Origin of the sequence: Streptomyces sp. NPDC006339 (genome assembly GCF_040612775.1) — a bacterium.
In the GTDB taxonomy this organism is placed as follows: Bacteria; Actinomycetota; Actinomycetes; order Streptomycetales; family Streptomycetaceae; genus Streptomyces.
Genome location: NZ_JBEXQW010000021.1, coordinates 52,942 through 138,600 on the forward strand (window position 1 = coordinate 52,942; position 85,659 = coordinate 138,600).

Consider the following 85,659-nt stretch of genomic DNA (forward strand, 5'->3'; position numbering starts at 1 on the left):
CGCACCCGTGCGTTGTGCTGATTTCCCAGCGCACACCACACCTTTGGTGGCAGTCTGCCAAGCAGTAGATACTCACAGCTACGCAGCCGACAGCCGGAGGTGCAGTTTCCGTGGCGTCCAGTGTCAACCCCACCGTCAGGCGACGCCGATTGGGCCAGGAGCTGCGTCGGCTCCGGGAGGCGAAGGGCATGACGGCCGAGCAGGTCGCCGACCGTCTGCTCGTCTCCCAGTCCAAGATCAGTCGCCTGGAGAACGGCCGTCGTTCGATCAGCCAGCGCGACGTCCGCGACCTGTGCGGGGTGTACGAGGTCGAGGACGACCGCGTGGTCGACTCGCTCATGCAGATGGCCAAGGACTCGCGCCAGCAGGGCTGGTGGCACGCCTTCGGCGACATCCCGTACAGCGTCTACATCGGTCTGGAGACCGACGCCGAGAGCCTGCGCGTGTACGAGCCACAGATCATCCCCGGTCTGCTGCAGACGCACGCGTACGCGGAGGCGGTGATCACCGGCGCGCTGCCCGAGTCGACGCCCGCCGACATCGACAAGCGGGTCACCGTGCGCACCCGCCGCCAGGACCGCATCAAGGACGAGGAGCGTCCGCTGCGGCTGTGGGCGGTCATCGACGAGGGCGCGCTGCGCCGGGTGGTCGGCGGCCGGCAGTTGATGGCGGAGCAGTTGGAGCACCTGGTCGAGCAGTCGCACCTGCCGCACGTGACGGTGCAGGTGCTGCCGTTCCACATGGGCGCCCATCCCGGCATCAGCGGGCATTACGCGATTCTGGAATTCCCGGACACGTCCGACTCCTCGGTGGTCTACATCGAGGGGGTGACGAGCGACCTGTATCTGGAGAAGGCGCAGGATGTCGCGAAGTACAGCGTGATGTACGAGCACTTGCGGGCGCAGGCGCTGAATGTGGAGGACACCCGGGACTTCCTCACGAGGATCGCGAAGGAGTACGCCGACGGAAAATAGGGGCGCGCCGGGCTGAATGCCGTCATTCGGCGGGAGCGCGGGGGAAGAGGCAGGTACGGTACACCCCCGCCTCGCTCCGGCGGAAGCGCACATGGAATATGCCATCCGGTCGGGTGAACGACGGTCCCGCGCGAGGGGGCCGGGCTTGTAGCGTCGATCACGCCAAGGCAAGACGTTGGCGCGACATCTACCGGCAGCACTGGCAGAACCGGAGTGAGAAACATGGCCATTATTCAGGGCGGTACGGACACCTGGACGAAGTCGTCGTATTCCGGCGGCAACGGAGCCTGCGTCGAAGTGAAGTCCCCCGTCGTGAACGCGATCGCGGTGCGCGACTCGAAGGCGCCCGAGGGTCCCGCCCTCTCTTTCGGACCGGGTTCGTGGAACGCGTTCGTGGGCGAGGTGAGCGCCGGGGCCCTGTGACCCCGCGCCCCCGCCCCCGCGCATCCCTCCCCGCGCGTCAAGGAATGAGCCCTCTCGACCGGTCCGCCGTCCTGGCCGAGGGGGCTCGGCCTTGCCCGGGGGCCGGCCTTGCCGGGGGACGCCGTGCCGAGGCCCTTCCGCGGGCCTCCACCGCACCCCACCCCATCCCCACCCATTCACAGATATGAACGAGGGTCAGTAAGTAGAACGATTTTACCTCCCCTTGACCCTTCTTCGCCTTGTCCCTGCCCGACAACTCCCCACACCATGAACCGCGTTCACAAGGCGGACCGGATCTCATGGAGGGGGCGCAATGAACAGTCTCGACTGGGCCGTGCTCATCGGCTACTTCGGCGTCATGGTCGCGATCGGCGTCTGGTCCCACAAGCGCGTGGACGACGTCTCCGACTTCTTCACCGCCGGCGGCCGCATGCCCTGGTGGCTCTCCGGCATCTCCCACCACATGTCCGGCTACAGCGCCGTGATGTTCACCGGATACGCCGGCATCGCCTACACCTACGGCGTCACCTCCTACGTCACCTGGTCCTTCCCCATCGCGATCGGCATCGCCGTCGGTGCCCACCTCTTCGCGCCCCGCCTCAACCGGCTCCGCTCCCGGCTGCACGTCGCCTCGCCCCTGGAGTACCTGAAGAACCGTTACAACCTGCCCACCCAGCAGGCCCTCGCGTGGTCCGGAGTGCTGCTGAAGATCGTGGACGTGGGCGCCAAGTGGGCCGCGATCGCCACCCTCCTGTCCGTCTTCACCGGGATCTCCCTCAACCAGGGCATCCTCATCACCGGGGTCATCACCGGCATCTACTGCACGGTCGGCGGCCTGTGGGCCGACGCGCTCACCGAACTCGGGCAGTTCGTCATCCAGTTCTTCGCCGGCATCGCCATGCTCGTCGCCGTGCTCGCCGAGCTCGGCGGGATCAGCGCGCTGTGGACCGTGTGGGACCGGCCCGAGCTCCAGGGGCACACGGCGCCGACCGCCGGCCCGTACACGCTGACCTTCCTCCTCGCGTACCTCTTCATCAAGACCTTCGAGTACAGCGGCGGCATGTGGAACCAGGCCCAGCGCTACATGGCCACCCCGACCGCCCGCGAGGCCACCCGCTCCGGCCGGCTCTCCGCCGTCCTGTGGTTCGTCTGGCCGCTGGTCCTCTTCTTCCCCATGTGGGTCGCGCCGCTGCTGGTCGACCCGAAGAAGCCGGACGCCTCCGACTCGTACGCCCTGATGACCGAACAGCTCCTGCCGCACGGACTGCTGGGCCTCGTCATCGTCGGCTTCTTCTCGCACACCATGGCCATGTGCTCCTCGGACGCCAACGCCATCGCGGCCGTCTTCACCCGGGACATCGCGCCCGTCCTCAGCAAGTCCGCCCGCACCTGGTCGCAGGCGGCCGGGCTGCTCGCCGCCCGCTGGTCGACGATCGCCTTCCTCGCCCTGTCCATGGCGGTCGCGACCCAGGTCAACTCGCCCACCTTCAAGGACATCATCACCGTCGTCATCAAGTGGGTCGCCGGACTCATGGGGCCGATCGCCATCCCGTTCATGCTGGGCCTGCTCCGCGCCTTCCGTAAGTCGGGCCCCACGGCGGCGCTCGTGTCCTGGGCGGCCGGACTCTTCGCCTTCTGGCTCACCAACTACGGCCTCGACGGCGTCGAGCTCCAGATCCAGATCGTCTCGCCGCTCGCCACCTCCCTGATCCTGTACGTCCTCATCGGCTACGTGAAGCCCGAGGCCACGCCGGAGCGGGACGCGATCCTCGACCGACTGCACAGCGACGACGGGAGCCCGGCCGCCGCGATCCCCGGCCAGTCGACGGACGAGCGGACCGGTCAGACCCTCGGATAGCGGGCCAGCCAGCCCGACGCCGAGTCCGCGACGCCGGGACCGTGCAGGGCGGCTCCCTGGGTCATCTCCATCGCGAAGTCGTCCGCGAGCTCCAGGACCGTGCCACGGCCCTCCAGATCGGCCACCCAGGCCGGCGGGAGGGCCGTCTCGCCGTGCATGACCCCGAGCAGCGCCCCGGTGAGGGCGCCGGTCGCCGCCGAGGGGCCGTCGTGGTTGACCGCGAGGCGCAGCCCGTGCCGGATGTCCTCGCCGACCAGGGCGCAGTACAAGGCCGCCGCCACCTGCCCGTCGGCCCGGTCCTCCCCCGCCCCGAGCGCCGTCACCCGCTCCGCGTCCGGCGTCCCCTGCCGTACGGCGGTCAGCGCGGCCTCCAGGGCCCCGGTCACCGGCGCGTGGCCGGGGCGCGGGGCCAGCAGCTCCACGGCCGTGCGGACCGCGCCGTCGACGCTGTCGCCGCGGGCCACGCCGTGCACGACCACGGCGAAGGCGCCGGCCGACAGATACGCGGCCGGGTCGCCGTGGGTCTGCGCCGCGCACTCCACGGCGAGCTGGCACACCAACTGCGGCTCCCAGCCGACGAGCAGTCCGAAGGGCGCCGAGCGCACCAGGGCGCCACTGTCCGCGGCCTGCGGATTCTTGGGGCGGTCCACGGTGCCGAGGACCGCGTCGCCGAGCCCGGTCAGACAGGCCCTGGCCGGGTCCCGGCGGGCGTACAGCCACTCCTCGCGGCCCAGCCAGCCCAGATCCGGCCGCCGCTCGTCCGGGCCCCAGTCGCGCTGGGTCGCCGCCCAGCGCAGGTGCGCCCGGTGGACGTCGGTGGGCGGGTGCCAGGCGCCGGTGTCGCGGCGGACGTGGGCGCGGATGAGGCCGTCGACGGTGAACAGCGACATCTGGGTCGCGGCGGTGACGGCGCCCCTGCGGCCGTGGGCGGGGACCGGTTCGGTCAGCCCCTCGGGCCCGTGGGCCGCCCGGAGCTCCTCCAGCGAGCGCCCGGCCGCCCCGGCGCCGAAGGCGTCGCCGACCGCCCCGCCGAGCAGGCAGCCCCGGACCCGGGCCCGGAAGTCCTGCTGCTCGGTGCGGCCCCACACGACCGCGGCTGTGGTGGTCACGACGTGCCCTCCCCCGGTCAGCAGCTTCTGGTCCAGCACTGTAATAGACCGGATGCGCTCGTTCGGGGGCCGGAACGTTATGCGTTCCGACGCCCTTCGGTCCGCTTTTGACCGCTCTGTGCCCGGGACTGATGAGTCCTGCCTCAGTCCTCCTGGAGGACCGGCAGCAGCTCCGGCAGGTGCCCGTCGGAGGCGCGGGCCGCGCGCTGCCGCTCCTCCGGCACCTCGCCGTACAGGGTCGTCCGCGGCCGCGCGGGCCGGCCGGCCGCCCCGGCGATGGCCTCCAGGTCACGGATGGAGCGGTACGAGCCGTAACTCGACCCGGCCATACGGGAGATGGTCTCCTCCATCAGCGTGCCGCCCAGGTCGTTGGCGCCCGAGCGGAGCATCTCGGCGGCGCCCTCCGCGCCCAGCTTGACCCAGCTCGTCTGGATGTTCGGGATGTACGGGTGGAGCAGCAGCCGGGCCATGGCGGTGACGGCCCGGTTGTCGCGCACGGTCGGGCCCGGCCGGGCGATGCCCGCGAGGTAGACGGGCGCGTTGGTGTGGATGAACGGCAGCGTCACGAACTCGGTGAAGCCACCCGTCTCCCGCTGGATGCGGGCCAGGGTCCGGAAGTGGCCGAGCCAGTGGCGGGGCTGGTCCACGTGCCCGTACATCATCGTGGAGCTGGAGCGGATGCCCAGCTCGTGCGCGGTGGTGATCACCTCGATCCAGGTGGCCGTGGGCAGCTTGCCCTTGGTGAGGACCCAGCGGACCTCGTCGTCGAGGATCTCGGCGGCCGTGCCGGGGATCGAGTCGAGCCCGGCCTCCTTGGCGGCGGTCAGCCACTCGCGGATCGAAAGGCCGGTGCGGGAGGCGCCGTTGACGACCTCCATCGGGGAGAAGGCGTGCACGTGCATGCCGGGCACGCGCTCCTTCACCGCCCGTGCGATGTCGAAGTAGGCGGTGCCGGGCAGGTCCGGGTGGATGCCGCCCTGCATGCAGACCTCGACGGCGCCGACGTCCCACGCCTGCCGGGCGCGGTCGGCGACCTGGTCGAGGGAGAGGGTGTAGGCGTCGGCGTCGGTGCGCCGCTGGGCGAAGGCGCAGAAGCGGCAGCCGGTGTAGCAGACGTTGGTGAAGTTGATGTTCCGCGTGACGATGTACGTCACCTCGTCGCCGTTCACCGACTTCCGCACGTCGTCGGCGATCCGGGTCAGCGCGTCCAGGGCCGGTCCGTCGGCGTGCAGCAGGGCGAGGGCCTGCGGATCGGTGAGCCGGGTCGGGTCGTCGGCGGCGACGGCCAGCGCCTCCCGCACGTCGGCGTCGATCCGCTCGGGCACCATGCCGGGCGCCGCGGCCTCGCGCAGCGCCTCCCAGTCGCCGTAGACGTGGTCGAAGTCCTCGCGGCGGTCGCCGGTGCGGCCGGTGGTGTCGATGGTGCGGTGCAGGTCGGTGCGGCCGGTGCCGCCCGCGGCGGCGAAGGTCTCGTCCGGCTCCTGCCAGGGCAGTCCGCGCACCGGCGCGTCCGGGTTCGCGAGGCCGGTCTCCGGGTCGGCGAGCGCGCGCACGTGCGGCAGCAGCCGCGGGTCGAGCCAGGGCTCGCCGCGGGTGACGAACTCCGGGTAGACGCAGAGCCGTTCGCGCAAGGTGAAGCCGGCGGCGGCGGACTTCTCGGCGAGCTCCTCGATCCGCGGCCAGGGCCGCTCCGGGTTGACGTGGTCGATGGTGAGCGGGGACACCCCGCCCCAGTCGTCGATGCCGGCGGCGATCAGCCGCCCGTACTCGGCGTCGACCAGGTTCGGCGGGGCCTGGAGGCAGGCGGCGGGCCCCATGATGAGCCGGGCCACCGCCACCGTCGCGACCAGGTCGTCCAGTTCGGCGTCCGGCATGCCGCGCATCGCCGTGTCGGGCTTGGCGCGGAAGTTCTGGATGATCAGCTCCTGGATGCCGTGGTAGGCGCGTGCGATCCGGCGCAGCGCGAACAGCGACTCGGCCCGCTCCTCGTAGGTCTCCCCGATGCCGAGGAGCAGCCCGGACGTGAAGGGCACGGAGGAGCGTCCCGCGTCCTCCAGGACCCGCAGCCGCACGGCCGGTTCCTTGTCGGGCGAGCCGTAGTGGGGCTGCCCGGGCTCCTCCCACAGCCGCCGCGAGGTCGTCTCCAGCATCATGCCCATGGAGGGGGCGACCGGCTTGAGCCGCTGGAAGTCCGTCCACGACATCACGCCGGGGTTGAGGTGCGGCAGCAGCCCGGTCTCCTCCAGGATGCGGATGGCCATGGCCCGTACGTACGCGAGGGTGTCGTCGTAGCCGTGCGCGTCCAGCCACTCGCGGGCCTCGGGCCAGCGGTCCTCGGGCTTGTCGCCGAGGGTGATCAGGGCTTCCTTGCAGCCGAGTTCGGCGCCCTTGCGGGCGATGTCGAGGACCTCGTCCGGCGACATGAACATCCCGTGGCCTTCGCGCCGCAGCTTCCCCGGCACGGTCGCGAAGGTGCAGTAGTGGCACTTGTCCCGGCACAGCCGGGTGAGCGGTATGAACACGCTCTTCGAGTACGTGATGATCCCGGGCCGTCCGGCCGCCGCGAGCCCCGCGTCGCGCACCCGGCCGGCCGTGGCCACCAGGTCGTCCAGGTCGGCCCCCCGGGCCTGCAGCAGCACGGCCGCCTCGGCGAGGTCGAGCGCGACCCCGTCCCTGGCCCGCTTGAGCGCGCGGCGCATGGCGTTCTCGGTGGGTGCGGGGGTCCGGGGTGCCTGCTGATCGGTCATGGACCGAGCATACGAGCGGGTCACAGGTACCGGGCGTGGTCGTCCAGCACGGTGAGGACCTCCCGTTCGTCGCCCGGCGGGAGCTGGAGCACGACCTCCTCGCAGCCCAGTTCCTCGTAGTGGGCGAGCTTTCCGGGGCTCGGCAGGACCGCGTACGGGACGACCTGGAGGGTCTTCGGATCGCGGCCGGCGCGCTCCCAGGTCTCGCGCAGAACGGGGATCGTCTCTGTCAGACCGCGGCCGCCGACGGGCATCCAGCCGTCGGCGTAGTCGGCGACGTGGGCGAAGAGCTTCGGCCCCGCGGCGCCGCCGACGAGGGTGCGGGGGGCGCCGCCGGCGACGGGCTTCGGCCAGGCGTGGGAGGCGCGGACGGCGAGACCCGAGCTCTCGCCCTCGTACGCGGTGGGTTCGGCGGCCCACAGGGCGCGCATCAGGTGCACGGCCTCGCGGGTGCGGGCCCGGCGGGTGCCCCAGTCGACGCCGTGGTCGGCGGCCTCCTCCTTGTTCCAGCCGAAGCCGACGCCGAACGTGAAGCGTCCGCCGGAGAGGTGGTCGAGGGTCGCGATCCGCTTGGCGAGGGCGATCGGGTCGTGCTGGGCGACGAGCGTGACGCCGGTGCCCAGACCGAGCCGCTCGGTGACGGCCGCGGCCTGGCCGAGGGCCACGAAGGGGTCGAGCGTGCGTCCGTACTCGCGCGGCAGCGCGCCGCCCGCCGGATAGCCGGTGTCGCGGGAGACGGGGATGTGGGTGTGCTCGGGCAGATAGAGCCCGGCGAACCCCCGCTCCTCGAGCGCGCGGGCGAGCCGCACGGGGGTGATGGTCTCGTCGGTCAGGAAGATCGTGGTCGAGATCCGCATGGGGGCACGGTAGGGGCTGCGGCGTGGTTTTCCGAGAGCCGTGCGCCGCGCGCGGTTCCGGCGGTCCGCCGGAAATCCACCTGCGGCCGCCCTGCGCCGCCTCTACCGTGGCCGGGTGCTGAAGCGACTCGAGAGCTATTACGACGCCGTCCCCCGTTCCGCCGCCCGTGCCGAGGACTTCGGTGCGCTGACCCTCTTCGTGCGGGAGGGGGAGGGCTGGCCCTATTACGCGCGGCCGGCTCTCGGGCACACGGGGGCCGTCGGCGTCGAGGCGGTGGAGAAGGTGCGGGCGCGGCAGCGGGAGCTGGGGGTGCCGGAGGCGTTCGAGTGGGTCGCGGAGACCACGCCGGGGCTGCGGGCGGCGGTCGAGGCGAGCGGGCTCGTGGTGCGCGAGCATCCGCTGATGGTGCTGACCGAGGCCGCCGAGGAGCTGCCCGCGCCGCCGGAGGACGTCACGGTGCGGATGGTCGGCGCCGAGGACCCGGCCCTGGAGAGCGCGGTCGCCGCGCCGTACGCGGCCTTCGGGGCGGCCCCGGCGCCCGGCGCCGCCGCCCAGGTCGCCGCCCGCGTCGAGGCGGGCCTGACCCGCCTCGCGGCGGCCCTCGACCCCTCCGGCACGGCCCTCGCCGCCGGCCAGCACCAGCCGGTCGGCCCGGTCACCGAGATCGTCGGCGTCGGCACCCGCCCGGAGTCCCGCCGCCGGGGCCTCGGCCTCGCGGTCACGGCCGCCCTCGTCGCGGACGCCCGCGCCCGGGGCGCCGAGACGGTCTTCCTGACCGCCACGGACGAGACGGTGGCCCGCCTCTACGCCCGCCTGGGCTTCCGCACGATCGCGACGGCCCTGATCGCGGAGGCGGCGGAGCCGGCCGTCACGGAGAACTGACCGCCGCCGGGGCGGGCGGGCGCACCATGACCACGTCCACCGGGTCCTCGGACTCCACCCGGAACCCCTCCCGCTCGTAGAGGCGGCGGGCCGCGCTGCCCTGGAGGACGGTGAGGCGGACGGGGAGGCCCTCGGCGTCGGCGCGGGCGAGGAGGGTGCGCAGGACCGCCGTGCCGAGGCCGTGGCCCTGGGTGGCGGGGGTCAGGTAGAAGTGCTCCAGGTGGAGGCCCTCGCCCGTCCCGTCCGGGCGGAGGGTCACGCAGCCGGCGAAGCCGTCGTCGGTCTCGACGACCGAGGTGTACGCGGGGGAGAAGCCGTCCCGCAGGCGCCGGCGGACCCGGTGCGCGTCGTAGCGGCCGAGGCGTTCGAGGTCGGCGCGCAGGACCTCGGCCCGCAGCTCGGCGAGGGGCTCGACGTCCTCGGCCCGGCCGGGGCGCAGCGACCAGTTCGTCTCGGTGGGTGCGTACGGCATGGGGGCATCGTAGGGAGGGCGACGTAACCCCTCGCGGCCGGTCGGCGTTGGGTGCGGCATGAAGAAGATCCTCACCACCGCCGCCCTGACCTCTCTCGCCCTGGCGGGCGGGATCATCGCCACGGCGGGCACCGCCGCCGCCGAGAGCGCCGGCAACAGCCTGCCCCCGTCGCTGCCGCTGAGCGACCTGCTGGACCCCGCGGAGAAGCCGGCGCCGCCGGCGGAGATGCCGGCCGCCAACAGGCTGGTGGGGGGTCTGCTGCCGGGGCAGCACTGACGTCACGCATGGAGACGGCGAGGTGGCGGGACCCCCCACGGGCCCGCCACCTCGCCTTTTGCCGTCACCGGTTCGCCGGGGAGTCCATCAGTCCTCGACGACCAGCGACGGGGTCTCCTTGGTGAGCACCTCGCCGCGGAAGAAGGCGGGGCTGCGGCGCTGCATCACCAGCATGATGACCACGCCGAGGAGCAGCAGTCCGACTCCGATGACGAAGACGGAGCCGACGCCGAGGACGGCGGAGCCGGAGCCGTAGGCCGGGTCCCACATGTCGTAGAGCGTCTTGCCGAAGACGGCGGTCAGCATCAGGCCGCCGAGGAGCGGCATGAGGCCCTTGTAGGCGAAGTCGCGGCCGGAGCGGAAGAGCTCGGCGCGGAAGTACCAGACGCAGGCGAAGGCCGTCAGGGCGTAGTAGAAGCAGATCATCAGGCCGAGCGCGTAGATCGTGTCGACCAGGACGTTCTCGCTGACCAGGGTCATCACCGTGTAGAAGGCGCCGGTCGCGACACCGGCGACGACGGTGGCCTTGCCGGGGGTCTTGAAGACCGGGTGGACCTTGGTGAAGGACTTCGGCAGGGCCTCGTAGGTGGACATCGCGAGGACCGTGCGGGCGACCGGGATGAAGGTCGTCTGGAGGCTGGCGGCGGCGGAGGCGAGGACCGCGACGAAGAGCAGGATGCCGAGGGCGGGGCCCATGACGGGGCCGGCCAGGGCGGCGAAGACGTTGTCGGAGGTCTCCGGGTTGGCGAGGCCGAGGCCCTGGTCGCCGGAGCCGACGGCCATCTGGGCGGCGATGCCGGTGGCCAGGTAGGAGGCGACCAGGACGACCATGGCGATCAGCGCGGCGCGGCCGGGCGTCTTCTGGCTGCCGGTGGTCTCCTCGTTGGTCGCCATGCAGGCGTCCCAGCCCCAGTACATGAAGATCGACAGGGAGAGTCCGGCGGTGAACGCGGCGAAGGACTGCACCGCGAAGGGGTTCATCCAGGACCAGGAGAAGTCGACCGAGGTCTCGAAGGAGCCGGCCTTCGACAGCGCCATGGCCACGAAGAGGCCGAGGACGACGAGCTGGAGGCCGACGAGGGCGTACTGCACGCCCTTGGTGGCGGTCATGCCGCGGTAGCTGATGGCGGTGGCGACGGCGATCAGGGTGAGGCAGGTGAGGATGTGGACGGCCTTGTTCTCGTCCAGGGCGGCGACGGATTCGCTGCCGCTGATCTCACCGGCGAGCAGCCAGAAGTAGGAGGTCGCGACGCCCGCCAGGTTGGAGAGGACGATGATCGTCGCGATGACGAGGCCCCAGCCGCACATCCAGCCGATCTTGGGGCCGAATGCCTTCACCGTCCAGGTGAAGGAGGTGCCGCAGTCCGGCATCACCTTGTTGAGCTCGCGGTACGCGAACGCGACGAGGAGCATCGGCAGGAACCCGGCGAGGAACACCGCGGGCATCTGCAGGCCCACCTCGCCGGCCGTGGAGCCGAGCGTCGAGGTGAGGCAGTAAACGGGGGCGACAGTGGAGATGCCGATGACGGCACTGCCGAGGAGGCCCACGGAATTTCCGCCGAGGCCCTTGGTGCGTACTCCGTGACTGTCGCCCGGAGTGACGCCCCTTACCGTGTCTCCGGCCTGGGGCCGTGCATCCACCTGAGTCATGAACAGGACGTTAAGTGCTGCGGTTTCCACATCCGGAAGATCGAACTCCGCCGGGCCGGACGATCATTGCCTTTCATTGAGAGGTCAAACGCGGACGCTCACCAATGATTGAAAGATCGACGACCGCACGGGACCGACCAACCGGTAGGCGTCTCACCGACCGTCCGCTATGCGGGAACCGCAGCCATGCCCCAAATGTCCGTTTCCAAATTTTCCCGAGGAATTTTCGCGGACGCCTCCGGACCGCCTTTTCACCCCGGCCAGACCACAGCCTGTAGCTCGCTGTACGCGTGCAGTGCGTACGAGCCCACATCCCGGCCCACACCGCTCTTCTTGAAGCCGCCGAACGGTGCCTCCATGTTCCGGCCGACGGTGTTCACCCCGACTCCGCCGGCCCGCAGCCGCCCCGCGATACGAAATGCGCGGGCCACGTCCTCCGACCACACGTAGTCGATCAGGCCGTAGTCGCTGTCGTTGGCCAGCGCGACGCCCTCCTCCTCGTCGTCGAAGGGCACCACCACGACCACCGGCCCGAAGATCTCCTCCCGCACCACCCGCATCCCGGGCGCGCAGTCCGCGAGCAGCGTCGGCGCCACGTAGAAACCGCGCCCGTCGCCGACCACCGGCCGCTCGCCCCCCACGACCACCCGCGCGCCCTCCTTGCGGCCGAGCTCCACATAGGACTCCACCCGGTCGCGGTGGGCCGCCGAGATCACCGGCCCGACCACCGTGCCGGGCGCCGCCGGATCCCCCACCGGCAGCCGCCCGGCGTACGCGGCGAGCCCGGCGACCAGCCGGTCGTGGATCCCGCGCTGGGCCAGCACCCGGGTCGGCGCCGTACAGATCTGCCCGCTGTAGAAGGAGAACGTCGTCCCGATCCCCGTCACCGCCGAGTCCAGGTCCGCGTCGTCGAGGACGAGGGCCGCGCCCTTGCCGCCCAGCTCCATCAACTGCCGCTTCACCTGCCGGCCGCACACCTCGCCGATCGCCTGCCCGACGGCCGTGGAGCCGGTGAAGGACACCATGTCGACCGCCGGCGAGTCCACGGCCGCCTCGCCCACGGCGGGCGCGGAGCCGGTGACCACGTTCACCACCCCGGCCGGCACCCCGGCCTCCGCGAGGGCCCGGGTCAGCGCGTACACGGACAGCGGGTCCTGCGGGGCGGGCTTCACCACGACCGTGTTGCCCATCGCGAGCGCCGGCGCGATCTTGCCGGCCGGATTCGCCCAGGGGTTGTTGTACGAGGTGATGCAGGCGACCACGCCCACCGGGCGCCGTACCGCCACCGCGCCGAAGACCCCGGCCCGCCCCATGGGACCGGCCTCGTTGATCTGCGGCGGCAGGGCCTGCTCGACCGGCTCCAGGGCGCCCCGGGCGTAGCGCCGGAAGCGGGAGACGCCGACGGCGACCTGCATCCCGCGGGCGGTCCCCGTGGTCGCGCCGGTCTCGGCCCGGGCCAGCAGGGTGTTGGCCCCGGCGTCGCGGGCCATGAGGCCGGCGGCCCGGTCCAGGAGCGCGGCCCGCTCCTCCGGTTTCGTACGGGACCAGGTCGCGAAGGCCGCGCGGGCCGCCTCGGCCGCCTCGTACACCTGGGCGCGGGACGCCTCGGGGGCGAGGCCGACGACCTCCTCGGTGGCGGGGTTCACCACCTCGTAGTGCCCGCCGTCGGGCTCGACCCACTCCCCTCCTATGTAGAGCCGCTCGGTCCTCGGCTCGTGCGTCATCGGGTGCTCACCGTCCTCGTGTCGCGGCCCGAGCGCAGCACCCGGCCCGGGATCGCCCCGGTCACCTCGTCGTCCCGGACCGTCTCCACCCCGTTGACCCGCACCGACACGATCCCGGTGGCGCGCGAGTCCAGGCGCGGGCCGGCGCCGGGCAGGTCGTGCACCAGGGTCGCCGGGCCCGCGTCGATCCGCCCGGGGTCGAAGAGGACCAGGTCGGCGTGGTGGCCCTCGGCGATCCGGCCGCGCCCGCGCAGCCCGAAGAGCCGCGCCGGGTCGTCGCTCAGCATCTTCACGGCCTGCTCCAGCGGCACCAGCTTCCGGCCGCGCAGACAGTCGCCGAGGAAGCGGGTGGTGTACGGCGCCCCGCACATCCGGTCCAGGTGGGCGCCCGCGTCGGAGCCGCCGAGCAGGACGTCCTCGTGCTGCCAGGTCTCGGCGCGCAGCGCCCAGCTCGCCGGGTCGTTGTCGGTGGGCATCGGCCACAGGACGGTGCGCAGGTCGTCGTTGGCGCAGATCTCGACGAGGCACTGGAAGGGGTCCTGGCCGCGTTCGGCGGCGATGTCCTTCACGACCCGGCCGGTCAGGCCCGCGTTCTCGCGGCTGTAGGTGTCGCCGACGACGTAGCGGCCGAAGTCCGCGAGGCGCCGGAAGACGCCGGCCTCCTTGGAGTCGGCGCGGCGCAGCATCCCGGCCCGTACGGCGGGGTCGCGGAGCCGCGCGATCCGCTCGGGCACGGGGAGGGAGAGGACCTCGCCCCAGCCGGGGATGAGGTTGAGGGCGCAGAAGGTGCCGAGCGACATGTTCATGGGGGTGAGGATCGGCATGGTGAGGGCGACGATCCGGCCGCCGGACCCGCGGGCCCGCTCGGAGGCGAGGAGCTGGCGCGGGACGCGTTCGGGGACGGCGGCGTCGATGGTCAGCACGTTCCAGTTGAGGGGCCGCCCGGCGGCGGCCGTCATCTCGACGAAGAGGTCGATCTCGGCGTCGGAGAACCGGTCGAGGCAGCCGGCCAGGATCGCCTCGATCTGGGTGCCCTCGTGCTCGCCGACGGCCCGGGAGAGCGCGATCAGCTCGGCGGGGGCCGCGTGCCGGGAGGCGACGGGGGCGCCGTCGCCGTCGGAGTGGGTGGACGACTGGGTGGTGGACAGGCCCCAGGCGCCGGCGTCCATGGCCTCCTTCAGCAGGCCGACCATCGTGTCCAACTGCTCCGGGGTGGGCTGCCCGCCGACGGCGTCCGGGCCCATCACGTACCGCCGCAGGGCGCAGTGGCCGACCATGAAACCGGCGTTGACCGCGATCCGCCCGTCCAGGGCGTCGAGATACTCCCCGAACGACGACCAGCTCCAGTCGACGCCCTCCTCCAGGGCCTTCAGGGACATGCCCTCGACCTTGGACATCATGCGGCGGGTGTAGTCGGCGTCCTCGGGCCGGCCGGGGTGCAGCGGGGCGAGGGTGAAGCCGCAGTTGCCGCCGGCGACGGTGGTGACGCCGTGGTTCATGGAGGGTGTGGCGTACGGGTCCCAGAACAACTGGGCGTCGTAGTGGGTGTGCGGGTCGACGAAGCCGGGCGCGAGGACGAGACCGCCGGCGTCCTCGCGGGTGCGGGCCTCCTCGCCGGCGGTGGCGAGGACGATCCGCCCGTCGCGTATCCCGACGTCGGCGGTGAAGGCGGGGGCGCCGGTGCCGTCCACGACGGTGGCGCCCGTGATGAGGTGGTCGAGCATGGCGATCCCTTTCGCAGGTTCCGGGGTGGGGGCACGGGTGCGCCCCGGCCGGGGGCGCCGCGGAACGGCCGCCGGCCGGGGCGGTACGGGGCGGCGGTCCGGGAAGACACCGCTCCGCGCTGGGTGGGCCCGTCAGGAGCCGGCGGACTGCCGGAAGCGGGTCGTGCGGTGGACCGGGTCGGTGTCGATCTCCGGGATCACGTGCTCGCCGATCAGCCTGATCGTGTTCATCGTGTCCTCGTACGAGATCCCGATCGGCAGCCCGAAGGACAACTGGTCGGCACCGGCCCGCTCCCAGCGCTTGCACTGGGCCAGGACCTCCGACGGGTCGCCGCAGATCATCAGTTCCTCCTGGATGAGGAGCTCGATGATCTCGGCCGAGTACGCGGGCAGCAGCTCGGGCCACTCCGGGATGCCCTCGGGCCGGGGGAAGGTGTCGTGGTAGCGGAAGAGCAGCGACTGGAGGTAGTTGAGGCCGCCGCCGACGGCGATCTCGACGGCCTTCTCGTGGGTCTCGGCGCAGATCGCGGTCGAGGTGACCATCACGTTGTCGTTGACGAAGTCGCCGACCGCCCGGGCCTCCTTGATCGCGGTCTTGTACGACTCGACGACCCACTCCATGTCGGAGACCTTCTGCACGCTGAAGCCGAGGACCCCGAGCCCCATGCGGCCCGCCATGGCGTACGAGCTCGGGGAGCCGGCGGCGTACCACATGGCCGGGTGGGACTTCCCGTACGGCTTGGGCAGGACCTTGCGGGGCGGGAGGGACCAGTGCTTGCCCTGGAAGCCGGCGTACTCGTCCTGGAGCCACATCTTGGGGAACTCGGCGATCGTCTCCTCCCAGATCTCCTTGGTGTGGTTCATGTCGGTGATGCCCGGCATGAACCCGAGGATCTCGTGGGAGCCCGCGCCGCGCCCCGACCCGAACTCGAAGCGGCCGCCGGAGAGGTGGTCGAGCATGGCGACCTTCTCGGCGACCTTGACCGGGTGGTTGACGGGGGCGAGCGGGTTGAAGATGCCGGAGCCGAGGTGGATGCGCTCGGTGGCGTGGGCGAGGTACCCGAGGAAGACGTCGTTGGCGGAGAGGTGGGAGTACTCCTCCAGGAAGTGGTGCTCGGAGGCCCAGGCGTACTTGAACCCGGACCGGTCGGCCTGGATGACGTACTCGGTCTCCTCCATGAGCGCCTTGTGCTCGGCTTCGGGATCGGTCTCGGCGCGCTTGCCGACGTATCCCTGTACGAAGATCCCGAATTCCAAGGAAGTTCACCGCCCTCGTGGTTTCTGACGCATCGTCAGATTCTCGATGTGCCCGACTGTCGCACCGCCGCCGGAACGCGTCAAGAGATGACGATGCGTCAGAAGAGGCTGACGCCGGCCAGCCATCCGCCGTCGATCACGAACGGCTGCCCGGTGATGTAGGCGGAGTCGTCGCCGGTCAGGAAGAGCGCGAGCGCCGCGACCTCCTCCGGCCGCCCGATCCGCCCCAGCGGCACGCGCGTGCGGTACAGCTCGGCCGTCGCCTCCGGGTCCACGCCCTCCGGGTTGCTCATCGGGGTGTCGACGGCGCCCGGGCAGACCGCGTTGACCCGGATCCCCTTCCCGGCCAGCTCCAGGGCCGCGACCCGGGTCAGCCCGAGGACCGCGTGCTTGGTGGCGGCGTAGGCGCCCACGCCGGCCATGCCCGTCAGGCCCGTGTACGAGGCGGTGTTGACGATCGTCCCGCCGCCGGCCGCCTCGATCTCCGGCGCGACGGTCCTGATGCCCAGGAAGCAGCCGACCTGGTTGACCTGGACGATCGCCTGGAACTCGTCCAGCGGTGTCGACACCAGCTCGTTGAAGCGCAGGATGCCGGCGTTGTTGACCAGGCCGTCGATCCGCCCGAACCGCTCCTTGGCGGCGGCCACGGCGGCCGCCCAGTCCCGCTCGCTGGTCACGTCGAGGTGGACGTACGCGGCCCGCTCCTCGCCCAGCTCCTTCGCCAGCGCCTCGCCGGGACCGTCCAGCACGTCCCCGAGGACGACCCGCGCCCCCTCCGCGGCGAAGAGCCGCGCCTCCTGCTCGCCCTGCCCGCGCGCCGCGCCCGTGATGACGACGACCCGCCCGTCCAGCTTGCCCATGTCCGTACTCCTCGCCGCTAGAGGTGGGGTGCGACCTCGGCCGCGAAGGCGGCCATCTGGTCGGTGAGTTCGGTACGGCTCCGGGAGCGGAACCGCACCTGGATCTGGTGCACGCCCATCTCCCCGTAGGCGCGCAGGGAGCTCGCGAGGGCCTCGGGCCCACCGGCGAGCGTGCGCCGCCCGACGTCCCACTTCGGCGCGCCGACGTACAGCGCCTCGGTGATCGCGCCGACGGTGACCGGCTCCTTGATCCCGGCCTCCTCGCGCAGCCGGCGCAGCCGCGCGATCCGTTCCGGGAGCCGGTCGCGCGGGTCGCCCTGCGGCAGCCAGCCGTCGCCCTTGAGCGCGGCCCGGCGCAGGGCGGCCGGTGACGAGCCGCCCACCCAGACCGGGACGCGGTCCTGGGCGGGCCGGGGCCGCTGGCCGAGGTCCCGGAAGGAGAAGCGCTCGCCGCTGTGCTCGGGGTACTCCTCGGGCCCGAGCGCCGCCCGCAGCGCGTCGATCGTCTCGTCGAGCACCCGGCCCCGCCCGGCGAAGTCGGCCCCCACCGCCTCGAACTCCTCCCGCACATGCCCGGCCCCGACCCCGAGGACCAGCCGGCCGCCGGAGAGATGATCGAGCGTCGCGTACGCCTTGGCCGTGACCAGCGGATGGCGCAGGCCCACGACGGCGACGTGCGAGAGCAGCCGGACCCGCTCGGTCGCGGCGGCCAGGAAGGAGAGCGTGGCCACCGGGTCGTACCAGACGGTGCTCATCGCCCCGGCCAGCCGCCGCGGGATGGCGACGTGGTCGCAGCAGGCGACGTAGTCGAAGCCGTGCGCGTCGGCCGCCCGCGCGACGGCGACCAGATCGGCGACCCCGGCCCCGGCCTCCCAGGACTCGGCGTAGAGGGTGCTCTGGGACTGGACGGGGAGCTGGATGCCGTAGACCACCATGGGGACCCCTCATGTCTGACGATCCGTCAGTTACGCGCTGCGGGGCCATGCTCGCCGCCGAGGGGCCCTCGGGCAAGGGGTACGACGGGGAGCGGGGCGGCCGGCACCGGCCTCCCCCTCAGGATCACAGCGCTCGCCGACCCGATGTTGGTGGCATATAATTCTTTGTACATTGCCAACATCGCGGAGGTGCGGCATGGCCGTGACCCAGATCGACATAGACGATGACGCACTGCAGCGCGCCATGACCCTGTCCAAGGCGCGGACCAAGAAGGAGGCCGTCAACCTGGCCCTCCGGTTCTACGCCGACCGGCAGGAGCGCGCGGCGCGCATCCACCGCCACTTCGAGCGCGCGGGCCACTGGGAGGCGGTCAAGGACGCCGAGCGCCGGCATCAGGCCGAGAAGGACAGTCGGTGATCTATCTCCTCGACACCTCCGGACTCGTCCGCATACTCGGCGACCGCCGTCTTCAGGCGGCCTGGTACGACGCCATCGACGCCGAGGCGATCGCCTCCTGCTACCCGCAGCGCACCGAGTTCCTGTACAGCGCCCGCGACGGTCGCGAGTACGACGAGATCGCGGAGATGTTCGCCGACCTGTACCCCGACGTGGCGGTACCCAAGAACGCGGGACGCTGGATCGGCTCCGTACAGCATCGGATGGCGAAGGCCGGGGAACACAGGAGCGCCTCGGCCGTCGACCTGATCATCGCCGCCACCGCGGCCCATCACGGGCTGACCGTGCTGCACGACGACGCCGACTACCGCACCCTCGCTCGCCACGCCCCGGACCTGAGCGAGCACAGCGTCCACGACGTCCTGCCGTAGGCGAGGCGGTCCACGACGTCCTGCCGTAGGCGAGGCGCGACCGCACCCCGGGAGGCCACAGGCCCGCGTCACCCGTCACGGCCGCCAGAGGCCGTCCTCGGTCAGACCGAGCAGCTCGATCGCGTTGCCGCGCACGATCCGCTCGACGACGTCCGGTGCGAGGTGGGCCATCTGGGCCTCGCCGACCTCGCGGGACGTGGGCCAGGTGGAGTCCGAGTGCGGGTAGTCCGTCTCGTAGAGCACGTTGCCCACCCCGATCGCGTCGAGGTTGCGCAGCCCGAAGGCGTCGTCGAAGAAGCAGCCGTAGACGTGCTCGGCGAAGAGCTCGGAGGGCGGGCGCAGTACCTTTTCGGCCACGCCGCCCCAGCCGCGGTTCTCCTCCCACACGACGTCGGCGCGCTCCAGGATGTACGGGATCCAGCCGATCTGCCCCTCGGCGTACATGATCCGCAGGTTCGGGAAGCGCTCGAAGGAGCCGCTCATCAGCCAGTCGACCATCGAGAAGCAGCAGTTGGCGAAGGTGATGGTGGAGCCGACGGCGGGCGGGGCGTCGGCGGAGGTGGAGGGCATCCGGCTGGAGGAGCCGATGTGCATGGCGATCACGGTGCCGGTCTCGTCGCAGGCGCGCAGGAACGGGTCCCAGTGGTCGGTGTGGACGGACGGGAGCCCGAGGTGCGGCGGGATCTCGGAGAAGGCGACGGCCCGCACGCCCCGGGCCGCGTTGCGGCGCACCTCGGCGGCGGCGAGCTCGGGATCCCACAGCGGGATGAGGGTCAGGGGGATGAGCCGGCCCCGCGCCTCGGGGCCGCACCACTCCTCGACCATCCAGTCGTTGTAGGCCCGCACGCCGAGGAGACCGAGTTCACGATCGGCGGCTTCGGTGAAGGTCTGTCCACAGAACCGGGGGAAGGTGGGGAAGCAGAGGGCCGACTGGACGTGGTTGACGTCCATGTCGGCGAGCCGCTCGGGCACCGAGTAGGAGCCGGGCCGCATCTGCTCGTAGGTGATGACCTCCAGGCGGATCTCGTCGCGGTCGTAGCCGACGGCGGTGTCGAGCCGGGTGAGGGGCCGGTGCAGGTCCTCGTAGACCCACCAGTCGCCGATGGGGCCTTCATCCCCCTTGGCACCCATCACGGGGGCGAACTTTCCGCCCAGAAAGGTCATTTCCTTCAGCGGCGCGCGGACGATCCGGGGTCCGGTGTCGCGATAGCGGGACGGGAGCCGGTCCTGCCAGACGTGCGGGGGCTCCACGGTGTGGTCGTCCACCGAGATGATCTTCGGGAAGCTCTCCATGCCGTTCACGGTAGCGCTGATCTGACGATCCGTCAGTAAACGGGGGTCGTCGGCCCTCGTGGAACCCTCCGCCGGCCCGTCTGTCACAGCCTGGGAACGGCCGACCCGATGCTGACGCACGCCCTCCGGACAAGGCAGACTGTCTTGGGCGAAACCAGCGGTACGGGCAGGGGGAGCTAATGGACCGTGAGAACGGGCCGCGAGTTCCGGAGCAGCGGACTCCGGCGACGGGTCCCGACGGAACCGGCACCGGGCCGGCCGACGACCCGCGCTCCGGCACGACCGGCGGCGGGCGGGGCCCCGCGGGGAACGGGTCCGCGAGGAAGGGCTTCGAGGGGAACGGGTCCGCGGGACACCGGGCCGCGGGGAACAGGTCCGCGGGGAACGGGGCCACGAGGACCTCGCGGGGCGGGAGCGCCGGGGCCGCCGGCACCGACACCGGCACCAGTGGCCGCACCGGCACCAGTGGCCGCACCGGCACCGGCACCGGCGACCCCACCGACCCCACCGACCCCACCGGCACCGGCACCGGCGACCCCACCGACCCCACCGACCCCACCGGCAACGGCTCCCACCTCCGCTTCCGGGTGCTCGGCCCCGTACGCGCCGCCCGCGGCGACCAGGCACTGCCCACCGGGTCGCCCCAGCAGCGCGCCCTGCTCGCCGCGCTGCTCCTGCGCGACGGGCGGACCGCCACCGCCGCCGAGCTCATCGACGCCATCTGGGGCGAGGAACCGCCCTCCCAGGCCCTGGCCGCCGTCCGTACGTACGCCTCCCGGCTGCGCAAGGCCCTCGACCCCGGCGTCCTGGTCAGCGACTCCGGCGGCTACGCCATCCGCACCGGCCGCGCCGGTCTCGCCCTCGACCTCACCACCGCCCAGGAGCTCGCCGCCGAGGCCGAGAAGCTGCGCGCCGCCGGACGGCGCGGCGACGCCCGCGACCGCCTGAACGACGCCCTCGCCCTGTGGGACGGCGAGGCCCTGGCCTCCGTCCCCGGGCCGTACGCCGAGAACCAGCGCACCCGCCTGGAGGAGTGGCGGCTCCAGCTCCTGGAGACCCGGCTCGACCTCGACCTGGAGGTCGGGGCCCATGCCGAGGCCGTCTCCGAGCTGACCGCGCTGACGGCGGCGCACCCGCTGCGCGAGCGGCTCCGCGAGCTGCTGATGCTGGCCTTGTACCGGTCCGGCCGGCAGGCGGAGGCGCTCGCCGTCTACGCCGACACGCGCCGCCTGCTCGCCGACGAGCTCGGCGTCGACCCCACGCCCGAGCTGTCCCGGCTCCAGCAGCGCATCCTCCAGGCCGACGCCGAGCTCGCCCGCCCCGTCGAGGAGCAGGCCCCGGCCGCCGCGCCGGTGGCCCGGCCCGCCCAACTGCCGGCGACCGTGCCGGACTTCACGGGCCGGAGCGCGTTCGTACGGGAGCTGGGCGACCGGCTCGCGACCGCGGAGGGTTCCGTGATGGCGGTCTCGGCCCTCGCCGGCATCGGCGGCGTCGGCAAGACCACCCTGGCCGTGCACGTCGCCCACGAGGCGCGGCCGCACTTCCCCGACGGCCAGCTCTACGTGGACCTCCAGGGCGCGGGGTCCCGGGCGGCGGCGCCCGAGACCGTCCTGGGCGCCTTCCTGCGCGCCCTCGGCACGCCCGACTCGGCGATCCCGGACTCGCTCGACGAGCGGGCCGCGCTCTACCGCTCCACGCTCGACGGCCGCCGGGTCCTGGTGCTCCTGGACAACGCGCGGGACGCCGCCCAGATCCGCCCGCTGCTGCCCGGCACGGCCGGGTGCGCGGCCCTGGTGACCAGCCGTATCCGCATGGTCGACCTGGCCGGGGCGCACCTCGTGGACCTGGACGTCATGTCGCCCGAGGAGGCGCTCCAGTTGTTCACCCGGATCGTCGGCGAGGAGCGGGTGCGGGCGGAGCGGGAGGCGGCGCTCGACGTGGTCGCCGCGTGCGGGTTCCTGCCGCTCGCCATCCGGATCGCGGCGTCCCGGCTGGCGGCGCGCCGCACGTGGACGGTCTCCGTCCTCGCGGCCAAGCTGGCCGACGAGCGGCGCCGCCTGGACGAGCTGCAGGCCGGTGACCTGGCCGTCAAGGCGACCTTCGAACTCGGCTACGGCCAGTTGGAGCCGGCCCAGGCCCGCGCCTTCCGCCTGCTGGGCCTCGCGGACGGCCCGGACATCTCCCTGGCGGCGGCCGCGGCGGTCCTGGACCTCCCGGAGTGGGAGACCGAGGACCTCCTGGAGGCCCTGGTCGACACCTCGCTGCTCGAATCCGCCGCCCCGGGCCGCTACCGCTACCACGACCTGGTCCGGCTCTACGCGCGTGCGTGCGCGGAACGGGACGAACAGCCGCCGGTGGAACGGGAGCTGGCGCTGTCCCGGCTGCTCGACTTCTACCTGTCGACGGCGAGCCGCGTCTACGCCATCGAGCGCCCCGGCGACCGCCTGGTCGACCACCTGGAGCCCACCCACTACGAGGGCCTCACCTTCACCGACCGCCACGCGGCCCAGGACTGGCTCTACGCCGAGGCCAACTGCCTCCTCGCCTGCGTCCGCCAGTCCGCCACGAACCCGTCCACCCTGCGCCGCGCGGTGGACCTGCTGTGGGCGGCGCTGGACCTCGCGGAGTCCGGTGCCAACTCCAAGGAGTACGAGGCGGTGGCGGCGGGCCTCCGGGAGGCGGCGCGGGGCGCGGGGGACATGCGGGCGGAGGGCCGGGCGTCGATCACGCTGGCGTACGTGCACCACGTCTCGGGCCGGTTCGACCAGGCCGACGGGGAGGCCCGGGAGGCCATGCGCCTCGCCAACGGCGTCGGCGACCGGCTCCCCCATTGCTGGGCCGCCAACACCCTCGGGGTGATGGCGGTCTACCGCAATCGGTACGAGGAGGGCGAGGACTTCCTCAACGAGGCGATCGAGGCGTTCCGGGACTGCCAGGACGGTCCCGGTGAGGCCAGCGCGCTGTGCAACCTCTCGCGCATCCACCTCCTGACCGGCCGGACCGCCAGCGCGGTCTCCCTGGCCCGCCGGGGCGCGGACATGTACGACCGCATGGGACACGCCCTGAAGGGCGCCAACGGCCGGTACGCCATGGGAGTCGCCCTCACGCAGAGCGGTCAGCTCGCGGAGGCGTCCACGAGCCTGAGCGAAGCGCTCGAGGTCTTCCGGGACAGCCGCCAGCGGCTCTGGGAGGGGATGACGCTGTTCCGTATCGCCGAGGTGGACGTCGCCGCACGCCGGTACGCCCAGGCGGCCTCCAGTGCCGAGATGGCACTCACGGTGCTGCGGGACATCGGCGGCGAGTGGCGCCGGGGCAACGTCCTGACGGTGCTGGGTCACGCCCTGACCGGCATAGGGCAGGTGGGCCGCGCCCAGGTCTGCTGGCGGGAGGCCCTGGAGATCTACGACGGGCTGGGCTCCCCCGAAGCCGGAGAGGTGCGCGCCCTGCTGCGCCCGGTCGCCGCCGCCTGACGGTCCGACCGCCCCGGCTTGGGCGTTCATCATTCGTTTATCGCCGCCCGCCATGCTCATCTCATCGATCCGTCGCGTCGGGGGGCAGACGGGTCGCCGGTGAGGCCGTCGCTCCGACGCACTAGGGTGAACGGCCCTGCACAGGGGGCCCGTCCGGCCGCCCACGGGGGAGCAGCCGGGCGGGCCTCGACGACCTATCTGACAGCGTCACAACGGGAGATTGCGATGAGCGACGAGTCGACCATCAAGCCGACGAACATCCACGTCACGGGCGAGCCGGCGCTGGCCGACGTCGAGGCGAAGAACATCCACGTCACCGACGAGCCGGTCACCGACGCGATCGCCGAGAAGATCGGCATCAAGAACATTCACGTCACCGGCGAACCGACGGCCGACGGCAGCGGGGCGGCCGCCCCGCTGGGCAACATCCACGTCACCACGGAGCCGGCCAAGTAGACCGCACCACACGGGGACGGTTCCGGCGACGCCATCGGGGGAGTCGCCGGGGCCGGGCGGGGCCGTACGGTACGCGGGGCTCGGGGGACGCCCGAGGGATCCGGGGGGAGCCCCTGGGGCAGGGCCCACGCGTACCGCACAGGCCCACACAGGAGGGGCCGGGCCGAGCCGCCCGGCCCCTCCGGCCTGTCCCCCGCACGCCCCTACGGTCCTGCCGACCGGCGGAACCTCCGTACCGAGCCAGGAGCGAGCGATACCTTGCATGACGTGGACATACCGGAGTGGTTCGCGTGGGTCGCCCTCGGCCTGATCGTCCTGCAGGCCCTCGCCGTCGTACCCCTCGCCCGCCGGATGCGCGGGCCCGACCCCGCCGTGCGGTCCAAGGCGCGACTCGACCTGCTGGACGCCGTCGGCTCGACGCTGATGTTCGTCGGCCTGCTGCTGAGCCTGCTCGTGGCGGAATCCCTGTACTGGATCGCTCTCGCCGGCTTCGTGCTCACGGCTGGTGTCCTCGCCGTGAAGGGCCTCCGCCTGCTCCGCGCCCGTCGCCGCCCCACCGCCGGCTCCTAGACCTCGGCGTTCTCCACGTCCTGCGGGTACCAGCGCAGTTCGACCGTGTTGCCGTCCGGGTCCTTGACGTAGACGGACTGGGCCGAGCCGCGGGCGCCCCAGCGGGGGACGGGGCCCTCCAGGACGTCGAAGGTGCCGGAGTCGATGACCTCCTGCCAGTCGAGGGGGTCCACGACCAGGCAGATGTGGTCCACGTTGGACTCGCCGCGGGGGCGGGAGAAGAGGTCGATGACCGTGCTCTCATCGATGCGGACGGAGGGGAACGGCACCTTGCCGGCGCGCCACTCCTCCACCCGCTCGGGGGCGAGACCCAGGGGGCCGGTGTAGAAGTCCAGGGCGCGGTCGACGTCGGTCACGTTGAGGACCAGGTGGTCGAAGGCTTTGACGCGCATGTGGGGCGGCACCTTTCCGGGGCTGGGGGACGGCTCGGTCGACGTCCCGTTCAGGTGATCACGTACGCCCGGGAATGATCAAGATCCCCGACGCGTTCGGATCGCGCCAGGGCGACCTGACGGATTCGGCCAACCGGTCTCGCAACGGCGTTCGACGTGGGTGATGATCGATCACGTCCGGCACGGCAGGCGGTGGGGACCGCGGGTCGTGCGGGGCGAGGCACGCCACGCGCGCGCAGGGGGGAGGGCCCGGGCCGACGATGTCGGTCCGGGCCCTTTGCGTGCCGGGCGCCCTCGTACGAGCGGGGCGTGCGCCCCTGCCACACCATCGGGGGACGTCCCCCCGCTTCCCCGCCGCCGGCCGCGCGCCGCTTCTAGCGTCGGCGGCATGGACCAGGGGACCAGGGGGGTCGTCGACCAGGCCGCGCTGTGGTCGGCCTCGCTCGCCGCGGTGATCACGCTGTCGCTGGGCGAAGGGCGGTACGACTGGCTGAGCTTCGCGCTCGGAGTGACGCTGGCGCTCCAGATCGCCGTCTTCTACCGGCCGACCCGCCACGCGCCGGACGACCGCGCCCAACGGGCCGTCGCGGCGGCCGGGTTCGGCGCGGTGGGCGGCCTGGTGGCCACCATGGTGCTGGCGTGGCCCGTGCAGACGGCCGTCGGGACGCCGCGCCTGTGCCACCGGTTGCACGCGGCCGGCGAGATGGACCTCGCTGACTGCGCCGGCGAGGCCGCCTACCCCTGGCTGGGCGTGGTGTGGCTGGCGTCCGCGCTCACGCTCGCCTGCTGGCACGGGGTGAGGATGGTCGACCGGCCGGCGTCGCCGGAGCCCACCGGCGGCTCCTGACCCCCACGGCCGACGCCCCGCGCCCCGCCGCCCACCGGCGGCTCCTGACTCCCACGGCCGGCGCCCCGCGCCCCGCCGCCCGCACGCCCCGCCGCCCGTACGCCCCCTCCCCCGCTAGCGGCCCCGCAGCGCCCCCTTCACCACCTTCCCGCTCGCGTTCCTCGGCAGCTCCGTCACGAACTCGACCTCCCTCGGGACCTTGTAGTTGGCCATCTCGCGGCGCGACCAGGCGATCAGGTCGTCGGCCGTGAGGCCCGAGCCGGGGCGGCGGACCGCGAATGCCTTGCCGACCTCGCCGAGCCGGGGGTCCGGGACGCCGATGACGGCGACGTCGGCGATGTCGGGGTGGAGGCCGAGGAGCTGTTCGATCTCCGCGGGGTAGGCGTTGAAGCCGCCGACGATGAACATGTCCTTGATCCGGTCGGTGATCCGCAGGTTGCCCGCCTCGTCCAGGACGCCCACGTCGCCGGTGTGCAGCCAGCCGTCTCCGTCGATCGCCTCCGCCGTCGCCGCCTCGTCCTCGAAGTAGCCGCGCATCACGTGGAAGCCCCGCACCAGGATCTCGCCCGAGGCGGAGAGGCGGACCTCGGTGCCGGGGATCGCGCGGCCGGACGTCGTCGCGATCACCTCGGCCGGGTCGCCCCGGCGGCACATGGTGACGATGCCGCTCGCCTCGGAGAGGCCGTACGCCGTGAGGACCGTGCCCACGCCGAGTTCCGACCGCAGCCGCTCGACCAGACGGAGCGGCACGACCGCCGCCCCGGTGACGACGAGCCGGAGGCTGGACAGGTCGTACGCGGCGCGGGACGGGTGGTCGAGGAGCGCCTGGTGCAGGGTGGGCGGGCCGGGCAGGACGGAGATGCGTTCGGAGGTGATGTGGGCGAGCACGGTGTCCACGTTGAAGACGGGCTGCGGGACCATCACCGCGCCGCGTTGCAGGCAGGCGATGACGCCGGCCTTGTAGCCGAAGGTGTGGAAGAAGGGGTTCACGATCAGATAGCGGTCGTCCTCGCGCAGGCCGGCGAGCTCGCTCCACACCGCGTAGCAGCGCAGGGTCTGTTCATGGGTGATGACCGCGCCCTTGGGGCGGCCCGTGGTGCCCGAGGTGTAGATGATGTCCGAGGGGTCCGACGGTGCCACGGTGGCGGCCCGGGCCCGCACCTCCTCCGCCTCGATGCCGTTCCCCTCCGAGAGGAACGATTTCCAGGTCGTGTAGGCCGGGTCGTCCGGCACCGTGTCGCTGAACACCACCACCCGGCGCAGGTCCGGCAGTTCCACGCCCGCGCGGCGCAGCGACGCCACGTACGAGGTGCCCAGGAAGGTGCCGGTGACGAAGAGCAGCCGGGCCCGGGAGCGGGCCAGGACGTCCGCCGCCTCCGTGCCCTTGAAGCGGGTGTTCAGCGGGACGAGGACCGCGCCCGCCGTGACCGCGCCGAGCGCGGAGACGATCCAGTCGAGGGTGTTGGGCGCCCAGATCGCCACCCGGTCCCCCGCGCGTACGCCGTCGGCGAGGCACGCGGCCGCCGCCCGTTCGACGCGGGCGCCCAGCTCCGCGTACGAGACGCGGGCGCGGCCCTCCACGACCGCCTCGCGCTCCCCGTACCGCGCCGCCGCCCAGCGCACCAACTCCGGTATCGAGCCCCACTCCACAGCGCCCACCCCTCCCGCAGTCCGCGCACACCAGTTAGCTGACTATCCGTCAGATTAGCGGTAGCCTGACGCGCTGTCAGCAGCCGGCCGAAGTCAGCGATCGGGGAGGTCGCCGTGCTCAAGGACGCCACGGCCATCGTCGGGATAGGCCAGACACCCTTCGCCAAGCACCTCCCGGAGAGCGAGAAGACCCTCGCCTGCCGGGCGATCCTCGCCGCCCTCGACGACGCCGGCATCGCGCCCTCCGAGGTCGACGCCTTCGCCTCGTACACGATGGAGGAGACCGACGAGGTCGAGGTCGCCAAGGCCATCGGCGCCGGCGACGTCACCTTCTTCTCCAAGGTCGGCTACGGCGGCGGCGGTTCCTGCGCCACCGTCGGACACCTCGCCGCCGCCGTCGCCACCGGACAGGCAGGCGTCGGCGTCGCCTGGCGCTCCCGCAAGCGCGGCTCGGGCCCCCGCCCCTGGAAGAACACGGCCGTCCAGCTCCCCACCCCCGGCCAGTGGACCCGCCCCTTCGGGCTGCTCCGGCCCGCCGACGAGATCGGCATGCTCGCCCGCCGCTACATGCACGAGTACGGCGCCACCCGCGACCACCTCTTCAACGTCGCCCTCGCCTGCCGCAACCGGGCCAACCAGAACCCGGCCGCGATCATGTACGACCGCCCGCTGACCCGCGAGATGTACATGACCTCCCGCTGGATCAGCGAACCCCTCTGCCTCTTCGACAACTGCCTGGAGACCGACGGGGCACTGGCCTGCGTGATCGTCTCCGCCGAACGGGCCCGCGACTGCCGCCACCGCCCCGTCTACGTCCACGCCGCCGCCCAGGGCCTGCCCGCCCAGCACCACGGCATGGTCAACTACTGGAACGACGACCCGCTGTCCGGACCCGCCTGGACCGCCGCCCGCCACCTGTGGAAGCAGGCCGACTTCGGCCCCGCCGACGTCGACGTCGCCCAGATCTACGACGCCTTCACCCCCCTCGTCCCGCTCTCCCTGGAGGGCTACGGCTTCTGCGGCCGGGGCGAGGGCGGCGCGTTCACCGAGGGCGGCGCCCTGGAGATCGGCGGGCGGCTGCCCCTCAACACCGGCGGCGGCGGGCTGAGCGAGGCGTACGTCCACGGCTTCAACCTCATCACCGAAGGCGTCAAACAGCTCCGCGGCACCTCCACCGCCCAGGTGCCCGGCGCCGCCACCTGCCTCGTCACCGCCGGCGAGAGCGTCCCCACGTCGGCCGTCCTGCTGAGGAGTTGATCCGCCATGCTGACCCCCGTCGTCGACGAGGACGGCTCGCCCTTCTGGGAGTACGCCGCCCGGGGCGAGCTGCGCGTCCAGGCGTGCGCGGCCTGCGGGGAGCCGCGCTTCCCGCCCCGCCCCTGCTGCCCCCACTGCCGGTCCTTCGACAGCGAGTGGCGCCCGATGTCCGGCCGCGGCCGCATCTGGTCCTTCGTCGTCCCGCACCCCCCGCTGCTGCCCGACTACGCCGCCCAGGCCCCCTACAACGCGGTCCTCGTCGAACTCGCCGACGCCCCCCGCATCCGCCTCGCCGGCAACGTCGTCAGCGCCCCCGGCGCCCCCCTGAACTCCGTCGACCCGGCCCGGCTGCGCATCGGCGCCGCCGTGCGGGTCGCCTTCGCCGAGATCGACGGCGTCACCGTGCCCCGCTGGCTCCTGGAGCGCGGATGACGGTCGCGGTCGAGCGGGACGAGGAGACCGGGGTCGCCGTCGTCACCCTCGACCGGGCCGAGCGGCACAACGCGATCACCCTGGAGATGGCCCGGGCGCTGGGCGAGGTGTGGCGGGGGTTCCGCCACGAGGACGAGGTCCGGGCGATCGTCGTCACCGGGGCCGGCGGGCGCGCCTTCTGCACCGGGATCGACCGGGAGGACGCCGGACGGGTGCCGCAGCCCTCCTCCCCGTACACGATCGACGACCCGCTCCTCACCATCGGTCCCAAGGCCAACGACCTGTGGAAACCGGTGATCGCGGCCGTCGAGGGCATGGCCTGCGGCGGCGCCTTCTACCTCCTCGGGGAGGCCGAGTTCCTGATCGCGGGTGAGGGCGCCGCGTTCTTCGACCCGCACACCGCCTACGGCATGGTCAGCGCCTTCGAGACCGTCCACATGGCCCAGCGGATGCCGTTCGGCGAGGTCGCCCGGATGGCGCTGATGGGGACCGCCGAGCGGATCTCGGCCCGGCGCGCGTACGAGACGGGGCTGGTCAGCGAGCTGACCCCGCGCGGCGGGGCGCTGGCCGCGGCCCGCGGGGCGGCGGCCGAGATCGCCGCCTGCCCGACGGAGGCCGTGCAGGGCACCGTACGGGCCCTGTGGTCGGTCAAGGAGGCCGCCCGCGCCCAGGCGCTCGCCCACGCCCCGCACCTGGTGGCGCTCGGGAACCTGCCGCCGGAGCGGCAGGCGGAGCTCTTCGCCGGGAGAGGAAGGAGGAAGGGGTTCAGGACGCGCTAGCGGTGGCACCCGGGGCGGAGGGGGTCGACGGGGCGGGGGTGGTCGGCTCGAGCTCGCGGACGTCGTAGACGTAGCAGTCCTTCACCTGGCCGACGGCCTTCGGCTTCCGCATCCGGACGTCGAAGGACTTCGACGCGTTGCCGTCGACCGAGACCACGGTCTCGGCCCGGTCCACCGCCGAGCCGCCCGTCCCCTTGAACTCCAGGACCACCTTGTACGTCTTCGGGTACGCGCTCCGCGAGGTGATCTTCAGCGTGGCGGTGGTGTCCGCCTTGCGGGCCGGCTTGCCCTTGCGCTTCTTCTGCGCGGGCTCGACGCAGTCGACGACGAGGACCTCGACGTCCGAGGTGGGGGACGACGTCGGCGAGGGCGTGTACGAGGAGCCGTTGCCCGAGTCGCCGGAGGTGCCCCCCTCGTAGTCGTAGTCGTCGTTCTTCTTCTCGGAGCTGGAGCAGCCGCCGCCATCGCCGCTGCTCCTGCTCTTGCCCGACTTGCCGCTGCCGCCCTTGCCGTTCACGCTCGTCTGGAAGCCGGTCAGGGCGAGGACCACCACCGTGAGCGTCGCCGCCAGCTTGAGCCTGGTGCGGACCATGAGAACCCCGCCCCTTCCTCTCGTTTCGCCGTGTGCGCGTCACCCTAGCGCCGGGCCGCCGCCGCGTGGCGGGGGCCCCTGACCCGGCGTAGCGTCGAGACGAGAGCCGGAGCCAAGGAGGCCGAACGATGATCCGCAACGTCGTCGGTGCGGTCCTGGCGCTCGCCGGAGCGACGGCCGCCGTCTGGAGCCCCTTCCGTGCCTGGTACGACGGCCGTCACGGGCGCGACTACGCGATCGACGAACTCTTCACCGGTGTCACCGACGCCAAGGCGGAGATCATCGGTTCGATCCTCCTGCCGTTCGCCTTCGCCGCGCTGCTCACCCTGGTCGGGATCGTGCTGCGCTCCCGCGTCCTCGTCGCCGTCGCGGGCGTCGTCGTGCTCGGCTTCACCATCCTGTGGATGGTCCGGGTCGGGCAGGTCGAGGACGGTCTCTCCGTCGGGTCCGACGGGCGGGGCCTCGGCGACGGCGTCGCGACCGCCCTGGGCGGCGGGGTACTGCTGCTCGTCGCCGCGCTCCTGATGTCCGGCCGCGGCCGCCGCCACGAGACCCGCGTGGACGGTCCCACCGACCGGGAGTACGGCGGGCACGAGGGACGGGCCGGGTACGACGGACGGGCCGGGAACGACGAGGGGCGGACGGCCGGATACGACGAGGGGCGGGCGACCGGGTACGACGAGGGGCGGGCCGGGCACGAGGGGCGGGCCGGATACGAGGGGCGGGCCGGATACGAGGGGCGCGAGGGCGCGCCGCCCCCGACCGCGCCGCCGCCGTCCTCGGACGTCCCCTGGGACCCGGGCCGCGACGAGAAGCCGCCGCCCCCGGAGCACCGGGCCTGAGGGGGACCTGGACGAGGCTGGGGCTGACCGGGACCGGGCCTCGGGCCTGAGCCGGGCGGCCGCAGGGGCGCCTGCTACGCGCCCCGGTTCGTCGCCGTGCCCTTCACCGCGTCCAGCGCGTACACGCAGCGGTCCTTGCTGCACGCGTACACGACACCGTTCCTCGCCACCGGCGAACCGGTGATCTCGCCGCCCGTCGCGAGCTTCCAGCGGAGCTGGCCGCCGCTCGCGTCGAGGGTGTAGAGGACGTGGTCGGCCGAGCCGAAGTGCACGCGGCCGTCGGCGACGACCGGGGAGCCGATCAGTTCGCCGCCCGCCGCGAACCGCCACTTCGGGGTGCCGGTGACCGCGTCCAGGGTGTAGAGCGCGCTGCCGCTGCCGACGTGGATGTTGCCCGCGGCGACGAGCACCGGCTCCACCGACTGGCGGGGCTCGGTCGCGATCCGCCAGCGGTCCTTGCCGGTGGTCGCGTCGATCGCGTACACCGTGCCCAGGTGGTCGGCGAGGTAGACCCCGCCGCCGGTCACCGCCGGCCCCGGCGCGAAGGCGGGCGGCGAGAGGAAGACGGCCGGCGCCTCGAAGTGCCAGCGGACGTGTCCGCTCGCGATGTCGACGGACAGCACGCGGGTGCCGGCCGCCACGTACACACAGCCGTCCTCGGCCGCGGCGACCCGCACCGGCACATGGGCGCAGGAGCCGGCGTCGCCGATGGGGTACGACCAGCGCTCCACGCCCGTGCGGGCGTCCAGCGCCTGGAGCCGGGCGTCCCGCCACACGTACACGGTGTCGCCGTGCACGGCGGGGCCGCCCTCGGGCGTCTCGAAGTCGCACTGGGCGCCGGTGATCTCCCACAGCTTGGCCCCGTTGGACGCCTCCCACGCCTGCACGCCGCCGCCGCGGGTGCCGGTGACGACGGTGCCGCGTTCCACCTGAAGGGAGTACACCCAGGCGTCCGTGTGCAGCCGCCAGCGCTCGCTGCCGTCGAGGGCGTCGAGCGCGTAGAGGGTGGGCCCGTCGGAGGCGTGGATACGGCCGCCGGCCACCGCCATCGACCAGGCCACGTCCCGGGTCTTGAACTGGCGCCGGCCGCTCGCCGTGTCCAGGGCGTGTACCTCGAAAGAGGTGACGTAGAGCAGGTCGCCGTCGACGACCGGGGTGCCCCACACGTCGTTGGACATCCGGAAGCGCCAGGGCCGCCAGTGGCCGGGCGCGGGCGCGTCCGGCGGGGACGGCGGCTGCTGTGCCTCGGGGGCGCGGGCCGGGCCGGGCAGCGGGCGGGAGCCGGGCGGCGGGCCCGGCTCGGCGCCGTGCGGGCCGCCGCCGGGCGGGCGGATCCAGCCGGTGGCGGTGCCGGCCGCGGCGCCCGGGGCCAGGGCGACGGCGGCGCGGGTGTCGGCGACCCGGGGGCCGGGGCCGATCGGCACGGCGGCGCCGGCCAGCCGTACGGGACCGGCGGCGTCCGGCACGGACTCGGCGACGGAGGACGGCGAGGCGGAGGAGGGAGAGGAGACGGGGGAAGCGGGGGCAGCCGGGGCCGCCGGGGAAGGACCGGCGGCGGGACCGGCGTGCCGGCCGCCGCCGCGCGGGTCACCGCCCCAGTCCGCGGGCTCGCGCGGCGGGCGCGGCGGCATCGGCGGGGCGGCCGGGGCCGGCGGAGTGGGCCGCCCGCCGCGCCGGGCCTCGATCATGGCCGTGGCGCGCTGCGGCAGCCAGGCCGCGGCCGTACCGCTGTCGTCCTCGCCGGAGCCGAAGAGGTGCGGGGCGAGCTGCGCCTGGAGGTCGGCCGGGGTGGGGCGCTTGGCGACGTCCATCTGCATGCAGGACTCGATGAGCGGCCGCAGTTCGTCGGGCAGCCCTTCGAGGTCGGGACGCTCCCGGAGCAGCATGAAGACGGTCTCGACGGGGTTGGCACCGTGGTACGGGGCGTGCCCGGTGGCGGCGAAGACCAGCATCGAGCCGAGCGAGAACACGTCGCTGGCGCCCGTGACGCTGCGCGAGTCGCGGGCCTGCTCGGGGGACATGTAGGCCGGGGTGCCGACGGCGACATTGGTCATGGTCAGGCGCGTGTTGGACACGCCGGACGCGATGCCGAAGTCGATCACCCGGGGGCCGTCCTCGACGACGAGGACGTTGGAGGGCTTGAGGTCGCGGTGGACGAGGCCGGCGCCGTGGATGGACTGCAGGGCCTCGGCGACGCCGGCCGCGAGCCAGCGCACCGCCTGGGCCGGGAGCGGCCCGCACTCGTTCACTATCTCTTCGAGGGAGGGCGCGGGGACGTAGGCGGTGGCGAGCCACGGCACGGCGGCGCGCGGGTCGGCGTCGACGACGGCCGCGGTGTAGAAGCCCGAGACCGCCCGGGCGGCCTCCACCTCACGGGTGAAGCGGACGCGGAACAACTGGTCCTCGGCGAGCTCCGTCCGCACGGTCTTGATCGCCACGCGCCGCCCGGACGCCGAGCGCGCGAGATAGACGAGCCCCATTCCGCCCGCACCGAGCCGGCCCAGCACCTCGAAGGGCCCGATCCTTCTCGGGTCGTGCTGCGTCAGCTGCTCCACTTGCCTGCCACCTCCCCGTAGGGCCATGAGGGTACGGCCCCGTGGCCCCTGATTGTTCCTGTCCGGGGCGGTGGTTGCGAACCCGGGGGCGGATCGGGGTGTCACAGGTCATATCGGAAGGGCCGGAAGGATCGATTCAGCGCTCGCGGGTGGACTCCCCCGGCTCGGCGGCCGCCTCGGGGGACCGCTCGGAGGACCGCTCGGGGGTCCGCTCGTCCGCCGGCTCGGCCAGGACCGCGAAGCGGGCGCCCTGGTTGTCGTGGAGGACGGCGATGCGGCCGTGGGGGGTGTCGAAGGGGTCGATGGCGACGCGGCCGCCGAGGCGTACGGCGGTGGCGCAGGTCTCGTCGCAGTCGCGGACGGCGAAGTAGACGAGGACGTGGCCCGGCATCTCGGCGGGGAAGTCGTCGGAGATGACGGCCCGGCCGCCGAAGGCGGTGTCGTCGCCGGGGCGGGAGCCGGGCGGGGACCAGACGCGGTAGTCGAAGCCGCTGTCGCGGCCCTCCTCGGCGGGGTCGGCCTGGCGGCCGAGCCAGCCGAAGACGGAGGCGTAGAAGGTGTCGACCGCCTCGGGCTCCCGGGTGTAGACCTCCATCCAGCAGAAGGCGCCGGGCTCGTTCGTGAGCTCGAAGCCGTCGTCGTCGCCGGACTGGCGCAGGCCGAAGACGGCGCCGCCGGGGTCGGAGGCGAGGGCCAGGACGCCGAAGGGGCCGACGGGATAGGGGTCCATCACCATCCGGCCGCCGGCCGCCCTGACGCGGGCGGCGGTGGTCCCGGCGTCGTCGGTGGCGAGGTAGACGGTCCAGGTGGTCGGCATCCGGCCGTCGCGCTTGGGCAGCAGCCCGGCGACGCGGCGGCCCCGGAGCAGCGCCTCGTCGCGGTCGGGGTCGAAGCGCCAGCCGAGGAGCTCGCCGTAGAAGCGCTTGCCCGCCTCGAGGTCGGGAAGCTGCGCGTCCACCCAGCACGGGGTGCCCTGTGTGCGTACGGCCATGGCTCCAGAATGGGGTCCGGCGCACCGTTCCGCACCCCCCGAATTCGAACATATACGCCTTTAGGGGGGCGGGAGCCCTTGTCCCGCCTGGGTTGTCCACCGAAGTTGTCCACAGGCTGTTAATAAGCCCATCGGGGCTCGCAGGGGCTCACCGAGAGCCGGCCAAGGGCTCGGCAGGGGCGCTGTCAGGGGCGCTGTCAGGGGGGTGCACCCCATTTGCAGTCGGCCGAATCGCGCGCCGATCACCCCTCGGTAAGCTGACGGCATGACAGGACAAGTACGCACCGTCGACGGCCGCGTGGCCGGACGACGCGGCCAGGCGACGCGGCAGAAGCTGCTCGACTGCCTCGGCGAGATGCTCAGCTCCTCGCCTTACCGGGACGTCAAGGTCATCGACGTGGCCCGGAAGGCGGGTACTTCACCCGCGACGTTCTACCAGTACTTCCCTGACGTCGAGGGCGCCGTCCTCGAGATCGCGGAGGAAATGGCCAAGGAGGGCGCGGGATTGACCGATCTGGTCTCCGGACGCGCCTGGGTCGGCAAGGCCGGCTGGCAGACCTCCGAGGAACTGGTCGAGGGATTCCTGGACTTCTGGCGCAAGCACGACGCGATCCTGAGGGTGGTGGACCTCGGGGCCGCGGAGGGCGACAAGCGCTTCTACAAGATCCGTATGAAGATCCTGAACTCGGTCACCAACTCCCTCACGGACGCGGTGAAGGAGCTCCAGTCGAAGGGCAAGGTCGACAAGGACGTCAGCCCGGCGGCCATGGCGGGCTCGCTGGTGGCGATGCTGGCCGCGGTCGCCGGCCACCAGAAGGGCTTCCAGACCTGGGGCGTGAAGCAGGCCGAACTCAAGCCCAACCTGGCCCTGTTGGTGCATCTGGGAATCACGGGGAAGAAGCCGACGAAGTAGTCCCCGCGAGCCCCTGGCTCCTTCACCCGTCCTGTCGCGCCGGCGGCGGTCCCGTATCCCGTACGGGAGACCGCCGCCGGCGTTTTCGTGTTCCGCCCGCCCCCGCTACGGCAGCCTGCTCAGCCGGAAGAGCCGGATCTCCCGCTCGACCCGGGCCTGGTACGTGGCGTACGGCGGCCAGAACGCCAGCGCCGTCCGCCACGCCTCGGCCCGCTCCTCCCCGGCGAGCGGCCGGGCCCGTACGGGGAAGCTCTCGCCGCGCCAGCTCACCTCGGCCTCCGGGTGGGCGAGCAGGTTGGCGGTCCAGGCCGGGTGCCCCGGACGGCCGAAATTGGAGCCGACGAGCAGCCAGGTCCCGCCGGGCTCCGGCACGCAGGCGAGCGGCGTGACGCGCGGCTGCCCGGTCCTGGCGCCCCGGGCGGTCAGGACCAGACCCGGCAGCATGCGGGCGCTCGGCAGCACCCTGCCCCGGGTGAGCCGGTGGACGGCCCGGTCCAGGGCGGGGACGACGTGCGGGGCGACCCTGGCGAAGGCGCGGGTGGCGGAGACCTTCCGCACCAGGCGCAGCGCGATCGGCGCCTTGGGCGCCTCGCGGGCCTTTCCCGCTGTCTCCGGCTCCCTCGGCTCCCTCGGCGCCCTCGGCTCCCTCGGCGTTCGCGGCATCTAGGCCACCTCCCCGGGGACCGGGCCGTCGAAGAGTCCGGCCCGCGCGGCCGCGTGGGCGCGCAGGCGCGGGGCGGGGCCGAAGAGGAGCTCGTCGGCGGCGGCCCGCTTGAAGTAGAGGTGGGCGTCGTGTTCCCAGGTGATGCCGAGGCCGCCGTGGAGCTGGACGGTCTCGGCGGCGGCGGCGCGCTGGGCCTCCAGTGCCTGGGCGAGGGCGAGGGAGGCGGAGACGCCGTCCTGATCACCGGCGGCGCAGAGGGTGAGGGAGCGGGCGGACTCGATCTGGACGAGCAGGTCGGCGAGGCGGTGTTTGACCGCCTGGAAGGACCCGATGGGCCGGCCGAACTGCTCGCGGGTGAGGACGTGTTCGACGGTGCGGTCGAGGGCGCCGCGGGCGGCTCCGACCGCCTCGGCGGCGAGCATCACGGCCGCGTCCCGCCCGGTGGCGGCGAGAGCGGCGAGGGCGTCGCGGGGGACGACGGGGGCGCCGGCCTCGGTGCCGTCGACGGCGTTTGCGGCCGCTGCGGCATCGGCGGCATCGGCGGCATCGGCGGCATCGACGGAATCGACCGGGTCCTCGCCGAGCAGTTCCCCTTCCGTGTCCCGGAGTTGGACGGTGGCCTGGGAGCGGGTGCTGTCGAGGGTGGTCGCGCGGTGCCGTACGAGGCCGCGGGCGTCCGCCCGTACCAGGAAGAGCAGGGTGCGGCTGCGCGGGAAGCCGCCGGTGTGCGCGGCGACCAGGAGGAGTCCGGCGCTGTGGCCGTCGAGGACGTGGTCGGCCTGCCCGTAGAGCGACCAGTGCGCGCCGCCGGGCGGCCGGGTGGCCTGGACGCCGCCGGAGCGGCCGCCTCCGGCCCAGGGTTCGGCGGCGTTGTCGCCGGTGAGGCCGAGGGCGAGCGGGAGGGAGCCGCCGGGGAGGGCGAGGGCGCAGGTCAGGGTGCCGTCGGCGATCCGGGGCAGGAGTCCGGCGCGCTGCCGGGCGGTGCCGAGGGCGGCGATCAGGGGGGCGGCGAGGACGCCGGTGGCGAGCAGCGGGGAGGGCAGCAGGACGCGGCCGGCCTCCTCGCAGGCGAGGGCGAGTTCGGCGGGGCCGCAGCCGACTCCCCCGTACTCCTCGGGCAGGGCGAGCCCGGGCAGCCCGAGGGTGCCGGCCAGGGCGGCCCAGAGCGCTGTGTCGTAGCCCTCGGGGGTGGTGACGGCGGCGCGGATCGCGGCCGGTCCGGCGCGCCGGGCGAGGAGTTCGCGCAGGGTGCGGCGGATCTCCTGCTGTTCTTCGGTGACGGCGGCGGTACGCATGGGTCTCCCCTCCGTATCTGACGGGGCGTCATGCTAGGCCCGCGCGGGGCGGATGCACAGCCCGACGGAGCCTTCCGATCCCGCTGATCTGATGTACCGTCAGATTCATGTCCACCACCCCACGGGACCGCCGATCGCCCTCACCCCCACCCCCACCCTCGCCCTCGCCCTCGCCCTCGCGCCGGCGTCGCGTCGCGGTCGTCGGTGTCTCCCTCTCCGACTGCGGCCGGGTCGACGAGGCCACCCCCTACACCCTGCACGCCCAGGCCGCCCGGCGCGCCCTCGCGGACAGCGGACTCGACCGCTCCGTCGTCGACGGCCTCGCCTCGGCGAGCCTCGGCACCCTCGCCCCGGTCGAGGTCGCCGAGTATCTGGGGCTGCGCCCCCGCTGGGTGGACTCCACCGCCGTCGGCGGCGCCACCTGGGAGGTCATGGCCGCGCACGCCGCCGACGCGATCGCCGCCGGCCGTGCGAACGCCGTCCTGCTCGTCTACGGCTCCACCGCGCGCGCCGACATCCGGGCCGGGCGGCGCACCGGCAACCTCTCCTTCGGCGCGCGCGGCCCGCTGCAGTTCGAGGTGCCGTACGGGCACAGCCTGATCGCCAAGTACGCGATGGCGGCCCGCCGCCATATGCACGCGTACGGCACGACCCTGGAGCAGCTCGCCGAGGTGGCGGTCCAGGCGCGGGCCCACGCGGCGCTGAATCCGGAGGCGATGTTCCGGGACCCGATCACGGTCGACGACGTGCTCGGCGGCCCGATGATCGCGGACCCGTTCACCAAGCTGCACTGCTGCGTCCGCAGCGACGGGGGGTGCGCGGTGCTGCTCGCGGCCGAGGAGTACGTGCCCGACACCGCCAAGGCGCCGGTATGGGTGCTGGGCACGGGCGAGTACGTCTCGCACACCTCGATGTCGGAGTGGGAGGACTTCACGGTCTCCCCGGCGGCGGTCAGCGGCCGGCTCGCCTTCGAGCGGGCGGGGGTGCGCCCCGAGGACGTCGAACTCGCCGAGGTCTACGACGCGTTCACGTACATGACGCTGGTGACCCTGGAGGATCTGGGCTTCTGCGCCAAGGGCGAGGGCGGCGCGTTCTTCGCGGAGAAGGACCGCCTGCCGGTGAACACGGACGGCGGCGGCCTCTCGGCCTGCCACCCCGGGATGCGCGGTCTGTTCCTGCTGGTCGAGGCGGTGCGGCAACTGCGCGGCGAGGCCCCGGGCCTTCAGGTCCGGCGCCCGGACGGCGCGCTGCCGGAGCTGGCGGTGGCGTCGGGGACGGGGGGCTGGTTCTGCTCCTCGGGGACGGTGGTGCTGGGCCGGGGCTGAGGCGGGGACGGGCGGGGTGCCCGCAAAACAGCTATACAAGCGTCATAGACAGTCGTCTAGGACGTCCGTATAGTCGCCTGTGCGGGGCCGGAGAGCCGCCGCGCCCACCCACGACGAGGAGTCCCGCCATGACGCGCCCGCCGCACACGCCCGTGAACCGGACGGTCCTCATCTCCGGCGCCTCCGTCGCCGGCCCCGCCCTGGCCCTCCAGCTCCGCCGCCACGGCTTCACCCCCACCGTCGTCGAGCGCGCCCCCGCCCTGCGCACCGGCGGCTACAAGGTCGACCTCCGCGGCACCGCGATCGAGGTCTGCCGCCGGATGGGGATCCTCGACGCGGTCCGCGCCCACTCCACGGACATGCGCGGCGGTTCGTACGTCGACGCCGACGGCCGCACCATCGGCGAACTGCCCGCCGACATCTTCGGCGGCCGGGTCGACGGGGACGACGAGATCATGCGCGGCGAACTCGCCCGCATCCTGTACGAGCGGACGCGCGACGACGTCGAGTACCTCTTCGACGACTCCGTCGCCGCCCTGCACGACGACGGCGACGGCGTCGACGTCACCTTCGAGAGCGGCACCCGGCGCCGCTTCGACCTGGTGGTCGGCGCGGACGGGATGCACTCCCGCACCCGGCGCCTCGTCTTCGGCGAGGAGCGGCGGTTCACGCGCCACCTGGGCGCGTACATCTCGATCTTCACCGCCCCCGACCTCCTGGGCCTGGAGCGCTGGGAGACGTACCACGCCCTGCCCGGCAAGCTGGTGTGCGTCTACAGCTCGGCCGGCGAGACCGACGCGAAGAACCTCTTCGTCTTCCGCTCACCTGGGGAACTCCCCTACCACCACCGGGACTTCGCGGCCCAGAAGCGTCTGCTCGCCGACGCGTTCGCGGGCGACGGCTGGGAGATCCCCCGGCTGCTCGGCCACGCCGCCGACGCCGGCGACTTCTACCTCGACTCCATCGGCCTGATCGAGATGGACCGCTGGTCGCGCGGCCGCGTCGTCCTCCTCGGCGACGCCGCCCACTGCACCTCCCCCGCCTCCGGCCAGGGCACCGGCCTCGCCCTCACCGGCGCGTACGTCCTGGCCGGCGAACTCGCGGCGGCCGAGGGCGACCACCGCGTGGCGTTCGAGGAGTACGAGGGCGTGATGCGGCCGGGAGTCGAGCAGAACCAGCGGATGGCCGAGGGCTTCGTGAAGGAGATGACCCTCGACACGAGGTGGAAGATCGCCCTGCGCATGTTCATGGTGCGGACGCTGCCGAAGACCCCCTGGAAGAACCTGATCGCGAAGAAGATCCGCGACGACATCCAGAAGGCGGCCAACGCGGTGCGGTTGAAGGAGTACGAGGCGTCCGGAACGCGCCGGACGAGCGCCGCTTGAACGAGTTCGAAACCGCCTGTCCCTGCGGAGGGGCCGCTGTTACGATCAGGCCCTCAGACAGGCGGTGCGGTACGGGAAGCGCCGAGGGGGACGCGCGGGGCACGCGCGAACGACGGCCACCCGACCTCCGCCTGATCGGTCTTTCGGAGGGGAATTCCTTGTACGGACCCGCACGCGTCCGCGCGCACACGCGCGGAGCGATCGCGGTCGCGACCGCCGTCGGCATCACGGCCGGCCTCGCCACCGCACTCACCACCACCCCGGCCGTCGCCGCCGACGCACCGACGGCCTCCGACGAGGTCGTGATCCCGAACCTGGGTCGCGAGATGCCGCGGTACGACACCATGAAGCACGCCGGCTCGACCGGTTACGCCCACGAGCTCGAAGGCTCCGGGACGGTCTGGACGGACTACGCGACCGGCGCGCACACCCCGATCACCGCCGCCCAGGCCGACGGCCACTCGGGCCTCTACGCCACCATCGGCACCGAGCCCCTCGACCAGCCGCGCACGGTCACCGTCCACCGGCTGGGCTCGGACGCGAAGACGTCCGTCACGATCCCCGGCGGCCAGGTGTGGTCCCGGACCTACAACGCCGACACCGCCCTCGCCTACACCCAGGACGCGACCGGGCTGACCTCGCTCACCCTCTACGGCGCGGCCGAGGACGGTACGACCACCGCCCGGCCGATCACCGACGTCCCCAAGGGCGGTCAGGTCGCCGTCCTGAAGCAGGACCTGCGCGGCGCCATCCTCCGGATCCGGCCGCTGGCCGACGGCACGGGCGGCGGCACCTTCCTGCTCGACTACGCGACCGGCACCCTGAAGCAACTGCCGGCCGGCATGGGCCTCACCGGCTGGTTCGTCCTCGGGGACCGGCACGTCGTGTCCTACCCCGGCAACGGTGGCCCGCTGAGCTCCGTACCCCGCGACAACCCGACGGCCCAGCCGGTGCAGACCGTCCTCCCGGCACGCGTGGGCAATGAGGGCCCGGGCGTCTCCTTCGCGGTCACCGGCGACACCGTCGTCTACCAGCGGAGCCTGCTCTACCCGGAGAACGGCCGCCTGGCCGGCCACGCGCTCCGGGCCATCGCCCTCGGCGGCGGCACGCCCACCGAGCTCCTGAAGCACGCCAAGCAGGGCAGCTTCGCCATCGCGCCCGACGGCGGCGTCCTCGTCCCCGGCGGCACCAGCGCCACCGACTGGGCCGTGCACCGGATCACGGCCGGCGCCGACGGCACTCCCGCCGTCGCCCGTCTGCACGAGATTCCCGTCGTTCCGCGCGCGATCGAGTACCTCGCCCTGGGCGGTGGACGGTTGAGCCAGATCACCCGGCGGGGCGAGTGGCAGGACCTCCACGACGTCGACACCGACCTGACCTCCGGCACTCCCACGGCAACCGCGCCGAAGCGGCGGTTCTCCTTCGTGGTCAACCCGGTCACCGGCCTCGCCTCGCTCGGCGACGGGGACTCGGTGGCCCTCTGGGGCACCACTCTCGGCGCGCCCATCGAGACGAACTCGTACAAGGGCTTCGGACTGCCCGGCGCCGAGACCGTCGTGGACGCGGCGGGACGCTACGTCGTGGCCAAGGCCGGCAGCACCACCTACGTCGGCGACCTCGAGAACTACAGCGCCGACAACCCCGACGTCCTGCTCACCCTGCAGAACACCCCCGCCGCCGTGTGGGGCACCAAGGCATGGAAGCCCGCCGGGACCGCCTCGGCCTCCGACCTGGTGCACGCGTACGACCTGAAGACCAAGGCGACCTCGCCCTCCGTGGACCTCGGCTCCGGGTGCCGCCCCACCGACCTGCGTGCCGTGGGCCGCTGGCTGTACTGGGCCTGCGGGGCGACCAAGGCCGGCGTCTACGACCAGACGCTGAAGAAGAGCGTCCCGGTCCCGACCGGTGAGGCGCTGCTCGGCGACGGCTTCGTCGTCCGCCACGAGGGGGACAAGCTGAAGTTCACCGACGCGCTCACCGGGACGACCAGGGACCTCGCGGACCTGCCGGCCTCGGCGTCCGGCTCGGGCCGCGGGACGACCTGGACCGTGGACAAGTTCGGCGCGAACGTCGCGTACGTCGACGCCGACCGGAACATCCACGTCAAGCGCGTCCCGGTCGCCGCGCAGCCGTTCACCCGGACCGACGACGGCGACCGGTACGGCGGCCCCCTGGCGGTCCGCGCGCGGATGTCGCGCGCCGTCGGCGCCTGGACCGCGGAGATCAAGAACACGGCCGGCCGCACCGTGCGCATCTACCGGGGCGCCACCGGCACGGCCGCGGGCGTCGGCTTCGCGTGGGACGGACGGGACGAGCTGGGCCGCGGAGTCGAGGGCGGCAGGTACACGTACGTCCTGAACGCTCAGCCCAAGGACGGCGCCGGTACGGGGCAGCGCCTCACCGGCACGCTCGACGCCTGGGACAACCGGCTCACGACGCTGCCGGGCACGTTCCGCCCCCTGACGCCCACGCGGCTGATGGACACCCGCACCGGCCTCGGCGTGCCGAAGGCCAGGGTCGGCGCCGGCAAGACGGTCACCCTGAAGGTCACCGGCTCCGGAGGCGTCCCCGCGACCGGTGTCACGGCGGTGGTCCTCAACGTCACCGCGGTCAACCCGACCACGGCGGGCTTCATCTCGGTGTATCCCTCCGGCACGAACCGGACCTCGGCGTCGAATCTCAACTTCACCGCCGGGCGGACCGTCCCCAACTCGGTCGTCGTCCCGGTCGTCGACGGGAAGATCCACTTCTACAACAGCGGCGGTTCCACCGACCTGCTCGCCGACGTCGCCGGCTACTACCAGGAGGGCACCGGCGGCTCCGCGTACAAGCCGGTCACGCCCAGCCGCCTGCTGGACACCCGCTCCGGTCTGGGCGCGCCGAAGGCGAAGGTGGGCGAGCGCGGCACGGTCACCCTCACCGTGCCGGACGCCTCGGCCAAGGCCGTCGTCCTCAACGTGACCGCGACCAACGCCACCAAGGCGAGCTACGTGTCGGTCCAGCCGTACGGCGCGCCGCGCGCCGCGGTGTCGAACCTGAACGTCACGGCCGGACGGACGGTGGCCAACCATGTCGTCGTGCCGGTCGTGGACGGCAAGGTGACGTTCTACAACAACGCGGGCACGGTCGACCTGATCGCGGACGTGGCCGGCTACTTCACCGAGGGAGCGGCCGGGACGTTCACCGCCATGCAGCCGTTCCGGGCGCTCGACACCCGCTTCTACCTCCCCACACCGCCCGAGAAGATCGGTGCCGGGCAGACCCGGACCCTGTGGGTCGGCGGCCAGAGCATCGTCCCGGGCAACGCCACGGCCGTCGTCGTGAACGTGACGGTCACCAACCCCACGGCGTCCGGTTACGTCTCCGTCTACCCGTACGGGGCTCCGCGCCCGGCCGTGTCGAGCGTCAACTTCACCGCCGGCCAGACGGTCGCCAACCTGATCGTCGTGCCCGTGAAGGACGGTCAAGTGACCCTCTACAACCACTCCGGCACGGTCGACGTGATCGCCGACGTCTTCGGCTACTACACCGGCTGACCGCCCGACCCGGCGCCGATACCGCGCCACCCCGCCGCAGGGCCTCATGATGGACGCCATGGACGACGAACGGCGTTTTCAGGAGGCCCTGCGGTCCGTGCGGGTCTGGGACACCGAGCTGCCCGGTTTCGATCCGGCGGACGTGCCGGAGGAGCCGGTCGCGCTCTTCCACGCGTGGTTCGCCGAGGCGGTGGCGGCCGGCGTGGTGGAGCCGAGCACGATGGCGGTGGCGACGGCGGACGCGGACGGGCGGCCGGACGTGCGGACGGTGATCCTGCACGACGTGGACGCCCGCGGCTGGCACTTCGCCTCGCACGCGGGCAGCGCCAAGGGCCGCCAGCTCGCCGCCCGGCCCGAGGCGGCGCTCCACTTCTACTGGGCGGCGCAGGGCCGCCAGGTCCGGGTGCGGGGGCGGGTGGTCACCGCGACGCCGGAGGAGGCGTACGCGGATCTGCACGCCCGGACGACCGGCGCCCTCGCCTCGGCGCTGGTCAGCCGGCAGAGCGAGCTGCTCGGCTCGCTCGACGAGCTGGACCGGGCGAGCGCGGCGGCGTGGGAACGGGCCCGGAAGGACCCGGAGGCGCACGCGCCGAGCTGGACGCTGTACGTGGTGGAGCCCGCGGAGGTGGAGTTCTTCCAGGGCGATCAGGACCGCCGCCACGTACGGCTCCGCTACCGGCGGTCGCCGCAGGGCACCGACTGGGTCCGCGAGCTGCTCTGGCCGTAGGCGTGTCGTACGAGAGCCAGGGGGCCTGCCGATGCGCAGGCCCCCTGGCCGTTCCGGGCCCCGGGCCCGAGGCCCGAGGCCCGAGGCCCGAGGCCCGAGGCGTACCCAAGCCCAGGCCCCAGGCGCCGACCCCAGGCCCGCAGCCCCCGCCCGGGGCCCAGGCCCCAGGCCCCATGCCCCCAGCCCCGGGCCCGAGGCCAGACCCCAGGCCCCAGGCCCCATGCCCCCCCACGGGGCCCCGGCCCCCTACGCCGCCGCCAGTGCCAGCGTCGGTGACTGGCGGGACGCCCGGACCGCCGGGTAGAGGCCCGCCACCGTGCCGATCACCAGCGTCGCGGCGAAGCCGCCGGCCGCCGACCAGGGCGGGACGACCCAGGGCAGGCCGCCCGTGGTCGCGTACACCGCCGTCGCCGCCGCGCCCAGGGCCACGCCCGCCAGGCCGCCGAGGCCGGAGAGCATCAGGGACTCGGTGACGAACTGGAGGCGGATCTGGCCCCGGGTCGCGCCGAGCGAGCGGCGCAGGCCGATCTCGTGGCGGCGCTCCAGGACCGAGATGATCATGGTGTTGGCGACGCCGACGCCGCCGACCAGGAGCGCGATCCCGCCGAGCCCGAGGAGCAGCGTGGAGAACGCGCCCTCCGTCGCCGCCTTCGCCTTCAGCGCCGAGGACGGGTCGCCGACGGCCACGTTCTGCGGGTTCTGCGGGTCGATCGTCGGGGCGAGCAACCGCTGGACCTGTCGTACGGACGCGTCCGTGGACCGCTCGTACACCGCCGTCGGATGGCCGTCGAAGCCCAGCAGCCGCTGGGCGCCGTCCCAGCCGACCAGCGCGGAGCGCTCGATCTCCGGGGCGAGCGGCAGCGGGTCGAGGATGCCGACGACGGTGAAATAGCGGTCGTCGATCCAGACCTGGCGGCCGGGCCGGTCGATGCCGAGCCGTTCGGCGGCGACATGTCCGAGCACCACGGACGGATAGCGGCTGTTGGCGGCGTTGAACCAGGTGCCGGACGCCATCGTGCCGCGCAGCACCCCGAGCAGTCCCTCGGTGGCCGCCTTCACCGCGAGGCCGCCCGTCTCGCCCTCCGGGATCTTCTCGGAGCGGCGTACCGAACGGTCGAGGTCGCCGGTCCCGCCGGCCTTCTCGACGCCCTCGATACGGCCGACCATGCCGACCGCGTCCTTGGGCAGTTTGACCTCCTGCCCGCTGAACATCCCCTCGCCCGGCTTCGCGACCAGCATGTTCGTGCCGAGCGCGTCGAGCTGCCGCAGCAACTGCGCCTGGCTGGAGGCGGAGATGCCGACCACCGCGATCATCGTCGCGATGCCGATGGCGATGCCGAGCGCGGACAGCACCACGCGTACGGGTCTGCTGCGCAGCCCGGCCGAGCCGACGTGCAGGACGTCCCGCGGCCCGAGCCGGGCGGCCTTCAAGGTGCGCGTACGGGCGCGCGAACCGGCCATCAGACGGCGACCTTTCCGCGGGCCGTGTCCGCGACGACCCGGCCGTCCCGGATCCTGACCTGGCGCGGCAGCCGCCCCGCGATCTCGGTGTCGTGGGTGATGACGGCGATCGTCGCCCCCTCCTCGTTCAGGGTGTGCAGCAGGTCCATGACCGCCTCGCCGGACGCCGAGTCCAGCGCGCCCGTCGGTTCGTCGGCCAGCAGCAGATCGGGCTGTCCCACCACCGCGCGGGCGATCGCGACGCGCTGCTTCTGACCGCCGGACAGCTCGTGCGGCCGGTGGTGCACGCGGTCGGAGAGCCCGACCCGGGCCAGCGCCTCGGCGGCCATGCGGCGGCGCCTGGCCCGGGGCAGCCCGGAGTAGAGCAGCCCCTCGGCGACGTTCTCCAGCGCGCCGACCCCGGGCACGAGGTGGAACGCCTGGAAGACGAAGCCGATGTGGCGGGCGCGCAGGGCGGACAGCCGCCGGTCGGTGAGGGAGGCGATGTCGTGGCCGGCGATCGCGCCCGTGCCGGAGGTCGGCCGGTCGAGGGTGCCGACGATGTGCAGCAGGGTCGACTTGCCCGAGCCGGAAGGGCCGACGATGCCGAGCAACTCCCCTTCGGTGACGGCGAGGTCGACGCCGTCGAGGGCGCGGACCCCGCCCGCGTACTCCTTCACGACACCCCGGAGCTCCACGACGTTCCTGGGCGCCACGACGTTCCTGACGACAGCGCCCGCCGCCGTACGGTCGGCGGTCATACGGACGGCACCCCGACCTTCATGCCCTCGCGCAGCCCCTCGCCGCGGACCTCGACCCGGCCCTGGGCGAACATGCCGAGCTCGACCTTCACGTCCCTGGTCCCGCCGTTCTCGACGACCTGGACGCCGAAGCCGCCCCCGGGCAGCGCCAGCAGGGCGTTGACCGGGACGGAGAGGACGTCGCGCCGGATCTCGCCGACGAGGTCGACGGTGACGGGTGACCGGTCGACGCCCTTGGCCTTCTCCGGGTCGTCGAAGGAGACCGTGATGTCGATCCTCGGGGTCCTGTCCTGCGGGTCGTCGCCCGTCGACGCGGTCTTCCCGGCCGCCGACACCCTGCCCGGCAGCCGCGTGCCGTCGGGCAGCGTGACGGTGACCCGGGTGCCGACCTTCGCCGAGGCGGCCTCGGAGGCCGGCACTTTGAAGCTCACCACCCGCTCGGAGCCGGTCACCGTGAGGACGGGGGCACCCGGTGCGACCCGGTCGCCGACCGCGACCCGGGTGCCGTCGGCGTCGCCGCCGCCCGCCTCCTGGACCCGTACGGCGCTGCCCGCGAAGGCGATCCGGTCCGGGCCGACGGTGCCGGTCCGCTTGAGGCCGTGGGACTTCTGCCAGCGCGCGACGGCCGCGGCCGTCTTCTCCGTGTACTCCTCGTCGACGTCGAAGCCGGTGTAGCCGAGGGCCGCGAGGTTCTCCTCCACCTGCCGTACGTCCTTGCCCTTGTCGCCCGCCTTGAGCGTCCGGTACATGGGCGCCTGGCCGTACATCAGCAGCACCGGCTCGCCGTCGACCTCGTAGAGCCGTTCGTCCCGCTCGACGACGGAGCCGGCCGGGGCGAGCCAGGTCAGGATGCCGCCCGGGCCGCCCGCGTTGATCCTCCGTTCGCCGAGGTGGCCGAGGGTGCCGTCCTGCCGGGAGCTGTCGCCGAGGTCGCCGCGGGTGACGGGGGCGGTGTCCGGCGGCAGGCCGCGTGCTCCGGCGGCGGTGTCGCGCGGCTTCTCCGGGGCGGCGAGGGCGGTGACGGCGACCCCCGCGCCCGCAACGGCGGCGATCGTCACGAGGGCGATCACCAGCCGGCGCCGGCCCAGCGGCCGCCCGCGGCTCGCACGGTCGCTCATCGGACCACGCCCTCGCACGCCTTGGCGGCCTTCTCCATCTTGTCCTTCTCGGCGCCCTGCGGCATCGGCATGGCCTTGTGCGCGCCGCCGTCGAACTGCGGGTCCGGCATGTTGAAGCCGTTCTCGCGCATGCACTTCGCGTACGCGAGCGCCTTGTCCTTGTCGGCCTGCGTCGGCTCCTTGCCGAAGCCGGAGCCACCGGACTTGCTCTGGCACGCCTTGAACGCCTTCTCCATCTTCTCCTTCGACATGCCGTCGCCGCCGATGGTGAGCCCGACGCCGTTCTCGCCCGGCTTGGGCTCGGGCACGTCGAGGCCCTGCTCGCGCAGGCACTTGCGGTGCTCGAAAGCCTGGTCGGCCTTCTTGCCCTCCTCGGTCACGCTGCCGTCCTTCGTTCCGTTCCCGGAGGAACCGGCGTCGGAGCCCGAGCAGGCGGTGGCGAGGAGGGAGAGGGCGGCGGCCAGGGAAGCGGCGGCGGCCGCACGGGTGATCCGTCGAGTCGTCATGGCGAGGAGAGTGCCGTGAAGGGATGTTTCGCTTCTCTCAGCGGTTTCGTTTACACCGGCGAAAGGTCCCTTTCGGATACACAGGGGCCATGCGCGTACTGGTGGTGGAGGACGAGGCGTTCCTCGCGGAGCTGATCGCCGAGGGGCTGCGCCGCGCGGCGCTGGCCGTGGACGTCGCGGCCGACGGCCCGGAGGCGCTGCGGAAGCTGCGGTTCGGCGCGTACGACGTGCTCGTCCTGGACCGTGACCTGCCGGGGGTGCACGGGGACGACGTGTGCCGGTGGGTGGTCGAGCAGCGCCTGATGACCCGGGTCCTGATGCTGACGGCCGCCGGGACGGTACGGGACCGGGTGGACGGCCTGGGGCTCGGCGCGGACGACTACCTGGCCAAGCCCTTCGCGTACGACGAGCTGCTCGCCCGGGTCCTGGCGCTGGGGCGGCGGGCCCGGCCCGCGCTGCCGCCGGTCCTGGAGCGGGCCGGGATCGTCCTGGACACCGCCCGCCGGCAGGCCAGCCGCGACGGGCGTCATCTGCACCTGTCCCGCAAGGAGTTCGGGGTCCTGGAGGCGCTGCTGCGGGCCGAGGGCGCGGTGGTCAGCGGCGAGGACCTGATCGAGCAGGTCTGGGAGGAGCACACCAGCTATCGCACCAACGCGGTCCGGGTGACCCTGAGCAAGCTGCGGGCGAAGCTGGGCGAGCCGCCGGTGGTGGAGACGGTCCCGGGCGCGGGCTACCGGATCGCGTCATGAGCGGCCGGACCCGCCGGCCGTCCGCGTCCGTTCCGCTCGGCGGGGAACGCACGCGCCTGACCGCGCTGTACGGCGGTCTGCTGGTGCTCGCCGGCGCCCTGCTCACCGGTGTCGTGTACGTGCTGGTGAAGGACGGCCTGTACTCGTCGATCAGCATGGCCGTCACCACCGCCGTACCGGCGCGGCGCATGGAGGACCTGCCGACCGCGCACCCCACCGCGTCCCCCGGCGCCTTCCCGACGGACTACCCCACCGCCTTCCCGACGGGCTACCCGAGCGCCGTGCCCGCGAGCCCCGGCCCTGTCCCGCCCGGCACCGTGCCCCGCACGGCGCTCGCCCTCACCCGCACGGTCAGCGACGCGGCCGAGTCCGCCGCCCTGGAACGGCTCCTGACCGTCTCGGTGACCGTCCTCGCGGTGTACGCGCTGCTGTCGGTGATCGTGGCCTGGTGGGTGGCGGGCCGGGTGCTGCGCCCGGTCGCCGTCATCACCGACACCGCGCGCCGCCTGTCCGGTGAGAACCTGCACGAGAGGATCGCCCTCGCCGGGCCGCCGGGCGAGCTCAAGCGGCTGGCGGACACCTTCGACGACATGCTGGGGCGGATGGAGCGGCTCGTCGCCGCCCAGCAGCGGTTCGCGGCGAACGCGGCGCACGAGCTGCGCACGCCGGTGGCCGTGCAGCGGGCGGCGGCGGAGATCGGCCTCGCGGGAGAGCCGTCGCCGGAGCGGGTGGCGCGGATCCGGTCGAAGCTGATCGAGGTCGCGGACTCCAGCGAGCGGATCATCGAGGGGCTGCTGCTGCTCGCGACCTCCGAGCAGGGGCTGAAGGAGCGGCGCCGGGTGGCGGTGGACGAGCTGGCCCGGCAGGCGGCGGCCGCGCTGGCGGGCGAGGCGGAACGGCGCGGGGTGCGCGTGGACGTACGGACCGGTCCGCTGGCCGTCGACGGCGACGCGGTGCTGCTCGACCGGCTGCTGCACAACCTGCTCGCGAACGGGGTCCGGCACAACGTGCCGGACGGCCGGGTGGTGCTCCGGGTCGGAGCGGAGGGGATCGAGGTGACCAACACGGGGCCGGTGGTGCCGCCGGAGACGGTCCCGCTGCTCTTCGAGCCGTTCCGCCGCCTGGGCGAGCGCACCCACGGCCCCGGCGAGGGCGCGGGTCTGGGCCTGTCGATCGTCGACGCGATCGCCCGCGCCCACGGCGCGACGGCGACCGCCACGGCCCGCTCCCGCGCGGAGGGCGGCGGCCTGACCGTCCGTATCGCGTTCCCGCGGGCGGCTCCTCCCCGGCCGGGGCGCTGAGAACGCACTCCGCCGGCGGCTCCCGCCCGGCCGGGGCGCTGAGGACGCACCGCGCCCCGGACCGTCCTGCGGTCCGGGGCGCGGTGGAACGGGCTGCCGTGCGGGGCGGCCGTGCGGGTCAGGCGGGGGCGGGCAGCGTCACCTTCTGCTCGGCCGCGGCGGTCTCGCGCTCGTCGTTCGGGCCGTCGACCGGCGAGGCCGACGCCGAGTTGTACGCGGCGACGTCCAGGATCTTCTCGCGGGCGGAGACGATCACCGGGACCAGGGCCTGGCCGGCGACATTGGTGGCGGTGCGCATCATGTCGAGGATCGGGTCGATCGCCATGAGGAGGCCGACGCCCTCCAGCGGGAGGCCGAGCGTGGACAGGGTCAGGGTGAGCATGACCGTCGCGCCGGTGAGACCGGCGGTGGCCGCCGAGCCGATCACCGAGACGAAGGCGATGAGCAGGTACTCCTTGACGCCCAGCTCCACGTCGAAGATCTGCGCGATGAAGATCGCGGCGAGCGCCGGGTAGATCGCGGCGCAGCCGTCCATCTTCGTGGTGGCGCCGAACGGCACGGAGAAGGAGGCGTACTCCTTCGGGACGCCGAGGCGCTCGGTGACCCGCTGGGTGACCGGCATGGTGCCGACCGAGGAGCGGGAGACGAAGGCGAGCTGGATGGCCGGCCAGGCGCCCTTGAAGAACTGGAGCGGGTTGAGCTTGGCCACGGTCGCGAGGAGCAGCGGGTAGACGCCGAAGAGGACCAGGGCGCAGCCGATGTAGACGTCGGCGGTGAAGGTGGCGTACTTGCCGATCAGGTCCCAGCCGTAGGTGACGATGGCCTTGCCGATGAGGCCGGCGGTGCCGATGGGGGCCAGTCGGATGACCCACCACAGGGCCTTCTGGAGCAGTTCCAGGACGGACTCGGCGAGGGAGAGGATCGGCTGGGCCTTGTCGCCGAGCTTGAGGGCGGCGACGCCGGCGACGGCGGCCATGAAGACGATCTGGAGGACGTTCAGCTCGGTGAAGGGCGTGATGACGTCGGTCGGGATGATTCCGGTGAGGAAGTCGATCCAGCTCCCCTGGTTCTCGGGCAGCTTGCCGTCCTTCGGCGTCAGGCCGGTGCCGGAGCCGGGGTTGGTGAGCAGGCCGATGGCGAGGCCGATGCCGACCGCGATCAGCGACGTGATCATGAACCAGACGAGGGTCTGGGCGGCGAGCCGGGCGGCGTTGTTGACCTTGCGGAGGTTGGTGATCGAGACCAGGATCGCGAAGAAGACGAGCGGGGCGACGGCCAGCTTGAGCAACTGGACGAAGATGCCGCCGACCTGGGTCAGGGTCTCCTTGAGCCAGCCGATGTCCTGGCTGCGGGCGAGCCAGCCGAGCAGGACGCCGATGACGAGGCCGGCGACGATCTGGGCCCAGAACGGGATCTTGGGTATGCGGGACGGGGACTTCGTCACGGGCGCGGACGCGGACACAGACACACTCCACGGGTGCGTATCGGGAAATACGGGGACGGGGGTGCGGCACACTCGCGCGAAACACGCGGGCCGCTGCATGATGCCGGGTCAGAGCGCGCGGCAACAGACCGCGGACATACAGCGGCACAGATCGACATGCAGGCGCGCCACGAGCGGGGTGCTCGCGGCATCGAGGAGGCGCACTGCTGTCTTCACGCCGGATACGTTAACACTTGAACTTTGAGAACCTCAAAGCCATTCTTTGAGGCATCCAGGGGCCCGAAGACCTCCGAAACGCAGAACACCCCAGGCGGGAGCCTTCGAAGCTCCCACCCGGGGTGTCCGGGATGTCTGAGGTTGTGACGTACCTTACGCGGCGTCCTCGGCCGAGCGGTTGGCCTCCAGGCGACCCTTGGCCCGGTCGACCCTCTCCACGATCCGCTCGCTCAGCTCGTCGCGCTGGCGGCGCAGCAGCACGAAGCTCAGCGGGGCCGAGACGACGACGGAGAGCAGCAGGACCCACAGCAGGTTGGAGTCGCCGAGGCCGCGCGGCAGCACGCCGATGTAGACCAGGCCCCAGAGCGCGAGAAAGCAGCCGGCGAAGATGCCGAGGCGCAGCAGGCTGTAGCGAAGCATGTGAGTCCCTCCCGTACAGGACAAGCGTCCCTCCAGTGAAGCACGGACGGCTCCGCGCGCGGTCGCCGACCCTTGAGCCGAGGGCAAGGTAATGGATACTCTCACCTCATGCCCCTTACGTTCGAGCTGGATCCGGCCGTCGACCCCGCGCTCCGCGACGGCGTCCTCGCCCTGTGGGCGGACGTCTCCAACGCGGGCGGCGCCGTCGGGTTCGTCCCTCCCGTCACGCCGGAGGAGATCCGGCCCGCCCTGCTGCGGCATCTGGTCGGCATGGCCGAGGGCACCACGCGCCTGCTCGTCGGCCGGGACACCGACGACCCGGACGGCCGGGTGGCCGCCACCGCCTTCTTCACGCACAACAGCCACCCCCTGATGACGCACTGGGTGTGGCTGTACACGGTGATGGTGCACCCCCGGCACCAGGGCAAGGGGTACGGACTCGACCTGATGGCGGCGGTCGAGGAGGCGGCCCGGACCGCCGAGGGCTTCGAGCACATCGAGGCGATCCGGCTCACCTGCCGCGGCGGCACGGGCGTCGACGCCTTCTACGCCCGGGCCGGCTGCAAGGAGGTCGGACGCGTCCCGGGCGCCATCCGGGTGGCCCCGGGCGACGACCGCGACGACATCATCATGCTGCTTCCGCTCCGCTAGGACCGGAAGCGGCGCGGAGGGGGTCCGGCCCCGGCGTCAGACCCGCATCGGCTGCGGCGACTCGCGGCGGTCCGGGTCCGGCCCCGGGTACTCGCGGATGACCTCGTAGCGCGTGTTGCGCTCCACCGGCCGGAAACCGGCGTCCCGGATGAGCTCCAGGAGGTCGTCCCGGGTCAGCTTGTTCGGGGTGCCGTAGTTGTCGGCGTCGTGCGTGATCTTGTACTCGACGACCGAGCCGTCCATGTCGTCCGCGCCGTGCTGGAGCGCGAGCTGCGCGGTCTGGACGCCGTGCATCACCCAGAACACCTTGACGTGCGGGACGTTGTCGAAGAGCAGCCGCGAGACGGCGAAGGTCTTCAGGGCCTCGGCGCCGGTCGCCATCTGGGTCCGCGCCTGGAGGGTGTTGCGGACCTTGCCGTCCTGCATGTCCACGAAGTCGTGCTGGTAGCGCAGCGGGATGAAGACCTGGAAGCCGCCGGTCTCGTCCTGGAGCTCGCGCAGCCGCAGCACGTGGTCCACGCGGTGGCGAGGCTCCTCGATGTGGCCGTACAGCATCGTGCACGGGGTCTTCAGACCCTTCTCGTGCGCGAGGCGGTGGATCCGGGACCAGTCCTCCCAGTGGGTGCGGTGGTCCACGATGTGCTGCCGGACCTCCCAGTCGAAGATCTCGGCGCCGCCGCCGGTCAGCGACTCCAGACCGGCCCCGATCAGCTCGTCGAGGATCTCCGAGGCCGACAGGCCCGAGATGGTCTCGAAGTGGTGGATCTCGGTGGCGGTGAATGCCTTCAGCGAGACGTTCGGCAGCGCCTTCTTCAGCTCGGAGAGCGAGCGCGGGTAGTAGCGCCAGGGCAGGTTGGGGTGGAGCCCGTTGACGATGTGGAGCTCGGTGAGGTTCTCGTTCTCCATCGCCTTCGCGAGGCGCACGGCCTCCTCGATGCGCATGGTGTACGCGTCCTTCTCGCCCGGCTTGCGCTGGAAGGAGCAGTAGGCGCAGGAGGCGGTGCAGACGTTGGTCATGTTCAGATGCCGGTTGACATTGAAGTGGACCACGTCGCCGTTCTTGCGGGTCCTGACCTCGTGGGCCAGACCGCCGAGCCAGGCGAGGTCGTCGGAGTCGTAGAGGGCGATGCCGTCCTCGCGGCTCAGCCGCTCCCCGGCCAGCACCTTCTGCTCCAGCTCGCGCTTGAGCCCAGCGTCCATCTCCGGCCGCCTTCCGTTCTTTCCGTCGATCCCCGTGCTTCAGGCCCCACCACCGTACTCGCTGCGGGTCAGCCCTCCTCCGGCAGATCCCCGACCCGGTTCTCCCACTTGGTGGACAGCACGATCGTCGTACGGGTGCGGGAGACGCCCTTGGTGCCGCTGAGCCGGCGGATGGTCTTCTCCAGGCCGTCGACGTCGTTGGCGCGGACCTTGAGCATGTACGAGTCGTCGCCGGCGATGAACCAGCAGTCCTCGATCTCGGCCAGGTCCTTGAGCCGGCGGGCCACGTCCTCGTGGTCGGCGGCGTCGGAGAGGGAGATGCCGATGAGGGCGGTGACGCCGAGACCGAGCGAGGCGGCGTCGACGGTGGCGCGGTAGCCGGTGATGACCCCGGCCGCCTCCAGACGGTTGATGCGGTCGGTGACGGAGGGCCCGGAGAGCCCGACGAGCCGGCCGAGCTCGGCGTACGAGGCGCGGCCGTTCTCGCGCAGGGCCTGGATGAGCTGCCTGTCCACGGCGTCCATAGGTATGAAGCCTTCCATTGTCCAGCGATACCGCGAGTTTAGGTATAGAATCTAAGGTACACAGGGTCAGACACCCTGTGAATCCTTCATTCAGATCAAAGACGATCTTCAGGAGTGGTGTTCACCGTGTACACGATCGAGATGGCCTACGCCCGTATGCGTGAGCTGCAGGAGCTGGCCGACCGCTCGCGTGCCCACCAGCCGTCCGCCGCCTCGGAGCGCGCCGCGAAGAAGCGCGCCGCCCGCAAGCGCTAATCACCGGGCAGGGCTCCACCGAGCTCTCCCTCCCACCGGCGGTACAGGCCGTGCGGCACCCCTGCCGCGTCGAGCACCCGCCCGGCGACGAAGTCCACCAGATCCTGGATGTGCGTCGCCCCCGCGTAGAACGCCGGAGAGGCGGGCAGCACCACGGCGCCCGCCTCGTCCAGCGCCACCATGTGCCGCAGCGTCTGCCCGTTCAGCGGGGTCTCCCGCACGGCGACGACCAGCGGACGCCGCTCCTTGAGCATCACGCTCGCGGCCCGCTGGAGCAGATCCTTCGACAGACCGAGCGCGACCCCCGCCACGGCGGCCGTCGACGCCGGCACGATCAGCATCCCCTTCACCGGGTACGACCCCGAGGACGGCCCCGCGGCCAGGTCACCGGCCGCCCAGTACCGCACGTCGGCCAGCCGCTCCGGGTCCACGGCGAAGGTGTCCGGCTTCCCGTCGGCGCCCCGCGCCAGCCAGGTCGCCAGGTCCTCGCGCCAGTGCGCGTCCCGGAAGGCGACCCCCGTCTCGTCGAGCAGCGTCAGCCGCGAGGCCCGCGAGACGACGAGGTCCACGCTCTCCCCCGCCGCGAGCAGCCCTCGCAGTACGGAGGCGGCGTACGGGGTCCCGGACGCCCCGGACACCCCGACCACCCAGGGACGACGCTGCTGCTTCTCTACCGGCTCCACGCCGACGAGCCTATCCGGCCCCTTACGGGGTGAGCCCGCGCACCAGCAGGTCGAGCAGGGCGCACACGAAGAGCGCGATGCCGATGAAGCCGTTCACCGTGAAGAACGCCCGGTTGAGCCGCGACAGGTCGTGCGGCTTCACGATGGCGTGCTCGTAGCAGAACGCCGCCGCCACGATCACCAGGCCCACCCAGAAGAACGCACCCGCGCCGGTGAGCAGCGCGTACCAGACCAGCAGGGCCGTCGTGACGACATGGCAGACCCGCGCGCCCCACACGGCCGCCGGCACGCCGAACCGGGCCGGCACCGAGCCGACGCCGGTCTCGCGGTCGCTGTCGACGTCCTGGCAGGCGTAGATGAGGTCGAAGCCGCCGATCCACACGCCCACCGCGAGGCCGAGGACCACCGCCTCCCACGACCAGGCCCCGGTGATCGCGAGCCAGCCGCCGACCGGCCCCATCGCCTGCGCCAGGCCCAGGATGGCCTGCGGGAAGTTCGTGAACCGCTTCCCGTACGGGTAGACCACCATCGGCACCACGGCGACCGGTGCGAGCGCCAGGCACAGCGGGTTCAGCAGCGCCGCCGCGCCCAGGAACACGACCAGGGCGATCAGCGCGCCGACCCAGGCGTGCCGCACCGACATCGCGCCGGTGACCAGCTCGCGCTGCGCGGTCCGCGGGTTCCGCGCGTCCATCTCGCGGTCGATGATCCGGTTGACCGCCATCGCGAAGGTCCGCAGACCCACCATGCAGACGGTGACGAGGAGCAGCCGCACCCAGTGGACGCTGCGGTCCTCCTGGTACATCGCGGTGAGCGCGGCGATGTACGCGAAGGGCAGGGCGAAGACCGAGTGCTCGATCATCACCAGGCGCAGGAAGGCTTTCGTGCGGCCCGGCCGCGCGCCGGGCACCGCGGCCGTGGTCACAGTCCGTACTCCTTCCAGCGGCGGTCCACCAGGGCCGCCGTCGCCGGGTCGGACGCGACCATGTCCGGCCAGCCGCCGTCCCGGGTGTAGCCCTCCTCGGGCAGCTTCTTGGTGGCGTCGATGCCGGCCTTGCCGCCCCAGAACTGCTGGTAGGAGGCGTGGTCCAGGTGGTCCACCGGTCCCTCGACGACCGTCAGGTCACGGGCGTAGTCGGTGTTGCCGAGGGCCCGCCAGGACACCTCGTGCAGGTCGTGCACGTCGCAGTCCTTGTCGACCACGACGATCAGCTTGGTCAGCGACATCATGTGGGCGCCCCAGATGGCGTGCATGACCTTCTGCGCGTGCTTCGGGTACTTCTTGTCGATCGAGACGATCGCGCAGTTGTGGAAGCCGCCGGACTCCGGCAGGTGGTAGTCCACGATGTCCGGCACGATGATCTTCAGCAGCGGCAGGAAGAACCGCTCCGTGGCGCGCCCCAGCGGCCCGTCCTCGGTCGGCGGCCGGCCGACCACGATCGACTGGAGCAGCGGGCGCTTCCGCATGGTGACGCAGTCGATCCTCAGCGCGGGGAACGGTTCCTGCGGGGTGTAGAAGCCGGTGTGGTCGCCGAAGGGACCCTCCGGCAGCATCTCGCCCGGCTCCAGCCACCCCTCGATGACGACCTCGGCGTTCGCCGGGACCTGGAGCGGGACGGTCTTGCAGTCGACCATCTCGATCCGCTTGCCCTGCACGAAGCCGGCGAAGAGGTACTCGTCGATGTCGCCGGGGAGCGGGGCGGTGGAGGCGTACGTGACGGCCGGCGGGCAGCCGAAGGCGATCGCGACCGGCAGCCGCTCGCCGCGCTCGGCGGCGACCGCGTAGTGGTTCCGGCTGTCCTTGTGGATCTGCCAGTGCATGCCGATGGTGCGCTTGTCGTGCCGCTGGAGGCGGTAGAGCCCCAGGTTCCGCACGCCGGTCTCCGGGTGCTTGGTGTGGGTGAGGCCCAGGTTGAAGAAGGAGCCGCCGTCCTTCGGCCAGGTGAAGAGCGCGGGCAGCTTGTCGAGGTCGACGTCGTCGCCGGTCAGGACCACCTCCTGCACGGGGGCGTCCTTCACCTTCTTCGGCGGCACGTGGACCATCGAGCCCAGCTTGCCGAATGCCTCCCGGACGCCGACGAAGCCCTGCGGGAGCTCGGGCTTGAGGAGCCCGCCGATCTTCTCGCTGATCTCCTCGTACGACGTCAGGCCGAGCGCCTTGAGGAGCCGCCGGTCCGTGCCGAACACGTTCATCGCGAGCGGCATCGCGGAGCCCTTCACGTTCTCGAAGAGAAGCGCGGGTCCTCCTGCCTTGTTCACCCGGTCGACGATCTCCCCGACCTCCAGGTACGGATCGACTTCGGCCTTGATGCGCTTGAGGTCGCCTTCGCGCTCCAGCGCCCTGAGCAGCGAGCGGAGATCGTCGTAAGCCATAGGGGCAAGTATCGGTCACCCGATAACCTGGAAGCCTCACCGGGGCCGTACTGAACGCCCCGCCATCGCATCCAGGGGGCTGTCCCACATGCTCAGGGCACTGATGTTCATCCTGCCGCTGGCGCTGGTCATCTACTCGCTGATCGACTGCCTCAACACCCCCGAGGACGAGGTCAAGCACCTGCCCAAGGTCGTCTGGGTCATCATCATCCTGCTCTTCTGGATCGTCGGGCCGATCGTCTGGTTCGCCGCCGGCAAGATGCGCAAGGCCCCGGCCGGCGGCCGCACGCCGAGCGAATGGCACCGCAACCACCGCCAGGAGTGGGTCGCCCCCGACGACAATCCCGAGTTCCTGAAGTCGCTCCGCGAGGAGAACACCAAGGACGAGTCGCTCCTCAAGGACTGGGAGGCGGACCTGCGCCGCCGCGAGGAGGAGCTGAAGAAGCGCGAGCAGGACGGCGACAAGGACCAGTGATGGAGCTGCGGCTCCTGGTCACCTTCGAGAAGGTCGCCACCGTCCTGTCCTTCACCCGGGCCGCCTCCGAGCTCCGGTACGCCCAGTCCAGCGTCACCGGCCAGATCCGCTCCCTGGAGTCCACGCTCGGCACGGAGCTCTTCGAGCGGCTCGGCTCCCGCATCCGGCTCACCGAGGCCGGGGAGCGGCTGCTGCCGTACGCCCGCCAGATCATCGCCCTGGCCGAGGAGGCCCGGGCCGCGGTGGCGGGGGACGGCGAGCCGGCCGGGCCGATCGCCGTCGGCACCATGGAGTCGCTCACCTCCTACCGGCTGCCGCCGCTGCTCGAGCTCTTCCACCACCGCTATCCGGGGGTGCGGCTCGCGCTGCGCCCGACGCTGGGCGACGCGACCCGGCAGGCGCTGCGGGCGGGGACGTACGACCTGGGGTTCCTGATGGAGCGGGAGACCGAGCACGAGGGGCTGGAGAGCGAGGTCCTGACCGAGGAGCCGCTGGTCCTGGTGGCCGGGCCGCGGCATCCGCTGACCGGGCGGACCGGCCTGACGGCCGGGGACGTGGCCGGAAGCGGTCTGGTGGGGACGGAGCCGGGGTGTGCCTACCGGGATCTGTTCGAGGCGGAGCTGAAGCCGTACGGGCCGGTGTTCACCGAGTACGGCACGATCGAGGCGAGCAAGCGCGGGGTGGCCGCGGGCCTCGGGATCGCGCTCCTGCCCCGGATCGCCGTCCGTGAGGAGCTGGCGTCCGGGGCGCTGGTGGCGCTGGACTGGGAGCCGTCGTTCCGGCTGTTCACGCAGATCGCGTGGCGGCGGGGGAAGCGGCTGCCGGAGCATGTGCGGCTGTTCGTGGAGCAGGCGCGGCGGCTCGTCCAAGAGTCACCTTGAGGCTGGCGAGCACGATCAGCGGGACGCCGAGGGCCTGCACGAGACCGATGTGGTGCCCGTAGACCAGCCAGTCGACCAGCATGGCGACGGCCGGGTAGGTGAAGGCGAGCACGGCGATCTTGGCCGTGGGCAGCTTCTGGTAGGCCGCGTACATCAGGACGTACATCACGCCGGTGTGGATCAGGCCGAGCCCGGCGAGCCAGCCCCAGCCGGCGCCGAGGCCGGACACCTCGCCGAAGTCCGCGAAGGGCAGCAGCAGCGGGATGCCGGTGGTCACCTGGACGAGGGCGACCAGATGGGGGCGGACGCCGGTGATCCGCTTGGTGACGAGGGTGGACAGGGCGTAGAGCACGGCGGCGGCGAGCGCGTAGCCGAGCCCGGCGAGGGAGGCGGTGTCGCCGGGGCGCACGCCGGAGACGAGGACGAGCCCGGCGAACGCGACCACCAGCCAGCCCACCTTCGCCGCCGCGATCCGCTCCCGGAGCACCAGCGCGCCGAAGAGCACGAGGAAGAACGGCTGGGTGTGGTAGACGACGGTGGCCAGGGAGATGGAGGTGGCCTCGTACGCCTCGAAGAGGAACACCCAGTTGAAGACGATGAGCGCGCCGCCGAGCGCGGCGAGGCCGAACTTCCGCGGGGTGAGGCCGTGCCCGGTGAAGAAGCCGCGGGCCAGGCTGTAGGCGGCGAGGGCGAGCGCCCCGAAGAGGCAGCGGAAGAACACCACCACGAACGGGGAGGCGCCGGACTCGACGACGAAGACGCCGAGGGTGCCGGACAGCACCATGGCGAGGGTCAGTTCGACGGTTCCCCTGGTCTCGTTTCTCATGCCGACGACGCTACGGAGACGGGCCGGGGCCGGTCCACGAGCCAGTGGGGCGTCCTGCCGATGCCCCCATCGGCCGGGCCGATGGGGTGCCCGAACGCCCGGCCGGCGGGGCTTGGCCGCCCGGCCGGAATACCCGTACGGGCCTGGGCCGTTGGCATCGGGGAACCACCCATCGGACGGAGCAGATGACATGACCCTCGACGCCCCGCGCACCCCGCACGGCCGCCCCGACTTCTCGGACCGCTCGTTCCTCTTCGTCCTCGGCAGCTCCCGCCCCGACGGCAACTCCGAGATCCTGGCCCGCGCCGCCGCCGCCGGACTCCCCGCCGGTGTCCCCCAGCGCTGGATCGACCTGAACGGGCTGGACCTGCCCGACTTCCAGGACGGGCGGCACGAGATCACCGGCGCGCCGACCGGCGCGACCGAGCGGATGCTGCTGGACGCCACCGTGGAGGCGACGGACGTCGTCATCGTCTCGCCCCTGTACTGGTACAGCCTCTCCGCGCAGGCCAAGCGCTTCCTGGACTACTGGTCCGGCTGGCTCAACGTGCCCGGCTCGGACTTCAAGGAGCGCATGGCGGGCGGCACCCTGTGGGGCGTGACCGCCCTGGCCCACAGCGAGCACGTCGTCGCGGACGGCCTGGTGACCTCCCTGAGCAACTCCGCGGCCTACCTGCGGATGCGCTTCGGCGGCGTCCTCATGGGCACCGGCTCCCGCCCGGGCCGGGTGCGGGCGGACACGGCGGCGATGTCCCGCGCGGAGACCTTCTTCCACCGCGAGGCCCCGCCGGCCCGCTTCCCGTACGAGGAGGAGGCGGTGGAGGCCGTCGCGTGACCCCTCGCCGAGGAGCTGATGCCGCTGGTCTCCTTCTGCGCGTGCGCCCCGGGACGACGGTGAAGGGCGTCGAGTCCCACGCCGCTCCGCGGGCGCGGCCCGACGCGATCAGCGCCCGGTAGCCGGTCGGTCACCGCCACCTTCCGCAAAACCTGGCCGAAGCCCAACTCACCGTCGATAATCCGTTCTTGGGGATGTGACGGGGCACGTCTGGTGGGAAGCGGGGGGTGGCGGGTGGAGAGAGTCCTTTACGGCCGCGAGGCGGTGCTGCACCGCACGGGACTCGCCGCGCGACTGATCGGGCTCGGCGGGGAGGGGCTCGCCCGGGTCCCGTACGAGCACGGTGACGACCCGCCCGTCGTCGTCTTCACCGGGGGGCGCGGGCTCGGCAAGACCGCGCTGCTCAAGCAGCTCCGCAACACCTACAAGGGCGGCACTCCGCTCGCGCTGCTCGACTGCGCGCACATCGAGCCGCCCGCCGACCACGGGCCCGGCTGGACCGAGCTCACCGGGGCGCTCGCCGAGCTCGCCGTGCAGTTGTCGCCGAGGGTGACCGGGGCGAAGCCCGTACAGTTCCCGCGGCTCTCGCTCGGTCTGGTCGCCGTCGCCTCCACGAGCTGGACGCAGGAGGACGACGAGCGGGCCCAGCGCGACCTGCAACGGCTCGGCCCGGTGCTCTCCACCGTCGACGCCACCAAGGGCGCCGCCGCCAACTGGGTCACCAAGGTCCTCACCAAGCTCGCCGCCCGGTTCGCCGAGGCCGGCGCGCCGCTCGCCGGACTCCTCGCGGAGGCCACCGTCGAGACCGTCCTCGAAGAGGTCTTCGGGCGCGTCCAGCAGCGCTCCGAGGGCTTCTACGGCAGCTACCGCAACGCCGGCGGCCGCGGCAAGGCCGGACTCCAGCAGCTCGCCGTCGACTTCGAGCAGGGCGGCCGGCGCCGCCAGGAGGCCGAGGACTTCCTCGTCGGCGCACTCCTGGAGGACCTCGGCCAGGCGTACAAGGGCATCACCCGCGTCGGCACCCGCCGCGGCCGGCCCGTCCTGCTCCTCGACAACGCCCACGGTGAGCTCGGCCGCCGCCTTGTCGAACCGATCCTGCGCGCCCGCCACGACGGCCGCCGCGACAAGGTCGTCGTCCTCGCCACCTCCCGGGTCCGCGAACACGAGGGCCTGCGCCACGCCCACCGGTTACGGCTGCCCGAGACCGCCCACCGGGCCCCCGCCCCGCGCGGCGCTGACATCACCTCCGGCATCCTCGCCGTCGAACTCACCCCGCTCTCCCCCGCCCAGGCCCAGACCGCCTTCGACCGCCTCGACCCCTCCGGCATCACCCCCGCCGACCTCGCCCGCGGCGTCCACCGGCTCACCGGCGGCCGGCCGCTCGGCGTGATGCTGCTCGGACAGGCCGCCGCCGAGGCCCCGCGCACCGCCCGCCCCACGCTCACCCCCGGCACCCTGCTCGACCTGACCGTGGAACTCCGCGAGGACGCCCGGCCCGTGCCCGTCGCCCCCGCCCTGCTCGGCGCGCTGCTGCCGCAGCCCCGCCCGGAGCCCTTCACCGTGCTCGCCGCCGCCCACGACGAGGAGTCGGCCCGGCTGCTCGCCCGCACCCGGCTGCACACCGAGTCCCGCGACGGCGACATGACGCTGCTCGTCCGCGACGAACTGCGCGCCGAGGACTGGCCCGAGGGCCCCGAGCACTTCGTCGCCGACCCGCTGCTGCGCGCCCTGCTGCTGCACCGGCTGCGCTTCGAGGACGCCGACCACCCGCGCCACGCCGCCTGGCGCGCCGTCCACGAGACCCTCCACCGGCACTACGAGCAGACCGGGAACATCCCGTACCGGCTCCACCACGAACTGGCCCTGGGGCGCGTCGAGGACGCCGTGACCCATCTGCGGACCACCTTCCCCGAGCCCGACGTGGTCGGCTGGCTCGGCCGGCTCCGCTTCATCGCCTCCGCCCCCTACCCCCGCGATCCCCACGGCGCCGGCCCCGACGGCCCCGACCCGCGCCGGGCCGTCGCGCTCGGCCGGCTGGCCTCCGACCTGCCCGCCGGCCTCGACGCCGAGGAGATCGCCCTCCATCTGTCCGTACGGCGCCTGCTGCACGCCGTATGGCTCCTCACCGATCCGCTCGCCCTGCCCGACGGCGAGGTGACCGAGAAGCTGGCGCACGAGCTGCGCCAGCTCTCCGGCCGCCATCTGACGGGCAACAGTCCCCTGTGGGACGCGGCCACCCACTGGCCGAAGGACATCCACGCCTGGCGCCGGCTCTCGCTGCCGCCGGGCCGCGAGGACGGAGTCTGAGCCGATGGCCCACCGGCTGCGCAACCGCTACCTCTACACCCCGAGACAGAAGCTCTTCGCCGCCCTGATCGCCCTCCTCGTGATCGGCGTGCCCCTCGGCTACGGCATCAAGACCTGGACCACCCCCGAGGACCGCTCCTGCGCGGCGGGCGTCGCACGCCCGCCGGGCTCCGACGAGTGCATAGGCGTCAACGGCGACGGCTACGCCTTCGGCGTGCCCGAACTCGCCGAGGTCGCCGGGCTCATCGGCCGCGAGAACGCGAGCCTGAAGCCCGACGAGTACGCCACCGTCGCCGTCCTCCTCCCGCTCACCTCGACCGACCCCGGCATGCGGGTCAAGGTCGTGCACGAGCTGCAGGGCGCCTACGCCCGCCAGTACCGGGCCAACCACGAGTCCAACAGCGAGACCCCCAGGATCCGGCTCGTCCTCGCCAACACCGGCAAGGGCAACGCCCACTGGAAGACCACCGTCGACCAGCTCAGGACGATGACCGCCGCCCCGCAGCGGCTGCGCGCCGTCACCGGCGTCGCCACCTCCTCCGCCGAGGTGCGGCAGGCCGTCGCCGCCCTCACCGGCGCGGGCATCGCCGTGGTCGGCACCACCATCACCGCCGACGACCTCGCCAACGGCCCCGGGCCCGGCCACAACCGCTTCCCCGGCCTCGCCCGCGTCTCCCCCACCAACGGCGACGAGGCCAAGGCCCTCGCCCACTTCGGCGAGGTCGACGCCGCCAAGGCCATCCTCGTCCAGGACACCCGCACCGGCGACCACTACACCGACACCCTCAAGGCGGCCTTCTCCGCCTCCCTCAAGGGCGCCCCCTACGAGCCGCAGCTCTTCACCTCGCCGCCCGACCCCACCGAGGAGGGCACCACCGCCAACACCTTCCGGCAGATCACCCACCTCATCTGCGACACCCGCGCCGAGACCGTCTTCTTCGCCGGCCGCCACACCCAGTTGCGGCAGTTCATCAACGCCCTCGGCGCGCGCGGCTGCACTGAGCGCCCCTTCACCGTCCTGACCGGCGACGAGGGCTCCTACCTGGGCGCCGACCGCAAGCTCAACCGCCAGGCCCTCAAGTCCCGGCTGACCGTCCGCTACGCCGCCCTCGCCCACCCGGACGCCTGGCGGCCCAGGCCCGGCCGGGCGGTGCCGGCGACGGGCGGCTCCACCGTCGCGTACGAGACCTTCCTGACGGACATCGCCCGCGCCTCGAAGCAGCGGGTCGCGCTCGCCGACGGGCAGGCCATCGTCGCGTACGACGCGATGGCGACCGCCGTCCACGCGATCCGCCAGGCCACCCCGGCCGGCGCGGCCCACCCCGAGCTCGCGGACGTCGCCACCCAGTGGCCGCAGGTCAAGGGCTCGCTGCGGGTGCAGGGCGCGAGCGGCTGGATCTGCCTGGACAACTTCGGCAACCCGTACAACAAGGCGGTGCCGATCGTGGAGCTGGCCCAGGACGGCTCGCAGCGCTTCGTCGCCATCGCCTGGCCGGAGGGCGACCCGCCGTCGGCGAGCTGCCTGCCGCCGAGGAGGGGCTGACGGGTCCCTAGGGCACCCACTTCGGCCAGGGCGCCTCGTCGCGCTCGTAGCTCTCCCGGAGGTCCTCGCGGCGGTCGGTGGACCAGTCGAGCCAGTCCGTCGGCCGGCCGTCGAGGGCGTCCCGCAGCCGCTCCAGGCGCTCGTGCCAGGCCGCCAGCACGGCGGGCTTCGCCGCCCGCGGCCCGTGGAACTCCGCCGTGAAACGCAGCACGGTCGACCCGGCCGCGTCCGGCCGGCCCGGTTCCAGGTGGAACCGGATCCGGCCGTGCGGCGGATCGACCGTGTACTCGGCCACGTACTCGGGGTCCCAGGCGGTCACCCGCCCCGAGACGGCCGTGTCGGTGTCGTACCAGCGCAACGTGACGCGCCCGCCGAGGCGCGGCTCCAGGAGGTCCGCCGCGCACAGCCACCGCGGCAGGCCCTCGGGCGTGGCGACGGCGGCCCAGACGCTCACCATGGGGTGCGGCAGCTCGACCGTGAACCGCAGCAGGTGCGTGTCGCCGTCGTGGGTCTCGCACCTGCCCCGGGGTATCTCGCTCCTCGCTCCAGCGTGCATACCTCCAGCGTGGCCCGGCGGCGCGAGCCCCGCCAACGCGAGCGCCGGCAGGGCTCCCCGCTCACACCCCGGCGGCTCACACCCCGGCGTAGGAGTGCTTGCTGCTCACGAAGATGTTCACGCCGTAGTAGTTGAAGAGGAAGCAGGCGAAGGCGATGAGCGCGATGTACGCGGCCTTGCGGCCCTTCCAGCCGGCCGTGGCCCGGGCGTGCAGGTACGCGGCGTAACCGACCCAGGTGATGAAGGACCAGACCTCCTTGGCGTCCCAGCCCCAGTAGCGGCCCCACGCGTCGCCGGCCCAGATCGCGCCCGCGATGATCGTGAAGGTCCACAGCGGGAAGATCGCCGCGTTGACCCGGTAGGCGAACTTGTCGAGGCTGGCGGCGGCGGGCAGCCGCTCCAGGACGGAGCGGGCGAAGGCGCCGGGCTCGCCGCCGTTCGCGAGCTTGTTCTCGTACGAGTCCCGGAACAGGTACAGCAGGGTGGCGACGGCGCCCAGGTAGAGGACGGCTCCGCAGAAGATGGCGGTGGAGACGTGGATCCACAGCCAGTACGAGTGGAGCGCCGGGACGAGCTGGTCGCTGTCGGTGTAGAGCCAGGTGGTGGCCACGCCGAGGTCGAGCAGGACGGTCGTCACCAGCGGCAGACCGATCCAGCGGACGTTCTTCTTCAGCAGCAGGAAGCCGAGGTACACGCCGACCGCCACCGTGGAGAAGGTGGTGGAGAACTCGTACATGTTGCCCCAGGGGGCCCGCTGCACGGAGAGCGCGCGGGTGACCACGCCGGACGCCTCGACGAGGAAGGCCAGCGCGGTCAGGGAGACCGCGATCCGGCCGTAGAGGTCGCCCTTGACGGTGCCGCCGGCCGCGCCGGGGCCGTCCGGGACGTCGCGGGCGCCGGCCGCGGCGCGGGTGACGACCTTCGGCTTGTCGAGGACGGCGGTGCCGCCGGCCTGCTTGACCTGGACCGTCACGGCGGGGGCCGCGGCGCCCTTCGTCCGCGTGAGCGCGGCGGCGGTGCGGCCGACCTTGCTGCGGCTGCCGAGCACCCACTCGGCGATGTGGGCCAGGAAGGCCAGCGTGTAGACGGCCATCGAGGAGTAGATGAGCGTGTTGCTCATCTGCGCCAGGCTCTCGTTGGTCTCGGCGGCGAGGATCACTTCTCAGCCTCTCCAGCTTCGGCAGATTCTTCTGCGGGTTCCGGCGCGGTCGGCGCCTCGGTGTTGAGCGTGAGCGCGAGCTCGGCCAGCTCCTCGGGCAGCCGGGCGGACTCGCTCCGGCCGAGGCCCGCCATCTCGACGACGGTGACGCCGTCGGCCCCCCGTACCGCCCGGACCCAGACCCGGCGCCGCTGGACGAACAGCGAGGCGGCGAGTCCGGCGATGGCGGCGATCGCCCCCGCGAGCGCGAGACCGTTGCCGGGCTGCTGGGAGATCTGGAAGCTCGCCCACTCCTTGATCTCCTTCTCGAAGGTGATCGAGCCGGCGCCGTCGGGCAGCGTCATGGTCTCGCCCGGCAGCAGCCGGTTGGCGCTCCCGGTGCCGCCCGCCACCTTGAACTGCTTCATCTTGGTGGTGTCGAGCTGGTACACGTTCTGCGGCAGACCGGAGTCCACGCGCAGGTCGCCGTGGTAGCCGGTGAGGGCCAGGACGGGGAAGTCGAGCGCGGGGAACTGGGAGAACATCGTTCCCTTGCCGGCCCCCGCGAAGGTCGGCACGAAGAATGCCTGGAAGCCGAGCTGCTCCTTCTTGCCGTTCTTGTCGCGGTAGCCGTCCATCACCTTGATCGCGCCGGTGGAGGTGATGTTGTTGTCGATGGGCAGCAGCGGTACGGGGCCGCTGGTGACGATCTTGCCGCGGCCGTCGCGGACGGTGACGACGGGCGCGTAGCCGTGGGCGATCAGATAGACCTTGGAGCCGCCGACCTGGAGCGGCTCGTTGACGCGGATGACGGCCTTCTTGCCCGGGCCGCCGTTCTCCGCGTACGTGACGGCCGCCTCGAAGGTGCGGGGCGTGCCGCGCTGGGGGCCGTTCTTCTCGTACGTGCCGGTGAAGCTGTCCAGAGTGAAGCCGAACGGCGCCAGCTCGTCGGTGGAGAACTGGGAGCCGGACTTGAAGTCGTCGTACTGGGTGAGGGTGTTGGAGAAGCCGTCGCCCTCGATGATCAGCTTGCCGCCCTCGGACTTGTAGAGCTGGCCGACCGCGAAGGCCACGAGGATGACGATCAGCGCGACGTGGAAGAGCAGGTTTCCGGTCTCGCGGAGATAGCCCTTCTCGGCGGCGACGGCGTCGCCGGTCACGTGGGCGCGGAAGCGGCGGCCCTTGAGCAGGGCGAGGGCCGCCTCGCGGACCTGCTCGGGCTCGGTCTCGGTGCGCCAGGTCGTGTACACGGGCAGCCGGGTGAGGCGCGACGGCGCGCCCGGCGGACGGCCGCGGAGCTGGCCGACGAACTGCCAGGTGCGGGGCACGATGCAGCCGATGAGCGAGACGAACAGCAGGATGTAGATCGCGGAGAACCACACCGAGCCGTAGACGTCGAAGAGCTGGAGCTTCTCGTAGATCGGCGTGAGGGTCTCGTGGGCGTCCTTGAACTGCTGCACCTTCAGCTCGTCCGCGCTGGTCTGCGGGATGAGCGAGCCGGGGATCGCGCCGAGGGAGAGCAGGAACAGCAGGATCAGGGCGACCCGCATGGAGGTGAGCTGCCGCCAGAACCAGCGGATCCAGCCGACGACCCCGAGGGCGGGGCCGCCGACGGTGCCGCCGGAGTCGAAGCCGTCCTCGCGTGGCGCGGTGGACAGCCGGTCGCCGGCCTCGCCGATGTCATGCGTGTCAGTCTCGGTCTTGCTCATGTCGACAACTCTCAGATCCCCACCGTGTAACCGCTGGACCAGCCCTGCATCGTGGACACCATGCTGTCCCACGCACCTGTGAGAAGCAGAACGCCGGTGAGGATCATCATCCCGCCGCCGATCCGCATCACCCAGGTGTAGTGCTTCTTGACCCAGGCGAACGCGCCGAGCGCCTTGCGGAAGGCGACGGCGGTGAGCACGAAGGGCAGCCCGAGTCCGAGACAGTACGCGACGGTCAGCAGCGCGCCGCGGCCGGCGCTGGCCTGCTCGGCGGCGAGCGCCTGCACGGACGCGAGGGTGGGGCCGATGCACGGGGTCCAGCCGATGCCGAAGAGCGCGCCGAGCAGGGGCGCGCCGACGAGGCCGGTGACCGGCTTCCGGTGGAAGCGGAACTCGCGCTGGGTGAACCAGGGCATGAGGCCGAGGAAGAAGACGCCCATGACGATCATGAGGATGCCGAGGACGGTGGTGAGGATCTCGCGGTGCGCCTGGAGCGTCCAGCCGAAGTAGCCGAACAGGGCGCCGCCGGAGACGAAGACGGCGGAGAAGCCGAGCACGAAGAGCCCAGCCCCGGCGACCATCCGGCCCCGGCGGGCCTCGGCGAGGTCGGTGCCGGTGACCCCGGTCACGTAACTGAGGTAGCCGGGGACCAGCGGCAGGACGCAGGGCGAGAAGAAGGAGACGAGTCCCCCGAGCACGGCGATGGGCAGGGCGAGCAGGAGCGCTCCGCTGAAGACCGTCTCGTTCACGTCACTTCTCCGCGACGAGCGGGTCGATCATGGACTTGAGCTTGGTCTCGTCGAGCGCCATGAGGGAGCGCGCGGCGATCTTCCCGTCCTTGTCGAGCACGATCGTGGAGGGGATGGCCTGGGGGTTCAGGGTGCCCTTGGGGAATCCGCCGAGGATGATCTTCCCGGCCGGGTCGTAGAGGCTCGGGTACGTGACGCCGTAGTCGGCCTCGAAGTTGACCGCGTCCTGCTTCTTGAAGTCGCGGGTGTTGAGGCCGACGAACTCGACGCCCTTGGCCTTGTACTCCTGGGAGACCTTCGCGAAGTGGGGGGCCTCGGCGCGGCACGGACTGCACCAGGAGCCCCAGACGTTGAGGACGACGACCTTGCCCTTGAGGCCGGCGATGTCGAGCTGCTTGCCGTCGAGGGTCTCGCCGGCGATCTTGTTCGCCGGGCGGCGCTCGCCCTTCGCGACGGTGGAGATACCGCCCGTGTTGGTCACGAAGTTGGTGTCGCCGCCACCGCCCGACTGGCCCTTGGAGTCGGAGCTGCAGGCGGTGAGCGCGAGCGCGGCGGCGAGGGCTCCGGCCGTCAGCAGGGCGCGGTGGGGTGCGCGGCTAAGACTCATGTGAAAAGTTTCGCATGGGCGTTTCGCGGATCTTGGGCACCCCCCTACGTGCCCGGAACGCCCCTTGTCAAGATCGGTTAAGCCGGAACCGGGGCTACGGGGGCTACGCCGGCCGGAGAAAGGCGTTCCAGCCGCCGGCCGGGGACCGGCCGACCTCCAAGGTACGGAGCTTGGCGAGGATCTTCGGGTCCTGGACGTCCAGCCAGTCCACGAACTGCCGGAAGGACACCAGCCGGACGTCCTTCTTGCCGGCCATGCCCTTCAGGGCCTCCTCGACGGCGTCCATGTAGATGCCGCCGTTCCACTGCTCGAAGTGGTTGCCGATGTAGAAGGGGGCGCGGTTGGACTCGTACGCGCGGCGGAAGCCGGCCAGGTACGCCTCGGTGGCCTGCTTGCGCCAGCCGGGATAGCGCGAGGGCATGCCCTTGGTCGAGTTCTTCGACTGGTTGGCGAGCATGTTGTAGTCCATGGAGAGGACCTCGAAGGAACGGCCCGGGAAGGGCACGGCCTGGAGCGGCAGGTCCCAGACGCCCTGGCGCTTGACCGGCCACATCTGGCGGCCGCCGGGCGAGCTGGCGTCGTAGCGCCAGCCGAGGCGCTTGGCGGTGGGCAGCAGCTTGTCCTGGCCGAGCAGGCAGGGGGTACGGCCGCCGACGAGCTCCTTGGTGTAGTCGAAGGGCAGCGGGTCGAGGTCGGTCCAGCCGGTGTGGGTCTTCCACCGGGTGACGAAGCCGACGGCCTGTTCGATCTCGTTCTGCCAGTCGGCGGAGGTCCAGTGGGCGACGGAGCCGGAGCCGCCGCAGAAGTGGCCGTTGAAGTGGGTGCCGATCTCGTGGCCTTCGAGCCACGCCTGGCGGACGTACCTGAGGGTGTCCTTGATGTGGTCGTCGGTGAGGTAGCCGATGTCGGAGGCGCCGACGCGGTTGTTCGGCGGGCGGTAGAGGTGCTTCTTCGACTCGGGGAGCAGATAGATCCCGGAGAGGAAGAAGGTCATCGCGGCGTCGTGCTGCTTGGCGAGTTCGAGGAAGCGCGGGAAGAGGCCGTTGCCGACCTCGCCGGCGCCGTCCCAGGAGAAGATCACGAACTGCGGCGGGGTCTGGCCGGGTTCGAGCGGCACGGGCGCGTCGGGCTGGTTCGGCTGCTTGCCGGTGTCCGCGGTGGAACCGTCGCCGATGGGCCGGCCCTCGTCCTGGGTGGGGGTCGCGGAGGCGGTGGGGCGGCCGGTGGCGTCACCGCCCTTGCCGGGCCCGGAAGGCCCGCCTTTGTCCTGGTTTCCGCCGGTGCAGCCGGCCAGTCCCAGGGCCGCGGCGGCGCCAACACCCGCTCCGAGCAGACTCCTTCGATTGATCCCGCGCATGACATCCCCATTCGCGCTGACACATGACCTGAACGTCATCCAAACCGACAATGAGTGAGATGCGGGGAGGAACACGGAGGTTCCGTGGAAATAGCACAAAAATTTCAGGGGCGGTCGGACGACTCACGGTCGTCCGACCGCCCCTGAGGGTCTACTCCCTGTCCGGGCCCGGCGTCTACGCCTGTGCGGCGGCCCGCGGCGGTGCCTGGGCCCGAGGCCGCGGGCCCGCGGCCTCGGCTACGCGCCGAACGCCTTCGCCCTGCCCTTGACCGGCTTGGCGCCCGCGCGCAGATGCTCCGGCACGAGGTCGAGGGCCGGCTCGCTGTAGCCGACCGACACGATCTTGTCGCCCTGGTACGTGAACGAGGTCAGCGAGGCCAGCGTGCACTGCCGGCGCCGCGGGTCGTGCCACAGCCGGCGCCTCTCCACGAAGCTGCGCACGATCCAGATCGGCAACTGGTGGCTCACACAGACCGCCTCGTGCCCGCGCGCCGCGTCCTTCGCCGCGTCCAGCGCGGCCATCATCCGCACGACCTGCTCGATGTACGGCTCGCCCCAGGACGGCCGGAACGGGTTGGTGAGGTGCCTCCAGTTGCCCGGCCTGCGCAGCGCCCCGTCGCCCACGCCGAAGGTCTTGCCCTCGAAGACGTTGCCCGCCTCGATCAGCCGCTCGTCGGTGACCAGGTCCAGGCCGTGCGTCTTGGCGATCGGCGCCGCCGTCTCCTGCGCCCGCTCCAGCGGGGAGGCGACGACCCGGGTGATGTCCCGGCCCGCCAGGTGCTCGGCGACACGGTCTGCCATCCGCCGGCCCAGCTCGGACAGGTGGTAGCCGGAGCGGCGGCCGTACAGGATGCCGTCCGGGTTGTGCACCTCGCCGTGCCGCATCAGGTGGACGACGGTGATGTCGCCGTTCGCGCCGTTCACCGCACCGTTCGCGCCGTTCGCGCCGCTCATGCGGTGGCCTCCGCGGCGGCGCGGGCGGCGGCGGGCAGGGCGGCGGCGACGCGCTCCACGGCCCGCTCGTCGTGCGCGGCGGACACGAACCAGGACTCGAAGGCCGACGGCGGCAGGTAGACACCGTCCGCCAGCATCGAGTGGAAGAAGGCGTTGAAGCGGAACGCCTCCTGCTTCTTCGCGTCCTCGTAGTCGCGCACCTCGGTGGAGGTGAAGAACACCGAGAACATGTTGGAGGCGGTCTGCAGCCGGTGCGCCACACCCTCCTTCGTCAGCGCCTCCGTGACCAGGCCCTGGATCTCCTTCGACACCGCGTTCACCTTCTCGTACGCGGCCTCGTCGAGCAGCCGGAGCTGCGCGAGCCCGGCGGCGGTGGCGACCGGGTTCCCGGAGAGGGTGCCCGCCTGGTAGACCGGGCCGGCCGGGGCGAGGTGGCCCATCACGTCGGCGCGGCCGCCGAAGGCCGCGGCCGGGAAGCCGCCGCCCATGACCTTGCCGAAGGTCATCAGGTCCGGCTTCACGCCGTCGACGCCGTACCAGCCGGCCCGCGAGGTGCGGAAACCGGTCATGACCTCGTCCGAGATGAACAGCGCGCCGTTCTTGGCGCAGGCGTCCTTCAGGCCCTGGTTGAAGCCCGGCTGCGGCGGGACGACGCCCATGTTGCCCGGCGACGCCTCGGTGATCACGCAGGCGATCTCGCCCGGGTGGCGGTGGAACGCCTCCTGCACCGCCTCCAGGTCGTTGTACGGAAGGACGATGGTGTCGCCGGCCTGCGCGCCCGTCACACCGGGCGTGTCCGGCAGCCCGAAGGTGGCCACGCCGGAGCCGGCCGCGGCGAGCAGCGCGTCCACGTGCCCGTGGTAGCAGCCGGCGAACTTGATCACCTTGGCCCGACCGGTGAAGCCGCGGGCGAGCCGGATCGCGGACATCGTCGCCTCGGTACCGGAGGAGACGAGGCGCACCTGCTCGACCGGCTCGATCCGCGCGACGATCTCCTCGGCGAGCGCGACCTCGCCCTCGCCCGGCGTACCGAAGGAGGTCCCGCGCGCCACGGCGGCCTGCACGGCCGCGGTCACCTCGGGGTGGGCGTGCCCGAGGATCATCGGACCCCACGAGCAGACCAGGTCGACGTACTCGCGACCGTCCGCGTCGGTGAGGTACGGACCGGTGCCGGACACCATGAACCGGGGCGTACCGCCCACGGCCCGGAAGGCTCGCACCGGAGAGTTCACGCCGCCGGGCGTCACAAGGGAGGCGCGGTCGAAAAGCGTCTGTGAGACTGGGGCTTCGTATGAGTACGGCACTGTGATCCTGACCTGCGAGTACGACGTCGGGCACGGAGGAGCGGACGGAAAGCGGACGGGGAAGGGGTGGGGAGAGGGACGGGGACGGGTGAGGACGGTGTGAGCATCCTGTGGACTACACCAGGGCGTTCGTCCTCCGCGTCTGCGAAACTGGGGCGTCATAGGGATGGCTCACGGAATCCATGGTGTCAGAGGCCACGGCGATCTTGCGGACAGGTGTTTCACCGCACGAGCGCGGGGGAGGTCACTGGCACGATGATCGGACCGCGCGGTCGGACGCGCGGACGTGCGGTCTGGAACAGCAGTCGGGTGGAGATATGCATCGCGGTGGCGGACCGGGCGAGGGGACTGACGACCTGGGTCCCGAGCCTGTCCGGCGGGGGAGGCACCGGCGCCGGAGGACGGAAGAACCGAGGGCGAACGAGCCGAGGACGGGCGGGGAGCCGAAGCCGGCCGACCCCCGGGCCGAGTCACGCGCTCCCGAGCCCCGAGCCGCCGACGCACGCCCCGACCTCCGCCCCGTCGACCCGCGAGGCGTCGATCCGCGTGCTGCCGATTCCCGTACCGCCGGGGAGCCGGACCGGGATCAGGACGAGTCGTCCCGGGTGGCGAGGTCCCGGGCCCGTCGTGCCCGCGCCCGCGACGCGGGTCCGGTCGAGGGCCCGGCGCAGGACACCGGAAGCGGCCATGGCAGTGTCGGCGGCGGAGGCATCGGCGGAAGCGGTCCGAGTGGTCTGGGCAGCCTCAGCGGGCTGAGCGGCCTGAACGGGCTGAGCGGTCCGAACGGCCCGCACGGTCCCAGTGGCGGAAGTGGCACGAGTGGCGGGGGTGGCCGGTTGGGGGTGACGTACAAGTACTTCGGCGCGCCCGACGGCGCGACGGCGGCCCGCGTCCCGATCTCGATGCGCCCCGAGGAGCTCGGCGGCGACGAACTCGGCATGGGCGGCATGTTCACCAAGATCAAGCCGGAGACCATAGCGGCGATGGTCCTCACCGGTATCCAGGGCATGCCCCTGCACAAGGTGCCCCCGCTGGAGCTGGTCGTCCTCCACCCCGACTACGCCGTGGTGAAGCTCCCCATGACCGTGGTCGACCCGCTCCGCGGCATCGGCGAGGAGTCGGTCGGCGCCGCCGCCTTCATCTGGTCCACGGTCCCCGACCGCGGCGGCCCGCAGGACGCCTTCAACGTGTACCAACTGCTCCACGAGTGGCAGGACTTCAGCCACCGCCTGCACGAGGCGGGACACCAGCCCTACTGTCTCGTCTGGCCCTGACCCGCCGGCGGTGCCCGCCGCGGTTCCCCTACTCGGTGCCCTCCTCCTCCGCTCGCAGGCGTTTCGCCGCACTTCGCGTACTCATAAGTGATGAAGTGAGGACAAATCGGATGTGATGCGCGGTACGAGGGAAAGGACCGACGTGGTGAGCACCAGCACGATGCGCCCCCTGCAGATCGGCGAGGTCGCGGCACGGACGGAACTGTCCCTGCGCACCATCCGCCAGTACGAGGACAGCGGTCTCGTCGTCCCGTCGGCGGCCTCCGAGGGCGGTTTCCCGCTGTACACGGACGCCGACGTGGCCCGCCTGATGGTGATCCGCCGGATGAAGCCCCTCGGCTTCACCCTCGACGAGACCCGCGAGCTCCTCACCGCCGTGGACCGCCTCACCGCCGACGTCCCCGACACCCCGGGCGAACTCGACCCGGCCGTCCGCGCCGTCCTCGTCGCCCGGGTCCGCGGCTACGAGCAGGCCGCGGCCGAGCGCGTCGCGGAGCTCCGCGCCCAACTGGCCCGCGCGGAGGAGTTCGCGAACTCGCTGCGGGCCCGCCTGCCGTAGGCGTACGGACAGCACGGCCGCACGTCCGGGCGGCCGGACGGCCGGGCAGCCGCGCGTCGTGGTCCGGGTGTTACGCCTCTCCGCCCTCGTCCTCCAGCGCCGCCGCCAGGTCCTGGAAGAACCGGGCGCAGGCGGCCGGGCTGGGCGGGGTCTCCGGGTTCCAGGGAGCCGGCCGGGCGCCCGGCGGGACCGCGTGCGGCGGCACCGCGTTGACCCGGCTGTCGAAGAGCACCAGGTCCGGGCCGAGCCCGACCGCGTGCTCCCAGTCCGTGGTCAGCCAGCTCGCGCCGGGCCCCGGCCCCGGGTCGACGAAGCGGACGCCGAGCTCGGCGAGCCGGGCCAGCTCCGGCCAGGCGTGCGGGCGCGCCAGGTGCACCTGCTCCGGACCGGCGCCGGACAGCGCGAGGACCCGCACACCGGTTCGCTCCGCCGCGGCCCGCACCGCCGCCTCCGCGTCGCCCAGCCGTCCGGTGCTCCTCCCGCCCGGGGCGGCCTGCGCGCCCAGCGCCCCGGCGAGCGCGCCGAAACGGTCGACGATCGCCGCCAGGGTCAGCTCGCCGCCGACGGACAGCGCGGCGAGCGGCACCCCGAGCCGCTCGGCGAGCGCCCCGTCCACCGCGTACGGACTCTTGCCGTCGTAGGTCACGTCCACGATCAGGTCGACCTCGCCCAGCCGCCGTACGCGGGCCTCGTCGAGCGCTTTACCGGGCCCCAGGTACGGCACGCCCGCCGCCGCGAGGCCGCCCGCCTTGACCGGGTCGAGCAGATCGCCGTCGTGCCCGGAGCCGTAGACGGCGACCGGCCGCACCCCGAGGTCGAGCAGGGCGGCCCCCGCCCGTACGTAGGCCACCACCCGTTCCGGCCGGCGCGCGGCCGTCAGGGCCGTACCCAGGTCGTCCGTGAATCCCCATCCGTGTCCGTCCGCACCGCCCGTGCCCCTGGCGTCCGACATGCGGCTGCTCCCTCCCCGGCCGGAAATCTCCCTCTGCCGGTCCACCTTGGAGCGCTTCCCCGACCCGCACAAGAGGGCCTGTCCGCCTGCGCGGCCCGGGCGTTGTCAGTCCTCGGCCGTAGGGTGCGGGCATGGACACCCACAACACGACGGTCCGGCTGGAAGCGTGGTCGGAGGGCGATTTCGACCTGCTCCGGGCGGTGAACTCACCGGAGTTGACGGCGCATCTGGGCGGCCCGGAGACCGAGGAGCAGTTGGCCGCGCGGCAGCGGCGGTACGAGGCGCTGAGCGCCGACGCCGAGCGCCCGGGCAGCATGTTCCGGATCGTGCTGCTGCCCGAGGGCACGGCCGCCGGCAGTATCGGCTTCTGGGAGACCTCGTGGGAGGGCGAGCCGGTGTACGAGACGGGGTGGACGGTGCTGCCCGGCTTCCAGGGCCGGGGCGTGGCGACCGCCGCCACGCGCGCGGTGGTGGAACGGGCGCGCGCCGAGGGCCGGTTCCGTCACCTGCACGCCTTCCCGTCGACGGACAACGGCCCTTCGAACGCGGTGTGCCGCAAGGCCGGTTTCACGTTCCTCGGCGAGCGGGACTTCGAGTATCCGCCGGGCCGTCCGATGCGCTGCAACGACTGGCGGCTCGACCTCACGGGCGAGGAGACCCCGCCGGCTACTGCCCCAGGGGCTTGAGCTCCCGGGTGAAGTGGAAGGCGACGATGTCGAAGCGCTCGCGCAGGTAGAAGCGGTGGGCTCCGGTGCGGTGGGTGCCGGAGTCCAGGTTGAGCTCGTAGCAGCCGGCCGCGCGGGCGTGCGCCTCCAGGTGGGCGATCAGGGCGTGCCCCACCCCGGTGGAGCGCGCGGTCTCCCTGGTCACCAGGTCGTCCACGTACAGCTTCTTCAGCGAGCTGGTGTTGATGACGATCCGCCAGCCGGCCACGCCGACGCAGCCGCCGTCGGCGCCCTCGCCGTCCTCGTCGGCGTATGCGGCGCTGAAGCGCAGGCCCTGAGGGTGCCCGTTCTCGTAGACGTCGCGGAAGAGCTCCGGCGTCAGATGGGGGCGCAGCTCGCGCAGGACCGGCAGGAGCTCGCTCTCCAGACGGGGATCGCCGGGCTCGAGGTCGATGATCTTCATGGCGCGACCGTACCGCGCGGTCCGCGCGGGGGCGGAGGGTGGGGAATTGCCTGGCCGCACGGCCGCGGCCGGTGCCATCCTGTCTGCGTGAACGGACCGGAGATCCAGATCAGTTTCGCGCCCGGCCTGCGGCTCTTCGTCCCGGCCGACCGGCGTGCGGGCCGCACGCCCGTGGCGACCGACGGAGCGTCCTCGCTCGGGCACGTGGTCGAGTCGCTGGGCGTGCCGCTGACCGAGGCGGGGCGGCTGCTGGTCGACGGGCGCCCGGTGGAGCCCTCGCACGTCCCGGCGGCCGGCGAGACGGTCGAGGTGGAGAGCGTGGCGCGCCCCCAGCCGGTCCCGGGCGCTCCGCTGCGCTTCCTGCTGGACGTGCACCTCGGGACGCTGGCCCGGCGGCTCCGGCTGCTCGGCGTCGACGCCGCGTACGAGAGCGAGGACATCGGCGACCCGGCCCTGGCCGCGCTGTCCGCGAAGGAGCGCCGGGTGATGCTCTCCCGGGACCGCGGGCTGCTGCGCCGCCGGGAGCTTTGGGCCGGCGCGTACGTCTACAGCGACCGGCCCGACGAGCAGCTCCGTGACGTCCTCGAACGGTTCGCGCCCCCGCTGGCGCCGTGGACCCGGTGCACGGCGTGCAACGGGCGGCTCGCGGACGCCGACAAGGAGGCGGTGCGCGAGCAGTTGGAGAAGGGCACGGAGAACACGTACGACGTCTTCGCGCGGTGCACGGACTGCGGCCGCGTGTACTGGCGGGGCGCGCACCACGCCCGCCTGGAGGCGATCGTCACGGAGGCGGTACGCGAGTTCGGCGACGCGGCCGCGCGCTGAGCGGGCCCGGGCCGCGCCGAGCGGGCCGGTCCACGAGCCGGTCCACGAGCCGGGTGGCGCAGCCGGTGACCGGCGGTTCCGCGATCCGCCGCCGGCTCAGGGCGTCTCGGCGGTGAGATAGCGCTGCACGGTCGGCCCGAGCCAGGCCGCGATGTCCTCGCGGGACATCTCCACGAGGGGCGGGAGACGCAGCACATAGCGGGTGAGCGCCATCCCGAGGATCTGGGAGGCGACGAGGCCGGCCCGGCGCGGCGCCTCGGCGGGATCGGGGCAGACGCCGGCCGTGACGGGGCGCAGTTGCTCGGCGAAGACCGCCCGCATCCGCTCGGCGCCCGCTTCGTTGGTGACGCCCACCCGCAGCAGCCCCGTCAGGACCTCGTCCCGCTCCCAGCGGTCGAGGAAGTGGGCGACCAGGGCGGCGCCGGCGTGCTGCGCGGGCAGCGCGCCGAGCTCGGGGAGCTCCAGCTCGAAGGTGGAGGCCGCGGCGAAGAGGCCCTCCTTGTTGCCGTAGTAGCGCATGACCATCGAGGGGTCGATCCCGGCGTCACGGGCGATGGCGCGGATCGTCGCGCGCTCGTAGCCGTCGGCGGCGAAGCGCTCGCGGGCGGCGTCGAGGATCGCGGTCCGGGTGGCGTCGGAGCGGCGTGGAGACGTCATGCCAACAACTGTAGGCCAACAGCCGTTGACAACGCCAGTGCGAGCGTCCTACATTTGCCAACATGCGTTGACCAACACCTGTTGGCCAACGGGCGTAGACCCAGGCGCGGCCTGGGCCTTGGCACCCCTGGAGGCAGCGATGAGCACCACGGGCACCACGAGCAACACCCCCGACCCCACCCCCGACCCCGCCGTCGGCACCGGACACGACCTCGACGCCGACGTCCTGGTCGTGGGCGCGGGACCGACCGGGCTCCTGCTCGCCGGCGACCTCGCCGCCGCCGGCCTGCGCGTCACGCTCGTCGAGCGCCGGCCCCAGGGCCTCAGCAACCTCACCCGCGCCTTCAGCGTCCACGCCCGCACCCTGGAGCAGCTCGACGCCCGCGGCCTTGCCGACGAACTCCTCACCACCGGCAGCCGCATCCGCGGTCTGCGCATCTTCGGCGGGCTTGACCTCGACCTGTCCCGCCTGCCCTCCCGCTTCCCCTTCCTCCTCACCACCCCGCAGTACGAGGTCGAGCGCCTCCTCGAACGGCGCGCGCTGTCCACAGGTGTGGACTTCCGGTACGGCACGGAGCTGCGCGGCCTGCGCCAGGACGCCGACACGGTCACGGCCGAACTGACCGGCCCCGACGGTCCGATCACCCTCCGCGCCCGCTATCTGGTCGGCGCGGACGGCGTGCGCAGCGCCGTCCGCGCCGCGATCGGCCTGCCCTTCCCCGGCACCTCGGTGATCCGCTCCATGGTCCTCGCGGACGTGCGCCTCACCGAGGAGCCCGGCCGACGGCTCACCGTCTCCGCCTCCGGCAACGCCCTGGCCTTCATCGCCCCCTTCGGCGACGGCTGGTACCGGGTGATCGGCTGGGACCGCGACCACCAGGTCCCCGACAGCGAACCGGTGACCTTCGAGGAGGTCCGGGACATCGCCCGGCGCGCCCTCGGCAGGGACTTCGGGATGCACGAGGCCCGCTGGGTCTCCCGCTTCCACAGCGACGAGCGCCAGGTGCCCGACTACCGCTCCGGCCGCGTCTTCCTCGCCGGCGACGCCGCCCACGTCCACTCCCCCGCCGGCGGCCAGGGCATGAACACCGGCCTCCAGGACGCCGCCAACCTCTCCTGGAAGCTCGCCGCCGTCCTGCGCGGCGAGGCCACCGACCCCGAGGCGCTCCTCGACAGCTACCAGACCGAGCGGCACCCGATCGGCGCCCTGGTGCTGCGCAGCAGCGGCACCCTCATCCGGCTCGCCATCGCCCACTCACCGCTCCAGCGGGCCGCCCGCGCCGTCGCCTCCCGGATGCTCGGCGTCGTCCGGCCCGCCGCCGACCGCGTCGTGGGCCAGATCAGCGGCATCGGCCTCTCCTACGGTCCCGAAGCGCGCCGGGTCCCGGACCTGGAGCTGCGCGAGGGCCGGCTCTACGAGCTGCTGCGCGAGGGCCGGTTCGTCCTGATCGCCCCCGAGGGCACCAGCCCGGCCCTGCCCCGTACGGCTCCGGTCGCCCCCGAGCGCGCGATACGGGCCACCTGGGCCGACCGGGCCCGCCGCGACACGATCCTGGTCCGCCCCGACGGCTACACGGCCCCGCTCGGCGCCTAGCCGGCCCCGGTCCCGGTCCCGGCTCAGAACACGTACGGGTCGCCGGTCGCGAGGACGAGCACGCGATGGCGGTCGTTGCGCGGGTTGCCGTCGGCCACCCCGTCCTGCCAGACGGTACGGATGTCCACGGTCAGCTCCTCCGGCCGCCCCGCGGTCCGCAGGTCGAGCGCCAGCTCCTCGACCGCACCGGTCGCCCGCAGCTCCCCCGTACGGCAGGAGACCACCCGGTCGCTGCTCCACAGACAGGTCGGAGGCAGTTCCTGACCGCCCGCCATGGGCTCGGAGAAGGCGAGCCGGACGGTGGCCTGGGAGACGTTCGAGGGCCCGTGGTTCTCGCTGACCAGCCAGACGCCGATCCGCCCGTCCCAGAGCGAGACATGGCCGTGGTGGGCCAGATCCGCCTCCGGCGGTGCGGCGGCGGCCGAGGCCGTACCGGTCACCAGGGCAGCCGTCAGGGCCGCGCCGAGCAGCGCCTTGCGCATCACAGTCATGCCCTGAAGATACCCATGAGGACGCATATGTTCTGATTATCCGTCAGCGTGTCCCGTGCCGACCAGCCGACCGCACGCAGGACCGTGCCACCCTTCCCCCATGCTGATCGCCCGCTCCGCCGCCCTGTTCGCCCTCGCCGCCCTCTTCGAGATCGGCGGCGCCTGGCTCGTCTGGCAGGGCGTGCGGGAACACCGCGGCTGGATCTGGATCGGCGCCGGCGTCCTCGCCCTCGGCGTCTACGGCTTCGTCGCCACCCTCCAGCCCGACGCCGAGTTCGGCCGCATCCTCGCCGCCTACGGCGGAGTCTTCGTCGCCGGCTCCCTCGCCTGGGGCATGGTCGCCGACGGCTACCGCCCGGACCGCTGGGACGTCATCGGCGCCCTGATCTGCCTCGCCGGCATGGCGGTCATCATGTACGCCCCGCGCGGCCGCTGACCCCACGCCGCCCTATCCTGACCAGGCGATCCCACCCCGACCACCCGCGCGAGGAGCACGTCATGACTGCCGCCGGTACCCCCATCGCCGTCGTCACCGGAGCGAGCAGCGGCATCGGCGCGGCCACCGCCCGGCAGCTCGCCGCCGCCGGCTACCGCGTGGTCCTCACCGCCCGCCGCAAGGACCGCATCGAAGCCCTCGCCGCCGAGATCACCGAGGCCGGCCACCAGGCCACCGCCTACGCCCTCGACGTCACCGACCGCGCCGCCGTCGACGAGTTCGCCACGGCCTTCCGCACCCTCGCCGTCCTCGTCAACAACGCCGGCGGCGCCATCGGCGCCGACCCCGTCGCCACCGGCGACCCGGACGACTGGCGCCGCATGTACGAGGTCAACGTCATCGGCACCCTCAACGTCACCCAGGCCCTGCTCCCCGCCCTCACCGCGAGCGGCGACGGCACGGTCGTCGTCCTCTCCTCCACCGCCGGCCACGCCACCTACGAAGGCGGCGCCGGCTACGTCGCCGCCAAGAACGGCGCCCGCGTCCTCGCCGAGACCCTCCGCCTGGAGATCGTCGGCACCCCCGTCCGCGTCATCGAGATCGCCCCCGGCATGGTCAAGACCGAGGAGTTCGCCACCACCCGCTTCCGCGGCGACACCGACAAGGCCGCCCAGGTCTACGCCGGCGTGGCCGAACCCCTCACCGCGGACGACGTCGCCGACACCATCACCTGGGCCTGCACCCGCCCCCCGCACGTCAACATCGACCTCCTGGTCGTCCGCCCCCGCGCCCAGGCCAGCAACACCAAGGTCCACCGCGAGCTCTGACCCGGCCCCCGGCGCCGGCGTCAGCCCTTCACGCAGATGAGCTGCTTCAGCTTGGCGACCACCTCGACCAGGTCCCGCTGCTGATCCATGACCTGCTCGATCGGCTTGTAGGCGCCGGGAATCTCGTCCACGACACCCGAGTCCTTCCGGCACTCCACGCCCCGGGTCTGCTCCTCCAGGTCCCGGGTCGAGAACCGCCGCTTCGCCGCGCTGCGGCTCATCCGGCGGCCCGCGCCGTGCGAGGCGGAGTTGAAGGAGGCCGCGTTGCCGAGGCCCTTCACGATGTACGAGCCGGTGCCCATCGAACCGGGGATGATCCCGTAGTCGCCGGAGCCGGCCCGGATCGCGCCCTTGCGGGTGACGAGCAGGTCCATCCCCTCGTACCGCTCCTCGGCCACGTAGTTGTGGTGGCAGGAGATCACCGGATCGAAGGTGACCTTCGCCTTGCGGAACTCCCGGCGGACGACCTCCTGGAACAGCGCCATCATGATCGCGCGGTTGTACTTCGCGTACTCCTGCGCCCAGAACAGGTCGTTGCGGTAGGCCGCCATCTGCGGGGTGTCGGCGACGAAGACCGCGAGGTCGCGGTCGACCAGGCCCTGGTTGTGCGGGAGCTTCTGGGCCTCGCCGATGTGGTACTCGGCGAGCTCCTTGCCGATGTTCCGGGAGCCGGAGTGCAGCATCAGCCACACGACACCGGATTCATCGGTACAAAATTCAACAAAATGATTGCCGCTGCCGAGCGTGCCCATCTGCTTCTCGGCCCGCTCCCGGCGGAACTTCACCGGATCGGCGACCGTGTCGAACCGCGACCACAGGTCGCCCCAGCCCGTCGTCGGGAACTGGTACAGCCGCCCCGGATCCACCATGTCCCGGTGCATGCCCCGCCCCACCGGAATCGCCTGCTCGATCTTGGAGCGCAGGCGCGACAGGTCCCCCGGCAGGTCGTTCGCCGTCAGTGACGTCCTGACGGCCGACATGCCGCAGCCGATGTCCACGCCGACCGCCGCCGGGCACACCGCGCCCTGCATCGCGATCACCGAGCCGACCGTCGCGCCCTTGCCGTAATGCACGTCCGGCATCACGGCGAGGCCCTTGATCCACGGCAGCGTCGCCACGTTCTGGAGCTGCTGCATCGCGCCGCCCTCGACGGAGGACGGGTCCGCCCACATCCGGATGGGCACCTTCGCGCCCGGTACCTCCACGTACGACATACCTACCCACTTCCCCCATAAAGTCTGATAACGCAAAAACCGGAGCCAAAGCCCGTACAGGTGACTGCGGACCGGCATCAACGGCTGCGCGTGCGATACACATTGTGTTCACCGCGCCCCACGGGGCGGCAAACAGTTTTCGGGGGATTCCTCCGGGAGAAGGGAGCCTGGGATCGTGCAGCGCAAGGCGTACGCCTCCGGCCGGTCCGGGTCCGCGGCCCTCTCCGCCGCCGCCCTCGCCCTCGGTCTCGGGATCGGTCTGACGGGCTGCTCCTCCGGCACGGCCGTGGACACCGAGACCGTCGACTCCAAGGCGGGGCCCGCGGCCCCCGCCGCGCCTCCCGGCCGCTACCGCACCCTCTTCGAGCCCTGCGGCGCGGTCCCCGCGGCCACCCTGAAGGACCTGCTGCCGGGGGCCGCCGCGCTGCCCGACGCCGAGCGCGTCCGGGTCTACCGCGGCACCGCCGCCGCGACCTTCGACACCGACCGCCGCGTGGGCTGCAACTGGAAGTCGGACGCCCCCGACGCCTCGCACCGGCTGACCCTCGACATCGAGCGGGTCGTCTCCTACGACCCGGCCGTCAGCGACGACGCCCGCGCGCAGGAGGTGTACGGCCGCAAGCAGGCCGCCGCCGGCGTCGCTCCGCCGGCCCCGACGACGCCCCCGGCGACCACACCCCCGACGCCCACGGCGCCCACGGCGTCCACGGGCCCGACGGGCCCCACGGGCGGAGGCCCCTCCACGGCCCCCGCCACCCCCCTCACCGGCCACCAGCCGGCCCTCGCGCCCCAGGGGCCGCAGGCCACCACCGACCCGGCCACGTCGACGCCCACCGCGCCGACGACTCCCACCGCTCCCGCGACCACCGGTCTGGAGCCCCGCGCCCTCGACGGCCTCGGTGACGTCGCCTTCCTCGACGACATCCTCGAGAGCACCGGCCCCGCCGGCGTGAAACGCCTCGTGAGCGTGGTCTTCCGCACATCGAACGTCATCGTGACCGTCCAGTACGAGGAGCAGACGACCACTCCGGTCGAGGCCCCCGACAGCAAGGAACTGCAGGAAAAGGCCAGGAACCTGGCCCGGCTGCTCGCCGAGCGACTGGAGGAGTAGCCGCCCGGAACCGTTCCGCGGCCGCCGCCGGGCGGCGCGCCGGAGCGCGTAACGTGTCGGCGTACCCCCGGCCGCCCGGCCGCGCGCCGCCCAAGCGACTGAAGGAACCATGCAGCGATCAGCCCCGCGACTCTCCCGCATACTCGCCTGCGCCGCCGTCCCGGTGATGCTCGTGGCCGCCGGCTGCTCCTCCGGCTCGGACTCCGGCGACAAGGGCTCCGGTTCGCCGGACCAGGCGTCGTCGGCCCCGGCGACGCCGAAGCCCACGCAGTCGACGAAGGCGGTCGAGCCGGCGCGGTACGCGAAGCTGCCCGACGTGTGCAAGGCGATCTCGGCGAAGACGGTCGAGACCCTGGTGCCGAAGGCGAAGAACAAGAACGGCACGGCGGCCGCCTCCAGTGATCTCACCAGCCGCGGCGGCTGTTCCTGGAACGGCCTGGAGGACAAGGGCGTCAAGGGTTCGCAGTACCGCTGGCTCGATGTGTCGTACTACCGCTACGAGTCGGACGCGACGCTCGGCAGCGGCCAGGAGCGCGCCGCGGAGAACCACACCAAGGAGCTGGCGAAGATCCAGGCGACGCCGGGCGCCAAGAAGCTGCGGACGACTCCGACGCCGGGCCTCGGTGACCAGGCGGACACGGTGAACTTCGAGCTCCGCAAGACCGACGCGGACTTCCGGTACGCCTCGGTGGTGGCGCGGACGGGCAACGTCCTGGTGCTGCTCTCCTACAACGGGGCCGGTTACGCGGGTGCGAAGACCCCGTCCGAGAAGTGGATCACGGAGAGCGCGCTGAAGGCGGCCAAGGAGGCCGTCGCCGCGGTCGCGACGGCGAACAAGTAACGCCGGCGCCGCTTCCCGGTCACCGTCCTGTAGGTGTTTGTACGTTTTCGTACGGAGCCCGTCCCTCCCCAGAGGGCCGGGCTCCTTGCGCATGTGCCAGTCTGTGCCCGCGAGATGTCGATCGACGGGAGGGATCGCGGGTGGCCGCGATGGAGCTGACACGTACGCACCGGATACTCATCGGCCTGGTCGTCGCCGGTGCGGTGATCATCGCCGGGATCGGCTTCGCCGGCTCGTACGCGGCGGTGCGCGAGCTCGCCGTCGACAAGGGCTTCGGCACCTTCTCGTACTTCTTCCCGATCGGCATCGACGCGGGCAT

83 protein-coding genes are annotated in these 85,659 nt (G+C 72.6%); 39 read left to right on the plus strand and 44 right to left on the minus strand.

Features of this window, described 5'->3' with window-relative positions:
- Positions 1-110 precede the first annotated feature (110 nt).
- From ABZ135_RS18650 to ABZ135_RS18660, 3 genes are all read left to right on the plus strand, one after another.
- Positions 111-974, plus strand: coding sequence for a helix-turn-helix transcriptional regulator (locus ABZ135_RS18650; protein WP_356697004.1), 864 nt, complete (start codon positions 111-113; stop codon positions 972-974).
- Between the two features lie 222 nt (positions 975-1,196).
- The gene (locus ABZ135_RS18655; RefSeq protein WP_356697006.1) at positions 1,197-1,397 is read left to right on the plus strand and encodes a DUF397 domain-containing protein; all 201 of its coding nucleotides are present in this window, start codon (positions 1,197-1,199) and stop codon (positions 1,395-1,397) included.
- Between the two features lie 313 nt (positions 1,398-1,710).
- A complete protein-coding gene (locus tag ABZ135_RS18660; RefSeq protein WP_356697008.1) occupies positions 1,711-3,255 on the plus strand; it encodes a sodium:solute symporter family protein in 1,545 nt (514 codons plus the stop codon).
- Here ABZ135_RS18660 and ABZ135_RS18665 read toward each other — a convergent pair.
- From ABZ135_RS18665 to ABZ135_RS18675, 3 genes are all read right to left on the minus strand, one after another.
- Positions 3,240-4,364, minus strand: coding sequence for an ADP-ribosylglycohydrolase family protein (locus ABZ135_RS18665; RefSeq protein WP_356697010.1), 1,125 nt, complete (start codon positions 4,362-4,364; stop codon positions 3,240-3,242). The two genes, ABZ135_RS18660 and ABZ135_RS18665, sit on opposite strands and share 16 nt — an antisense overlap.
- 143 nt (positions 4,365-4,507) lie before the next feature.
- Complete coding sequence (locus tag ABZ135_RS18670) at positions 4,508-7,111, minus strand: bifunctional FO biosynthesis protein CofGH (RefSeq protein WP_356697012.1); 2,604 nt, start codon at positions 7,109-7,111, stop codon at positions 4,508-4,510.
- Positions 7,112-7,131: 20 nt separating this feature from the next.
- The gene (locus ABZ135_RS18675) at positions 7,132-7,968 is read right to left on the minus strand and encodes an LLM class F420-dependent oxidoreductase (RefSeq protein ID WP_356697014.1); all 837 of its coding nucleotides are present in this window, start codon (positions 7,966-7,968) and stop codon (positions 7,132-7,134) included.
- Positions 7,969-8,083: 115 nt separating this feature from the next.
- On the opposite strand from ABZ135_RS18675, the gene ABZ135_RS18680 reads away from it, so the two are divergent.
- Positions 8,084-8,851, plus strand: a complete 768-nt coding sequence (locus tag ABZ135_RS18680; protein ID WP_356697015.1) for a GNAT family N-acetyltransferase — start codon at positions 8,084-8,086, stop codon at positions 8,849-8,851.
- On the opposite strand, the gene ABZ135_RS18685 is transcribed toward ABZ135_RS18680, so the two are convergent.
- The gene (locus ABZ135_RS18685; protein ID WP_356697017.1) at positions 8,838-9,323 is read right to left on the minus strand and encodes a GNAT family N-acetyltransferase; all 486 of its coding nucleotides are present in this window, start codon (positions 9,321-9,323) and stop codon (positions 8,838-8,840) included. The two genes, ABZ135_RS18680 and ABZ135_RS18685, sit on opposite strands and share 14 nt — an antisense overlap.
- A gap of 58 nt (positions 9,324-9,381) precedes the next feature.
- Between ABZ135_RS18685 and ABZ135_RS18690 the strand changes: the two genes are divergently transcribed.
- The gene (locus ABZ135_RS18690) at positions 9,382-9,600 is read left to right on the plus strand and encodes a hypothetical protein (protein ID WP_356697019.1); all 219 of its coding nucleotides are present in this window, start codon (positions 9,382-9,384) and stop codon (positions 9,598-9,600) included.
- An 87-nt stretch (positions 9,601-9,687) separates the two neighbouring features.
- Here ABZ135_RS18690 and ABZ135_RS18695 read toward each other — a convergent pair whose 3' ends face one another.
- The 6 genes from ABZ135_RS18695 to ABZ135_RS18720 all read right to left on the minus strand — a co-directional run bounded on the left by ABZ135_RS18695 (position 9,688) and on the right by ABZ135_RS18720 (position 17,750).
- On the minus strand, positions 9,688-11,250 hold the full coding sequence (locus tag ABZ135_RS18695) for an APC family permease (RefSeq protein WP_356697020.1): 1,563 nt from the start codon (positions 11,248-11,250) through the stop codon (positions 9,688-9,690).
- Between the two features lie 251 nt (positions 11,251-11,501).
- Positions 11,502-12,974: an aldehyde dehydrogenase family protein gene (locus ABZ135_RS18700; RefSeq protein ID WP_356697022.1), complete on the minus strand. Its 1,473-nt coding sequence runs from the start codon at positions 12,972-12,974 to the stop codon at positions 11,502-11,504.
- The gene (locus tag ABZ135_RS18705; protein WP_356697024.1) at positions 12,971-14,698 is read right to left on the minus strand and encodes a D-aminoacylase; all 1,728 of its coding nucleotides are present in this window, start codon (positions 14,696-14,698) and stop codon (positions 12,971-12,973) included. Before ABZ135_RS18705 ends, ABZ135_RS18700 begins: the two co-directional genes overlap by 4 nt.
- Positions 14,699-14,830: 132 nt before the next feature.
- A complete protein-coding gene (locus ABZ135_RS18710; protein WP_356697026.1) occupies positions 14,831-15,955 on the minus strand; it encodes an LLM class flavin-dependent oxidoreductase in 1,125 nt (374 codons plus the stop codon).
- A 98-nt stretch (positions 15,956-16,053) separates the two neighbouring features.
- A complete protein-coding gene (locus ABZ135_RS18715) occupies positions 16,054-16,815 on the minus strand; it encodes a glucose 1-dehydrogenase (protein WP_356697028.1) in 762 nt (253 codons plus the stop codon).
- A gap of 17 nt (positions 16,816-16,832) precedes the next feature.
- Entirely contained in the window at positions 16,833-17,750 is a 918-nt protein-coding gene (locus tag ABZ135_RS18720) for an LLM class F420-dependent oxidoreductase (protein WP_356697030.1), read from the minus strand.
- A gap of 196 nt (positions 17,751-17,946) precedes the next feature.
- On the opposite strand from ABZ135_RS18720, the gene ABZ135_RS18725 reads away from it, so the two are divergent.
- Positions 17,947-18,168 (plus strand): type II toxin-antitoxin system VapB family antitoxin, encoded by a 222-nt coding sequence (locus tag ABZ135_RS18725; protein ID WP_356697032.1) that lies wholly within the window; start codon positions 17,947-17,949, stop codon positions 18,166-18,168.
- Positions 18,165-18,578, plus strand: a complete 414-nt coding sequence (locus ABZ135_RS18730) for a PIN domain-containing protein (protein WP_356697034.1) — start codon at positions 18,165-18,167, stop codon at positions 18,576-18,578. The genes ABZ135_RS18725 and ABZ135_RS18730 overlap by 4 nt, the downstream gene beginning before the upstream one ends.
- A gap of 75 nt (positions 18,579-18,653) precedes the next feature.
- Here ABZ135_RS18730 and ABZ135_RS18735 read toward each other — a convergent pair whose 3' ends face one another.
- Positions 18,654-19,871 carry an amidohydrolase family protein gene (locus ABZ135_RS18735; protein WP_356697036.1) on the minus strand — a complete coding sequence of 406 codons (1,218 nt, stop codon included), beginning with the start codon at positions 19,869-19,871 and terminating at the stop codon, positions 18,654-18,656.
- Positions 19,872-20,050: 179 nt separating this feature from the next.
- On the opposite strand from ABZ135_RS18735, the gene ABZ135_RS18740 reads away from it, so the two are divergent.
- The 3 genes from ABZ135_RS18740 (at position 20,051) to ABZ135_RS18750 (ending at position 24,367) form a co-directional block, all read left to right on the plus strand.
- Complete coding sequence (locus ABZ135_RS18740) at positions 20,051-23,341, plus strand: BTAD domain-containing putative transcriptional regulator (RefSeq protein ID WP_356697038.1); 3,291 nt, start codon at positions 20,051-20,053, stop codon at positions 23,339-23,341.
- Positions 23,342-23,566: 225 nt separating this feature from the next.
- Positions 23,567-23,797 carry a hypothetical protein gene (locus tag ABZ135_RS18745; RefSeq protein ID WP_356697040.1) on the plus strand — a complete coding sequence of 77 codons (231 nt, stop codon included), beginning with the start codon at positions 23,567-23,569 and terminating at the stop codon, positions 23,795-23,797.
- A 267-nt stretch (positions 23,798-24,064) separates the two neighbouring features.
- Positions 24,065-24,367, plus strand: coding sequence for a hypothetical protein (locus ABZ135_RS18750; RefSeq protein WP_356697042.1), 303 nt, complete (start codon positions 24,065-24,067; stop codon positions 24,365-24,367).
- Here the strand turns inward: ABZ135_RS18750 and ABZ135_RS18755 are convergent.
- The gene (locus ABZ135_RS18755; RefSeq protein WP_356697044.1) at positions 24,364-24,759 is read right to left on the minus strand and encodes a VOC family protein; all 396 of its coding nucleotides are present in this window, start codon (positions 24,757-24,759) and stop codon (positions 24,364-24,366) included. The two genes, ABZ135_RS18750 and ABZ135_RS18755, sit on opposite strands and share 4 nt — an antisense overlap.
- Positions 24,760-25,147: 388 nt before the next feature.
- Here ABZ135_RS18755 and ABZ135_RS18760 point away from each other — a divergent pair, with 388 nt between their 5' ends.
- Positions 25,148-25,606 carry a hypothetical protein gene (locus ABZ135_RS18760; protein ID WP_356697046.1) on the plus strand — a complete coding sequence of 153 codons (459 nt, stop codon included), beginning with the start codon at positions 25,148-25,150 and terminating at the stop codon, positions 25,604-25,606.
- A gap of 114 nt (positions 25,607-25,720) precedes the next feature.
- Here ABZ135_RS18760 and ABZ135_RS18765 read toward each other — a convergent pair whose 3' ends face one another.
- The gene (locus ABZ135_RS18765) at positions 25,721-27,265 is read right to left on the minus strand and encodes a FadD3 family acyl-CoA ligase (RefSeq protein WP_356697048.1); all 1,545 of its coding nucleotides are present in this window, start codon (positions 27,263-27,265) and stop codon (positions 25,721-25,723) included.
- A gap of 105 nt (positions 27,266-27,370) precedes the next feature.
- Between ABZ135_RS18765 and ABZ135_RS18770 the strand changes: the two genes are divergently transcribed.
- Genes ABZ135_RS18770 through ABZ135_RS18780 form a run of 3 tightly spaced genes read left to right on the plus strand, consistent with a single transcriptional unit; the run spans position 27,371 to position 29,724 of the window.
- Positions 27,371-28,513, plus strand: a complete 1,143-nt coding sequence (locus ABZ135_RS18770) for a lipid-transfer protein (protein WP_356697050.1) — start codon at positions 27,371-27,373, stop codon at positions 28,511-28,513.
- 6 nt (positions 28,514-28,519) lie between these two features.
- On the plus strand, positions 28,520-28,945 hold the full coding sequence (locus ABZ135_RS18775) for an OB-fold domain-containing protein (protein ID WP_356697052.1): 426 nt from the start codon (positions 28,520-28,522) through the stop codon (positions 28,943-28,945).
- Positions 28,942-29,724, plus strand: coding sequence for an enoyl-CoA hydratase/isomerase family protein (locus tag ABZ135_RS18780; RefSeq protein WP_356697053.1), 783 nt, complete (start codon positions 28,942-28,944; stop codon positions 29,722-29,724). The genes ABZ135_RS18775 and ABZ135_RS18780 overlap by 4 nt, the downstream gene beginning before the upstream one ends.
- Here ABZ135_RS18780 and ABZ135_RS18785 read toward each other — a convergent pair.
- Positions 29,711-30,316: a hypothetical protein gene (locus tag ABZ135_RS18785; RefSeq protein WP_356697055.1), complete on the minus strand. Its 606-nt coding sequence runs from the start codon at positions 30,314-30,316 to the stop codon at positions 29,711-29,713. The genes ABZ135_RS18780 and ABZ135_RS18785 overlap by 14 nt on opposite strands.
- Positions 30,317-30,444: 128 nt before the next feature.
- On the opposite strand from ABZ135_RS18785, the gene ABZ135_RS18790 reads away from it, so the two are divergent.
- The gene (locus ABZ135_RS18790) at positions 30,445-31,158 is read left to right on the plus strand and encodes a hypothetical protein (protein WP_356697057.1); all 714 of its coding nucleotides are present in this window, start codon (positions 30,445-30,447) and stop codon (positions 31,156-31,158) included.
- Between the two features lie 74 nt (positions 31,159-31,232).
- Here the strand turns inward: ABZ135_RS18790 and ABZ135_RS18795 are convergent, their stop codons facing one another.
- The gene (locus ABZ135_RS18795; RefSeq protein WP_356697059.1) at positions 31,233-33,713 is read right to left on the minus strand and encodes a PQQ-binding-like beta-propeller repeat protein; all 2,481 of its coding nucleotides are present in this window, start codon (positions 33,711-33,713) and stop codon (positions 31,233-31,235) included.
- 136 nt (positions 33,714-33,849) lie between these two features.
- The gene (locus ABZ135_RS18800; protein WP_356697061.1) at positions 33,850-34,704 is read right to left on the minus strand and encodes a VOC family protein; all 855 of its coding nucleotides are present in this window, start codon (positions 34,702-34,704) and stop codon (positions 33,850-33,852) included.
- 265 nt (positions 34,705-34,969) lie between these two features.
- Here ABZ135_RS18800 and ABZ135_RS18805 point away from each other — a divergent pair, with 265 nt between their 5' ends.
- Positions 34,970-35,617, plus strand: coding sequence for a TetR family transcriptional regulator (locus ABZ135_RS18805; protein WP_356697063.1), 648 nt, complete (start codon positions 34,970-34,972; stop codon positions 35,615-35,617).
- Positions 35,618-35,722: 105 nt separating this feature from the next.
- Here ABZ135_RS18805 and ABZ135_RS18810 read toward each other — a convergent pair whose 3' ends face one another.
- Positions 35,723-36,280 carry a nitroreductase family deazaflavin-dependent oxidoreductase gene (locus ABZ135_RS18810; RefSeq protein ID WP_356697065.1) on the minus strand — a complete coding sequence of 186 codons (558 nt, stop codon included), beginning with the start codon at positions 36,278-36,280 and terminating at the stop codon, positions 35,723-35,725.
- Positions 36,281-37,576 (minus strand): acyl-CoA dehydrogenase family protein, encoded by a 1,296-nt coding sequence (locus ABZ135_RS18815; protein WP_356697066.1) that lies wholly within the window; start codon positions 37,574-37,576, stop codon positions 36,281-36,283.
- A gap of 107 nt (positions 37,577-37,683) precedes the next feature.
- Between ABZ135_RS18815 and ABZ135_RS18820 the strand changes: the two genes are divergently transcribed.
- The 4 genes from ABZ135_RS18820 to ABZ135_RS18835 all read left to right on the plus strand — a co-directional run bounded on the left by ABZ135_RS18820 (position 37,684) and on the right by ABZ135_RS18835 (position 44,549).
- Positions 37,684-38,901, plus strand: a complete 1,218-nt coding sequence (locus ABZ135_RS18820; protein ID WP_356697068.1) for an acetyl-CoA acetyltransferase — start codon at positions 37,684-37,686, stop codon at positions 38,899-38,901.
- Positions 38,902-39,029: 128 nt separating this feature from the next.
- Positions 39,030-40,286: an FAD-dependent monooxygenase gene (locus tag ABZ135_RS18825; RefSeq protein ID WP_356697070.1), complete on the plus strand. Its 1,257-nt coding sequence runs from the start codon at positions 39,030-39,032 to the stop codon at positions 40,284-40,286.
- Between the two features lie 158 nt (positions 40,287-40,444).
- Positions 40,445-43,822 (plus strand): FlgD immunoglobulin-like domain containing protein, encoded by a 3,378-nt coding sequence (locus ABZ135_RS18830; RefSeq protein ID WP_356697072.1) that lies wholly within the window; start codon positions 40,445-40,447, stop codon positions 43,820-43,822.
- A gap of 58 nt (positions 43,823-43,880) precedes the next feature.
- Entirely contained in the window at positions 43,881-44,549 is a 669-nt protein-coding gene (locus ABZ135_RS18835) for a pyridoxal 5'-phosphate synthase (protein WP_356697074.1), read from the plus strand.
- A 246-nt stretch (positions 44,550-44,795) separates the two neighbouring features.
- Here the strand turns inward: ABZ135_RS18835 and ABZ135_RS18840 are convergent, their stop codons facing one another.
- From ABZ135_RS18840 to ABZ135_RS18855, 4 genes are read right to left on the minus strand one after another with little or no spacing between them, the layout of a single operon-like run.
- Positions 44,796-46,010 carry an ABC transporter permease gene (locus ABZ135_RS18840; protein WP_356697076.1) on the minus strand — a complete coding sequence of 405 codons (1,215 nt, stop codon included), beginning with the start codon at positions 46,008-46,010 and terminating at the stop codon, positions 44,796-44,798.
- Complete coding sequence (locus ABZ135_RS18845) at positions 46,010-46,750, minus strand: ABC transporter ATP-binding protein (protein ID WP_356697078.1); 741 nt, start codon at positions 46,748-46,750, stop codon at positions 46,010-46,012. Before ABZ135_RS18845 ends, ABZ135_RS18840 begins: the two co-directional genes overlap by 1 nt.
- Positions 46,747-47,868 carry a peptidoglycan-binding protein gene (locus ABZ135_RS18850; RefSeq protein ID WP_356697080.1) on the minus strand — a complete coding sequence of 374 codons (1,122 nt, stop codon included), beginning with the start codon at positions 47,866-47,868 and terminating at the stop codon, positions 46,747-46,749. Before ABZ135_RS18850 ends, ABZ135_RS18845 begins: the two co-directional genes overlap by 4 nt.
- On the minus strand, positions 47,865-48,374 hold the full coding sequence (locus tag ABZ135_RS18855) for a hypothetical protein (RefSeq protein ID WP_356697082.1): 510 nt from the start codon (positions 48,372-48,374) through the stop codon (positions 47,865-47,867). The genes ABZ135_RS18850 and ABZ135_RS18855 overlap by 4 nt, the downstream gene beginning before the upstream one ends.
- Positions 48,375-48,463: 89 nt before the next feature.
- Between ABZ135_RS18855 and ABZ135_RS18860 the strand changes: the two genes are divergently transcribed.
- Positions 48,464-49,123: a response regulator transcription factor gene (locus tag ABZ135_RS18860; protein WP_356697084.1), complete on the plus strand. Its 660-nt coding sequence runs from the start codon at positions 48,464-48,466 to the stop codon at positions 49,121-49,123.
- Complete coding sequence (locus ABZ135_RS18865; protein ID WP_356697086.1) at positions 49,120-50,424, plus strand: ATP-binding protein; 1,305 nt, start codon at positions 49,120-49,122, stop codon at positions 50,422-50,424. Before ABZ135_RS18860 ends, ABZ135_RS18865 begins: the two co-directional genes overlap by 4 nt.
- A gap of 118 nt (positions 50,425-50,542) precedes the next feature.
- Here the strand turns inward: ABZ135_RS18865 and ABZ135_RS18870 are convergent, their stop codons facing one another.
- Both ABZ135_RS18870 and ABZ135_RS18875 read right to left on the minus strand, forming a co-directional pair.
- On the minus strand, positions 50,543-51,892 hold the full coding sequence (locus ABZ135_RS18870; RefSeq protein ID WP_356697088.1) for a dicarboxylate/amino acid:cation symporter: 1,350 nt from the start codon (positions 51,890-51,892) through the stop codon (positions 50,543-50,545).
- A 345-nt stretch (positions 51,893-52,237) separates the two neighbouring features.
- On the minus strand, positions 52,238-52,504 hold the full coding sequence (locus ABZ135_RS18875) for a DUF4229 domain-containing protein (RefSeq protein ID WP_356697090.1): 267 nt from the start codon (positions 52,502-52,504) through the stop codon (positions 52,238-52,240).
- Positions 52,505-52,612: 108 nt separating this feature from the next.
- Here ABZ135_RS18875 and ABZ135_RS18880 point away from each other — a divergent pair, with 108 nt between their 5' ends.
- A complete protein-coding gene (locus ABZ135_RS18880) occupies positions 52,613-53,155 on the plus strand; it encodes a GNAT family N-acetyltransferase (protein WP_356697092.1) in 543 nt (180 codons plus the stop codon).
- Positions 53,156-53,191: 36 nt separating this feature from the next.
- On the opposite strand, the gene mqnE is transcribed toward ABZ135_RS18880, so the two are convergent.
- Both mqnE and ABZ135_RS18890 read right to left on the minus strand, forming a co-directional pair.
- The gene (mqnE, locus tag ABZ135_RS18885; RefSeq protein ID WP_356697094.1) at positions 53,192-54,355 is read right to left on the minus strand and encodes an aminofutalosine synthase MqnE; all 1,164 of its coding nucleotides are present in this window, start codon (positions 54,353-54,355) and stop codon (positions 53,192-53,194) included.
- Positions 54,356-54,423: 68 nt separating this feature from the next.
- On the minus strand, positions 54,424-54,879 hold the full coding sequence (locus tag ABZ135_RS18890; RefSeq protein WP_356697096.1) for an Lrp/AsnC family transcriptional regulator: 456 nt from the start codon (positions 54,877-54,879) through the stop codon (positions 54,424-54,426).
- 114 nt (positions 54,880-54,993) lie between these two features.
- Here ABZ135_RS18890 and ABZ135_RS18895 point away from each other — a divergent pair, with 114 nt between their 5' ends.
- Positions 54,994-55,134, plus strand: a complete 141-nt coding sequence (locus tag ABZ135_RS18895; RefSeq protein ID WP_356697098.1) for a hypothetical protein — start codon at positions 54,994-54,996, stop codon at positions 55,132-55,134.
- Here the strand turns inward: ABZ135_RS18895 and ABZ135_RS18900 are convergent.
- The 3 genes from ABZ135_RS18900 to ABZ135_RS18910 are packed head-to-tail and all read right to left on the minus strand — an operon-like array spanning position 55,131 to position 58,190.
- The gene (locus tag ABZ135_RS18900; protein ID WP_356697100.1) at positions 55,131-55,817 is read right to left on the minus strand and encodes a UbiX family flavin prenyltransferase; all 687 of its coding nucleotides are present in this window, start codon (positions 55,815-55,817) and stop codon (positions 55,131-55,133) included. The genes ABZ135_RS18895 and ABZ135_RS18900 overlap by 4 nt on opposite strands.
- Positions 55,818-55,839: 22 nt before the next feature.
- A complete protein-coding gene (gene mqnP, locus ABZ135_RS18905) occupies positions 55,840-56,742 on the minus strand; it encodes a menaquinone biosynthesis prenyltransferase MqnP (protein WP_356697102.1) in 903 nt (300 codons plus the stop codon).
- Positions 56,739-58,190 (minus strand): menaquinone biosynthesis decarboxylase, encoded by a 1,452-nt coding sequence (locus tag ABZ135_RS18910; RefSeq protein ID WP_356697104.1) that lies wholly within the window; start codon positions 58,188-58,190, stop codon positions 56,739-56,741. The genes mqnP and ABZ135_RS18910 overlap by 4 nt, the downstream gene beginning before the upstream one ends.
- An 88-nt stretch (positions 58,191-58,278) precedes the next feature.
- On the opposite strand from ABZ135_RS18910, the gene ABZ135_RS18915 reads away from it, so the two are divergent.
- Positions 58,279-58,665 carry a PLD nuclease N-terminal domain-containing protein gene (locus ABZ135_RS18915; RefSeq protein WP_356697106.1) on the plus strand — a complete coding sequence of 129 codons (387 nt, stop codon included), beginning with the start codon at positions 58,279-58,281 and terminating at the stop codon, positions 58,663-58,665.
- Complete coding sequence (locus ABZ135_RS18920) at positions 58,665-59,546, plus strand: LysR family transcriptional regulator (protein ID WP_356697108.1); 882 nt, start codon at positions 58,665-58,667, stop codon at positions 59,544-59,546. Before ABZ135_RS18915 ends, ABZ135_RS18920 begins: the two co-directional genes overlap by 1 nt.
- Here the strand turns inward: ABZ135_RS18920 and ABZ135_RS18925 are convergent.
- Positions 59,452-60,372, minus strand: coding sequence for a DMT family transporter (locus tag ABZ135_RS18925; RefSeq protein WP_356697110.1), 921 nt, complete (start codon positions 60,370-60,372; stop codon positions 59,452-59,454). The genes ABZ135_RS18920 and ABZ135_RS18925 overlap by 95 nt on opposite strands.
- Before the next feature lie 190 nt (positions 60,373-60,562).
- On the opposite strand from ABZ135_RS18925, the gene ABZ135_RS18930 reads away from it, so the two are divergent.
- The 3 genes from ABZ135_RS18930 (at position 60,563) to ABZ135_RS18940 (ending at position 65,057) form a co-directional block, all read left to right on the plus strand.
- Positions 60,563-61,207, plus strand: a complete 645-nt coding sequence (locus tag ABZ135_RS18930; RefSeq protein WP_356697112.1) for an NAD(P)H-dependent oxidoreductase — start codon at positions 60,563-60,565, stop codon at positions 61,205-61,207.
- A gap of 234 nt (positions 61,208-61,441) precedes the next feature.
- A complete protein-coding gene (locus ABZ135_RS18935; protein ID WP_356697114.1) occupies positions 61,442-63,514 on the plus strand; it encodes a hypothetical protein in 2,073 nt (690 codons plus the stop codon).
- Between the two features lie 4 nt (positions 63,515-63,518).
- Entirely contained in the window at positions 63,519-65,057 is a 1,539-nt protein-coding gene (locus tag ABZ135_RS18940) for a hypothetical protein (protein ID WP_356697116.1), read from the plus strand.
- Positions 65,058-65,064: 7 nt separating this feature from the next.
- Here the strand turns inward: ABZ135_RS18940 and ABZ135_RS18945 are convergent, their stop codons facing one another.
- The 9 genes from ABZ135_RS18945 to ABZ135_RS18985 all read right to left on the minus strand — a co-directional run bounded on the left by ABZ135_RS18945 (position 65,065) and on the right by ABZ135_RS18985 (position 74,120).
- Positions 65,065-65,613 (minus strand): SRPBCC domain-containing protein, encoded by a 549-nt coding sequence (locus tag ABZ135_RS18945; protein WP_356697118.1) that lies wholly within the window; start codon positions 65,611-65,613, stop codon positions 65,065-65,067.
- Positions 65,614-65,689: 76 nt separating this feature from the next.
- Positions 65,690-66,772: a c-type cytochrome biogenesis protein CcsB gene (gene ccsB, locus ABZ135_RS18950; protein WP_356697120.1), complete on the minus strand. Its 1,083-nt coding sequence runs from the start codon at positions 66,770-66,772 to the stop codon at positions 65,690-65,692.
- A complete protein-coding gene (locus ABZ135_RS18955) occupies positions 66,769-68,460 on the minus strand; it encodes a cytochrome c biogenesis protein ResB (protein WP_356697122.1) in 1,692 nt (563 codons plus the stop codon). The genes ccsB and ABZ135_RS18955 overlap by 4 nt, the downstream gene beginning before the upstream one ends.
- Positions 68,461-68,471: 11 nt before the next feature.
- The gene (locus tag ABZ135_RS18960; RefSeq protein ID WP_356697124.1) at positions 68,472-69,209 is read right to left on the minus strand and encodes a cytochrome c biogenesis protein CcdA; all 738 of its coding nucleotides are present in this window, start codon (positions 69,207-69,209) and stop codon (positions 68,472-68,474) included.
- 1 nt (position 69,210) lies between these two features.
- Entirely contained in the window at positions 69,211-69,816 is a 606-nt protein-coding gene (locus tag ABZ135_RS18965; RefSeq protein WP_356697126.1) for a TlpA disulfide reductase family protein, read from the minus strand.
- A gap of 103 nt (positions 69,817-69,919) precedes the next feature.
- Positions 69,920-71,173, minus strand: a complete 1,254-nt coding sequence (locus ABZ135_RS18970; protein ID WP_356697128.1) for a hypothetical protein — start codon at positions 71,171-71,173, stop codon at positions 69,920-69,922.
- Between the two features lie 237 nt (positions 71,174-71,410).
- Positions 71,411-72,127: a histidine phosphatase family protein gene (locus tag ABZ135_RS18975; protein WP_356697130.1), complete on the minus strand. Its 717-nt coding sequence runs from the start codon at positions 72,125-72,127 to the stop codon at positions 71,411-71,413.
- Complete coding sequence (gene hemL / locus ABZ135_RS18980) at positions 72,124-73,431, minus strand: glutamate-1-semialdehyde 2,1-aminomutase (RefSeq protein WP_356697132.1); 1,308 nt, start codon at positions 73,429-73,431, stop codon at positions 72,124-72,126. Before hemL ends, ABZ135_RS18975 begins: the two co-directional genes overlap by 4 nt.
- Positions 73,432-73,901: 470 nt before the next feature.
- Entirely contained in the window at positions 73,902-74,120 is a 219-nt protein-coding gene (locus ABZ135_RS18985; RefSeq protein ID WP_356697170.1) for a hypothetical protein, read from the minus strand.
- Between the two features lie 81 nt (positions 74,121-74,201).
- On the opposite strand from ABZ135_RS18985, the gene ABZ135_RS18990 reads away from it, so the two are divergent.
- Together ABZ135_RS18990 and ABZ135_RS18995 are read left to right on the plus strand one after the other, a co-directional pair.
- Positions 74,202-74,705: a hypothetical protein gene (locus ABZ135_RS18990; protein WP_356697164.1), complete on the plus strand. Its 504-nt coding sequence runs from the start codon at positions 74,202-74,204 to the stop codon at positions 74,703-74,705.
- A gap of 160 nt (positions 74,706-74,865) precedes the next feature.
- Positions 74,866-75,264, plus strand: a complete 399-nt coding sequence (locus ABZ135_RS18995; protein ID WP_356697166.1) for a MerR family transcriptional regulator — start codon at positions 74,866-74,868, stop codon at positions 75,262-75,264.
- 70 nt (positions 75,265-75,334) lie between these two features.
- Here ABZ135_RS18995 and ABZ135_RS19000 read toward each other — a convergent pair whose 3' ends face one another.
- On the minus strand, positions 75,335-76,216 hold the full coding sequence (locus ABZ135_RS19000; RefSeq protein WP_356697134.1) for an ABC transporter substrate-binding protein: 882 nt from the start codon (positions 76,214-76,216) through the stop codon (positions 75,335-75,337).
- Positions 76,217-76,347: 131 nt separating this feature from the next.
- Between ABZ135_RS19000 and ABZ135_RS19005 the strand changes: the two genes are divergently transcribed.
- Positions 76,348-76,902, plus strand: a complete 555-nt coding sequence (locus ABZ135_RS19005; RefSeq protein WP_356697136.1) for a GNAT family N-acetyltransferase — start codon at positions 76,348-76,350, stop codon at positions 76,900-76,902.
- On the opposite strand, the gene ABZ135_RS19010 is transcribed toward ABZ135_RS19005, so the two are convergent.
- Entirely contained in the window at positions 76,883-77,344 is a 462-nt protein-coding gene (locus ABZ135_RS19010) for a GNAT family N-acetyltransferase (RefSeq protein ID WP_356697138.1), read from the minus strand. The two genes, ABZ135_RS19005 and ABZ135_RS19010, sit on opposite strands and share 20 nt — an antisense overlap.
- 87 nt (positions 77,345-77,431) lie before the next feature.
- Between ABZ135_RS19010 and ABZ135_RS19015 the strand changes: the two genes are divergently transcribed.
- Positions 77,432-78,169: a Mut7-C RNAse domain-containing protein gene (locus ABZ135_RS19015; RefSeq protein WP_356697140.1), complete on the plus strand. Its 738-nt coding sequence runs from the start codon at positions 77,432-77,434 to the stop codon at positions 78,167-78,169.
- 96 nt (positions 78,170-78,265) lie between these two features.
- Here ABZ135_RS19015 and ABZ135_RS19020 read toward each other — a convergent pair whose 3' ends face one another.
- Positions 78,266-78,826 (minus strand): TetR family transcriptional regulator, encoded by a 561-nt coding sequence (locus ABZ135_RS19020; RefSeq protein ID WP_356697142.1) that lies wholly within the window; start codon positions 78,824-78,826, stop codon positions 78,266-78,268.
- A 139-nt stretch (positions 78,827-78,965) separates the two neighbouring features.
- Here ABZ135_RS19020 and ABZ135_RS19025 point away from each other — a divergent pair, with 139 nt between their 5' ends.
- Positions 78,966-80,420 carry an FAD-dependent monooxygenase gene (locus ABZ135_RS19025; protein WP_356697144.1) on the plus strand — a complete coding sequence of 485 codons (1,455 nt, stop codon included), beginning with the start codon at positions 78,966-78,968 and terminating at the stop codon, positions 80,418-80,420.
- 23 nt (positions 80,421-80,443) lie between these two features.
- On the opposite strand, the gene ABZ135_RS19030 is transcribed toward ABZ135_RS19025, so the two are convergent.
- Positions 80,444-80,911, minus strand: a complete 468-nt coding sequence (locus ABZ135_RS19030) for a hypothetical protein (RefSeq protein WP_356697146.1) — start codon at positions 80,909-80,911, stop codon at positions 80,444-80,446.
- Positions 80,912-81,011: 100 nt separating this feature from the next.
- Between ABZ135_RS19030 and ABZ135_RS19035 the strand changes: the two genes are divergently transcribed.
- Both ABZ135_RS19035 and ABZ135_RS19040 read left to right on the plus strand, forming a co-directional pair.
- Positions 81,012-81,347: a YnfA family protein gene (locus tag ABZ135_RS19035; RefSeq protein ID WP_356697148.1), complete on the plus strand. Its 336-nt coding sequence runs from the start codon at positions 81,012-81,014 to the stop codon at positions 81,345-81,347.
- Between the two features lie 62 nt (positions 81,348-81,409).
- Positions 81,410-82,174, plus strand: a complete 765-nt coding sequence (locus ABZ135_RS19040) for an SDR family NAD(P)-dependent oxidoreductase (protein WP_356697150.1) — start codon at positions 81,410-81,412, stop codon at positions 82,172-82,174.
- A 20-nt stretch (positions 82,175-82,194) separates the two neighbouring features.
- Here ABZ135_RS19040 and ABZ135_RS19045 read toward each other — a convergent pair whose 3' ends face one another.
- Positions 82,195-83,388, minus strand: coding sequence for an RtcB family protein (locus ABZ135_RS19045; RefSeq protein WP_356697152.1), 1,194 nt, complete (start codon positions 83,386-83,388; stop codon positions 82,195-82,197).
- 175 nt (positions 83,389-83,563) lie between these two features.
- Here ABZ135_RS19045 and ABZ135_RS19050 point away from each other — a divergent pair, with 175 nt between their 5' ends.
- From ABZ135_RS19050 to ABZ135_RS19060, 3 genes are all read left to right on the plus strand, one after another.
- Positions 83,564-84,499 (plus strand): DUF3558 domain-containing protein, encoded by a 936-nt coding sequence (locus ABZ135_RS19050; RefSeq protein ID WP_356697154.1) that lies wholly within the window; start codon positions 83,564-83,566, stop codon positions 84,497-84,499.
- 109 nt (positions 84,500-84,608) lie between these two features.
- Positions 84,609-85,340 (plus strand): DUF3558 domain-containing protein, encoded by a 732-nt coding sequence (locus ABZ135_RS19055; protein WP_356697156.1) that lies wholly within the window; start codon positions 84,609-84,611, stop codon positions 85,338-85,340.
- A gap of 140 nt (positions 85,341-85,480) precedes the next feature.
- Positions 85,481-85,659, plus strand: a 179-nt coding sequence (locus ABZ135_RS19060; RefSeq protein ID WP_356697168.1) for a DUF2637 domain-containing protein, incomplete at its 3' end; no start/stop codon positions are given.

Bases quoted from the DNA above. Each gene is read 5' to 3' on its own strand.
- ABZ135_RS18660 (WP_356697008.1), top strand. From the start codon at position 1,711: ATGAACAGTCTCGACTGGGCCGTGCTCATCGGCTACTTCGGCGTCATG.
- ABZ135_RS19005 (WP_356697136.1), top strand. From the start codon at position 76,348: ATGGACACCCACAACACGACGGTCCGGCTGGAAGCGTGGTCGGAGGGC.
- ABZ135_RS18655 (WP_356697006.1), top strand. From the start codon at position 1,197: ATGGCCATTATTCAGGGCGGTACGGACACCTGGACGAAGTCGTCGTAT.
- ABZ135_RS18760 (WP_356697046.1), top strand. From the start codon at position 25,148: ATGGACCAGGGGACCAGGGGGGTCGTCGACCAGGCCGCGCTGTGGTCG.
- ABZ135_RS18880 (WP_356697092.1), top strand. From the start codon at position 52,613: ATGCCCCTTACGTTCGAGCTGGATCCGGCCGTCGACCCCGCGCTCCGC.
- ABZ135_RS18945 (WP_356697118.1), bottom strand. From the start codon at position 65,613: ATGCACGCTGGAGCGAGGAGCGAGATACCCCGGGGCAGGTGCGAGACC.
- ABZ135_RS18995 (WP_356697166.1), top strand. From the start codon at position 74,866: ATGCGCCCCCTGCAGATCGGCGAGGTCGCGGCACGGACGGAACTGTCC.
- ABZ135_RS18965 (WP_356697126.1), bottom strand. From the start codon at position 69,816: ATGAGTCTTAGCCGCGCACCCCACCGCGCCCTGCTGACGGCCGGAGCC.
- ABZ135_RS18775 (WP_356697052.1), top strand. From the start codon at position 28,520: ATGCTGACCCCCGTCGTCGACGAGGACGGCTCGCCCTTCTGGGAGTAC.
- ABZ135_RS18910 (WP_356697104.1), bottom strand. From the start codon at position 58,190: ATGGCTTACGACGATCTCCGCTCGCTGCTCAGGGCGCTGGAGCGCGAA.
- ABZ135_RS18865 (WP_356697086.1), top strand. From the start codon at position 49,120: ATGAGCGGCCGGACCCGCCGGCCGTCCGCGTCCGTTCCGCTCGGCGGG.
- ABZ135_RS18685 (WP_356697017.1), bottom strand. From the start codon at position 9,323: ATGCCGTACGCACCCACCGAGACGAACTGGTCGCTGCGCCCCGGCCGG.
- ABZ135_RS18940 (WP_356697116.1), top strand. From the start codon at position 63,519: ATGGCCCACCGGCTGCGCAACCGCTACCTCTACACCCCGAGACAGAAG.
- ABZ135_RS18745 (WP_356697040.1), top strand. From the start codon at position 23,567: ATGAGCGACGAGTCGACCATCAAGCCGACGAACATCCACGTCACGGGC.
- ABZ135_RS18715 (WP_356697028.1), bottom strand. From the start codon at position 16,815: ATGGGCAAGCTGGACGGGCGGGTCGTCGTCATCACGGGCGCGGCGCGC.
- ABZ135_RS18725 (WP_356697032.1), top strand. From the start codon at position 17,947: ATGGCCGTGACCCAGATCGACATAGACGATGACGCACTGCAGCGCGCC.
- ABZ135_RS19025 (WP_356697144.1), top strand. From the start codon at position 78,966: ATGAGCACCACGGGCACCACGAGCAACACCCCCGACCCCACCCCCGAC.
- ABZ135_RS19020 (WP_356697142.1), bottom strand. From the start codon at position 78,826: ATGACGTCTCCACGCCGCTCCGACGCCACCCGGACCGCGATCCTCGAC.
- ABZ135_RS18740 (WP_356697038.1), top strand. From the start codon at position 20,051: ATGGACCGTGAGAACGGGCCGCGAGTTCCGGAGCAGCGGACTCCGGCG.
- ABZ135_RS18985 (WP_356697170.1), bottom strand. From the start codon at position 74,120: ATGGCCGCTTCCGGTGTCCTGCGCCGGGCCCTCGACCGGACCCGCGTC.
- ABZ135_RS19045 (WP_356697152.1), bottom strand. From the start codon at position 83,388: ATGTCGTACGTGGAGGTACCGGGCGCGAAGGTGCCCATCCGGATGTGG.
- ABZ135_RS18815 (WP_356697066.1), bottom strand. From the start codon at position 37,576: ATGCGTACCGCCGCCGTCACCGAAGAACAGCAGGAGATCCGCCGCACC.
- ABZ135_RS19030 (WP_356697146.1), bottom strand. From the start codon at position 80,911: ATGACTGTGATGCGCAAGGCGCTGCTCGGCGCGGCCCTGACGGCTGCC.
- ABZ135_RS18675 (WP_356697014.1), bottom strand. From the start codon at position 7,968: ATGCGGATCTCGACCACGATCTTCCTGACCGACGAGACCATCACCCCC.
- ABZ135_RS19000 (WP_356697134.1), bottom strand. From the start codon at position 76,216: ATGTCGGACGCCAGGGGCACGGGCGGTGCGGACGGACACGGATGGGGA.
- ABZ135_RS18915 (WP_356697106.1), top strand. From the start codon at position 58,279: ATGCTCAGGGCACTGATGTTCATCCTGCCGCTGGCGCTGGTCATCTAC.
- ABZ135_RS18805 (WP_356697063.1), top strand. From the start codon at position 34,970: ATGACAGGACAAGTACGCACCGTCGACGGCCGCGTGGCCGGACGACGC.
- ABZ135_RS18890 (WP_356697096.1), bottom strand. From the start codon at position 54,879: ATGGACGCCGTGGACAGGCAGCTCATCCAGGCCCTGCGCGAGAACGGC.
- ABZ135_RS18700 (WP_356697022.1), bottom strand. From the start codon at position 12,974: ATGACGCACGAGCCGAGGACCGAGCGGCTCTACATAGGAGGGGAGTGG.
- ABZ135_RS18845 (WP_356697078.1), bottom strand. From the start codon at position 46,750: ATGACCGCCGACCGTACGGCGGCGGGCGCTGTCGTCAGGAACGTCGTG.
- ABZ135_RS18810 (WP_356697065.1), bottom strand. From the start codon at position 36,280: ATGCCGCGAACGCCGAGGGAGCCGAGGGCGCCGAGGGAGCCGAGGGAG.
- ABZ135_RS18875 (WP_356697090.1), bottom strand. From the start codon at position 52,504: ATGCTTCGCTACAGCCTGCTGCGCCTCGGCATCTTCGCCGGCTGCTTT.
- ABZ135_RS19055 (WP_356697156.1), top strand. From the start codon at position 84,609: ATGCAGCGATCAGCCCCGCGACTCTCCCGCATACTCGCCTGCGCCGCC.
- ABZ135_RS18930 (WP_356697112.1), top strand. From the start codon at position 60,563: ATGACCCTCGACGCCCCGCGCACCCCGCACGGCCGCCCCGACTTCTCG.
- ABZ135_RS18785 (WP_356697055.1), bottom strand. From the start codon at position 30,316: ATGGTCCGCACCAGGCTCAAGCTGGCGGCGACGCTCACGGTGGTGGTC.
- ABZ135_RS18790 (WP_356697057.1), top strand. From the start codon at position 30,445: ATGATCCGCAACGTCGTCGGTGCGGTCCTGGCGCTCGCCGGAGCGACG.
- ABZ135_RS18920 (WP_356697108.1), top strand. From the start codon at position 58,665: ATGGAGCTGCGGCTCCTGGTCACCTTCGAGAAGGTCGCCACCGTCCTG.
- ABZ135_RS18975 (WP_356697130.1), bottom strand. From the start codon at position 72,127: ATGAGCGGCGCGAACGGCGCGAACGGTGCGGTGAACGGCGCGAACGGC.
- ABZ135_RS18925 (WP_356697110.1), bottom strand. From the start codon at position 60,372: ATGAGAAACGAGACCAGGGGAACCGTCGAACTGACCCTCGCCATGGTG.
- ABZ135_RS18820 (WP_356697068.1), top strand. From the start codon at position 37,684: ATGTCCACCACCCCACGGGACCGCCGATCGCCCTCACCCCCACCCCCA.
- ABZ135_RS18840 (WP_356697076.1), bottom strand. From the start codon at position 46,010: ATGGCCGGTTCGCGCGCCCGTACGCGCACCTTGAAGGCCGCCCGGCTC.
- ABZ135_RS18720 (WP_356697030.1), bottom strand. From the start codon at position 17,750: ATGGTGGTCTACGGCATCCAGCTCCCCGTCCAGTCCCAGAGCACCCTC.
- ABZ135_RS18670 (WP_356697012.1), bottom strand. From the start codon at position 7,111: ATGACCGATCAGCAGGCACCCCGGACCCCCGCACCCACCGAGAACGCC.
- ABZ135_RS19010 (WP_356697138.1), bottom strand. From the start codon at position 77,344: ATGAAGATCATCGACCTCGAGCCCGGCGATCCCCGTCTGGAGAGCGAG.
- ABZ135_RS18825 (WP_356697070.1), top strand. From the start codon at position 39,030: ATGACGCGCCCGCCGCACACGCCCGTGAACCGGACGGTCCTCATCTCC.
- ABZ135_RS18755 (WP_356697044.1), bottom strand. From the start codon at position 24,759: ATGCGCGTCAAAGCCTTCGACCACCTGGTCCTCAACGTGACCGACGTC.
- ABZ135_RS18835 (WP_356697074.1), top strand. From the start codon at position 43,881: ATGGACGACGAACGGCGTTTTCAGGAGGCCCTGCGGTCCGTGCGGGTC.
- ABZ135_RS18955 (WP_356697122.1), bottom strand. From the start codon at position 68,460: ATGAGCAAGACCGAGACTGACACGCATGACATCGGCGAGGCCGGCGAC.
- ABZ135_RS18970 (WP_356697128.1), bottom strand. From the start codon at position 71,173: ATGCGCGGGATCAATCGAAGGAGTCTGCTCGGAGCGGGTGTTGGCGCC.
- ABZ135_RS19035 (WP_356697148.1), top strand. From the start codon at position 81,012: ATGCTGATCGCCCGCTCCGCCGCCCTGTTCGCCCTCGCCGCCCTCTTC.
- ABZ135_RS18855 (WP_356697082.1), bottom strand. From the start codon at position 48,374: ATGACGACTCGACGGATCACCCGTGCGGCCGCCGCCGCTTCCCTGGCC.
- ABZ135_RS18690 (WP_356697019.1), top strand. From the start codon at position 9,382: ATGAAGAAGATCCTCACCACCGCCGCCCTGACCTCTCTCGCCCTGGCG.
- ABZ135_RS18860 (WP_356697084.1), top strand. From the start codon at position 48,464: ATGCGCGTACTGGTGGTGGAGGACGAGGCGTTCCTCGCGGAGCTGATC.
- ABZ135_RS18800 (WP_356697061.1), bottom strand. From the start codon at position 34,704: ATGGCCGTACGCACACAGGGCACCCCGTGCTGGGTGGACGCGCAGCTT.
- mqnE (WP_356697094.1), bottom strand. From the start codon at position 54,355: ATGGACGCTGGGCTCAAGCGCGAGCTGGAGCAGAAGGTGCTGGCCGGG.
- ABZ135_RS18705 (WP_356697024.1), bottom strand. From the start codon at position 14,698: ATGCTCGACCACCTCATCACGGGCGCCACCGTCGTGGACGGCACCGGC.
- ABZ135_RS18850 (WP_356697080.1), bottom strand. From the start codon at position 47,868: ATGAGCGACCGTGCGAGCCGCGGGCGGCCGCTGGGCCGGCGCCGGCTG.
- ABZ135_RS19040 (WP_356697150.1), top strand. From the start codon at position 81,410: ATGACTGCCGCCGGTACCCCCATCGCCGTCGTCACCGGAGCGAGCAGC.
- ABZ135_RS18780 (WP_356697053.1), top strand. From the start codon at position 28,942: ATGACGGTCGCGGTCGAGCGGGACGAGGAGACCGGGGTCGCCGTCGTC.
- ABZ135_RS18735 (WP_356697036.1), bottom strand. From the start codon at position 19,871: ATGGAGAGCTTCCCGAAGATCATCTCGGTGGACGACCACACCGTGGAG.
- ABZ135_RS18695 (WP_356697020.1), bottom strand. From the start codon at position 11,250: ATGACTCAGGTGGATGCACGGCCCCAGGCCGGAGACACGGTAAGGGGC.